Raw genomic sequence first — 91,358 nt, forward strand, 5'->3', positions numbered from 1 at the left:
ATACAACGATGGTTCTCGTGCCGCAGGTGGTTGACGCAGTCAACATTCCGGTCATCGCAGCAGGAGGAATTGCAGACGGACGCGGCATGGCAGCGGCATTTATGCTTGGCGCAAGAGGAATGCAGCTTGGAACCGGATTTGTTGTTACAAAAGAATCCCAGGTTCATGAAAATTATAAAAACAGCATTATCAAGGCAAAAGACATTGATTCCCGTGTAACCGGACGTTCCACAGGACACCCGGTACGTGTACTCAGAAACCAGATGGCAAAAGAGTACATCAAAAAAGAACAGGAAGGCGCGACATTTGAGGAACTGGAACAGATGACGCTGGGCGGCTTGAGAAGAGCAGTCGTAGACGGAGACGTCGTAACAGGAAGCGTGATGGCAGGACAGAGCGCGGCGATGTTCAAAGAAGTGCTGACCTGTAAAGAGTTTATCGAGAAGCTGGTAAGCGAGACAGATGCACTCATCAAAGGAGCGGGATTCTATGAGTAAGATAGCATTTATCTACCCTGGACAGGGAGCCCAGAAAGCAGGAATGGGCAAGGATTTTTATGAAAACAGCGAAAGCGCAAGAGCCGTATTTGACAGAGCATCCGAAATTCTGGATCTCGACATGAAGGAACTGTGCTTCGAGGAGAACGACAGACTGGATCTGACAGAGTACACGCAGGCGGCGCTTGTGACAACCTGTCTTGCCATGACAAAAGTGGTAAGCGAACACGGCATCCGGCCGGACGTCACAGCAGGATTAAGCCTTGGCGAATACTGCGCCATTGCTGTTGCGGGCGGCATGTCCGGGGAGGACGCAATCCGCACAGTGCGTAAAAGAGGAATTTTGATGCAGAATACAGTGCCGGCAGGCGAGGGAGCCATGGCGGCAGTTCTTGGAATGGAAGCATCAGCCATCGAAGAAGTGATTGAGGACATCGAAGGCGTAACGATCGCAAACTACAACTGTCCGGGACAGATTGTAATTACCGGAGTGACTGCCGGTGTGGAAGACGCATCGGAAAAGCTGAAAGCGGCAGGGGCAAAACGTGTTGTAATGCTCAATGTCAGCGGACCGTTCCACTCACCGCTTCTGAAAAGTGCAGGAGAAGAGCTGTTAAAAGAACTGGAAAACGTAGAAATCCACAAGCTGGAGATTCCGTATGTGACCAATGTGACAGCGGAATATGTACAAAACGAAGAAGAGATCAAAGGCCTTCTGGGACAGCAGGTATCCTCATCTGTAAGATGGGAGCAGAGCATCCGGAAGATGATCGAGGAAGGTGTAGACACTTTCGTGGAAATCGGACCGGGAAAAACACTGGCCGGATTTATGAGAAAGATCAGCCGTGACGTTGCCATGTACAATATCGGAACATGGGAAGACGTGGAAAAAGTAGCAGAAGCGCTGAAATAAGATCAGATCCGAAGCGGTCTGAAATTTGATATACGTAAGGAGTATAGAGTATGACAGAGCAGAAAGTAGCAGTAGTGACAGGAGCATCAAGAGGCATTGGAAAGGCGATCGCGATGGAGCTTGCAAGAAGAGGGGCACTTGTGATTGTCAACTACAACGGCTCCAGAGAAAAAGCGGAAGAGGTGAGGGCACAGATCGAGGCGGAGGGAAATAAAGCCGAGATCAGACAGTGCAACGTAGCCGATTTTAAAGCCTGCGAGGAAATGTTCCAGGAGATTATCAGCACCTACGGGCGGGTAGACATTCTGGTAAACAATGCAGGAATCACAAGAGACGGACTTCTGATGAAGATGAGCGAAGAGGATTTTGATGCTGTTGTAGACACGAACTTAAAGGGAGCGTTTAACTGTATCCGGTTTGCTTCCAGACAGATGCTCAAGCAGAGAAGCGGACGCATCATCAGCCTTTCCTCTGTCGTAGGGGTGTATGGAAATGCGGGACAGGCAAACTATGCTGCATCCAAGGCGGGAATCATCGGACTTACGAAAGCATGCGCAAAAGAGCTTGCTTCCCGCCACATCACGGTCAATGCCATCGCACCGGGATTTATTGAGACAGAAATGACGGAAGTATTGTCGGAGAAAGTGAAAGAAACAGCGAAAGCGCAGATTCCGTTCGGTACATTCGGACAGCCGGAAGACATCGCAAAGACAGCGGCGTTTCTGGCATCGGATGACGCACGGTATATCACCGGACAGGTCATCTGTGTAGACGGCGGAATGTAAAAAGCGAAGAAGGAGACGAAATATGAAGAGAAGAGTAGTTGTAACAGGACTGGGAGCGATCACTCCGATCGGAAACAGCGTACCGGAATTCTGGGAAGGAGTCAAAGCGGGAAAAGTCGGAATCGGAGAGATTACGAAGTTTGACACTTCTGATTATAAAGTGAAGATTGCGGCCGAGGTTAAGGATTTCGAGCCGAAAAACTATATGGATTTTAAAGCGGCAAAGAGAATGGAAACATTTTCGCAGTATGCGGTTGCCGCTGCGCTGGAAGCATGTAAAGATGCGGCCATCGATATGGAACAGGAAGATCCGTTCCGTGTCGGAGTCATTGTAGGGTCCGGAATCGGAAGCCTGCAGACTGTAGAAAGAGAATATACAAAGATTGTGGAAAAAGGACCAAACAGGGTACATCCGCTGATGGTGCCTCTGATGATCTCCAACATGGCGGCAGGAAATGTCTCCATTCAGCTTGGTGCAAGAGGAAAATGTACAAACGTTGTGACAGCATGTGCATCCGGAACCCATTGTATCGGAGATGCATTCCGTGCCATTCAGTACGGGGATGCGGAAGTGATGTTCGCAGGCGGTACGGAAAGTGCCATCTGTCCGACAGGTGTGGGAGGATTTACTGCTCTGACCGCACTGACCACATCCAATGATCCGATGCGGGCATCCATTCCGTTTGACAAGGACAGAAGCGGATTCGTTCTCGGTGAGGGAGCCGGTATTGTTGTTCTGGAAGAGCTGGAGCACGCAAAAGCAAGGGGGGCAAAGATTTACGCAGAAGTGGTAGGATACGGTGCGACAGGCGATGCTTACCACATCACTTCCCCGATTGAAGACGGAAGCGGTGCGGCACGTGCCATGACAGATGCCATGAAAGAGGCAGGCGTAAAACCGGAGGATATAACTTATATCAACGCACACGGAACAAGTACACACCACAACGATCTGTTTGAGACAATCGCCATCAAATCCGCGCTCGGAGATGCGGCAAAAGATGTGGTTGTCAACTCTACCAAGTCCATGATCGGACATCTGCTCGGAGCAGCAGGCGGAGTGGAGTTCGTAACGATCGTAAAATCCGTGGAAGAAGGATTTATCCACCAGACAGTGGGAACAGAAAATGTCGATGAAGAATGTGACTTAAACTATGCAGTCGGTGCGCCGGTTGAGAAGGAAATCCGCTATGCCATGAGTAATTCTCTTGGATTTGGCGGACACAATGCGACCCTTCTGATCAAAAAATACGAAGAATAGGAGAGTGTAGACATGGAGCTGGAACAGCTTTTAAAACTGATTAACACGGTTTCGGATTCAAAGCTTACAGAGTTCAAATATGAGACAGAGAGTGTCTGTATCAAAATGGGAAAAGAAAGCAGTGTCAAGGTTGTTGCGGCTGACGCGCAGACGACAGCCCCGGCTGCGGTACAGGGAGCAGTGATTACCGCACAGGAAACGGAAGCGGCGATCGAAGCTTCTGAAGAACCGGATGTGCAGAAAGGCAAGGTTGTAACATCCCCGCTTGTCGGAACTTTCTATGCGGCACCGTCCGAGGATGCAGATCCGTATGTGAAGGTGGGCGACACGGTGAAGAAAGGGCAGGTCCTTGCCATCGTGGAAGCTATGAAACTGATGAATGAAATCGAAAGTGAATATGACGGAACAGTGGAGGAAATTCTTGTGGAAAACGCACAGGGCGTAGAATATGGACAGCCTCTGTTCCGGATCAGATAATTGAGGTGAAACAGGATGAAACATCTGGGAATTAAAGAGATCGAAGCAATTCTGCCGCACCGCCACCCGTTTCTTCTGGTAGATTATATCGAAGATTACGAACCGGGCGAATTCGCGACAGGTTATAAATGTGTGACATTCCGGGAGGATTTCTTCCGGGGACATTTTCCGCAGGAACCGGTAATGCCGGGTGTTCTGACTGTAGAGGCTCTGGCGCAGGTCGGAGCGGTTGCGATCCTGAGCAAAGAAGAAAACAAAGGAAAGATCGCATACTTTGGCGGAATCAACAAATGTAAATTTAAAGGAAAAATTGTTCCGGGAGACAAAGTCAAACTGGAAACAAGGATCATCAAACAGAAAGGACCGGTTGGTGTCGGGGAAGCGATCGCAAGCGTGGACGGTAAAGTCGTTGTGAGCGCAGAACTGACCTTCATGGTCGGCTAGATGAGAAAAAGATAAAAACGAGGTCGGAGGCAGATATGATTAAGAAGGTTTTGATTGCAAACAGGGGTGAAATTGCGGTACGGATTATCCGTGCGTGCCGTGAGATGGGAATCGAAACGGTTGCGGTATATTCGGAAGCAGACAGGGAAGCACTGCACACACAGCTTGCGGACGAGGCGGTCTGCATCGGGCCGGCTCCTTCTTCGGAGAGTTATCTGAGCATGGACAAGATCTTAAGCGCGACGATGATTACCGGAGCGGACGCAATTCATCCGGGATTCGGATTTTTGTCCGAGAACAGCAGGTTTGCAGAGCTTTGTGAAAAATGCAATATTACATTTATCGGACCGAAAGCGGAAGTAATAGAGAAACTCGGAAACAAGGCCGAGGCAAGAAATACGATGATATCTGCCGGAGTTCCGGTCATTCCGGGAAGTACGGAGCCGGTCTTCGATGAAGAAAAAGGCGCCGAAGAGGCAGACCGGATCGGGTATCCGGTTATCGTGAAAGCGGCGCTTGGCGGAGGCGGAAAAGGCATGCGTGTAGCGAAGACTCCGGAGGAGTTTTCCAAGGCATTTACGACAGCCCAGAAAGAAGCAAAGGCAGCCTTCGGCGATGACATGATGTATATCGAGCATTTTGTGGAACATCCGCGTCATATTGAGTTTCAGATTCTGGCGGACCACTATGGCAATGTCATCCATCTAGGAGAGAGGGACTGCTCCATTCAGAGAAACCATCAGAAGATGATCGAAGAGTCTCCGTCTCTTGCATTGAGCGAGGAGCTTCGTCAGAAGATGGGAGAAGCAGCTGTAAAGGCGGCGAAAGCGGCCAATTATGAAAATGCCGGAACTATCGAGTTCTTGCTTGAAAAGAATGGCAGCTTCTATTTTATGGAGATGAATACAAGAATCCAGGTAGAACATCCGGTAACCGAGTGGGTAACCGGAATTGACCTGGTAAAAGAGCAGATCCGCATTGCTTCCGGGGAGCATTTAAAGATCAGCCAGGAGGACGTCAAACTGACCGGACATGCGATTGAGTGCCGTATCAATGCGGAAAACCCGGCAAAGAACTTCCGCCCGTCACCGGGAACCATCACGGATATCTACCTTCCGGGAGGAAAGGGAGTGCGGATCGATTCCGCAATCTACAGCGGCTATACAGTGCCGCCGTACTATGACTCCATGCTGGCAAAACTGATTGTCCATGCAAAGTCAAGACCGGAAGCGATCAGCAAAATGAGAAGTGCCCTCGGGGAGGTTATCATCGAAGGAATCGATACAAATATTGACTATCTGTACGAACTGATCAACCATCCGGATTATCAGAGCGGAAATATTGATATTGAGTTTATCGAGCGTTTGTAGGAGTGAAAAGACATGAAATTATCCAATATGTTTAAAAAAACAGAACGAAAAAACTACATAACGATTCATACTTCAGATAAAAAGGGAAAACCGGAGGTGCCGGAAGGTCTGCTGAAAAAGTGTAATGCGTGCAAGGCGGCGATTGTGACAGAGGATGTCAAGAACAATTATTATATCTGCCCGAAGTGCCACAATTACTTCCGGGTACATGCCAGAAGAAGAGTGGAGATGATCGCGGACGAAGGGACGTTTGAAGAGTGGGATCACGGCCTGAATGCGGGCAATCCGTTAAGCTTTCCGGGATATGAAGAGAAGGTGAAGGCTCTCCAGGAGAAGACAAATCTTGATGAGGCCGTCATGACCGGGAAAGTGCAGATCAATGGAAATGAAGTGGTACTTGGCATCTGTGACGGACGCTTCATGATGGCAAGTATGGGATGGGCAGTCGGAGAGAAGATCGCCCGTGCTGTAGAGCGGGCTACCGAAGAAAAACTTCCGGTGATCATTTTTGCCTGCTCAGGCGGAGCAAGAATGCAGGAGGGCATTGTCTCCCTGATGCAGATGGCAAAGACATCTGCGGCTCTGAAAAAGCACAGTGATGCCGGGCTTCTCTACATTTCGGTCCTGACTAATCCGACAACCGGCGGAGTAACGGCAAGTTTTGCCATGCTTGGCGATGTCATTCTGGCAGAGCCGAACGCATTGATCGGTTTTGCCGGACCGCGTGTCATTGAGCAGACGATCGGACAGAAGCTGCCGGAAGGATTCCAGAAATCGGAATTTCTGCTGGAGCACGGTTTCATCGACCGGATTGTAGAGCGGGAAGAGATGAAGGAAGTGCTTGCATCTATTCTCAGCATGCATAAAATCGAAGAGAACGGGGAAGACTGGCGGCAGGAATGCTGTCAGAACGAAGGAGAGGAACAACGTGCTCCATATAAAGGGCTGACCTCCTGGGAGCGGGTTCAGATCTCCAGAAGAAAAGACCGCCCGGTAGGAAGTGACTATATTCACACCTTGTTTACCGACTTTATTGAATTGCACGGTGACAGGTATTTCAAAGATGACAAGGCGATTATCGGAGGAATCGCAAGATTCCACGGAATGCCGGTCACAGTCATTGCGCAGGAACGGGGCACAACGACAAAAGAAAATATTCTCCGGAATTTCGGAATGCCTTCCCCGGACGGATACCGAAAGGCGCTGCGTCTGATGAAGCAGGCGGAGAAATTCCACCGCCCGGTCATCTGTTTTGTTGATACACCGGGAGCGTTCTGCGGAATTGAAGCAGAAGAAAGAGGACAGGGAGAGGCAATTGCGAGAAATATCTATGAGATGTCCGGCTTGAAAACACCGGTTGTATCCATCGTGATCGGAGAGGGAGAAAGCGGAGGAGCGCTTGCCATCGCGACCGCGGATGAAGTGTGGATGCTGGAAAATTCGATCTACTCGATCCTCTCTCCGGAAGGATTTGCATCCATTCTCTGGAAAGACAGCAAACGGGCAAAAGAGGCGGCGGGGGTCATGAAGCTGACGGCAAACCATTTAAAGAGCATGGAGATTGTCGAGCAGGTGATTCCGGAGCCGGATAATTTTACTTCCGCAAATCTGGAGGAAGTGGCAGACAGACTGGACAGAAGTCTGAAGAAATTTATTTGTGAGTACATGGAGATGGATGCAGATGCTCTGGTTGAAAAACGTTACCGGAGATTCCGTCGGATGTAGGAAAGGAACGAAAAGTGAACACAAAATGGCCGCCGATTTCGCTCGGCGATAAACAAATCAAAATTCCTCTCATTCAGGGGGGAATGGGAGTCGGTATCAGCATGGGAGGACTTGCAGGTGCTGTTGCAAAAGAGGGCGCGGCGGGGATCATTTCCAATGCGCAGATAGGATTCCGGGAAGCGGATTTTGAAAAAAATCCGTTTCAGGCCAACCTGCGGGCCATGGAAAGTGAATACCAAAAGGCCAGAAAGACCGTGCCGGACGGAGTGATCGGATTTAACATCATGGTAGCGCTGAAGCATTACGAGGAGTATGTAAGGCATGCGGCTGCCATCGGATGTGATCTGATTATTTCGGGAGCCGGGCTGCCTACAGAGCTCCCGCGCTATGTGGAGGGAACCGATACGAAGATCGCACCGATTGTTTCAACTGAAAAATCGGCGAGAGTCATTTTGAAATACTGGGACAGAAAGTACAACCGGGTGCCGGATCTGCTTGTGATTGAGGGACCGAAGGCAGGAGGACATCTTGGATTTACGAAAGAACAGCTTGAGATATTTGACGATAAGGCATACAATGAAGAAGTAAAGTCCATCTTAAAGGCCGTGCGGGAGTACGAAGAGAAGTATGAAAGAAAAATTCCGGTTGTCCTGGCCGGCGGCATTGACACAAAAGAGAAGGTGGAAGCGGCCATGGCGCTTGGCGTGGACGGTGTGCAGACGGCGAGCCTTTTTGTGACGACAGAAGAATGTGATGCGGATATCCGTTATAAGGAAGCATACATAAACGCCGGAGAAGAGGACATCTGCATTGTGACAAGTCCGGTAGGAATGCCGGGGCGTGCAATCTTAAATCCATTTATGAAAAGAGTGATGGACGGGGAGAAATTTACTCCGAAGAAATGCCTTGGATGTCTTCATAAATGCAATCCGTCCGAAATTCCGTACTGCATTACAGAACGCCTCGTGGCAGCGGCCAAAGGGGATGTGGAGGAAGCACTTCTTTTCTGCGGAAAAGAGGCGTACAGACAGCAGAAGATCACGACTGTCAGGGAAGTGATAGGTTCACTGATGGGAGAAGAATAGGGACAAGACGAAAGATAGACAGGTAAAGGAGCAAAAAAAAACGTGGACGCATACAGGGCAATCAACGAAATCCTGGTTCATTTGTTCAATGAAATCTGGGAGCTGGAAGGAAAAGCAGTGATCACAGAAGAATATAAGGACATTACGAACAACGATATGCATATTATTGAAGCGGTGGGCCTCGGAGAAGGAAACAATATGTCGGCAATCGCAAAAAAACTGAAAATCACTGTCGGATCTCTTACCACCTCCATGAACAGTCTTGTCAATAAAAAGTATGTGGTCCGGGAGAGGAGTTCCCAGGACCGAAGAGTGGTCAATATCCGCCTGACAAAAAAGGGGGAAAAGGCGTACCACCATCATGCAGATTTTCACAGGAAGATGACGGAAGCAGTCGTATCCGCCCTCTCAGAGGATGAGATTCCGGTTCTCGTCAAAACGCTGGACAGTCTGTCCGACTTTTTCAAATCCTATCGGGAACAGTATTGACATGTTTTTGTACCGGATGGTACACTGAATAAAACAGCCGCAGGGCAGCTTTTAAGAGCTGTTTTGCGGCTGCTTCCGTAACTGGAAGAAAATACGGACAGGATTTTGGAAAGGCCGGAAGGCCTGAAATCAGAAAGGGAGGGAAGAAACGGTGAAACGACGGACAGAAAACAAGATGGGAAAAAGGATTCTTGCAGGAATCTGCTGCATCGGTCTTCTGACGGCAGCAGGATGCAGTCAGAATCAGGAAGAACCGGATCCACAGGAACTTTACCAGGCTGCGGTGGAGAAAAACGGGGAACTGACAGATCTGGACATGACAATGGGAACGAAGATGACGCTGGAGCAGGCCGGAGAGACGGTGGATATCGATATGAATGTCGATATGCTGATGTCCGGATACAATACATCGGATCTACAGTATCAGATGGAGACGACGACCTCACTCCTCGGGCAGAATATCGAGATGACTGCATTTTACACAGACGGCTACTATTATATGGAGACATCAGGCCAGAAGCTCAAATATCCGTACGATCTGGAAGCGATTACGGAGCAGGTGGAAAACAGCATGGGCGGCACAGTATCCTCGGAAGCCATGACGGAGCTGACGGCAGAAAAAGAGGGGGAAAATACGAGACTTACCTTTACCGGAGATCCGGAGAAGATGACCAACTATACAAAGGAGATTCTTTCCAATATGCAGACCGGAACAGAAACGGCGGATTTTACAATCGAGAAGGCAGGAGGATCCTATCTGATCAATCCGGACGGCTATTATATCGAAAGTAATGTTGATATGGATCTTCTGATGAATATCAGCGGAAGCGAAGTCAGCGTGAATACAAAGATGACAAGTACCCTGAAAGATCCGGGTAAAAAGGTGGAAATCACACTGCCGGAAGACCTGTCCTCCTACACAGAAGTATCGCAGGATCTTCTGGAATAAAAAAAGCGAAAGAAGGGTATGGAAGACAGCCAAATTGCAAAGGAACGGGAACTTTCTGAAGAAAGCCTCCATAAACTGATGAAAGAGTAATATAAAAATCCGGAAAGTCTCATTCAAAGCGACTTCCGGATTTTTTACATTTAAGAACCGTTCAGAACATTTTATTTTCCGGATACGGCGGCAGTCTTTTTGTTCCGGTAAATCTTACCGCTGGAGAAGCCGTGTCCTTTGACTTCGTTGACACGGGAGATAATCATGAAGGCTTCCGGATCAATTTTATTGACTTCCTGATTGAGCTTTGTCAGCTCGCGGTTGGAGATGACAGTCATAATTACCGGCTGATCGGTGTGAAGATATCCGGTTTCCCCGTACAGGATAGTGGAGCCCCGGTCCAGCTTCTGGACGATCATCTGATTGATCTCTTTGTGCTTTTTACTTACGATCTTGACCTGAGTCTGAACGTGTCCGGTGAGGAGTACTTTGTCCAGGACGACGGTGTAGATCAGGACAAGGAGGATTCCGTAGATGATCTGCTCTTTGTCGGAGAAGAGCATCTGGAGAATCAGGATCGTAAAGTCAAAGAGATAGAGCATGACAGACACCGGAAACCCGAACTTTTTATTCAGGACAAGAGGTGGAATATCCATTCCTCCCGTGGAGGCTCCTGCCCGGATCACGATTCCGATGGCAAATCCGATCATCAGTCCGCCGCAGACGGTTGCGAGCATCCGGTCGCTGGTGACATTAGCAAGCTGCGGAATTCTTTCAAATACACCGAGAATGATCGGGTAAAAGAAACTGCTGATCAGTGTTGTCAGTGCAAACATTTTTCCAAGGACAACTGCTCCAAGCACGAACATAACGGCGTTGAAACAGAAGACGAACATGGAAATGGGGATATTAAAATAATGTTCAAACGCAATTCCAAGACCAGTCGTTCCCCCGGTGATCAGGTCATTTGGAAGAATAAAGACGACAACACCGAGCGCATAGATGGCGTTGCCGATTAAGATTGTAATAATATTCAATACTTTTTTGGAAATGCTCTCATTCATACCTGTCAGTCCTTTCTATTTCAGATACGAATCAGTATACAGGAAGAAAAGAAGGGGAACAAGAGATTTCCGGAAAATCAGGAAATCTTATCAGTATGATGAAACTGTGCTATACTAAAGGAAAAACGAGGAAAAGCAGAGAAAGAAACGAAAGGAGAAGAAGGACATGGAAGAGATCAGGAAATTTCAGCAGATGATAGATGAGAGCAGGAATATCGTATTCTTCGGAGGAGCAGGAGTCTCCACCGAGAGCAACATTCCGGACTTCCGCAGTGAAGACGGTTTATACAATATGAAGTATAAATATCCACCGGAGACAATCATAAGCCACACCTTTTTTCTGAGAAATCCGGAGGAATTTTACCGGTTTTATAAGGACCGGATGCTCTGTCTGGACGCGGAGCCGAATCCGGCCCACAGGAAACTGGCCGAACTGGAGCAGGCAGGAAAGCTCTCTGCCGTTGTCACTCAGAATATTGACGGACTCCACCAGAAGGCGGGAAGCCGGACGGTCTATGAACTGCATGGAAGTATTCACAGAAATTACTGCATGGAGTGCGGTAAATTTTATGATGCAGAGTATGTGAAAAACAGTGAGGGCATTCCAAGATGCAGCTGCGGCGGGATGATCAAGCCGGATGTGGTGCTCTATGAAGAAGGGCTGGATACAAAGACAATCCAGAATTCCGTGGAGGCGATCGCTCATGCGGATATGCTGATTATCGGCGGGACTTCCCTTGTCGTTTACCCGGCGGCCGGTTTTATCGACTACTTCCGCGGAAAGTATCTTGTGCTGATCAACAAGGCGGAAACAGGGCGGTCTGTCCGGGCGGATCTTGTGATCCGGGAACCGATCGGAAAAGTGATGGAACAAATCTCTTGCAATCCACAGTGAAATTCGCTAAAATAATGAAGTTAGTATATTGATATCAGGAGACATTTATATAAAGGAGAGAAAGTATGTGCGGATTTGCAGGTTATGCAGGAATGAAAGAGTACGATGCTTCCGTGATCCGGAAGATGACAGATAAGATTCGCCACAGAGGGCCGGATTCACAGGATGCCTTCGTGGAAGGCGGAGTCGGACTGGGCTTTGTCAGACTTAGTATTATCGACCTGGAAGGCGGGTCCCAGCCGATGTTCAATGAAGACAAAAATCTGGTGCTGATCTTTAACGGCGAGCTTTACAACTATCAGGGGATCAGAGAAGAGCTGATTCAGGCCGGACATGTATTTACAACACATACAGATTCCGAGATCCTTCTCCACGGATACGAAGAGTGGGGCAAGGAAGGACTGCTTAAAAAATTGAGAGGAATGTTCGCGTTTGTCATCTTTGACAGAAAGAAGAAGACACTGTTCGGCGCAAGAGACCATTTCGGGATCAAACCGTTTTATTATTACCATAAGGACGGCACGTTCCTGTTTGGATCCGAGATCAAGTCTTTCCTGGCTCACCCGGATTTCCAGAAAGAGCTGTTCGAGGAGAAGCTTCCGGACTTCATGACATTCGGATGTATTCCTGGAGAAGAGACTTTCTTCAGGAATGTATACAAACTGTTGCCAGGACATTACTTTACCTATGAAAATGACAAGGTAAACGTGAAGATGTACTGGGAGCCGACCTTTGACATCAATGAAAATCAGACGATCGAGAGTGTAGCAGATAAGCTGGACGGTGTTCTGGAAGATTCCGTGAACAAACACATCATCGCAGACGTGCCGGTATGTTCCTTCCTTTCCAGCGGCGTGGATTCCAGCTACGTGGCATATGAACTGAAGGATAAGGTGGATCTGACGACATTTACGATCGACTTTGTAGAGCAGAAATACAGCGAAGCGCCTCACGCAAAGGAGCTGGCAGACGAGCTTGGCATCCGTAATATCGGACGGAAGGTATCTGCTGAAGAATATTTCCACGATGCGGAGAAGATTCAGTATTACATGGACGAGCCGCTGGCCAACCCGAGCGCGAACCTTCTGTACTACATCTCCAACCGTTGTTCTCAGGACTTCAAGGTAGCACTTTCCGGAGAAGGTGCGGACGAGATGTTCGGCGGATACAATATCTACCATGAGAACATCTCTCTTGGCGGATATCAGAAGCTTCCGAAGTGGTTCAGAAAGGCAGTGGCAAAGGTTGTCACACCACTTCCGAAATTCAAGGGAAAAGGATTCCTGATCCGCGGAAGCAAGGATGTGGAAGAACGTTATATCGGCAACAGCAACGTCTTCAAATATGAAGAACGGGATGCGTTCCTCAAGAAAAAATACAAGAGCAGAAATCCGCTGGATATTGCTAAAGAATTTTATGACAAGGTGCCGGATCTGGACGATGTGTCCAAGATGCAGTATCTGGACTTCAATATGTGGCTGCGTCAGGAGATCCTCCTGAAAGCGGACAAGATGTCCATGGCAAACTCACTGGAGCTTCGTGTTCCGTTTATGGATATCGAAGTATTCAAGACTGCCCGGACGATTCCGGCAAAATGCAAGGTCAACGAATCCAACACGAAGCTTGCGTTCCGTGCCCTTGCGGACCGTAAATTCAGCAAGAAGAGCGCGGAGAGAAAGAAACTCATGTTCCCGAGCCCGCTTCCGAACTGGATGAGAGAAGATCAGTATTACAAAATGATCAAAAAAGAATTCAAGAGCGAGACAGCAGGAAAATTCTTTAACCGTAAGAAAATTCTGCAGCTTCTGGAAGAACATAAAGAAGGAAAGGTAACCCATTCCATTCAGATCTGGGTAGTCTATACGTTCCTGATGTGGTATAAAGCATACTTTATCAACAACGGAGATCTGGATAAGATCGAGGCAGACTGCGCACATTAAAAAACAGTAATTAAAATAGAAAAGAACCGCTTCACGGCTGCGGAGGAACTGCAGCAGGTGAGGCGGTTTTCTTTGTGATTTAACTTTTTCTTTTTCCCTGAGTTCGTATTATGGTCTTGGCACTGTCACCCCGAATCCGGCATTTGGATGCATCAGCGAGAAGACGACATCAATGACGAAGATACCAAGGAGACAGATACACAGAACCGTCCGGAATTTATCCGGAAGCTTCCGGTACTGAACGCTTAGTTTCGGCGCCGCAAAATAGAGGATCACAAGCCCTCCGGCTCCAAAGAGAAGCAGCCCTTCCAGGCAAACAAATCCTTTGAGATTGATGAGGGAATCCCGGTAATCCCACCAGCGCATCTGATAGATCTTCCACAGCACGGTTCCCGTGACGAATTCCATCGTCCCGGCTGTCAGCATGGTCATCAGAAAGACCTGAAGCGGCTTTTCGGCAAAGCGGCGGAGCAGGAGGAGAATCAAAACTCCTCCGAATCCGTAAATTGGAAGCCACGGACCATAGAGGACACCACGATTTACAACAGTATGATCGATAAATACATGCAGAAGGACTTCCCAGAGCCATCCTGCAAATGAAAAGGTAAAGAAAAACAGGATGTAGGAAGAGATGGAGTACCGATGCATACTCTGCTGAATGAGCCCCGCCTTTTCTGTTGTATAAACTTCTTTTGCCATCATATATTTCTGTAACATAACTTTTCCGCCTCTCTTTCCTTTCCTGTTTATAGTTCCATTGTAAAACATAAAACCGAAGAACAACAAAAGCCACTCTTAGGATATTCGAAAGATTTTCAGGGGAAAATTAAGAAATTATGAAGATTCGTGCGATCATTTTCACGATCTTCTATGCAGATTTTGTGAAATCCCTTTTGAGGAATCCGGAAATATGTTATATTAAGGAAAGCAAAGAAAGTAACCGGAGGATATGGGTATGAAGTTTTTGAGTATTTTTGATGTGATCGGTCCGAATATGATCGGGCCTTCCAGCTCGCATACAGCAGGGGCATGTTCCATGGCGCTTCTGGCGCGCAAAATGTGTCCGGAACCGATCAAAAAGGTCATCTTTACACTTTATGGTTCGTTTTCCAAGACGTATCATGGGCACGGGACGGACCGGGCGCTTTTAGGCGGAGTTCTTGGATTTGACACTGATGATGCCAGAATCCGCGATGCCTTTGAATGGGCCAAAAAGATGGGGGTAGAATACGAGTTTGTCATTGATGAAGAGACAAGGACAGATCATCCGAACACAGCGGATATGGATATTACCGGAGTAAACGGGCACCATCTGTTTGTCAGAGGAGAGTCCATCGGAGGCGGCAAGATTAAGATTGTCCAGATCAACGGCATTGATGTGGAATTTACAGGCGAGTACAGTACGCTGATTGTCCGACAGATTGACAAACCGGGCGTAGTGGCACATATTACCCAGTGTCTGAGCAGGCATGAAGTGAATATCGCGTTTATGAGACTGTTCCGCGAGGATAAAGGAGCGACCGCCTTTACAATCGTGGAGTCGGACGAGCAGATTCCGGAAGAGATTCTGGATGAAATTCACAAAAACGAGAACGTACAGGATCTGATGCTTGTACAGATGTAGGAGGAGCCAGGATGGATTTTATTTCAGGACAGACACTTCTTGAAGTGTGTGAAAAGGAACAGCTTCCGATCTCGGAAGTGATGAAACAAAGAGAGATTACCTGCGGTGGAATGCAGGAAGAAACGATCAGGGAAAAGCTTTATGAAGTACTCGGAATTATGAAGAATGCGGTGGAAGAGCCGATCAAAAATCCGAAAAAGTCGATAGGTGGTCTGATCGGAGGGGAGGCAAAGCTTGTGGCGGACCACGAGGGAGCCGCTTCTTCCGTGTGCGGCACGCCGATGTCAAGAGCGATTGCCTACAGTATGGCGGTACTGGAAGTCAACGCCTCCATGGGACTGATCGTGGCAGCGCCTACAGCAGGATCGGCCGGTGTTCTTCCGGGTGTTCTGCTTGCCATCCGTGATACAAAGGAGGCAGATGATGAGATGCTCTTAAAAGGACTTCTCAATGCATCGGCAGTCGGCTATATTCTGATGCGCAATGCATCCGTGTCCGGAGCAGAGGCGGGCTGTCAGGCTGAGGTCGGAGCAGCATCTGCCATGGCCGCGAGCGCAGTAGTGGAGATGATGGGAGGTACACCGCAGATGTGTCTGGATGCTGCATCCATTGCGATGGCAAATCTTCTCGGCATGGTGTGCGACCCGATTGCGGGACTTGTAGAGGCACCTTGCCAGAGCAGAAACGCCATCGGAGTGGCGAACGCGCTGACCTGCGCGGAACTTGCGCTCAGTGGAGTGAAAAGTGTGATTCCGTTTGATGAGATGGCGGAGGCCATGTATCATGTAGGAAAAAGTCTTCCATTTGAACTCAGGGAGACAGCCATGGGCGGCTGTGCGGGAACACCGACCGGATGTGCGCTTGGCTGTGAGATCTGCGGCAGATAAGGAAGAGTAGGGGGGATTTTGCAGGAGAAAAGAGCGGGGGAGCATCCTCCCCCGTTTTGATTTTGGAAAGAAGGGGTAACAATGAACAGACAAACGAAACCACTCAAACCTTACCATGGACTGATTGTCCTGATCCTGACTGCGGTCTGCATCTTTCTGATCGGTCCGGTGCTCAGTAATTATATGGGACTTTACGGGACTCTGATCAGTGAGCTTTTGATGCTTGCCGGTGCGGTAGGATGCACCTTTTTGTTCCGCGGTAATCCGAAATACGTATTCCCGATTCATAAACCGACTCCGCACGGCCTGTTTGGTACTTTTCTCTTCTGGATGGGAACAATCGGGATCGCTATGGTCTTTACCGTAGTGCTTGCATGTTTCTTCCCGGATGAAATCATGGGAACAAGTGCAGGACTTTCTTATACATTCTTAAGTGTTCCGGTGCTGGTTGCCGTACTGATCGTATCCATCACGCCGGCATTCTGCGAAGAGGCCGTGTTCCGGGGGATAGTCTTTAACAGCTTCTGGCCGATTGGAAACAAGTGGATAGTCATTGTGCTGACAGGATGCATTTTCGGAGCATTTCACGGTAGTATCTGGCGCTTCTTTCCGACAGCCATTCTGGGGATGGCAATGGCTTATCTTCTGGCGGAAACCGGAAACATGGTTTACAATATCATGTTCCATGCCATCAACAATCTGCTTCCGCTGGTCCTGATGTTCGGAATGCAGTGGCTGATGGACGGCCTTTATCAGGTGGCCGGAAGCGCGGCATATTCACAGACGGGTTCCTACAGCTTTTCCTATAACCTCGCGTCGGCAGGGATCTATGTTGCGATGACCGGGATTGCCCTTGTCCTGATTTACGCGGGCAATTTCCTGATTCACATGGGAAGAAAAGGATATGAAGGAAAGATGTTTGGCGGACACAGAAAGAAACATCTCTACATTCTGATCGGTGCAGCCGTCGGACTTTTCGTGCTCGGATGTTTCCTTGTGATTGCGTCAGCGGCGGCCGGCGCATTTGGACGTATGATTTACTACTAAAAAGAGGTGACAGCAATGGGACTGAAACAGGATTTTGTACTGAGAAGGCTGGAAGACCAGGGAAGGTTTCTGGCCAGACTGATTCTTGGAAAAGAGGAAGCGAAATATGAGCTTCCAGAATATGAAGCGATGGATAATGAGGTGGACCGCCTTTACAGAAAGATCCTTTCTCTTGCGGACGCAGGGGAGATCAATGAAGCGGAAAATCTTCTTCTGGAAGAGCTGGAGACAGGGGATCTGCAGATGTTTGAGATGGCACTTTGCTTTTATCTTCATCTGGCACATATGGACGAGGAGTTTTTGGAGGAACACCAGTATACGAGAGAAGAAATCGGAGAGGGGATGGAATCTCTGGCAGAGGACTTTGGGGTGAGCGGACTTGAAATCAGCATGGGAAAATAAATGCGGCACCATTCGCGTCATCAGCTTTACATCCGAAGGACACCGGCGAAATGACCTCCTGAGAGAAACGCTCGAGAAGGCGGGACTTTCCTGTGTAGGGTACCGGAAAGGTACAGCGCCGGGAGGCAGTATGCTCTGTGAAGTGACGTCCATGTACGACTGGGTCGGGGAAGGATGGGGGAAAGACACCTATCTCTTTATCGGAGCGGCAGGAATCGCCGTCCGGAGCATTGCCCCGCTTGTAAAGGATAAGTTCACGGACTCTCCGGTGCTTGTAATGGATGAAAAAGGCGGATATATCATTCCGCTGCTTTCAAGTCATCTGGGAGGAGCAGGGGAGACTGCCCGGATTATTTCCGCTCTTACCGGGGCGGTTCCGGTAGTTACGACAGCCACCGATCTGAACCGGAAATTCGCGGTGGATCTGTTTGCGAAGGAAAACGGAATGCAGATTTCGGACAGGGCTCTTGCAAAAGAGATTTCGGCCCGGATTCTGCAGGGAAGAGCAGTTGGTTTTTATTCGGACTTCCCGGTGAAGGGGAACGTGCCGGAGGAGCTTCTGATAAAGCAGGAGTACAGGAAGCTAAAAGAAACGCTGCCGGGCATTGCCGTGCTTGAAAAAAAGCCGGAGAAGGCGATGGAAGGCATTCTGCATCTGTACCCGAAAATACTAAGTGTCGGAATCGGATGCAGAAGAGGTGTAGAAAAAGAAAAGATAGAACAAAAGATCCGAAGCGTCTTGGGGCGTGGAGGATGGAAGACAGACCAGATCGGTGTGCTTGCAAGCATTGACCGGAAAGCAGATGAGAAGGGAATCCTTGATTTTGCGTCAGAATACGGGATTCCGTTTCGGACGTACACGGCCGGGGAGCTTAATACGGTGAAGCAGGTAACATCCTCTTCTGATTTTGTAAAGAATATAACAGGGACGGACAATGTATGCGAGAGGGCGGCGCTTCTTGCAGGACAGTCCGGAGATCTGATTTATAAAAAAGAAACATTCCGGGATCTGACACTTGCGGTGGTACGTATGCGCTGCGAAGTAATATTTGGAGAGACAAAGCAGCCGACGCCCCGGATGGCGGACCTGGAACGAAAGGGGGAAAAAACATGAAGCATATCTTAATCTTTGCTGGCACAACAGAAGGAAAAGAACTGATGGAGAAGATCAAGCACTTTCCGGTAGAAGTTTTTGTCAGTGTGGCCACGGAATACGGAAAAGAATGTCTTTTAAAGGAAACGGAAGAAGAACGGGCGCCATATGCAAAGCACGGAGAGGTACAGGCCGGAAACTTAAATATCATCGCAGGACGCATGAAAGAGGTGGAAATGAAAAACTATATCCGCAGACAGGAGATTGATCTTGTTGTGGATGCCACCCATCCGTTTGCCCGTGAAGTGACGAAAAATATCAAAGAGGCATGCCGGGAGACGGGAGTTCCTTATATCAGGCTTCTGAGAAAGCCGGTGCAGAAAGAGGAAGGCCTCATCTATGTCTCTTCGATCGAAGAAGGTGTAGAATTTCTGGAGAAGACGGAGGGGAATATCCTGATTACCACAGGAAGCAAGGAGCTTTCTGCCTATACAAGGCTTACAGACTACCGGAACCGTTGTTATGCAAGAGTACTGTCCACGCAAGAATCCGTGGAGGAAAGCGTACGTCTCGGACTGGAAGGGGATCATCTGATTGCCATGCAGGGGCCATATTCCGAGGAGATGAATATCGCAACGATTCATCATGTCAAGGCATCCTGGCTGATTACGAAAGAGTCCGGAAGCGCAGGCGGTTTTGATGATAAGGCAAGAGCTGCCGCAAAGACCGGAACGGTGCTTGTAGTGGTGGAACGGCCGAAGGAAGAAGGAAGTACATTTGAGGAAGCAGTAGAGAGGATCCGCGCATGTTCGTTGCAGTAACAGGGGGGAGCGGAAGCGGAAAGTCCGCCATGGCAGAAGACATCTCCCAGAGCCTGTGCAGCGGCCCGAAGATCTATGCGGCGACGATGATGGTGTATGATGAGGAGAGCAGAAGACGGATCGAACGACACCGGAAACAGCGGGCGGGCAGACAGTTTACTACGCTGGAATGTCCGTCCGGACTGGAAGAGATTCATTTTGAAGAGAAGGTGCCGCTCATCTTGCTGGAATGTATTTCCAATCTCGCTGCCAATGAGCTTTACAGCGGAGAAGATTTTTCCATGCAGGACCCGGAGGAGACGGCAGAGCGGATCATCCGAGGGATCGAACATTTCGCTGACAGTGCGGACCATCTTGTCGTTGTGACAAACGAAATGTTTCAAAGCGGAACGAAAGACGATGAAATGAAACAGTACCTTTTTGTGGCAGGCCGGGTAAACCGCTATCTGATGGCAAAATCCGATGTGTTTATTGAAGCGGTGTACGGCCTGCCGTATTTCTGGAAAGGAAGCGGACATCTTCATATGGAGAAAGGAACATGGATATGGGACAAAACGGATTGATTCATATATACTGCGGGGATGGAAAAGGAAAGACCAGCGCTGCCATCGGGATGATGATCCGGGCCGCCGGAAGAGGAAAAAAGATTCTCCTTGTCCGGTTTCTAAAGAATGAAGATTCCGGAGAGCTTTTCGTTCTGGATCAGATCCCGCAGATCGAGCGGATCCGGATGCCGGAAGGATACGGATTTTACTGGACTTTGACTGACGAAGAAAAAGAGCGGATGAAAGAGGAGTATGAACGGATCTGGGAAGACATCGAGTGCCGGGCCGGCAGCAGCGACATTCTTGTGATGGATGAATTTATGGCGGCATTCGGGCACGGGCTGATTCCCGGAGAACGGGCAATTTCCTTTCTTAAGGAGAAGCCGGAGCATCTGGAAGTCGTCCTGACGGGACGGAATCCGGATGCGCGGATTCTGGAAATGGCAGATTATATTTCCGAGATCCGGGCGGTGCGGCACCCGTTTGAGCGGGGCGTCCCTGCACGGGAAGGAATTGAATATTAGGAGGAAAATTATGAGATTGCTGCATATATCGGATCTGCATCTTGGAAAACGGGTCAATGAGTATTCCATGCTGGAGGATCAGGCCCACATTCTTGAGCAGATTCTGAAGATTGCCGATCAGGAGCAGGCGCAGGGAGTGCTGATTGCAGGTGATGTCTATGACAAGCCTGTTCCGCCAGCGGAAGCAGTGCGGCTTCTTGATTATCTGCTGAGCAGCTTTGCGGACCGGAAGATTCCGGTCTTTTTCATAAGTGGAAATCACGACTCCAGGGACAGGCTTTCCTTTGGAGCGGAGCTGTTTAAGAAAAGCGGCGTGTATATGGCATCAGAAGGATTTCTGGAAAAAGTGGACCGGGAGGATGAATACGGTGAACTTTCCATCTGGCTGATGCCGTTTTTAAAACCGGCACAGGTGCGGAGTGTCTATCCGGAAAAAGACATCCAGACATACACGGACGCAGTGCGCGCAGTGCTGGAAGAGGCAGATCTGGATCCTGCAAAGCGGAATATTCTGGTAGCCCATCAGTTTGTGGCGGGAGCCGTACAGTGTGAGTCGGAGGAGGTCTCCATCGGGGGCCTGGATCAGGTGGATGTGTCGGTGTTTGACGGATTTGAATATGTAGCCCTTGGTCATCTGCACAGACCCCAGTCTGTCACAAGGGAGACAGTACGCTACTGCGGAACGCCTTTGAAATATTCGTTTTCCGAGGTACATGATCAGAAATCCGTGACCATTGTGGAGTTGAAAGAAAAAGGCGAGACCGCGATCAAAACAGTTCCGCTTACCCCTCTGCGGGATATGAAGGAACTGAAAGGGACATATTTACAGCTGACGAGCCGGCCGTTTTACGAGACGCAGGAGCGGGATTCCTACTTTCACATTACACTTACCGATGAGGAAGATGTGATGGATGCGGTCGGGAAACTTCGGATGATTTATCCGAATCTGATGAAGCTTGACTATGACAATGTGCGGGTACGCACGCAGATGCAGTATGAAGAAATGGAAGCGGTAGAACAAAAGCGGCCGGATGAAGTTGTCGCGGAGTTCTATCAGGTGGTTAACGGCCGGCCGCTTTCGGATGAGCAGAGCAAACTGGTCGAAGAGATGATGGAAGAAGTATGGGAGGAAGAAAGATGAGACCGGAAAAACTGATTTTATCCGCATTCGGCCCTTATGCGTCCAGACAGGAGATTCCATTTGACAAGCTGGGAAAGCATGGACTTTATGTGATCTCCGGGGATACCGGCGCGGGGAAGACGACAATTTTTGATGCCATCACCTTTGCCCTTTACGGTGAGCCTTCCGGAAACCGAAGAAAAGCGGATATGCTGCAAAGCAAATATGCAGCAAACGGGGAGGAAACTTATGTGGAGCTGGCATTTTCGGTCGGCAGTGCAAGATATCAGATTCACCGGAATCCGGAATACCAGCGCCCGAAAAAGCGGGGCGAAGGATGGATTACCCAGAAGGCGGATGCCGTTCTGACAATGCCGGACGGAAGTGTGGTGACGGGCGCCAGAACTGTTACAGAAAAGTGCGAGGAAATTCTCGGACTGAAAAGAGAGCAGTTTACACAGATTGCCATGCTGGCTCAGGGAGAGTTCCAGAAGATGCTCTTTTCTTCCACTGAGGAAAAGAGCCGGATTTTCCGGATGCTGTTCCACACGGCGCCATATCAGGTATTTCAGGAGAAAATCAAGGAGAAAGCGGCAGGTCTGAAAAGAGCATACGAGGCGGTGGAGCAGAGTATCCGCCAGTATGCCGACGGCATCCTGATACCGGAGAAAGAGGAAGCGCTTCGGGCAAACTGGGAGGAAAGCCTGCAAAGTCCGGATAAGGAAGAATGGCTTTTGACGATTGAGAACATCCTTGAAACAATGCAGAAGGAAGAAGAACGTCTGGAAAAGGAGATCAGCCGGACGGAAGAGGAAGCACAGCAGTATGGCGAAAGGCTGAATGAGGCTGTTCAGGAGCTGAAAGCAAAGCGGGGAGAAAAACAGCAGAAAGAAGAACTGGAACAGCTGATCCGGAAAAAGGCGGTCTGCCAGGAAGCACTTCGGAAGGCGCAGGAGAATGCAAAAGATAATGAACTGGTGCAGGAGCGGATTTTGAAAGAATCCATGCAGCTGGAGACTTACCGGGAACTGGAGGAAAAGAAGAAATCCTGGGAGAAGAGACGCAAGGAGGCCAGGAATCTTTCTGACCGCCTGGCAGCTGTAATGGAAAAGCAGAGAAAGGCAAAAGAAGAAATCGAGCGGTGCCGTGCCTTGCTGTCGGAGATTCCTGATCCGGAGGAGGCATGGAAAGAACTTCTGCGGCAGAAACAGCAGACGGAAGAAAGACATCAGAATCTGAAAGAATTTCTGCTGATCTGCGGGCAGTACCAGGAGGCAAGAAAGGAGCAGGAGACTGCGCAGGAGGCCTACCTTTGCGTCCGGGAGAAGGTAGAGAAGGCACAAAAAGAGTATCAGGAGCTGGAACGGGCATTTCTGGACGGGCAGGCAGGGATCCTGGCAGCCGGATTGACAGACGGGGAACCCTGTCCGGTGTGCGGTGCCCTGCATCATCCGGATCCGGCGAAAAAGCCGGAAGAAATCCCTGATGAACAGACGTTGAAACAGAAAAAAACAGTACTTGATATGCTCATGGAAGAGGATAAGCAAAAGAGCCGGAAGGCAGGCGAGGCCAAAGGCCGCACTGAGACGGCGGCAGGCCAGCTCAGGCAGAAGGCCGCACTGCTCTGGCCGGATGAAGAACCGGCGGGTCTGAAGGAAGCGTACCAGAGAATGAAAGAGGAAGGCTGCACTTTGGAAAACCGGAGACGGGAACTGCAGCAAAAAGAAGAAAGTCTGAACAAACAGCAAAAGCAGAAGCAGGATGCGCAGAAGCGGGAAAAAGAGCTGGAACAACAGACAGAAGAACAGACAGGCATCATTCTTCATCTGGAACGGGAGACGGCCTCCATGCGGACAGAACAGGAAACAGAAGGAAAACGGATTCAGGAAATCGGGGAGAGCCTTCCGTATGATTCCTATGAAGAGGCACGCAATGTGATCCGGAAGATGGAGCTGGAAAAACAGGAAAAAGAAGAGGCTTTGGAAGCGGCAAAAGCGGCATACCAGAGCACGGAAAATGAGATCTCTGCCTGCGAAGCATCCATCCGTGTCTGGACGGAACAGCAGAAAGATCGGGAGACGCCGGAAGAGGAGAAACACCGGGAAAAAGAGGAGCTGGAACAGAAAAAACAGGAGACACTCCTGAAAAAGCAGCGTCTGCTTGCCGAAAAGGAACAGCTCCTTCCGGTGCTCAGTGCAGACAGGTCCGCCCTTGAGAAGATGAGGGCGGCCGTGAGGCAGCAGGAAGAGACAGAGAATGAATACCGGATTGCCGGCGCTCTTTCCGATACGGTCAACGGCACACTTGGAGGAAAGGAAAAAATCATGCTGGAAACCTATGTGCAGATGGCCTATTTCGACCGGATTCTTATTCGTGCAAACCGCAGGCTTCTTGTCATGACAGACGGTCAGTATGAGCTGGTCCGCAAAAAGACGGCGGACAACCGGAGAAGCCAGAGCGGCCTTGATATGGATGTGATCGATCATTACAACGGTACACAGCGCAGCATTCATACACTGTCAGGCGGGGAGTCCTTCCAGGCATCACTATCCCTGGCACTTGGGCTTTCCGATGAGATTCAGTCCATGGCCGGAGGTATCCGGATGGAAGCGATGTTTGTGGACGAGGGGTTCGGGACACTGGATGAGGAAGCGCTGGATAAGGCGGTCCGCGCCCTTGCCTCTTTAAGTGAAGGGAATAAGCTGGTGGGAATTATTTCCCATGTGGCTGAACTGAAAGACCGGATCGACAAAAAGATTCTCGTAAAGAAAGAAAAAGGCGGAGAAAGCCGGACACAGGTGGTCATCGGATAATGCCTTCCGGACTGCCGCAGGGCGGGGCTGGTTGACAGCCGTCTTGGCCAATGGTATCATAAACAGGAATCAAACAGAGAAATCATTTAAAAGTACCTTAGTTTCAGAAGGAGTAAAAGGGAATCCGGTGAGAATCCGGAACAATGCCCGTTGCTGTATGAGGGGAGCTTTCTTAAGAAAAGGCCACTGTGCGGATGCATGGGAAGGGAGAGAAAAGCGCGGATCCTTAAGTCAGAATACCTGCTTTTAGATGCTTCGGAAAGGTTACGGGATTATGACAAGTACGAGAATCAAAGAGGACGTCAAAGGGAAATAGAAACGGATATGGGAAAAGAGGCAGAGGAAAGAACTGTCTGTTTTTCCATATCCTTTTTTGGTGTCAGTCGTCGATGTCAGGCCCATATGGGAGGACAAATATGAAAAAAGCAGTTTTGACGGTGAGCTTTGGAACGAGCCACCTGGATACAATGGAAAAGACGATCGGAGCAGTAGAGAAGGCGCTTGCGGAGGCATTCCCGGACCGGACGCTGTACCGGGCGTTTACAAGCGGAATGATCTTGAAGAAACTGAAATCGGAGTTTCAGATGGAAATCTGCAACGTGGAGGAAGCCATGGAGCAGATGGCGCGGGACGGAATTGAGGATCTTCTCATCCAGCCGACCCATATCATCCACGGATTTGAATACGAAAAGATGACAGAGCAGATCGAGCCGTACCGGGAACGGTTTGAAACAATCCGCATCGGAGCACCGCTTCTTGCCACGATGGAAGATTATGAGGAGGCGGTACACCTGATTATGGAGGATGCCGGACTCAAAGAGGAAGAAACATTAGTGCTCATGGGACACGGGACGGAGCACCATACCAATGCGGCCTATCCGGCCCTCGATTATACCTTCTGGGCGAAAGGATACCGAAACGTGGTAGTCGGCACGGTAGAAGGCTTCCCGGAGATGGAGGAAGTACTGAAAAAGCTGAAAGAGCAGCAGGCCGAAAAGATTCTTCTGATGCCGTTCATGATTGTGGCGGGCGACCATGCGAAAAACGACATGGCAGGAGAGGATGCGGATTCCTGGAAATCGATTCTGACAAGAGAAGGATATGAAGTGCGCACCGTCTTAAAAGGTCTCGGAGAGATTCCGGGCATCCGGCAGATGTTTGTGCGTCACGCCAGGGAAGCAAAGGAGTGTCCGAAAGGATAAAGATGGAAAAGCAGACAGTCATCAAGGGACAAAAAGAACTGAAAAGAGGATATACGACGGGAACCTGCGCGGCGGCAGCGGCCAGGGCGGCGGCAATCATGCTGTTTTCCGGAGAGGAAATCCGGGAAGTCCGCATCACTGTCCCGGCAGGAGAGACCTTGCTTCTGGAAGTGGAGGAGATCGTGCGTCATTCCGATGTGGTGTCATGCGCGGTCCGGAAAGATGCAGGAGATGATCCGGATATTACCCACGGAATGCTCGTCTTTGCCGAAGTAAAGAAAGAGTCCGATAAACGGCAGGAACCAGATTCGGAGCCGGTGCGGATTGTGCTGGAAGGCGGGGAGGGGATCGGCCGGGTGACAAAGCCGGGGCTGGAGCAGCCGGTAGGAGCGCCTGCCATCAACAAGGTGCCAAGGAAGATGATTACGGAAGCAGTCCGGCAGGCAGCCGGGGAAGCCGGATTTTGCGGGACGCTGAAAGTGACCATTTCTGCGCCGGAGGGGGAAGCACTTGCCCAAAAGACATTCAATCCAAGACTTGGGATTCTGGGCGGTCTTTCCATCCTTGGAACAACAGGGATTGTGGAACCCATGAGTGAGCAGGCTCTGACGGAGACCATCCTTCTGGAAATGAAAGTACAAAAACAGGAAGGAATTCAGACGCTCTGTCTGGTGCCGGGAAATTACGGAAGTGATTTCCTGAAAGAAGAGCTTTCCTTTTCCCCGGACCGGGCGGTCAAATGCAGCAACTATGTGGGCGAGGCGCTGGATATGGCAGTGGTGCTTGGATTTCCGAGAGTTCTTCTTGTGGGGCACATCGGAAAGTTTGCCAAGCTTGCGGCAGGTGTCATGAATACCCACTCGAGGATAGCGGACGCGCGTGCGGAGGTGTTTCTTGCGGCGCTTTCCCATCTTGCGGCCGGGGCTTTAAAGGAAGATCCGGGGCGCATGGAAAAGCTGATCGGGCTGGTGCCTGAGATTGAGGAGAGCGTCACGACAGATGAGATGCTTGCCGTTCTGACAAGGGCCGGAATCCGGGAAGACGTGATGTCCCGGATCATGGAGTGTATCTCCTGGCATATCAATCAGAGAACGAGAGGAGAAGTCCAGGTGGAACTTCTGACTTTCTCCAAAGAATGGGGGATCCTTGGAAAGACGGAAGGCGCCATGGAGCTTCTCAGGCAGATCAAAGAGGAACGGAAAGGACAAAAAGAATGAGTGGAATCTTATATGGAACAGGAACAGGACCGGGAGAGGCAGAGCTTCTGACGCTGAAGGCGGTCCGGACAATCCGGTCCTGTGATATGATCGCAGTTCCGGTGTCTGACAGTACACTGAAGGAGCCGTGTATCTGGGAGGAAGGGATGCCGTATCTCGATCGATGTACGGCATATCAGATTGTGCTGCCGGAAGTGCCGGAGATTCGTAAAAAGCCGGTGCTCTGCCTTCCGATGCCGATGATGAAAGAAAAAGAAGAACTGAAACGCATTCACGATGCGGGAGCGAAGAAGGTGGAGGAATATCTGGACGAAGGAATGAACATTGCATTTCTGACCCTTGGAGATCCGTCCATTTATTCGACCTACCTGTATATTCATAAACGGGTGCAAAAAGACGGGTACCAGGCGGTGATCATACCGGGAATTCCGTCGTTTTGCGCGGCGGCAGCGGCCCTGAACCTGGGGCTTGCGGAAAATAAAGAGGAGATTCATATCCTGCCGGCCTCCTATGGAATTGAAGAGGGGCTGAAGCTTTCCGGAACGAAAATCCTGATGAAAACAGGGAAAAAGATGCCTTATGTTAAAGAGACGGTCAAGGCGTCAAACGACCGGTTCTGGATGGTGGAAAACTGCGGGATGGAAAATGAAAAGATTTATGAAAATCCGGACGATGTGCCGGAGAAATCCAGCTATTATTCGCTGATTGTGATAAAGGAGGGATCCTGATGGTACATTTTGTCGGAGCAGGGCCGGGAGCATGCGACCTGATTACCGTGCGTGGCGAACGGCTGCTGAAAGAGGCGGACGTGATTATCTATGCCGGATCACTGGTCAATCCGGAACTGTTACAGGTCAGAAAGGAAACTTGTGAGGTATATGACAGTGCCTATATGACATTGGAAGAGGTGCTGGAAGTGCTTGAAGCAGCAGAAAAGGACAAAAAGACGACGGTACGGCTTCACACCGGAGATCCAAGTCTCTACGGAGCCATCAAAGAGCAGATGGATGAGCTGGACAGACGGGGAATTGCCTATGAGATCTGTCCGGGAGTCAGCTCCTTTTCCGGAGCGGCGGCAGCTCTTAAACTGGAATACACCCTCCCTGAGATTTCCCAGTCCGTCATTATCACACGGATGGAAGGCCGGACCAAGGTGCCGGAAAAAGAATCGATCCGCAGCTTTGCGGCTCATCAGGCAACCATGGTGCTTTTCCTAAGCACCGGACTTCTGGAACCGCTTTCCAGAGAACTGATGGCGGGGGGCTATCCGGGAGATACACCTGCGGCCATCGTCTATAAGGCAAGCTGGCCGGAAGAAGCGGTCTACCGGTGTACTGTGGAAACGCTGGCCGAAACCGCCAAAGCGAACCATGTGACGAAGACTGCGCTGATTGTAGTGGGAGAAGTACTGGAAGGCGGAAAGAAAACCGGATATGAGCGGTCGAAGCTGTATGATCCGGAATTTACCACCATGTTCCGGGAAGGAACGAAGAAAGACGGGGAGACGGAAGAATGAAAAAGAAAGTATATGTCATAGGAATCGGGCCGGGCGCCTACGAGGAGATGACGATCCGGGCCGTGCGGGCGATGGAATCCTGTGAGGTGATCATCGGATATACCGTCTATGTGGATCTGGTAAAAGAGCAGTTTCCGGGGAAGACATTTCTGACTACGCCGATGACAAAGGAAGTGGAGCGCTGTGAGATGGCACTCCGGGAAGCCCGGGAGGGCAGGACAACGGCCATGATCTGCAGCGGGGATGCCGGAGTGTACGGCATGGCAGGTCTGATGCATGAGATCCGGAAAGAACGCGGATATTCGGAAGTGGAGATCGAGGTGGTTCCGGGAATTACCGCCGCCACTGCGGGAGCGGCCGTTCTGGGAGCTCCGCTCATCCATGATTTTGCGGTCATTTCCCTGAGCGATCTTCTGACGCCGTGGGAGAAGATTGAAGAGCGTCTGCGGTCTGCGGCAAAAGGGGATTTTGCCATCTGCCTTTACAATCCATCCAGCCGGAAACGAAAAGATTATCTCCGGAGGGCCTGCGAGATTCTTCTGGAATATCAGAGCCCGGATACGGTCTGCGGCTATGTGCGCCAGATCGCAAGAGACGGGGAGGAAAAGCATGTGACAACCCTTGGAAGACTGAAAGAAACCGGGACAGACATGTTTACCACGGTGTTCATCGGCAATTCCCAGACAAGAGTGATCGGGGAGGCGATGGTGACGCCGAGAGGATATCGATATGAAAAAGAAGATTAATCTGATTGGAATCGGAACAGACGGAAACAAAAGCCTGACACAGGAAGCCAGGGAGCAGATCCGGAAAAGCACTGTACTGATCGGTGCCGAAAGGATGCTGCAAAGCGTAGAATCAATCCGGAAGAAAGAGGCAGGATGCTATACATCTTACCGTCCGGAGGAGATCATGACGACTCTGGAGCAGGAAAAAGGAGAAGAAATCTCCGTTTTATATTCCGGCGATCCTGGATTTTACAGCGGCGCAAAACAGCTTATAAAGCGATTGGAAGGAAGTGGATGGGAGATCCGGGTGCTGCCGGGTATCTCATCAGTGATCTGCATGGCGGCACGCTGTCAGGTGCCGTGGGAGAAGGCGGCATTGGTCAGCCTTCACGGAACCGGACAGAATGCGGTTTATGAGATCTGTACCCACGAACACACCTTCCTGCTTCTTGGCGGCAAAGAGACAGCAGAGCAGTTTCTGGAAAAGATGTCCTGGTACGGGCTGGATCATCTGGAAGCCGCAGCAGGACGGGATCTTTCGTATGAGGAAGAAGTTTTCTTTCGCGGAACGATCCGGGAGCTGACGCCGGAGCTGCTTTCCGGGCTCTCCGTACTCTGGGTGCACAATCCGGACTACGACACGTTTGTGGGACGGCATCTGGAAGATGAAGAGCTGATCCGGGGAAAGGTGCCGATGACCAAGTCGGCAGTCCGGGCCATGGCGGTTGCCGCCCTGAAGCTTCAGAAAGATGCGGTTCTTTATGACATCGGGGCAGGAACCGGAAGCGTGTCGGTAGAGGCTGCGCTTCAGGACGGCTCCATCCGGGTCTATGCTGTGGAGAGAAATCCGGAAGGAATTGCTCTTATTCAGGAAAATAAGCGGAAATGGCGGACCGATCAGGTGGAGATTGTAGAGGGAAACGCACCGGAGGCGCTTTCGGATCTTCCTGCGCCGACCCATGTGTTTATCGGTGGAAGCGGAAGCAGGCTGAAAGAGATTGTGGAAACCTGTCTGTCGAAAAATTCATCTGTCAGGATTGTGCTGACTGCGGTCAGCATGGAAACGATCCGGGAGATGACGGAACTTTTGCAGGACAGCCGGTGGGAGACAGCCGAGGTGATGCAGATTCAGGCAGCAGGCAGCCGGAAGATGGGAGCCTACCATCTGATGACAGCCCAGAATCCGGTGTGGATGGCTGTGTTTCAGGGAAGAAAGGAAGCGGATCATGAATGATACAAAGAAGACAGGACGGCTTCTGATTGCCGGAACCGGAAGCGGATGCGGGAAGACGAGCATTGTCTGCGGGCTGCTGCGGGCATATCAGAAGCGGGGCCTTGCCCTGGCGGCATGTAAGTGCGGACCGGACTATATTGACCCGCTTTTCCATGAGAAGGTTCTCGGCATTCCTTCTGAAAATCTGGATCTTTTCTTCCATGAGCCCGGGATGCAAAAGCAGCTTCTGGAACGGCACAGCAGGGGTGCGGATCTGGTAGTGGCGGAAGGAGTCATGGGATATTATGACGGAATGAGTCTGGAAAGCCCGAAGGGGAGTACGAGTGAGATTGCATCTGTCCTTCAGATGCCGGTGGCTCTGGTCGTTTCCTGCCGGGGAATGGGACATTCGGTGCTGGCGCTTCTGAAAGGCTATCTGGAATATGAAACGGCGGGGCAGATCCGGGCGGTCATTTTGAACGGGATCACCGGACGTACCTATGAAAAGCTTGCGCCGGTACTGGAGCAGTGGCTGCGGGAAAACGGCCATGCGGTCAGGCTGGCAGGCTATCTCCCGAAGATGGCGGATGCAGAATTAAAAAGCAGACATCTGGGGCTGATTCTCCCGGAGGAAGTGGAGGCACTGCAGGAAAAACTGGATCTGCTTGCGGAACAGGCAGAGGAGACGCTGGATCTGGAGCTGCTGTTACAGATTGCAGAAGAAGCGCCGGATCTGGAAACGGGAGAACAAGAAGCTGGGGAAGAAGAAGGGACGGAAAAGCCGAAACTCCGGATTGCCGCGGCAAAGGATGAGGCGTTCTGCTTTTACTATAAAGATAATCTGGAACTGTTACGGGAACTGGGATGCGAGATTGTACCGTTTTCTCCGCTTCATGATGCGGTTCTGCCGGATGGCATCGATGGCCTGATTCTGGCAGGGGGATACCCGGAACTCTACGCAAAGGAGCTGTCTGAAAATGTGTCCATGCGGGAATCGGTGCTTCAGAGCCTGAAAGGAGGACTTCCATGCCATGCGGAATGTGGCGGATTTCTCTATCTGAAAGAGGAACTGGAAGGCGAAGACGGAATGATGTACCCGATGACCGGATTTTTAAAAGGCAGAGGGTACCGGACGCATACATTAGGACGATTTGGATATCTGACTCTGGAGCCAAAGGAGGAGCTTTTGTTTTTGAAACGGGGTGAGACGATCCGTGGCCATGAGTTTCATTACTGGGACTGTACCGAAAACGGAGACCGCTGTCTGGCTGTGAAGCCGGACGGGCAGCGGTCCTGGGAGTGTATGGAAGAAAAGCAGCAGGTTTTTGCGGGATTTGCGCATATCAGCTATGACTCCAATCCGGCATTTGCCAAACGCTTTGTCGGATGCTGTCTGGAAAGGAGAGAGAAAGGAAATGCCGGAGACGACATGGGAAAATGAGATCAAACAGATCAGACTGCCGGATGAGGAGGTAAGAAAAGCGTCTCTTACCCGGTGGAACCATCTTGCAAAGCCTCTTCATGGAATGGGGGCGCTGGAGACGATGCTTGCAAGGATCGCGGGAATTCAGGGGAGGCTTCATCCATCTTTACAGAAAAAGGGGATTGTGGTGCTCTGTGCGGACAATGGGATTGTAAAGGAAGGCGTCTCCCAGACCGGAGCTGAGGTGACCGCTGTGGTAGCGGGAAATTTCATGACAGGGCAGACCAGTGTCTGTAAAATGGCAAAGGTGGCAGGTGCAGACATCCTGCCTTATGATATCGGAATTTTAACGGACGTGGAGGGACTTACGAAAGCAGAATACAAGGTGTCCTGCGGGACGAAGGATTTTCTGGAAGAGCCGGCCATGACAAGGGAGGAGGTCGTCCGTGCCATCCTGACCGGAATGAAGATTGTAAAAGAGCGGAAAGCGCAGGGATATGAGATCCTTGCTACCGGGGAGATGGGAATCGGCAATACGACGACCAGCAGCGCCGTGGCCTGTGCCCTTACCGGGGAGGCTGCCGGAGTGATGACCGGACGGGGAGCCGGGCTTTCCGATGAAGGCCTGATCCGGAAAAAGGAAGTCATCACAGAAGGGCTGGCAAGGAGAAATCCGGACCCGTCGGATCCGGTGGACATTCTGGCAAAGGTCGGAGGACTGGATATTGCGGGACTGACCGGAGTTTTCTTAGGATGTGCCAGATACCAGGTTCCGGCGGTGCTGGATGGATTTATCTCCTCAGTGGCTGCCCTTGCTGCGGTGCGGATAGAACCAAAGGTGAAGGAATACCTGTTTGCTTCCCACAGGTCGAAAGAACCTGCTCATAACCGGATTCTGGAGGAGCTTGGACTGGAGGCCGTGCTGGATCTTGGCATGGCTCTTGGAGAAGGAACCGGGGCCTGTGCGCTCTTCCCGCTTCTGGATATGGCCATGATGGTCTACGAGGAGATGAGTTCCTTTGAGGATATTCAGGTAGAACAGTATAAGGAGTATACATCATGAAATGGATTCGATCCTTTATCATTGCCTTCTCCATGTATTCCAAAATCCCCATGCCCAAAGTCCAGTGGACGAAACCGTCCATGCAGTATGCCTTCTGCTTCTTCCCTCTGGTAGGAGCCGTAGCCGGAGCTTTGACGTGGGGAACCGGACTTGTGCTGTTTGGCCTTCGGGATGCGGGGAAACTTCCGGCCTTGTTTCCGGCTGTGTTTCTGACGATCCTTCCGCTTCTGGTGACGGGCGGAATTCATATGGACGGTTTTCTGGATACTTCGGATGCAAGGCATTCCTACGGAGAACGGGAGAAAAAGCTTGCGATTCTGAAAGACCCGCACACCGGCGCTTTTGCAGTGATCAGTGCGGCCATATATCTGCTCTGGAGTCTGGCCCTCTGGTCGGCGGCAGATGAGAAGGTCCTTCCGGGGATGGCCTGCGCCATGGTTCTGTCCAGAACATTGAGCGGCCTTTCCGTGACGGTCGGAAAAGGAGCAAAATCAGACGGACTTGCGGCTGCGTTCCGGGAATCCGCCAGACAAAAGGCAGTATGGATTTCCACGGGAATCTATCTTGCAGCAGGTGTGATTTTTCTGGTGGCAGTATCCGGCGTCATCCCGGCAGTGCTTCTGCTTTTTACGGCGGGAGCAGTGTTTGCCCGGTATCTCAGGATGGCAGTGCGGGAGTTCGGCGGCATTACAGGGGATCTGGCAGGCTGGTTTCTCCAGGTCTTTGAACTTACTGTACTGACGGTGCTGACAGCCTGGTCCTGGATGATCCGGTTTTGATGGAGAAAAAACGGTCTGTAAAGAGACGAAACAGAAACGGAGAAGAACGATGGAACTGACCTTGATCCGGCATTTTGCAACGGCCGGAAATCTGGAAAAACGATATATCGGAACGACAGACGAACCGATTCTTCCGGTGGCGGAAAAAAAGCAGATGCCGCGTGCGGAGATTGTCCTGACCAGTCCCATGATACGGTGTCGTCAGACGGCAGAGTTCCTTTATCCGGAGGTGGAACAGATCGTATGGGACGGATTCCGGGAATGTGATTTCGGCGCTTTTGAAGGGAAGAATTATCTGGAACTGACGGGAGATCCTTCCTATCAGGCGTGGATCGATTCCGGAGGAGAACTGCCGTTTCCGGGAGGCGAGTCGAAGGAATCCTTCTGTGAACGGACGTGGGAGACCTTTGAACGGGCCGTGGAGGATCTGATGGAACAGAAGATCGAACGGGCGGCCATCGTCGCCCACGGAGGCACGCTGATGGCAGTGCTTTCAGCATACGCGGTTCCGAAACTGGGATACTATGAGTGGAGCTGTGGAAACGGATGTGGATATCAGGTCCGTATTTTTGAGGACCGGTGGAAAACCGGGGAGAAGCAATGTAAGGTGGAAAGAAAACTATGATGATTTTGGCAGCATGTGTGGCAGGATTTATACTGGACCTGCTCTTTGGAGATCCGTCCTGGATCTATCATCCGATACGTATCATCGGACATCTGATCAGCGGACTGGAAAAGAAGCTGTATAAAGAGGGAGTTTCTCCGGAGAGTCTCAGAAGAAGGGGAACCATTCTCTGGATCGGAACAGCGGGAATTGCAACACTCGTTCCATGCTTCTTTTTGTGGGCGGCCTTTCAGATTCATCCGGTGCTTTCTTTCCTGCTTCAGAGTTTCTGGTGCTGGCAGCTGCTTGCCACAAAGTCTCTGAAGACAGAAAGCATGAAAGTAAAACAGGCATTGGATACAGGGACGATTGAGGACGGACGAAAGGCCGTGTCCATGATTGTGGGGAGAGATACGAAAAGCCTGACAGAGGAAGGCGTGGTGAAGGCTGCGGTGGAGACGGTGGCGGAGAACACGTCCGACGGAATTATTGCCCCGCTGTTTTATATGATGATCGGAGGCGCAGGGCTTGGCTTTTTTTATAAAGCGGTCAACACGATGGACTCCATGGTGGGCTACAAAAACGACCGGTATCTGGATTTTGGCCGGACGGCAGCAAAAATGGATGATCTGTTCAATCTGATTCCGGCAAGGCTTTCGGCGCTTCTGATGATCGGAGCGGCCGGAATTCTGGGACTGTTTGACAGCAGACATTACAGCATGGCAAATGCATGGAAGATCTACAGAAGAGACCGTCACAACCACAAAAGCCCGAATGCGGCTCAGACAGAATCGGTCTGTGCGGGAGCGCTTTCGGTCCGCCTGGCGGGAAATGCGTGGTATTTTGGAAAATTGTACGAGAAACCGTATATCGGGGATGACATCCGCCCGATTGAACGGGAGGATATCAGACGGGCAAACCGGCTGCTCTATGGGACGGCTGTACTGGGGCTGCTGGTTTTCGGGCTGGCAAGGCTGATTGTGATTATATAAAAGAAAAGCGAGGTGAAGAACATGCAGGAGCATGGAGGCGATATTTATACAAACGAAGGACTGGTTGATTTTTCTGCAAATATCAATCCTCTGGGACCGGGGGAGAAGGTCATGGAGGCACTGAAAAAGAGCCTGGAGAACGTGACTGCCTACCCGGATCCGAAATGCAGGGCGCTTCGGGAGGCGGCGGCCAAAAAAGAGGCGACCGTTTCGGAGCACATTATCTGCGGGAATGGGGCGGCCGATCTGATCTATACGATGGTACTTGCAGAAAAACCAAAGCGGGCCCTTTTATGTACGCCGTCCTTTTCCGAATATGAAAAGGCACTTCGCACAGTGGACTGCCGGATCCGGTTTCACGAAAGAAAAGAGGAAGAAGGATTTGCCCTGACAAGACGGTACCTGGACGAACTGACAGAGGATCTGGATATGGTATTTTTATGTTCGCCGGACAATCCGACCGGCCGGTGCGTGGAAGAATCCCTGCTTCTGGAGATTGTGGAAACGTGTGAAAAAAGGAAGATCCGGCTTGTGCTGGATGAGTGCTTTCTTGATTTTACCGAGGACGGACCGTGGATTCACCATGAGCTTTTGATCCGGGAAAACCGGATGCTGTTCCTGCTTCGGGCATTTACCAAGATGTTTTCCATACCGGGTGTACGAAGCGGATACGGAGTCTGCTCGGATACAGAACTGCTGGAACGGATGCAGAAGTCCAGACAGCCGTGGGCTGTATCTGTCCTGGCGCAGGCGGCCGGAACGGCGGCGCTTGCGGACGATCTGCTTCCGACGGTCACAAGACAGCTGATTGCAGAGGAGCGGCGCCATATCATGGGAGAATTTACCCAGATGGGAATCCGGTACTACCCGGCAAGTGCCAATTACATTTTGTTTTACAGCGAAATAGATTTTTACGAAGAGATGAAACAAGAAGGATTTCTGATCCGGGACTGCCGGAATTACCGGGGACTTGGAAAAGGTTACTACCGGATCGCAGTGAAAGGGCGGGAGGACAATGACAAGCTTCTCCGTGCTTTCGGGCGGATTATCGAACGAAGAAAGGAAGAAACATCATGGCAAAGCCAATCATGATTCAGGGAACCATGTCCAATGCCGGAAAAAGTATCCTGGCAGGAGGACTTTGCAGAGTGTTCCACCAGGACGGATACCGGACGGCGCCCTTTAAATCTCAGAATATGGCCTTGAATTCCTTTATCACGGAAGACGGCTTGGAGATGGGAAGAGCGCAGGTGATGCAGGCCGAGGCGGCGGGGATTGCTCCAAGGGTGGAGATGAATCCGGTGCTTCTGAAACCGACAAGTGATACCGGATCGCAGGTCATTGTAAATGGAAAAGTCCGGGGCGTCATGCCGGCGAAAGAATACTATGCATACAAAAAACAGCTGATCCCGGAGATTCTGCATGCCTACGAGATTCTTGCCGGTGAGCATGACATTATCGTGATCGAAGGGGCGGGAAGTCCGGCCGAGATCAACTTAAAACAGGACGATATTGTGAATATGGGACTGGCAAAGATGCTGAAGGCTCCGGTACTTCTCGTAGGAGACATCGACCGGGGCGGTGTGTTTGCCCAGCTTGCCGGGACCCTTCTTCTTCTGGAAGAGGAAGAACGGAAGATGGTAAAAGGTCTTGTGATCAATAAGTTCCGCGGGGATGTGGATATTTTAAAACCGGGGCTTCGGATGCTGGAAGAACGTACCGGGTGTCCGGTCCGGGGAGTGATCCCGTATATGTATCTGGATATCGACGATGAGGACAGCCTGAGCGAACGCCTTCAGAGCCGGATGCAGAAAGGGAAAATCGACATTGCGGCAGTCCGGTTCCCGAAGATTTCCAATTTTACGGATCTGAATGTGCTGTCGTGCTATGAGGGTGTATCGGTCCGGTATGTAGACCGGCCGGGACAGTTTAAAGATCCGGATCTGGTGATCCTTCCGGGAACCAAAAATACGATGGCGGATCTGAAATGGCTGAAGGAAAGCGGGCTTGCCGGGAAAATCCAGCAGGCAGCTTCGCGGGATGTTCCGGTCATCGGAATCTGCGGAGGCTATCAGATGCTTGGGAAAAAACTTTCAGATCCGCAGGGAATGGAAGCCGGGGACGGGGTTCCGATTTCGATGGAAGGACTGGACCTACTTCCGGTGGAAACCATCTTTACCGGACAGAAAAAAAGAACGAGAGCCGAAGGATTCGTGGCTGCTTCGGATGATTTCTGGGGCGGACTTGGCGGATGCTGGCTGGAAGGATATGAGATCCACATGGGAGAAACCATTTCTGCCGGAGGTGCTTCGTTTACCGGAATCCGCATGATGCAGGAAGAAGGTGCACGTATGGAGGGCTGTGTTCAGGGCAGCGTCTGCGGAACCTATCTGCATGGTTTTTTTGATTCGGCGGAGATTTCCGGAAAACTGGTGGAACTTCTGATGAGACGGAAGGGACTTCAGACGGAAGATTTGAAAGCGCTGGATTTCAAAGCATACAAAGAGGAACAGTACGACCAGCTTGCAAAGGTGATCCGGGAACATTTGGATATGGATGCGGTATACCGGATTCTGGAAGAAGGAGTATAAAGGATATGAAAATGGAACTGGAACAGATCCTGCCGGGAGAGATCGAGCGCAGAAGTTTTGAGATTATTACAGAAGAACTCGGTGGAAAAATCTTCCCTGAGGGGCAGGAGGATATCATCAAACGGGTGATCCACACGACAGCGGATTTTGAATACGCGGATACAATGACATTTTCGCCGGATGCGGTATCTTCTGCTCTTGGGGCATTGACAGACCGGGGGAATACGGTCATTGTGACTGACACCAATATGACCCGTTCCGGAATTCACAAAGCGTCTCTGGAGAAACTGGGAATAGAAGCCGTCTGCTATATGGCGGATCCGGACGTAGCCGAAGAAGCAAAAAGAGAAGGGACAACCAGAGCGGCTGCCAGTATGAAAAAGGCGGCAGACATGGCGCAGAAGACCGGAAAGCAGATCATCTTTTCAGTAGGAAACGCGCCGACGGCGCTGATCGCCATCGAAGAACTGATCCAGGAAGGATGTGTGCATCCGGCTCTTGTGATCGGAGTTCCGGTAGGATTTGTCAACGTGGTGCAGGCAAAAGAACGGATCATGACCGTGGACGTGCCGTATATTGTGGCAAAAGGGAGAAAAGGAGGCAGCACGGTTGCGGCGGCCATCCTCAATGCCTTATTATATAAGATTGATAAAGAGCGATAAAAGAAGGAAAAAAGCATGAGAACACACTTGAAAATAGGGAGCAGAGAGAGCGCTCTGGCGGTCAGACAGGCACAGATTGTAAAGGAAGCTCTGGAAAAGGCAAGTCCCGGGCTTACGATCGAGATTGTGACGATGAAAACGACAGGCGATAAGATCCTCCATAAAAGTCTGGAAAAGATCGGGGGGAAAGGTCTGTTTGTCAAAGAACTGGACCGGGCGCTTTTAAACGGTGACATCGATCTTTCGGTCCACAGTCTGAAGGATATGCCGATGGAGATTCCAAAAGAGCTTCCGGTCATTGCGTATACAAACAGGGAGGATCCAAGGGATGCCCTGATTTTAAAGCCGGGAATTCAGGACCTGAAAGAGGGAGGAATCATCGGTTCTTCCAGCAGAAGACGGTCTCTGCAGGCAGGGAAGCTGTATCCAAAGTGCAGCTTTAAAAATATCCGTGGGAATGTCCAGACAAGGCTGTTTAAGCTGGAGCATGAAGAATATGACGCGACGATTCTGGCTCTTGCAGGTTTGAAACGGCTGGGAATGGAAACTTGCGTTTCCCGGGTCTTTTCCGTGGATGAAATGATTCCTTCTGCGGGACAGGGCATTCTGGCGGTGCAGGGGAGAAAAGGAGAGAAGATTCCGGGAATCGAGGCGGCAGACTGTTCCGACAGCCGGTTCGCGGCAAAGGCGGAGCGCGGATTTGTCCGGTATCTGAACGGCGGATGCACGTCACCGGTGGCAGCCTACGCCGAAACTTCCGGAAATGAAATCCGGATCCGGGGGCTTTACTATCACGAAGAATCCGGGCAGTTCGAGGCGGGCATGATTTCCGGGGAAAAGCACAAAGGTGAGATACTGGCGGAGAGACTTGCCAGAAGTCTGAAAGGGAGATTTTAGAAGATGGAAGAGAAAAAAGGCGGAAAAGTCTGGATTGCCGGGGCAGGTCCCGGGGATGCGGGGCTTCTGACGGTGAAAACGGCATCTTTGATCGAGCAGGCTGATGTGGTCGTTTATGATGCCCTCATCAGTGCGGAAATCCTGAGCCTGATTCCGGAGAAGACGGAGAAAATCAATGTGGGAAAACGAGCGGACCACCATCTGGTTCCGCAAAAGGAGATCAATCAGATTCTGGTAACCCTTGCAAAAGAAGGGAAGCAGGTGCTCCGCTTAAAGGGCGGAGATCCCTTTGTGTTTGGAAGAGGCGGGGAAGAGGCGGAATTTCTGGTGCAGGAAGACATCGATTTTGAGATTGTGCCGGGCATCACCTCCAGCGTGGCGGTTCCTGCCTATGCGGGAATTCCGGTTACCCACCGGGATTATACGTCGTCTTTCCATGTGATTACCGGACACGCAAGAAAAGGCGGAGAATCCAGAATTGATTACGAGGCACTGGCGCGTCTGGATGCTACCCTTGTTTTTCTGATGGGAGTCACGGCGCTTCCGGAGATCTGTGACAGGCTTAGAATGGCGGGCATGCCGGATGATACTCCGGCGGCAGTGATCCAGGAGGGGACGCTGGCCTGCCAGAAAAAGGTCGTTTCGGATCTTCGGAATCTTCCAAAGAGAGTGTTGGAAGAGAAGATTCAGGCGCCGGCTGTGATTGTAGTAGGTAAAGTATGTGCCCTGTCAGAAAGCTTTTCGTGGGCGGAGCAAAGACCTCTTGGAGGAAGACAGATTCTTATCACACGACCAAGGAGCCAGGGGCAGACATTTGCGAGGACACTTCGCGGACTGGGAGCCCAGGTCATTGAATTTCCATCGATCCAGGTAGAGCCGCTGCAGGGAAAGAGAGAAAAGGAAAGGATCCTTTCGGCACTGAAAGAGATCCGAAACCGGAAAACAGGAACATCCTGGATCGTGTTCACCAGCGCGGCAGGAGTAAGGAGTTTTTTTAACTTCCTTGAGGAAATGAATCTGGACATCCGGACACTCTGGGGCAGCAGATTTGCCGTGATCGGAAGCGGAACCGGAAGAGAACTTGGGAAGCGGGGAATCCGACCGGACCTGATGCCTGACATTTACGAGGCGGAAAAACTTGGAGAGGCACTTGCCGGACAGACGAAGCCGGGAGACCTTGTGACTGCGTTCCGGGCAAGGGAAGCCTCAGAAGAACTGTTCCCGCCGGTGCTGAAAACCGGAGCAGAGTGTATGGATATTCCGGTCTATGAAACAGGGACCGGGGCGGACGATGCATGGACCGAAAAGATAGCGGCGCAGTTTCAGGAAGGAAAGATTGATCTGGTGACCTTTACAAGTGCTTCCACGGTCCGGGGATTTGAAAGAACGATGCAGGGAAAGGTAGATCACGGCAGAATTCTTGCTCTTTGTATCGGGAGAAAAACCGAAGAAGAGGCAAAACGCCTGGGAATGCGCACGGCTGTGGCAGAAGAGGCGACCGTGGAGAGCATGACAGAAAAGATACTGGAGATACTTTAAGGATTCCGGGAAAAGAAGAATAGATTTACAGTAAGTGAAAGAGACACTTCTGCAGAATTCGGGCTTTTTAAGCCTGGCTTCTGCGGGAGTGTCTCTTTTTTATAAGGTCTCTTTTTTTAGCTCATTACATTTGCAAAAGCTTTGGAAGGGAATAGATATCAGAGATTGCGTAAGTGCGCTCTTATTATGCCGGGCAGGAAGAAGATGCAAATGGAGACACAAAAAAGGCCTTCAAATTCGCATTTGATATAAGTAAAATTTTACTTGGTAAAGAACTATTTACTTTTACTAAGTAAAATGATATATTGAGTTTATCTGGTGAAGTGAAAAGGAGAAAAAGAAAATTGGCGAGTGTTTTGATGCTGTTTCTGACGGAAATAATACTACAAAATCAAAACCAGCTTCGGAAGCGTACCTTGTTGTAAAAGATGCAAAAGCAGGAGCAGAACCAGACAAAGCTAGAAGAATGCCCTTCACGATGCCTGGAGATGCAGCACAATCTGAGCACACGATCAGATCTGCTTCAGGCAGTAAAGGGATCATAGGAAAGACAGAAGGAGTGAAAAGTAATGAATGAGGAGTTTTTAAACAGACTTCTGAAGAGTATTTCTGTATCCGGGTATGAAGAACCGGTGCAGGAGGTGGTCAAAATGGAAATGAAGGAGTACACGGATGAAATCCGGGAGGATGAGATGCACAATCTTGTCTGTGTGATAAATCCGGAACATCCTGTACGGATCATGCTGTCCGCCCATGCGGATGAGATCGGTCTGATGATCTCCAATATCACGGAAGAGGGGACACTTCAGGTGATTGACAGAGGCGGAATCGTGACTCATACATATCCGGGACAGCAGGTGATTGTACATTCCCAAAAGGGCGATGTTTACGGTGTGGTAGAGGCGTACCGGGATCTTTTGAAAAAAAGCGATCTGAGCACAAAAGATTTTGTGATTGATATCGGCGCTAAAGACCGGGAAGATGCATTGAAGTATGTAGACCTGGGAGATCCGATCGTTCTGGATACCCATATCCGGAAACTGGCAAACGGAAGAATATCAGCAAGGGCTCTGGATGACAGAATCGGCGTCTACATTATTATGGAAGCATTGAAGCGTGCCAGGGAAAGAGGCTGCAAGGCTGGTGTTTATGCGGCTTCCACGACAGGGGAAGAGACGACAAAGACCGGAGCTTACTGGTGCAGCACAAGAATCCGTCCGACACTTGCTATTGTCGTAGATGTGACTTACACAAGCGACTGTATCGGCATGAATCCGGCTGAGATGGGAACTGTGGAACTTGGAAAGGGACCGGTTCTCTGCAACAGCCCGATTGTTGTAAAAGAATGGAACCAAAAGCTGGAAGACTGTGCCAAAGAAGCAGGAATTCCTGTTCAGAGAGAAGCGGCGAGCAGACTCAGTTATACAGATGCGGACAAGATTCATTTTTCAAATGAAGGGGTTCCGGTTGTTCTTGTATCCATTCCGCTTCGGTATATGCATATGCCGTGCGAAATGGCGGATGAGAATGATGTGGAGAACTGTATTGAGCTGATTGCCCGGTTTTTAACCGCATATCAGGCGGAATAAAAAATACAAATGCGAGAGGACATGCGAAAACACGGCGGTTGCGGCCGAAAAACAGATGTGTTAGAATAGACTAGAGTTTATACAGGGGGATTGGAGTATCATGGCTACGATCAAAGAAATTGCTGAAATTGCAGGGGTTTCAGTCACAACCGTCTCGCGTGTCCTGAATTTTGATGATACCTTGAATGTGCAGGACGAAACAAAGCGGAGAGTGTTTGAAGCAGCGGACAGGCTGGAATATCAGATCAAGGATAAAAAGAGGAAAAAGAGAAAACTGAAACTGGGGCTTCTTTGTACTTATTCACCGGAAGAAGAACTGGAGGATACCTATTATCTTTCCATACGGATCGCGGTGGAGAAGAAACTTGACAAAGAAGGATTTAAGAAAGTGACGATTACATCAGAGGATGCAGTGGAGGATGTGGCAAAATTGGACGGAATTATCTGTATTGGCACATTCAGCAAAAGCATGGTGGAGAAAATCCGGATGTTTGGCAGACCGGCTGTATTTATTGATGCGGTGGGAGATGCAGAGCTGTTTGATTCCATTGTAGTCAATCTGAAATATTCTGTCACAAAAGTCATGGACTATCTTGTGGATGCCGGACATGAGAAGATTGCGTTTATCGGCGGCAGAGATATCGATTCTGACGGAAAAGAGATTATGGATATGCGGATGCCGATCTTTGCTTCCTATTTAAAGGAGAAAAATCTGTTACGCGAAGAATATGTCAAAATCGGAGGATTTACGCCAAAACAGGGCTATCGGATGGGGAAGGAAGTATTGTCGGTAAAGGACCGTCCGACGGCGATTTTCTGTGCAAACGATTCTCTGGCGATTGGATGCTACAAAGCGGTTCAGGAAGCCGGTTTGAAAGTGCCGGATGATATCAGCGTAGTCGGATTCAACGACATTTCCATGACCAAATATCTCGTTCCGCCTCTGACCACTGTTCATGTACCGGTGGATTTCATGGCGGAAACGGCTGTAGGTCTCCTTTCCGAACGGATCAATACAAACAGAGAGATTAGCATGCATGTTTCCGTTCCTGCAAAACTGATTATCAGAGAAAGCGTAAGTAGGAGAAAGGACTAAAAACAGTATATGAAAACACATAAAGTAAGAAATTCGCTGCTGCTGCTTTTGACAGCATTTATCTGGGGGACGGCATTTGTGGCGCAGAGTGTGGGGATGGACTATGTCGGCCCGTTCACTTATACCTGTGTCCGGTCCCTGATCGCGGGGATAATGCTGATCCCTTGCATTGCGTTTTTAAATAAAGTAAATCCGAATCTGGAAGAAAAGAAGATCTGCCAGGATGAGACAAAGAAAAAGGCATATCAGAAAACACTGCTGATCGGCGGTATCTGCTGCGGAGCAGCCCTCGGGGTAGCCAGCAGCCTTCAACAGATCGGAATTTTGCATACAACAGTAGGAAAGGCAGGATTTATCACTACCTTTTACATTATCATCGTACCGATTATCGGACTCTTCTTTAAGAAACGGTGCGGACTGAATGTCTGGATCGGAGTTGTATTTGCTCTGGCAGGGCTTTATTTCCTCTGCATCACGGAAGGATTCTCCATAGGATACGGAGATACGATGGTATTTTTATGTGCGCTGGCATTTTCCATCCATATTCTTGTAATCGACCATTTTACCGGGCTGGTGGACGGCGTGAAAATGTCATGCATCCAGTTTTTTGTGGCGGCAATTGTCAGCGGAATCGGAATGGTTCTGTTTGAAAATCCGGATCTCGGCAATATTCTGGCAGCATGGCTTCCGATCCTCTACGCAGGAGCACTTTCAAGCGGAGTTGGATATACGCTCCAGATCATCGGACAGAAGGGCATGAACCCGACGATCGCGTCCCTGATCCTGAGCCTGGAATCCGTCATCTCCGTTCTGGCAGGAATGGTTGTTCTAGGAGAAAGTCTGACATCCAGAGAAATCCTCGGATGTGTTCTCATGTTTATCGCCATCATACTGGCGCAGCTGCCGGAGAAGAAAAAGGCTGTTTAACATGAATTTTACAAAGATTTAACATAAAACTCAAAAACTATTGACACTCCTGATTTCTTTCCGATACAATAAAAATCAGTGCGGCTTAACAGAACGCACAAGGAGAAAGAATATCAGGAGGAACATCACAAATGAAACCGGAATATGTGTTTATGCTGCTCGGAGGGCTTGGGCTCTTTCTGTGCGGAATGCAGATGATGAGCAGCAATCTGGAAGCAGTGGCAGGTGACCGTCTGAAAGGGATTCTGGAAAAGCTGACTTCCAACCGGATACTTGGAGTACTTGTCGGAGCTGTCATCACGGCGGTGATCCAGTCTTCATCAGCAACGACCGTCATGGTGGTCGGTTTTGTCAATTCAGGGCTGATGACTCTCAGACAGGCTGTATGGATTATCATGGGAGCCAATATCGGCACCACGATCACCGGACAGCTTGTCGCGCTGGACATCGGGACGATTGCTCCGCTGTTTGCTTTTGCCGGAATCGCAATCGGCATGTTTTCAAAGAAGAGAAACGTGCAGAATGTCGGAAGCATCATCGCGGGGCTCGGCGTACTGTTCATCGGACTTGGCATGATGAGTGATGCCATGGTTCCGATGAGAGATTCGGAAATGTTTGTCAATGCGCTGACGAGTTTTTCCAACCCGCTGATCGGAATCCTCGCGGGTGCTGTTTTCACGGCGGTGATCCAGTCCTCGTCCGCATCGGTCGGAATTCTTCAGGCACTTGCTTTAAGCGGCCTGATCGACATTCACAGTGCGGTTTTCGTTCTGTTCGGACAGAATATCGGGACCTGTATCACATCCCTTATTGCTTCGGTCGGAATGAACCGGAACGCAAAGAGGACAACCGTGATCCATTTTATGTTCAATGTCATCGGAACCATTATCTTTGTCACACTTTGTCTGGTAACACCGCTTACGGATGTAGTGGCGGGATGGACACCGGGGCATCCGGCTTCCCAGATCGCAAACATGCATACGTTGTTTAATGTCGTAACAACTATCATTCTGATGCCGTTTGGAAATGGACTTGCATCTCTGGCGGAGAAAATTCTTCCGGACCAGAAGGAAGAGGCCCGCATTCAGCCGGATGACGAGCAGTGGCTGAACGAAATCATGAGTTCCCAGCACGTACTGGGATCCTCCGCAATCGCGGTCAACAGCCTGATGGAAAATGTCGGCAGTATGTATACTCTTGCCAGAGAAAACGTGGTGAAAGGATTTGACATGATCCTTACCGGTGATGACAGCCGGTTTGCCGAGGTGGAAGAGACGGAAAACACGATCGACCTCTATAACATAAATATCTCCAGACGTCTCTCCAGAGTTCTCGCAATCGAACACAGTCCGGCGGAGACAAAGAAGCTCAACAGCATTTTCCAGATTGTCGGAAATGTAGAACGGGTGGGGGACCATGCCATGAATTTTGCAGAGCACGCTGCTTCCATCAAGAAAAAAGGGCTGAAGCTTTCAGAAGAGACGATTGGAGAATTAAAAGAAATGAGGGAGCAGTGCCGGAAAGCATTTGAACGCATGGAACTTTCCGGGCAGACCGACCCGACACAGCTTTTGGTGGATGCGGTCAGCTTCGAACGCGCGGTGGATGATATCACGGAGCGGTGCCGGAATCGGCAGGTGGAACGGATTCACAGCCATGCATGCGAGATCGAAAGCGCAGTACTGTATTCGGAGATTCTGATCGATTATGAAAGAATCGGGGATCATATGAGAAATATTGCGGAAGCATATGCCCAGCAGAATGCGTAGAAGCGGATAGAAGAAAGCAAAAGAACAGAAGAAAAGAAAGGACAGACATACTGTCCGGAACAGGGAAGCGCCTGCACGAAATTGTTTTGTGCAGGCGTTTTTCTATGATAATGCAAAAATATTGTGAAAAAAATTAATCAATTCTTCATATTGTTTTTATGGCATTTACAGTGTCAGGGCGTATAATGGAGACATGAAAAACTGACAGAATGACAAAAGATGAGACGAAAGGAAGAGACAGCATGCTAGAACGACTTGCCGGAATACTGAGAAGAAGGCGGGAGGAAGAAGAGGAATACGAACCGGAGAGACTTCCGATCCGCAGATGTATGCCGGATTATCATATGGGACTCTATGAGGAGGAGATTATCGAACGTGAGGAAGCGGGATGGACGAACGATCCGGTGGATCCGCCCTCTAAGACAACGCGGGATATTATTCATGATAATGTATTTACTTATTTCAACCTGATTTTTGCGATTCTCGGGCTGCTTCTGATTATGGTGGGAGCCTTCCGGGATCTGACATTTCTTCCGGTAATTATTTTGAATACCATGATTGGTATCATTCAGGAGATCCGGGCGAAGAATGTGCTGGATAAGATGACGATGCTTCATGCACCGAAAGCCACGGTAGTACGCAACGGGCGGAAACGGGTGATTGCGGTGGAGGATCTTGTTATTGATGATATCGTGATTTTCAAGGCGGGTAATCAGATCTGTGCGGATGCGATTGTAGAGCACGGGGAAGTGCAGGTCAATGAGTCGCTTCTGACAGGTGAGGCGGATGAGATCACGAAAAAGAAAGGCGATATTCTGATGTCGGGAAGCTTCATCGTTTCAGGAGAATGCCATGCCCGGCTTGAAAAGGTGGGGGCGGATTCCTATATTTCCAGACTGACGCTGGAAGCAAAGGCCATGAAGGACGGTGAACAGTCGGAGATGATCCGCTCTCTGGACAAACTGGTCAAGTGCGTTGGTATTGCCATCATTCCGATCGGGCTGATTCTGTTCATTCAGAGCTTCTTTTTAAATGAGGAAAGTTTCCGTTCAAGTGTCACTGCCATGGTAGCGGCTGTCATCGGAATGGTCCCGGAAGGTCTTTATCTGCTTGCAAGTGTGGCTCTTGCGGTAAGCGCAGTGCGTCTTGCCAAGCAGAAAGTACTTCTGCATGACATGAAGAGTATCGAGACTCTGGCCAGAGTCAATGTGCTCTGTGTGGACAAGACAGGTACCATTACGGAGAATACAATGAAAGTTCAGGGGCTTCGGGCCACGAGACATTATGACAAGGAGACAATGCCTCCGCTCAAAGGGATCATCGGTGATTTTGCACAGTCCATGAGCAAGGACAATATTACGATGGAAGCAGTGCAGACCTACTTTCAGAAACGTACCGGAAGACGGGCACAGAAGATCACATCCTTTTCTTCGGAATTTAAATACAGCAGTGCAACGTTTGAGGACGGATCCTATGTGTTTGGGGCTCCGGAGTTTGTCCTCCGGGAGGATTATCCGGAGTATGAGGAAGAGATCCGGGAAGAGGCCGCAAAGGGATACCGTGTGCTTGTATTCGGGAGCTGTGACGAAACTCCGGACGGCAGAGAGCTGAAGGGAAAGGTGACGCCGCTTGCCTATATCATGCTTGCGAACCCGATCCGGAAAGAGGCGCCAAAGACATTTGCCTACTTTGAAGAACAGGGAGTGGAGGTCAAGGTGATTTCAGGAGATAATCCGCTGACGGTATCCGAGGTGGCGAAAAAGGCGGGCATTACGGGAGCGGAGAACTACGTGGATGCTGCGACCCTGACTACAGAAGAGGAGATCAGGCAGGCGGTTCTGAAATATACAGTTTTCGGGCGTGTGACACCTGCTCAGAAGAGACAGTTCGTGAAGGCTCTTAAAGGAGCGGGACGTACGGTAGCGATGACCGGAGACGGTGTCAATGATGTACTGGCGCTGAAAGATGCAGACTGCAGCATTGCCATGGCATCCGGAAGCGATGCGGCGGCGCAGGCTTCCCAGCTTGTGCTTCTGGAATCGGATTTTTCCTGTATGCCAAGCGTCGTGCTGGAAGGACGGCGGGTCGTCAACAATATTCAAAGATCCGCAAGTCTTTTCCTTGTGAAGAATATTTTCTCTTTCCTGCTTTCCATCTTCTCGGCGGTTTTTATGATTACCTATCCGCTGGAGCCGTCGCAGGTATCTCTGATCAGTATGTTTACAATCGGTGTTCCGGCCTTCTTCCTGGCGCTGGAGCCGAATAAGAATATTATCAAGGGACACTTCCTGACAAACGTATTTCTGAAGGCTCTTCCGGCGGCATTGACAGATGTGCTGGCGGTCGGGGCGCTTGTAGTTTTTGGAGCTACGTTCAGTGTAAGTCCTACGGACATTTCGACGGCTGCGACGATGCTGCTTGCGATCGTTGGATTTATGATCCTTTACCGGATCAGCCAGCCGATGAACAGGATCCGTGTGGCTGTGCTGGCCGGATGTATCTGTGCCCTGCTGTTCTGCAGTACGGTGCTGAATCAGCTGTTTGCCATTACCGATATGTCAGCGGAATGTGTTATGCTTTTTGTAGTATTTTCCATTGCGACAGAACCGGTGCTGCGGTATCTGACTGTTTTTGTCGGCAGTGCAAAGTCATTTTATGATAAAGTGAAAGGGAAAATTTTTATCGGGAAAAAAGCGGGGGAAGAAGCATAGAGAAATCAAAAAGAAGCTGAGAAAGGGAGGGGATACCTGTGAGAATTCAAGGTTTACAGAAGCTGACGCTTCTTGACTATCCCGGCAGAACCGCGTGTACGATCTTTCTGGGCGGATGCAATTTCCGGTGCCCGTTCTGCCACAATGCGGCTCTCGTGACCGGAGTAGACGAGCAGGAAGATATTCCTGAGGAGACGATTTTCAGTTTCCTGAAAAAGAGAAGGGGCATTCTGGACGGAGTATGTATCAGCGGAGGAGAGCCCCTGATACAGCCGGGGCTGGATGAGTTTCTGAAAAAAGTACGGGATATGGGATATCTGATTAAGCTTGATACAAATGGAAGCTTTCCGGAACGGCTGGAACGGTTTGCGGAAGAAGGGCTGATTGACCAGGTGGCGATGGATCTGAAGAATTCCAAAGAAAAGTATGCCATGACTGTCGGAGTTCCTTCGCTGGATCTCCGCCCGATTGAAGAAAGTGTGGAGTTTCTGATGGAAGGGCACGTACCTTATGCGTTCCGGACAACGGTCGTAAGAGAGTTTCATCAGAAATCGGATTTTGAACAGATGGGGCTTTGGATCCGCGGGGCAGACAAGTACTATTTGCAGCAGTTTGAAAATTCGGGCGGACTGATTCAGGACGGACTGCACGCGTATGATCCTCCTGTGCTGGAACAGGCTCTTGAAATTATGAAAAGATATGTAAATGACGCGGAAATCCGCGGGATATAGCAAAACACATGAAGAACAACATCTAGTGTTTGTTTAGCATTAAACTACTAAAAACAACTAGATGTTGTTTCTGCATATTGACGTCAAAAAGAGAAGGGTGATATAATGAGGACATCGACACGAACAGGAAAGGAAGTATGACAGATGTATCAGGTAGTAAAGAGGGATGGACAGATTGCCGAATTTGACATCCATAAAATAGGATCCGCGATTCAGAAAGCGTTTGAAGCAGCGGGAAAGAATTTTCATCCGAGCATCATTGATATGCTTGCGTTAAAAGTGACGGCAAATTTTGAGCCTAAGATTGCGGACGGAAAGATCAAAGTGGAAGAAATTCAGGACAGCGTCGAAGAGGTGCTCAGCCAGGCCGGATATGCCGATGTGGCAAAGGGATATATTCTTTACAGAAAGCAGAGGGAGAAGATCCGCAACCTGAAATCCGCGACATTAAATTATAAAGAACTGGTGAACAATTATCTGCAGGTCAATGACTGGAGAGTCAAGGAGAATTCTACCGTGACCTATTCCGTAGGCGGACTGATCCTCAGCAATTCCGGTGCCATCACGGCAAACTACTGGCTGTCCGAGGTGTACGACCAGGAGATTGCCCAGGCACACAGAAATACGGATATCCATCTGCATGACCTTTCCATGCTGACCGGGTACTGTGCAGGATGGTCGCTGCGCCAGCTGATCCAGGAGGGACTTGGCGGAATCACCGGGAAGATCACATCCGCGCCGGCCAAACATCTGAGTGTACTGTGCAACCAGATGGTTAATTTCCTTGGCATCATGCAGAATGAATGGGCGGGGGCACAGGCTTTTTCCTCTTTTGATACGTATCTGTCACCTTTTGTACGGACAGATCATTTGACCTATACTGAAGTGAAAAAGTGCATTGAGTCCTTCGTATACGGGGTCAATACCCCGTCCCGCTGGGGTACGCAGGCGCCGTTTACGAATATTACACTGGACTGGACCGTGCCGGATGACCTGAAAGACAAGCCGGCGATTGTAGGTGGAAAAGAGATGGATTTCACCTACGGTGACTGTAAAAAAGAGATGGATATGGTAAATAAGGCATTCATTGAAGTTATGATTGAAGGAGATGCCCAGGGCAGAGGATTCCAGTATCCGATTCCGACCTATTCCATTACAAAGGATTTCGACTGGTCTGATACAGAGAACAACCGTCTGCTTTTTGAGATGACATCAAAATATGGAACACCGTACTTTTCCAATTACATTAACAGCGACATGGAGCCGAGCGATGTCCGCAGCATGTGCTGCCGGCTGAGACTGGATTTGAGAGAGCTTCGGAAGAAGGCGGGAGGATTTTTCGGAAGCGGCGAAAGTACAGGATCCATCGGCGTTGTGACGATCAATCTTCCGAGGATGGCTTATCTGTCAAAGGATGAGGATGATTTCTTCCGGAGGCTGGCCCATATGATGGATATTGCGGCAAGATCCCTTCATATTAAGAGACAGGTTATTTCCAAACTGCTGGATGAAGGACTCTATCCGTATACGAAACGGTATCTCGGAGGCTTCGGAAACCATTTTTCCACTATCGGATTGATCGGAATGAATGAGGCAGGACTGAACGCAAACTGGCTTAGAAAGGATATTACTCACAAAGAGACACAGGAGTTTGCGGTCAAGGTACTCAATTTTATGAGAAACCGTCTCTCCGATTATCAGGAAGAGTACGAGGAACTTTTCAATCTGGAGGCAACTCCGGCAGAGTCCACCACCTACCGGTTTGCAAAACATGATAAGGAGCAGTTCCCGGATATTATCACAGCAGCGGAAGGGAACGGTACTCCATACTATACGAACAGTTCCCATCTTCCGGTTGGGTTTTCCGATGATATTTTTGACGCGCTGGATATTCAGGATGAGCTTCAGACGCTCTATACATCGGGAACCGTATTTCACGCATTCCTGGGAGAGAAGCTTCCGGGCTGGAAGGAATCGGCGCTTCTTGTACGGAAGATTGCCGAGAATTATAAGCTTCCATACTATACGATTTCTCCGACCTACTCCATCTGCCAGGATCACGGCTATATTGATGGCGAACAGTATACCTGCCCGCACTGCGGAAAGAAGACGGAGGTTTACAGCCGGATCACCGGATACTACCGTCCGGTACAGAACTGGAACGATGGAAAGATTCAGGAGTTTAAAGACCGGAAAGAATATGATATCGAACATTCTGTAATGAAGAAAAAGAAGACAGAACCGATTACGAAATAAAAATCAGACAGAAAGGCTGGCATGCTTACTTACAAGGTGTGTCAGCTTTTTTCTGTGTCATTTCTTGCAAAACTGTAAGACTGGAGGGGAAAGTGTAAGATGATTCGATGGAAGGGAAGACCTGAACTTTATATAATAGAGGCAGAAGAAGGAGGAAGAACAAATGGCAGCCATGAAAAAAGGAATGGCAGCGGCACTTGTAACGGCAGAAGTACTGTTCCTTCTGCTGCTCTCTGTGCTGGCTGCCATTTTGAATCTGTTTATTTTTTTAAAGCACTGCTTTTTCCGATCAAAAAATGATCGTTTCGCAGAATCTCGTAGGCCTTTTCGTAATTGTTGGAACGCATGTAGCGGATCATCCTTTTAAGATTTTCATTTGCCTTGTTGATGTGGAGTCCGTTCCGTACGGAATAAAGGCCCATCCGGATGACTTCATTCAGATAGTTTTCATAGATCCTGTTGATCCGTTCATTTTCAAATACACTGACAATCTCCATGTGCATCTGTGTATCGGCAAGCTCCCACTGATAGATGTCGCCGGCGCAAGCGCACATACGGACAACGCGCTCTTCAATCCGGTAGGAAAACTCTTCAGCTTTACCGGACTGGAAGATTTCTTTAAACGCGGCACCTTCCAGAAGTTCCCGAAGCTGATAGATTTCCCGGATATCCCTGTCGGTAATTTCTTTTACAGTAATGGATTTATAATAGTCCCGGACAATCAGTCCCTCGGAATGCAAGGATTTGAGTGCGGTACGGATAGGGTTACGGCTCATATGAAGATCATCTGCGAGCATGGTCTCCGTAAGCTGCATGCCCGGAGGGTAGGTAAGATTCAGAATCCGCTCTTTGATCGTATGATATGCCTGATCGGCCAGAGAAATTTTGTCAGCCATGCGGACCACTCCTTTAATGTATACTAATAATATTATTGTATACAATTTATAACGAAAATTCAAGGGAAAATGATATAAAAAATAGTAGATTATTTTTCGAAGAATGATTGACAAGTACGTGGAAGAGTGATATTTTATAGATAGAAATTGTATACAACTGATTTAGATGTATACAAAACTGATTATAGCGGAAAAGGAGTGTAATACACATGAAGTTAGGATTTATCGGATGTGGAAATATGGCGGGCGCCATCATGGGAGGTATTATTAAAAAGGAAGTATTCAAACCGGAAGAGATTATCGGTTCTGACGTATTTGTACCGACCAGAGAAAAAGCAAGAGATACTTACGGGATTCAGATCACAGACAGTAATCTGGAAGTAGTTGAAAAGTCCGAAGTGATTGTTCTCGCTGTAAAACCGCAGTTCTATGAGTCTGTAATTACAGAGATCAAAGACAAAGTAACAGAAGATAAGATTATCATCACTATTGCACCGGGTAAAACTCTTGCATGGCTGGAAGAGAAATTCGGAAAGAAAGTCAAGATCGTAAGAACCATGCCTAACACACCTGCTATGGTCATGGAAGGGATGACAGCAGCATCACCGAACTCTTATCTGTCAGAAGAAGAAGTGAAGTATGCATGCCACATTCTGGAAAGTTTCGGAAAAGTAGAAGTGATTCCGGAGAGACTGATGGACGCAGTCGTAGGAGTAAGCGGCAGTTCACCGGCATATGTATTTATCCTGATCGAAGCAATGGCAGACGCAGCTGTTTCAGATGGTATGCCAAGAGCTCAGGCTTATAAATTCGCAGCACAGGCTGTTATGGGCAGCGCCAAGATGGTACTCGAAACAGGAAAACATCCGGGTGAATTAAAAGATATGGTATGTTCTCCGGCCGGTACAACGATTGAGGCTGTCAGAGTTCTGGAGGGTACAGGATTCAGAAGTTCTGTGATTGAGGCAATGAAAGCCTGCACAGATATTGCAAAGGGAATGTAAAACAGGTATACTGTAAAAGTACAGAATTGAGACAGCTCAGTTGTCAAAGTACAGCTGAGCTGTTTTTGTTCTACCGGAAAATCAGGACAACATTCCGGCAGAGGAATAGAGGTGCGTGATCCGCACAGATACAATGCAGAAGGAAGGAGCAAAACGGCAGCAATGGAAAAGAAAAAGAAGAGTGTAAAAGACAGAATTGTGTCGGCAGCCTGGGAATTGTTCTATGAGAAAGGATATGACTCGACAACAGTAGATGACATTATCAGACTGTCTGACACATCCAAGGGATCATTCTATTACTATTTTGACGGGAAAGATGCTCTCTTAAACACGTTGTCATCGGTGCTGGATGATCTGTATCTGACTTTGAAAGAAGAGATGGATCCTTATATGGACAGCTTTGAGAAACTGATGTTTTTAAATTACCGTTCTCATACGTTCATGGAAAAGACAATTAAAGTTGATCTGCTTGCGTCTTTGTATTCGACACAGTTGATTTCCAAAGGGGAGAGAAGCCTTCTGGATCAGAACAGGGAATATTATAAGCTGATTGCGTCCGTCATCGAAGAAGGACAAAAGCGGGGGGAAATCAACAGAAGAAAAAGCATTGCGGAGGTTGTGAAGTATTACTCCCTCTGTGAGCGGGCGCTTGTCACAGACTGGTGTCTGAATAAGGGAAGTTATTCTCTTGGGGAATACAGTAAGGAATATATGCCGATTATGATGGAAAGTTTCAGAGGAAAACAGTTGTCATGAATCAAATGGAGAAGAGAGAGGCGATGCGAGGCGCGTGCATTGCCGTAATCGGGGGAATTTTCTGGGGACTGGCAGGAGTTTTCGGGCAGTATCTGTTTACGTACAAGGGCCTGAATGCGCGCTGGCTGGTCAGCGTCCGGCTTGTACTGGCCGGGCTTCTTCTGCTTACGACTGTACTGGCAAAGCAGAAAAACGATATGTGGCGGATATGGAAGAAGAAACAGGATGTTTTCTGGCTTGTGCTGTTCGCGATTTTCGGAATGGCGGGATGCCAGCTGACCTACTATTCTGCTGTGGAAATGTCGAATGCCGGGACTGCGACCGTACTGCAATACACAGCTCCGGCCATTATTATGCTTTATACTGCCCTGCGGGCAAAGAAGATGCCGGGGATTCTGGAGATCGGAGCGTTGATTCTTGCGTTGTTTGGAACGTTTGTCCTGGCGACCCACGGGAATATTCATTCTCTGGCCATTTCCAGGGAGGCGCTGGTCTGGGGGCTGACTTCGGCGGTGATGATGGCGGTCTACAATCTGCTGCCGCTGAAACTGATGAAAGAGTACGGGACATTCTGTGTTATCGGCTGGGGTATGCTGCTTGGAGGAATTCTGATGTGCTTGTTTACGAGACCGTGGCATGTGATCGGGACATGGGATCTTCAGGCGGTAGGAGCCATGGCGGTTGTCGTGGTGGTAGGTACCGTGCTGTCGTTCTCGTTTTATATGGAAGGAGTCCGGATGATCGGAGCATCCAGAGCAAGTCTCTTTGCATCGGTAGAACCGGTGACAGCAACGGCAGCGACCGTACTGATGATGCACGCCACATTTACGCTTTCGGACTTTTTCGGAATTCTCTGCATTATGGTGGCAGTACTGATTCTGTCGATACGGAAATAGAACAAAACGATCCCGTGATGATCGAAGACTTTGAAGGTCTTGGTTTTCACGGGATCGTTTTATTTATGAGGTTCAGGTTTCGGTGACGGTTCCCCGGTTATATGAGGGGAAGCCGTCTGCGAAGCTGCGGCCCAAGAAGAAGAGCCAGAATGATTTTCAGAGCATCTCCCGGAAGATATGGGATGACACCGGCAAACAGCCCCTGCACAAAAGTCAGATTCATCTGTTGAGAAAGCCAGATGGTTCCGAAGAGGTAGGTGACCAGGCTTCCGAGAATCAGACCCGTAAGAGCAAAGACAATTCCGCGGCGTCCTTCTCCTTTTTGCAGAAAAACTCCGCCGATCAGGATCAGAAAGAGAAATCCGATCAGATATCCTCCGGTCGGTCCGGCAAGCTTACCGATGCCTCCGGAAAATCCGGAAAAAACCGGGAGACCGCAAAGGCCCAGCAGCATATATACGATGTAGCTTACAAACAGCTGGCGCCATGGCAGGATAAACAGACCGATATAAAGGACCAGATTGGTCAGTGTGACTGGCACCGGACTTACCGGAATGGGAATGGAAAGCGGTGCCAGAATACAGATGACAGCTGTCATCAGTGCTGTAAGTACAAGATAACGGGTTGAAACGGAAGATGTTGATGTATGATTCATGAAAGTTCTCCTTTTCTGTATGTGTAGGATTTTATATGTATAGGAGAAGTATACCGTTAGATACATCAATTGTCAACCAAAATAAAAAGAATGGGTTTACGATTGGAACGGTTCAGGAATTCCGTAACTTTATGGAATGCATCTGACATGCAAGTTTCCGGCCGAACAGGCGGGCAATAAATCCGACCAGCAGGGCGGCTATGATGGTACCTTCCCTGATTCCATCCAGTCTGTGAGCAAACAGAATGGAGAGAATGGCGGCAATTACTGCGAGTGATACATCAAAAGCCACTTTCGTAGAACCAAATTCTGTCTTCCACGTAGAAGAAACCGCACGGACAAAAGATTCCCCCGGAAGCATGGCTACATTTGCAAGTACTTCGGTGTAGACACCAAACCCCAGTATGATACATCCAATTAACAGATAGATGACAGAAGCAATATAAGTCTGAGGATGGATAAAGAAGAGCAGTTCCATGGTCAGATCGATAAAGTATCCAAACAGAATGGAAACCGGGATCTGCAGCAGATGTTCTGCCTTAAAATTCCGGCGGAGAATGGCAAGCTGAATCAGAATCAGAAGCAGACTGAAGGCGATTGTGAACTGCCCTAGTGTCAACGGAAAGTTCAGGCTGAGTACATAGGGAATCGACGAAATCGGTGATGTCCCGAGATCTGCCTTTGTAATCAGACTGACTCCCAGTGAATTAATAAAAAGTCCAATTAGAAATACAGCATATCGTTTCAATTTTTCCATGATTTGATGACCTCCTCTGAATATCAAGATACCGTATTCTCATAAATACGCTGAAAGATCCGTAAAAATTTTTCCCTGTCTTCCGATGAAATATCGCGAAATGCCTGCTCTTCCAGATCAGAAAACGCATGATCGACCTGCCGGGACAAAAGGCTGCCCTTTTCGGTCAGAAACACATACAGGCTTCTCCGGTTGCCATGCAGCATGCGGCGCTCAACGAGTCCGGCTTCTTCCATCCGGTTTAATAGTGTAGTAAGTGTGCCCGGCTCGATATGACACCCTTTGGCAATCTCTTTCTGGCTTATGCCGTTATGATCTTTCAGGTAATCAAGAATTTTCGGCTGTCCGATTGTCAGGCCGGTGTCCCTGAGTCTGGAGAGAAGTTCTTTTTGGAAGGTTGAGTGCTCGGCCATAATTAGATAATGAAATGAATAAGGCATTTGAAATAGTCTCCTTTCGTTTTTCGTATACTTACACAAAAGTTTTGAATTGAAATAGTTTGAATTCAAATAAAATATACCTATTATATAAGGAACGGGAAAGGATTGTCAAGTCCTGCATTGTAAAGCAGAAGTGGCTATGTTATAGTAAAAACGCACGAAGAAGGGAGGAGAATGTATGAAATACCGTATTCTGCTTGTGGAAGATGATGAGATGATGGTGGAAATCCTGAAGAGAAATCTGGAAAAATGGGGATATCTTGCCCGGGGGATTACTGATTTTCAAAATGTCATGGATGAATTTCAATCATTTGAACCGCAGCTTGTCCTGATGGATATCTCCCTTCCGTTTTATAACGGATATTACTGGTGCGGGGAAATCCGGAAAGTGAGTCAGGTGCCGGTGATTTTTCTGTCCTCCTCCGGCGATGATATGAATCTTGTGATGGCAATCCAACTGGGGGCGGATGATTTTGTCGCAAAACCGTTCCGGATGGATGTATTGACGGCAAAGATTCAGGCCGTGCTCAGGAGGGCATACACATTCGGGGTGTCCAGCACGGAGGTGTTGGCCCACAAAGGAGTGACCCTGAACCTGGATTCGCAGATACTTGCTTTTGGGGATCAGAAACTGGAACTCGGAAAGAATGAATTCGGGATTCTGCGGACGCTTCTGGAACATCCAGGGAAGATCATAGAGCGGACAGAACTGATCCGAAATCTCTGGGAGACAGAAAGTTATATCGATGACAATACGTTGACTGTAAATGTGACAAGACTTCGGAGAAGGCTGGAAGAGATCGGCCTGAAAGACTATATTCTCACGAAGAAAGGTGTGGGATATTATGTGGAAGAATAACTGCTTTGTCTCGTATCTGCATGCCGCGCGCAGGACAGAAGCCTTCTTTTTCGGAATTTTGATTCTGGAGTGGGCGGTCTATTCCCTCTACGGACTTCCGTGGGGACCGGCCGTCTATACGATGCTTCTTTCCACCGCATTCTTTCTTCTGGTCTGGGGAGCAGGATTTTTTGCTTACAGGAAAAAATGGAGATGGATGAAGCAGCTGGAAGAAACAATAGAGATGGAAAGCGTGGAATTCCCGCGGGCGTGGAACGGGGTGGAAGCGCAGTATCAGGAGATTATCAGGAAGCGGGAGTGGTTCTGGCGGGAACACGAAAGCAGGGAACAGGCAAAGCGGAAACAAGAGGATGCCTACTATACACGCTGGAGCCACCAGATCAAGACGCCGGTATCTGTGATGGGGCTTTTGCTGCAGGAAGAGGAGCCGGACAAGGAGGCCATGCGCCATGAGATGTTACAGATCGAGCAGTATATTGCCATGGCTCTGCACTACCAGAAACTGGAAAAGGGCGGAAACGATTTGCGGTTCAGCCATTACCGGGCCGGGGATCTGGTAAAACAGGCGGTCCGGAATACCTCGGAACTGTTTATACATAAGAAGATTTCCCTTCAGATCGGGGAAAATCTGGATTTTGATGTTCTGACGGACGAGAAGTGGTTTGTGTTTATTCTGGAGCAGATTTTGACGAATGCAGTAAAATATACGAAGCAGGGTGGCGTTTCCGTTTTTCGGGAAGGAGAAGGCACTCTGGTGGTTCGGGATACCGGAATCGGAATTCTGCCGGAGGATCTTCCGCGGGTATTCGAGTGGGGATATACCGGATATAATGGAAGACTCGATAAACGTTCCACCGGCATCGGACTGTCCCTTGTGAAATCTGCAGCCGATCTTCTCGGACATCCGGTCCGGATCACTTCCGAAGCAGGAAAAGGGACGACCGTCCGGATCGATACAAAAAGAGTTCAGCTGGATACGGTGTGACAGAAATCTTACACCGGTGTAAGAATAGAAAGAGAAAGTGTAAGCCCGATCGATGGCATCCACTTTCTTTTTTTCTTATAATAATGGCAGAAAAGAAAAAGAAGAAAGGGAGAGGATGGATATGGCATTACTGGAAGTCAGACATCTGAAAAAAACATATACAAACCGGTTCGGGACCAATCAGGTGCAGGCATTAAGAGATGTATCCTTTACGATAGAAGAAGGAGAATTCACTGCGGTGATGGGGGAATCCGGATCTGGAAAGACGACGCTGTTAAATCTGCTGGCCTCCTTTGACCGGCCGACGGGCGGGGAAATCATTTTAAACGGACTTTCCTTTCAGAATATCCGGGAAAAGGATCTGGCGTCTTACCGGAGAAAAAATCTGGGATTTGTCTTTCAGGACTTTAATCTTTTGGACACTCTTTCTGTCAAAGACAATATTTTTTTGCCGTTGGTATTGGCAGGGGTCAAGCCGGAAGAAATGAAAAAACGGGTGATGCCTCTTGCGAAAGTACTGCGGATTGACGATCTGATGGAAAAATTTCCATATGAAATTTCGGGAGGACAAAAACAGAGAACTGCAATTGCAAGGGCACTGATTACAGAACCGAGGCTCGTGCTTGCGGATGAACCGACCGGGGCACTGGATTCCCGGGCATCTAATGAACTTTTAAACATGTTCGAACAGATTAACCGGGCAGGCCAGACGATTCTCATGGTGACCCACAGTACAAAAGCGGCAAGCCACGCCGGAAGGGTACTCTTTATTAAAGACGGCGTTGTATATCATCAGATTTACAGAGGTGACAAAAGCAGGGAAGAGATGTTCAAAAGCATTTCCGAAACATTGACCGTGATGGCGTCGGGAGGGAAAACACATGCGTAATTCCTTATATTTCAAACTGGCACGATCAAACCTCAAAAAGAACCGCCAGATTTATTTTCCGTATACGCTGGCAAATATACTGATTGTCAGCATGTATTATATTTTAAAAAGCATCCGCTCCATGATGCTGAAATACGAGACGACACAAGGATCCAATTCGGATATGATTTTAAATTTCTGCACGATTGTGGCCGTGATTATGGCATGCATTATTCTGTTCTATGTGAACAGCTTTGTCATCCGGCAGAGAAAAAAGGAAATCGGGCTGTACTGCGTTTTGGGCATGGAAAAACGCCATCTGTCCACGATGATGTTCTGGGAAGTCCTGATTACAGCTCTGCGCGGACTTGTTGGCGGCATGATCGCCGGAGCATTGCTCAGCCAGTTGGTGTTCCTGATCTTTTTATCCATGCTTCGGATTCCGTCGGACCTTCGGTTTGAAATTCCCCTCGATGCAGTTGGAAACACCTGTCTGACCTTCGGGATTCTGTATCTGATTGTTTTGATTTATAATATTTTGTCTGTTGTAAGAACGAATCCGATCGAATTTCTGCAGGGGGCAAAAGAAGGGGAAAAAGAACCAAAAGTACGGAAACTGCCGGCAATCCTCGGTGTTGTCCTCCTTGCGGCAGGGTATACATTTGCTATCGGAGCACAGGGAGTCTATGAGACAATCAAAATATTTCTGCCGGCTGTCGTACTGGTGATTGCAGCTACCTACCTGCTGTTTCTTGCGGGAAGCATTGCATTCCTGAAATGGATGAAAAAACAGGAGAGACTTTATTACCGGCCGAGAAATTTTATCACGATTTCAGGAATGATTTACCGAATGAAACAAAATGCCGCAGGACTTGCAACGATCTGTATTTTATCTACAGCCGTGATTGTATCCATCTCCACAAGCTTCAGCCTGTATCTAGGCGAAGAAGACATTCTGGAAAAACGCTTTCCAAGAGATTACATGAGCAGCTGTATCCTTGACGGACAGGAAAGTAATGGTACGGTACTGCAGGAGGCTGTCCAGAAACATGCTGACAGAACCGGTGTCAAGGTAACGGAAGGATTCGGGTACAAGCAGCTGTGGATGGCAGGATTTCAGGAAGCAAACGGAACATTTACACTGTCCGACGGAGAACAGGAAGATGCCTCAAAACTTTATGTATTTGCATTCCTGACACAGGACGATTACAGCAAAAACACAGGAGAAAAACTGGACCTGGCGAAGGGAGAGGCGGCTGTTTATGAAAAAAACAAAAACCAGGTTTCAGAAACGCTGACACTGGATCAATTAAGCTGGAACGTCAGTACCACCGTTGACGATCCCGGCATCTGGAACGAGGCACTTTACCTGTCAGACGCAAACTTCATGGCTGTCATTCTGCCTGATCTGAAATCGATGGAAACAGTCCTGAACGCTTACAATGAACGCTATGCAGACACCAGGGCGGGAAGCAGAGAAATTACCTACGAATACTACTATAATATAGAAGGGACAGATGCAGAGAAAGATACCTTTTTCAAAACATTAAGAGAAAATCTCGTTGAAGACGTAGAGCGCCTGATGACAGTCGACAACATTGACCAGGCAAGGGCACACTATTACGAACAATACGGCACCTTTCTGTTCATTGGAATCTTCCTCTCCATCCTCTTCCTGATCGCAGCATCACTTATCATTTACTACAAACAGATTACAGAAGGATTCGACGACAGAGAACGATACCAGATCATGAAAAAAGTCGGCATGACCAACGACGAAATCCGCTCCACCATCCGAAGACAGATCCTGCAGGTCTTCTTCCTGCCACTTTTGATGGCAGCAATGCACACTGCAGCCGCCTTCCCGGCACTCGTCGATATCATGCGCGCACTGAACCTTATCAACCAGACCATCTTCGCACAATGCACCCTGGCAGTCACCCTCACCTTCGCGGCCATATACTTTATCATTTACACCATCACCTCACGAACGTACTACCGCATTGTACGATAAAACTTATCGGGGACATTAATTTATCGGGGACGTGTTCCGATGCATCGGAACACGTCCCCGATAATCGTTGTAATAACAACATTTTAAAATACCAAAAATCCTGGAAACCCTTGAAAATACTGGGGAAAAGTAGAAATAGAAAGGAAGGTATCAAAATTTATCAAATCGATAAGCAGAGCACGTCGTGTACCTGTGAAAAAAATCTGACAATAAGAGAAAAAAATAAAATTATCTAGTAGATGATTAGAAGTTACAAAAGTATTATATAGGGAGAATGCAATGTAAAACAGGAGGATAGCACGGGAGAACGAAATAAAATATTACAAAATAAAAAGAAATATGTGATAGAAATGAAAAGAAAACTTAAAAACAACTTTATATTTTTTCAATAGGGGACGTGTTCCGGTGTATCGGAACACGTCCCCTATCAATGTGCTGTAAAAATGGAAGAATGTGACCTGTTTTTATGGCGATATGCTCAAAAATTTGACATTAGGACATAGTTTTTGGTCATTCTTCCATTCATGAGGCCAGATGTGGATTGTATAATTACAACCGAAGAAGACAAGTAATATTAGTTTTCAGATGAACCGGTTTTAAGTTTTCGATATGCAGATGGAGAGTATCCGGTTGCATTGCGAAACATTTTTGAAAACGCTAGGGAATCTTCATATCCTACATTATGGGCAATATCTTTGATGAATATATCGGTGGAGGCGAGAAGATTTTTGGCCTGTTCAATCCGATAATTTAAGAGATATTTTTGTGGAGACATCTGTAGTTTCTTGTTAAAAATGTAGAACAGATAAGATCGTGTAATACCTATATAGTCGGCGATGTCCTGAATGTGAATATTCTTATTGTAATTAAAGTGTATGTACTGCAGGGCGTGTTCAAAATATGTCTCAGGAAGGTAGTCGTGATGCTTCTGAGGATATTGGGAATCGGCTGAGTGGGAAGAAGCAGTCAGCATGGAAAAGAGTGAAAACAACAGACTGACACGACAAAGTTCGTTGGTAATGGTCAGCTGATGGGTTTTCAGCATTTTCCGGATAACATCAGCGTATTCTTCCGGATCGCTGTTGCAGTCTCGGATATATGGGGAGGAGCCGAAGCCGGCCTGTTCCATATACTGTGCGGACTTGTTTCCGAGAAAGCTGATAAAAGCGTAGGTCCACGGTGTCTGGCTGTCGGCATAATAGCGGGCTTGAGTATTTGGAGGAATCAGAAAGATCTGTCCCTTTTTCAGATGATGGATCTGATGATCAATTTCAAAGTAGCCGCTTCCATCGAGAATAAAATGCATATGGTACTGAGGGCGGAGCTTTGGACCCCACGTATAGTTTGGAGGGCATTTCTGAATGCCGCACCTTGTCAGATACAGATCGTTGGTTTGATGTTCAATATGGTCGAGACACTGGAAGCCGACAACATCACGATATACATTTGTTTCCATATGAGTCCCTCCTTTGAAGCGAAGTTAAAATTACATGAATATAGCATAAAAGTATTTCAGAAAAAAGTCAAGGCAAGGAGAATCAAAATGAAAGTTGTAAGTAATATCAAAGCAGAATTGAACTGGACTTCCAGATCCTTACCGGATGGACGGCAGGTTTACAACATATCCCTGGATCAGATTCCGGAGGGAGCGGATCAGACGGTCATTACCTGTGAATGGAGTTTTCCGATCCGTGATATTGCCGGGAAATGGCATCCGAACTGTCGCTACGACAGGACACTGAAGGCCGATTGGGCGCATGGAGAGGTTTCCATGAGTTCTGTATCAGCCCCATTGGTAGTATTTTTCAGCGAGGATGGAAAAAACAGCGGTACATTTGCTGTTTCCGAGGCGAAAAAGATTGTCAGGATGAATCTGGGTGTTCATGAAGAAGACGGAACGATGAAATGCTGTGTGGATATTCATGTGGGGGCGGCAGATGAAGATCATTATGAAGTATCTGTTCTGATGGATTACAGAAAGATCAGGTATGAACAGGCAATCAGAGAAGTTGGAATCTGGTGGGAGAAAGAATGCGGATTTGAGCCGGCATTTGTGCCGGAAGACGCGAAAGAGCCGATGTACTCTTTCTGGTATTCTTACCATCAGGAAATCACAGATGAAGAGATCGAAAAGGAATGCCGCAATGCAAAGGAACTGGGATTTAAGACAGTAATTGTAGATGACGGCTGGCAGACTGATGACATAAATCGTGGTTATGGGTACTGCGGAGACTGGGAAGTCGCTGAAAAGAAAATCAAAAATATGCAGCAGCATGTAGATAATGTTCACAAGCTGGGGATGAAATACCTGCTGTGGTTCAGCGTTCCTTATGTTGGTATGTATTCAAAAATGTGGGAATTATTCCATGATAAGCTGATCGCGGTAGATGAAGAACAGCATACGGGAATTTTGGATATCAGATATCCAAAAGTCAGAGCATATTTAAAAAATATTTATGTGAAAGCTGTACGTGAATGGGGACTTGACGGTCTGAAACTTGATTTCATCGATGAGTTCTATGAGAGAAAAGATACACCAAAGGCGAATGCCGATATGGACTGTGTTTGCCTCCAGACAGCGCTTGACAAGCTACTTGGTGAGACGATGGAAGAACTCAAAAAGATCGATGAAAACATTCTGATTGAATTCAGACAGCGTTACATCGGACCGTTTATCAAGAAATACGGAAATATGTTGAGAGTCTGTGACTGTCCGGAATCCGGACTTGCAAACAGAGTCGGCAGCATTGACTTGAGACTGATGAACGAGCATACGGCAGTTCACTGTGATCCGATTGTCTGGAATGAAGGCGAGACACCGGAAACAGCAGCGCTGCAGATCGTAAACGCACTTTTTTCAACGCTGCAGTTTTCCGTAAAGACGGAATATCTGACAGATGCACATAAAAAAATGATCCGCAATTATATGGAGTTTATGCGGGAACATAAAGCATTACTGCAGGAGAGCGCAGTGACGGCAGAAGAACCGCAGAATTTATATCCGGAAGTCAGCGTAAGAGATGACGAGACGGAGATCGTAGCATTGTATTCAACCGGCCGGGTAGTTACTATCGGCTCACAACAGAGAGATTCCATCATTGTGAACGGAACAAGGGCAGAAGAAATTTATGTAAGAACAGAAAATGAAACAGCTGCCAGAGTCGTTCAGATTGACTGTTTCGGAACTGTTGTGAAGGAAGAAAGCAGGGTGCTGTCCTGCATTACAAGTATTCCTTGTACTACGGCGGGCCGGATTGAAATAAAAAAAGAAAAATAAAAAAACGGAGGTAACAACATGAAAAAGAGAATGAAAAGACTTGCAGCGGTTGGACTTGTAACAGTGATGACAGGTACGATGCTTCTTGGATGCGGAGGAGGAAGTGACAGCGACAGCGACACAACCAGCGACGGAAAAGTAAAGATTCGTTTCGCAACATGGGACGATGCATCTGTACTGGATGACCAGCAGGCATGTGTTGACAAATTTAATGAGAGTCAGGACAAGATCGAAGTTGTTCTGGAAGGCTGGGGATCTGACTTTGATACAAAGATGACTGCCAGCATGGGAGCAGGAGACGCGCCGGACGTAATGTATATGTGGGATTACCCGACATACTCTGAAAGTCTGGAACCACTGGATGAATATATTGATGCCGAAGGCGAAGATTACAAAAACAATTTCTTCGAGGCACTCTGGCCGTACAACTCCATCGATGATCAGATTTACGGCGTTCCGGTCAGCGTAGTTACATCCTGTCTGTACTACAACAAAGACCTGTTTGATCAGGCTGGTGTAGAATACCCGACAGATGACTGGACATGGGACGATGTAGCAGCTGCTGCAGAAGAAATCCAGTCCAAGATTGACGGTGTAAACGGATTTACACTCCCGATCGGAACACTTCCATATACACTGGAAATGTATCTGTGGAGCAATGGAACCGCGTTTGTTGACGAAAATGGAAAACTGGACGGAAATATCAACAGTGATAAAGCTGTAGAAGTATTCCAGACATTCCAGGATATGGAAAAAGACGGCGTATTATATGCATCCGAAGAAGCTGGTCAGACAGAGATGCTTGGCGGTAAGACAGCAATGTATGTAGATGGTACATGGCCGATCAAACAGTTCGGAGAAGAAGGGCTGAATTACGGTATCGCTCAGATTCCGAAGTTTGAAGGAACAGAACACTCCATCAGTGTTATCAATACATCCGGTATCGCAATCTCCAAAGACAGCAAACATAAAGAAGAAGCCTGGGAATTCCTGAAATACTGGACAGGTGAAGAAATGAACAAACATCGTATCGAGACAGAATTACCGGCATTAAAATCAGTTGTTGAATCTGAAGGCCTCAGAGAAGATCCGAACTGCGCACCGTTCTACACAGCACTTGATAACTGTGCAGGATACACGCCGGCAAGCTTTATTGCAGAAGGATGGACAGAAGTTGATTCAGATATCCAGCTTGCATTTGAAAGCATTATTAACCCAAGCAGCCTTGCAGATCCAAAAGAGGCTCTGGATGAAGTAGTTGCAGCACATGAATAAAACTGCAAGTCAGAACATCCAGTCCGTATAGGAAGGAACGGACAAAAGGAGGGGAAGCGCTCTTCCCCTCCAAAAAATAAGGAGAGAGTCACATGAAAAAATTTAAATGGAAGACAGTTACACCATATCTGTTCATTCTTCCATGGGTTATCGGCTTTTTGGTCTTTACATTAGGACCGCTGATCTTTTCTCTTTGCATCAGCTTTTTTGACTGGCCGGTTGTCGGAGAACGTACATTTGTGGGACTGGGAAATTACATAGAGATGTTCACCTCGGACAATCAGGTGCTGAAATCTCTTGGAATCAGTATTAAATATGCGGCAATCTTTGTACCACTGAACATCTGTATCGCGTTGTTCCTTGCGATGCTGATCAGTCAGCCGTTAAAAGGAATCAAGGTTTACAGAACGATTTTCTATATCCCGGCCGTTGTGTCCGGTGTTGCGACATCCGTTATCTGGAGTTGGGTTCTGAACAGTGATTATGGTGTCTTAAACTATCTGCTTTCCCTGATCGGAATTGAAGGACCGAACTGGCTGGTGGATCCGGCATGGGCGATTCTGGCAGTCGTTATTGTAAGCGCTTTTGGAGTCGGAACCATGATGCTCGTGTTCTATACGAATATCAAAGGAATTTCGGCAGAACTCTATGAAGCGGCAGCGCTCGACGGCGCAGGTCCGGTCAGACAGTTTTTCAGCATTACACTGCCGATCATCACGCCTACATTATTATTTAACCTGATTACTTCAATCATCAGTTCTTTCCAGCAGGTAACACTTGTAATGCTGCTGACCGGAGGCGGACCGATGAAATCCACATATTTCTACGGGCTGATGACATACAACAACGCGTTCAGACACCATAAGCTTGGATACGCAAGTGCCAATGCATGGGTAATGTTCATCATTATTCTCTGTCTGACCGCTCTTGTATTCAAATCATCCTCCATGTGGGTATTCTATGAGAATGAAATGAACTCCGGATCGAAAAAGAAAAAGAAGAGGAGGAAAAAGTAATGAAAATGTCTAAAAAAACAAAAGTAGTACTGTATGTGATTTTGACATTGATTGCAGTTTACTTTTTGTTCCCTTTCGTATATATGTTCTTTTCCACATTTAAATCTGAAGCGGAGGCTGTTGCCTATCCGCCAAGTTTCCTGCCGGATATCTGGAACTGGCAGAATTACGTGGATGCATGGAACGCTCAGCCGTTCGGTACATTTTTAAAGAACTCTGTAATAGTAACGGTAGGATCCGCATTAGGATCCATGGTATCCGCAGCGCTTGTTGCATATGGATTTGCAAGATTCCAGTTCAGAGGGAAAAACATCCTCTTCATGCTGTTGCTTTCCACAATGATGATTCCGTGGGACGTTACAATGATCCCGCAGTATATGGAATTTAATATGTTTGGATGGCTGAACACGCTGAAACCGTTGATCGTCCCGTCCTGGTTTGGATCTGCATATTATATCTTCCTGATGCGCCAGTTCTTAATGGGCGTACCGAAAGATTTCGAGGAGGCAGCGAGAATTGACGGAGCAAATGCTTTCCAGATTTTCTATAAAATCTATGTTCCGATTATGAGACCTTCATTAATTCTGGTAGGTGTACTGAATATGCTTGCCGCATGGAACGATTACTTAGGACCATTGATTTTCCTGCAGGAAAGATCCAAGTACACACTGGCATTAGGTCTTGCATCATTTAAGGGTGTTTACTCTCAGGAAATTGTCCCGATGCTCTGTATTACTGTGATTATGATCGTACCGCCAATTTTGATCTTTTTATTTGCACAGAAATACATCATCGAAGGAACCGGGGGAGCCATTAAGTGATTTAAGGCAGAGGGAATCTTTTCTAGTAAAAGGTTCCCTCTTTTGATAAAATAAAGAAAAATGGGAATAGGAAAAAGGAGAATGAAATGGCGATTCAATTTCACCAAACTTCAAAAGAATTTCATCTTTACAATGAACAGATCAGTTATATTATCAAAGTTCTGGAAAATGGCCAGTTAGGCCATGTATATTTCGGGAAACATCTCACAGACAGGGAAGATTTTGGCTATCTGGTGGAGTATGCAACAAGAGATATGGCTCCGTACCCGTTTGAAGGGAGAAGTAATTTTTCCCTGGAACATCTGAAACAGGAATATCCAACCTTTGGCTCCGGCGATACAAGATATCCGGCTTTTGAACTGGAAAGTGCGGATGGAAGCAGGGTCGCAGATTTTAAATATAAAACACACGAAATTTATTCCGGAAAGAAAGAAATTCAGGGACTCCCGGCTGTCTATGTGGAAGATGACAGCGAGGCTGACACTCTGGAAATTGTTCTGGAAGATACATTCTTAAAGACAGAGATCGTGCTGTCCTACACGATTTTCAATGGACGCCCGGTGATTACAAGGCATGCACGTTTTGCGTGCGGAAATGAGAATGGAATTACGCTTTTAAACTGTATGAGCGGCTGCCTTGACCTGCCGGACAAAGAATATGAAATGGTCGAACTTGCAGGGACATGGAACCGGGAGCGTCATCCGCATACGAGAAAACTGTGTTACGGTACCCAGGGAGTATACAGTATGCGTGGATGCAGCAGCCATCAGTTCAACCCGTTTTTGATGCTGAAGCGAAAAGAGGCAGATGAATTTTCCGGAGAAGTGATTGGGTTCAGTCTTGTCTACAGTGGAGATTTTCTTGCGCAGGTCGAGGTCGACAACTTCGACGTGACAAGAGTGGTAATGGGAATCCATCCAAATGAATTCCGCTGGGAACTGGAAAAGGGCGAATCCTTCCAGACTCCGGAGATGGTGATGGTATACTCTGAACACGGGATGAATGGAATGAGTCAGACCTACCATGAACTGTACCGTACCAGACTTGCAAGAGGAAAGTGGAGAGATCAGGCAAGACCGATCCTGATCAATAACTGGGAAGCAACCTATTTTGACTTTAATGAAGAAAAGATACTGAATATCGCCCGGAAGGCAAAAGAGATTGGTATAGAGCTTTTTGTTCTGGATGACGGATGGTTCGGGAAGCGGAACTGGGACAATGCGTCTCTTGGAGACTGGTATCCGAATCTGGAAAAACTGCCGGAGGGCATTACAGGACTTGCCGGAAAAATCGAAGATCTGGGCATGAAATTCGGTCTGTGGTTTGAGCCGGAGATGACAAACAAGGACAGTGACCTGTTCCGGGAGCATCCGGACTGGCTTCTGGCGGATATCCGGCGGAACTACTGCCACAGCAGAAATCAGTATGTACTGGATTTTTCCAAACCGGAAGTGGTGGATCACATCCACGGACAGATGAGAAAGATCCTGCAAGATGCGCCGGTTTCCTATGTGAAGTGGGATATGAACCGTGCATTTTCCGAGGTATTCTCCAATGGAAATTCCAAAAGTTATCAGGGAAAAGTACGGCATAAATATATTCTTGGAGTATACAGCCTGTATGAACGGCTGATTCAGGAATTTCCGGAGATCCTGTTTGAATCCTGTGCAAGCGGCGGGGCCAGATTTGATCCGGGAATGCTTTATTACGCGCCGCAGGCGTGGACGTCGGATGACACGGATGCGGTAGAACGGATCAAAATTCAGTACGGAACGTCTTATGTATACCCGATCAGCAGCATTGGAAGCCACGTATCCGCTTCTCCGAACCATCAGGTATTCCGGAATACATCTCTGGAAATGCGGGGAAATGTGGCATACTTTGGAACATTCGGCTATGAGCTGGATATCACAAAGCTTCCGGAGGAAGAGCTGGAACAGATGAAAGAACAGATTGCGTTTATGAAGAAGTACCGGGATCTGATCCAGAAGGGCGTCTTTTACCGGCTCAAGAGTCCGTTCGAGGGCAACCACTCAGCCTGGGAAGTGATTGCGGATGACAGAAGCGAAGGTCTTATGGCCTACTTCCGCGTGATGCAGCCGCCGCAGGGCAAATTTGAACGGATCTGCTTCAAAGGGCTGGATGAAACGGCAGCCTACTCTGTACAGGAATGTTTCGGTGCAAAAATGGACTGCGGTGTACATTACGGGGATGAGCTGATGTATGCAGGATTAAGTGTTTCCGACTGCTCTTCCGGCCTCGCAGGCGTAGCAAGAGAGCAGCAGGGGGACTATTTCTCCAGACTGTTCCATATCAAAAAAACAGATGTCATGTAAATGTACGAAAAAAGAAACAAGGCAAAGAAAGCAAGCCGTAAGAAACGGTTTGCTTTTTTATGTGTTAGAAATTATAATAATACAGGAACATTGGAAAAGAAAGGGGAAAGACTATGCTGAAAGGAAAGACAGTGATACTTGCCGTGACCGGAAGTATCGCGGCCTATAAAATCGCGTCCCTGGCAAGCGCACTGAAAAAGCTTCAGGCAGATGTGCATGTACTGATGACAGAAAATGCAACGAACTTTATCAATCCGATTACATTTGAGACGTTGACCGGCAATAAGTGTCTGATCGATACATTTGACCGGAATTTCCAGTACAGTGTGGAGCATGTGTCTCTGGCAAAACAGGCGGATGTGGTAATGGCGGCACCTGCCAGCGCCAATGTGATCGGAAAGATCGCAAACGGGATCGCGGACGATATGCTGACAACGACTATCATGGCATGCCGGTGCAGGAAGATCATCGTTCCGGCGATGAATACGAATATGTTCCTCAATCCGATTGTGCAGGACAACCTGGACAAGCTCCGCCGTTTCGGGTATGAAGTAGTGGACCCGGCCAGTGGCTATCTGGCGTGCGGGGATACTGGCCAGGGCAAGATGCCGGAGCCGGAGCTTCTGCTGGAATATATCCTGCGTGAGATTCAGTATGAGAAAGATCTTGCGGGGAAGAAGGTACTTATCACAGCAGGACCGACACAGGAATCCATCGATCCGGTGCGTTATATCACCAACCATTCCACCGGGAAGATGGGATATGCCCTTGCAACAGTCTGTATGCGCCGGGGCGCGGACGTCACGCTGGTGACCGGACCGACGGAGACGAAGAAGCCGGAGTTTGTGAACATCTTTACGGTAACCACGGCCCGGGAGATGTTTGAGGCGGTCACCGCTCATGCACCGGAGCAGGACATCATCATCAAGGCAGCCGCGGTGGCGGACTACCGGCCGAAGTACGTCAGCGATGAGAAGGTTAAAAAGAAAGATGGAGCACTTTCCATCGAAATGGAGCGGACCGATGATATTCTCCAGTATCTCGGAGAACATAAAAGAGAGGATCAGTACCTCTGCGGATTTTCCATGGAGACCGAACATATGCTGGAAAATTCGCGCAAGAAACTGAAAAAGAAACATCTGGATATGGTCGTGGCGAACAATCTGAAAGTAGAAGGCGCCGGATTCGGCGGCAATACGAATGTGGTGACCATGATCACAGACGATGAGGAAATCTCACTCGAAAAGATGACAAAAGAGGAGACAGCCGTGCACATCGTCGACCAGATCTTAAAAGAACAGAAAAAGAAACAAACAAAAGAATAAGGTAAACAGAAGCTATTCTGTGCCAAACGTATTGTATCTCAGAAGAGAATGATAACAAGGAGGCAATTATGAAGCAAAGAGCAGACAGCAGAAACGCAGGCACGTCCATGAGCGTGCGCAGCATGATCCAGGTGGCATTATTCGGAGCAATTATCGTGATTTTGGCATTCACCCCTTTCCTCGGATACATCCCGCTTGGATTTACGAGAGCGACCATCATCCACATCCCGGTGATTATCGGATCCATTCTGATGGGGCCGAAAAAGGGAGCGGTACTTGGATTTGTTTTCGGCGTGACCAGTTTTATCAACAACACGATGAACCCGACGGTGACATCGTTTGTATTCACACCGTTTTATAACCTCGGAGAATTCAGCGGAGGGATCGGCAGCCTGATCATCTGCTTTATCCCGAGAGTTCTGGTCGGAGTGGTTCCATATTATGTATATAAAGGAGTGAAAGCTTTGACCAGAAGTGAGAAAGTATCATCACCGGGACTGATTCTGGCAGGCATGTCCGGAGCACTGGTTAACACGCTGCTTGTGATGAATCTGATTTTTGTATTTTTCCGTGACGCCTACGCAAAGGCAAACGGCGTAGCAGAGAGCACGGTATACACATTTATTCTGTCCGTGATCGGAATCAACGGGGTGCCGGAGGCCATTGTGGCGGCGGTCTTTACCCTTGGAATCGGAAAGATTCTGATGAAGAAAAATATCAGAGACAGACTGGGAGTTTAGAGTATGATTTTAGCGATTGATATAGGAAATACAAATATCGTCATCGGATGTATGGAGGGAAACCGCTGCAGCTTTATCGAGCGGCTCTCCACCGTCCGGACGAAGACGGAACTGGAATATGCGATTGATATTAAAAATGTCCTGGACATCTACCATATCAATCCGCACGAACTGGAAGGCGGAATCATTTCATCCGTGGTTCCTCAGATTACAAAGTCCTTCCGGCTTGCGGCCGAGAAGATCCTGAAGAAGGAGATTATGATTGTGGGAGCCGGCATCAGGACCGGACTGAATATCCGGATGGACAATCCGGCGTCTCTTGGGGGCGATCTGGTTGTGGACGCGGTGGCCGGTCTTCAGGAATATAAACCTCCGATGCTGATCTTTGACATGGGGACGGCGACAACGGTCAGCGTCATCGATGAGAACCGCTGCTATCAGGGCGGCATGATTTATCCGGGCGTGGGGGTATCACTGGATTCCCTGACGGCAAGGGCGGCACAGCTGTCCGGCATCAGTCTGGAAGCGCCGGAGCATCTGATCGGGAAAAATACGATCGAATGCATGAAGAGCGGGATTATCTACAGCAGTGCAGCGGCCATCGACGGAATCATCGACCGGATGAAAGAAGAGCTTGGCTCCGATGTGACAGTCATTGCTACAGGCGGACTTGCAAAAAAGATCGTGCCCCACTGCAGAAGAGAGGTCATTCTGGATGACGATCTGCTCTTGAAGGGGCTGTCGATTCTGTATCAGAAAAACAAGAAATAAATCAGGGAAGCCGCGGTCAAAAGACCGCGGCAGTATTATGGAATGAGACATCATCAAAAAGGGGGAACGGACTTTGAAGAAAAACAAATATGAAATTGACATGTGCAATGGCTCCATTATGGACAAGCTGGTGACTTTTGCCTTTCCGCTGATGCTGACCAGCATTCTGCAGCTTATGTTTAATGCAGTAGATATCATTGTAGTGGGAAGATTCAGCGGAAGCCAGGCTCTGGCGGCAGTAGGCTCCACGTCCGCACTGATTAATATTTTCACGAACCTGTTTATTGGAATTTCGCTGGGCGCCAACGTACTGGCAGCCCGTTATTATGCGGCCGGGAAAGACCGGGAAATGTCAGAAGCAGTACACACAGCTATTACTCTGGCCCTGATCAGCGGAATCGTTATGGCATTTGTAGGAGTGGCAGCGTCCAGACTTGCGCTTTCCCTGATGGGAACGCCGGACGACGTCATTGACCAGTCGGTACTGTATATGAAGATTTACTTCATGGGCATGCCGTTTTTTATGCTTTACAACTACGGCGCCTCCATCCTCCGGGCTGTGGGAGACACAAGAAGACCGCTGTATTTTCTGATTGCGGCCGGGCTGACCAATGTGGTGCTGGATCTTCTGCTGGTTATCGTAATCCCGCTGGATGTGGCAGGCGTTGCCATCGGTACGGTGGCTTCCCAGATGATTTCCTGTATTCTGGTTATCCGGTGCCTGCATCAGTCCGACGGAAGCTACCAACTGCGGTTTTCCAGACTGACGGTGAAAAAGGAGCATCTTGTGCGGATCCTTCAGGTGGGAATTCCTGCCGGAATCCAGAGTACCGTCATCAACTTTTCCAACGCCCTGTTGCAGTCCTCGGTCAATTCATTCGGATCCACTGCCATGGCAGGGTACACGGCGGCAAACAACATCATCGGATTTTTGTATTCCGCAGTCAATGCAGTAACCCAGGCATGCATGAGCTTTACAAGCCAAAACTACAGTGTCGGTAAGCAAAAACGGATGGACAGGGTTCTTCTGGACTGCATCATTTTGACAGTCAGCGTATCCGCGCTCATGGGAATCGGGGCCTACGTTTTCGGAGGACAGCTTCTTCAGATCTATACGGCAGAGCCGGAAGTCATTCAGTGCGGCCTGGAAGTACTGTCCATCACAACGGTACCTTATTTTCTCTGCGGCATCATGGACCTGTTCCCGGGAGCCCTGCGGGGAATGGGACACTCGGCGGTGCCGATGATCTTATCCGTCATCGGAACGGTGGGAACACGAATCGTCTGGATTTACCTGTTCTTCCCGCACCACAGATCTCTGTACTTTCTGTTCATTTCCTATCCGGCATCCTGGATTCTGACTATCATCATGCAGGCAGTCTGTTTCTATTTTGTGAGGAAACAGTGTAAGCTGGAGATGCATTTAAACAGTGCGGAAGAAGTATAAAGAAATTTTTGGAGAAAAAGTGTATGAAAAAGAATATAAAAAAGTATCTGGCAATCGTTTTGGCGGTGTTATTCCTGGGAGAACAGCTTGCAGGCTGTGTCCAAAGTGAGCAGACGGAACAGGAGACAAAGCTGGAGAGCCGGACGGTTGATGAGATCGAACTGGAGCCGTATGAGGCAGAAGAACTGCCGCCTGCCGGGGAGAGAAAGACATGCAGGGCAGAACAGTATGAAATGGAGATTACACTGGATACCGTCAAGCAGCAGATTCGGGGAAACAGCACCATGACCATCACGAATCAGACAGAAGATACACTCGGACAGATCTGTGTGAGAAACTATGCGGCTTCGATCCTGAAGGAGAAAGGAACGGGAACATCCACCATTTCCAATGCAAGAATCGCAGGTACGGATCAGATGCTTGTGACGGAAACAAAAGAAGATTCCTCAGTCATTTATCTGCAGTTGGGAGAGCGGGAGCTGAAGCCAAAGGATACCATTACCATCTCTCTTGATTTTGTGACTGACATACCAGAACAGAAAGAAAAGTTCGGATACTGGGAAGAAGGAGAGAACCGGGTGTATCAGTTATCATTTTGTTTTCCGGTTACTGCCATGTACGAAAACGGAAAATGGAATGAAAATCCATATGTATTTTCCGGCGAGTCCAACTATCACAGTCCGGCTGTATTTCGCTGTACGTTCACAGCGCCTGAAGAATATACAGTGGCGGCCACCGGAGAGGAGAAGACATCCGGTAAAGTGACGGAGATTTATGCGGAAAGCATCCGGGAACTGGCGGTTGTGGCATCTGACCGTATGAAGAAGGAGTGTGTAGATGCCGAAGGTGTCGAAGTTAATCACTATTATCTGGATTATAAGGGAAACACAGAATATAATAAGTTGTCCTTAATGGCTGCAAGGGATTCAGTACTTTTATTTTCCAGGTTCATCGGTGAGTATCCGTATAAAGAGCTGGACATTGTACAGACGGCGCTTTCAAACGGGATGGAGTTTCCGGGGCTTGTGATGGCCGCAATGCCGGATGTTGAGAACATTCAGAAACTGGATCAGAGTGCCTCCTATACATCGGCCTGCAGTATGATTGCCCATGAAACGGCACATCAGTGGTTCTATGGCGGAGTGGGAAATGACCCGTATGAAGAAGCGTGGCTGGATGAAGGTTTTGCCGAGTACTGCGAGGATGTGCTGTATCAGCAGAGCAGGCTGGCGAGTGCAGTGGAAGCGGTAAAACGGGATCAAGAACGGCTTGGAAGCAGCGAAATCTGGGGAACGATGTCAGACGAGGAATTTCACCGGGATATGGAAAGTCAGATTGAGCAGATCGTGGGAGAGCGCTTTATTATCAACCGCACTTATGAACAGTACCAACAGGAAGTGGATACGTATTCCGAGTATGTCTATACTGGAGGCTCCTGCTTTTTGTATGAACTGCAGAATGCCATGGGTGATGGAAAATTTTTCTCCATGCTCCAGCAGTATTACAGAAACTGGTGTATGAAAGAAGCGAGGACAGAAGATTTTCTGCAGGCAGTCAGAGCATATGATAACTCGGAAGAGGTGAATCAGATCATAACAAAGTATATTGCATAAATACCGGATTTGCGGGAAAGATATGAGAAAAAAGAGGAAAACGGATATAACCGGTTTCCTCTTTTATTTAATGGGAAGAAGCGTATTCTTTTGTATCCTGATAGGTCCGGAAAATGTGCCGGAGCATCAGGATTGCACAGATGCAGAGAATAAATTCCGCTGTACACTGCGCGTAAGCCAGTCCGTAGAGCGGGAAAATCATATTCAGGATAAGAAGTGCCGGAATTTCCAGGATCAGCTTCCGCATGACCGCAAACAGAAGAGCATATCTTCCGAATCCCAGTGCCTGGAAGACACCCACTGCCAGGAAGTCCACGCTGATAAAGCAGATGCCAAGTCCGAATCCATGGAGGAACCGGGTTCCGTATGCGATGATCGCTTCATTGTTCATAAACAGGCTGATGAGCCGTCCGGCATTGATATAATAAAGAACCGTCACTACTGCAAGGACCGGGACGATCAGCTTCAAGGCAAAGAGAATGGTATCTTTCATCCTTCTCCGGTTGCCGGAAGCAAAGTTATAGCTTACAAGCGGCATGATTCCCTGGGAGAATCCCATTGCCACCTGCATCGGAACCATGTAGATCTTGTAGGCGATTCCCATGGCGGCCACGGCGTCCGCCCCGTAGGCGGAAGTAAAATTGTTCAGGACCGTCATCCCGGTCACGTTGAGCAGGTTCTGGATGGAAGCCGGGATGCCGACACCGCAGACCTCCCTGATGATCTGGCGCTTGATCCGGAATTTCTTTGGATTGATGCAGACAAAGGTATTTCCCCGTTTTACATAAAGAAGAACGAAAAAATACAGGCAGGCCACACAGTTGGAAATACAGGTGGCAAGTCCGGCGCCTGCCGCGCCCATGTGGAAGCCCCACGGAAGAATGAAAATCGGGTCCAGAATCATATTCAGGATACATCCGCTCATCGTCCCGATGCTGGCATGGAGGGCCGCACCTTCCGAGCGGACCAGATAGGCCATGACGACATTCAAAATGGAAGGGGCTGCTCCAAGATAAACTGTCCAGAACATATATCCCTGAGTGGCGGCACGTGTCGTCTCATCCGCCCCGATCAGGGTCAGTAAAGGTCCGTGAAACAGTCCGCACAGCAGACCGAATAGCACTCCGCAGATCAAAGAGCAGTAAAATCCAAAAGCTGAACTTTCCGATACCACCTCATAGTCCTTTCGTCCAAGCGCCCGGCTCATCATGCTGGATGTTCCAACGCCAAACAGGTTGTTGATGGCATTAAACGCAAGCAGAACCGGAGCGGCAAGGGAAACTGCGGCATTTTCCACCGGATTGTTGAGCATTCCCACGAAATAGGTGTCCGCCATGTTGTAGAGCACCATGACAAGAGAACTGAAAATCATGGGAACCGACAGCTTGGCAACCGCAGAGGGGATTGATGCCTTTTCAAACAGCACAATCTTTTCATTTTCTTCCATTTCAAAAACCTCCTCATATCTTTTGTACCTAATCGAAGTAAGGTATTTCATTCCACAAAAAAGAATCCCGTTTGAAGGATTCTCTGCGCACAGCCGCTTCCATTCCCCTGGAAAACGGGTGACATATATCCAGTATATCACACTGCGGGAAAAAGAAAAAGGATTCGGAGGTGAAAAAGCGGGAGAATTCCCTTTATAGACGTCCCCTTTCTGTGTTATGATAGTATCTGTACTATCGAACAGAAAGGGGTATTTTCATATGGAAGATACGTCTGGAAATAAAGACAAACAGATTTGTCTCGGTCTGGTCGCCCATGTGGATTCGGGAAAAACGACGCTGGCCGAGAGTATTTTATATCAGAGCGGACAAATCCGGACGCTTGGAAGAGTCGATCATAAAGATGCGTTTCTGGATACCTACGAGCTGGAAAAGGACCGCGGCATTACGATTTTTTCCAAACAGGCACAGACCGTGATCGGGGACAGGCAGGTGACGCTCCTGGATACGCCGGGCCACGCAGATTTTTCCGCGGAGATGGAACGAACCCTTCAGGTACTGGATTATGCGGTGCTGGTGATCAGCGGGGCGGACGGCGTCCAGGGACAGGTGCGCACCCTCTGGACCCTGCTGGACCGGTATGAGATTCCGGTTTTTCTTTTTGTAAACAAGATGGACCAGCCGGGGACGGACCGGACGGCCCTTCTGCAGGAACTAAAGAAAGAGCTGGACGAGCGGTGTGTGGACTTTGGCAAAGACCAGAGCCGGGAGGAACTGTTGGAAAATATCGCAGTGTGCGAAGAATCTCTTCTGGAATATTATCTGGAGACCGGAGAGATCGAGGATGAGGCGGTAAGGACTCTGATCCGGGAGAGAAAGCTGTTCCCGTGCTGCTTTGGATCTGCATTGAAGATGCAGGGAGTGGAGGAATTCCTTCAGGTATTTGACACCTTTACAACCGCACCATCCTATCCGGATGTCTTCGGGGCAAAGGTCTACAAGATTGCAAGAGATCCGTCCGGGACCCGCCTGACCTATCTGAAAATCACCGGCGGGACACTGAAAGTCAAGGACATTTTAAGGGGCAGAAAACAGCAGGACCCGGAAGAGACCTGGGAGGAAAAGGTTCATCAGATCCGGATTTACTCCGGTGCCTCCTATCAGGCGGTGGAGGAGGCTTCCGCCGGGATGGTCTGCGCCGTGGCGGGACTGGATTCCAGCTGGTCCGGGGAAGGACTTGGAATGGAGGAGGACGCCCAGGTGCCGATGCTGGAGCCGGTGCTCTCCTATCAGATCCTTTTCCCGGACGGGGAGGACGTTCACCTGATGCTTCTGAAACTCCGGCAGCTGGAGGAGGAAGTACCGGAACTGCACATCATATGGAATGAGCAGGCCGAAGAGATCCATGTCCAGGTGATGGGCGAGGTTCAGATCGAAATCCTGAAAAGCATGATTGAAGAGCGGTTCGGCGTCCGTGCCGAATTTGGCTCCGGAAGCATTGTATACAAGGAAACCATTACGAAGAAAGTAGAAGGGGTGGGCCACTTTGAGCCCCTCCGCCACTATGCGGAAGTCCATCTGATTCTGGAACCGGGTGAGCGGGGCAGCGGACTCGTTCTCGACAATCAGTGCAGCGACGATGTGCTGGATAAGAACTGGCAGCGTCTGATCCTGACCCATCTGGCAGAGCGGAAGCATCCAGGAGTTCTGACCGGATCGGAAATCACCGATCTGAAAATCACCCTGGCATCCGGAAGAGCCCACCAGAAACATACAGAAGGCGGAGACTTCCGGCAGGCGACGTACCGCGCTGTCCGGCAGGGACTGATGAAGGCGGAAAGTATCCTGCTGGAACCGGTCTACGACTTTATTCTGGAAGTCCCGCAGGAATCCATCGGGCGAGCTATGACGGACATCCAGAAGATGGGCGGCTCCTTTGCGCCTCCGGAGCAGGAGATGGACCGCGCCGTCCTGCGCGGCAGCGTTCCCGTATCGGAGCTTCAGGGATACCAGATGGAAGTCATTGCCTATACGAAAGGGCTTGGAAGGATGTCCTGCACTCTGAAAGGGTACGAGCCATGCCACAATGCGGAGGAAATCATCGAGGCGGCAGGATACCGGCCGCAGCTGGATGCGGACAACCCGGCGGGATCCGTATTCTGTGCCCATGGTGCCGGATTTTATGTGGAGTGGGATCAGGTAGAAGACTATATGCATCTGGAAAGCTGCTTGAAAGAAGAAAAGCCCCGGGAAGAAGCGGCCGCACCCCGTTCCTATACCCTGACCTCCAGTTACGGCTGGGGAGACGAAAAAGAACTGGAAGAGATCTTCAACCGTACCTACGGGTCCGGCCAGGAACGAAAATACGGATACCAGAAACAGAAAACCAAAACCCCTTCCAGGGCGCCGAAGACCGTCTACGCGAAAAAGAAGGAGGAGGAAGAATACCTCCTTGTAGACGGCTACAACATTATCTTTGCGTGGGAGGAATTAAAAGAGCTGTCCAAAATCAATATCCAGGCGGCAAGAGATAAACTGATGGATATCCTGAGCAATTATCAGGGGTTCAAAAAGCAGACTCTGATCCTTGTATTTGACGCCTACAAAGTGGAAGGACATCCGGGTGAGGTAAAGAAGTACCACAATATCTATGTCGTCTACACAAAAGAAGCTGAGACAGCGGATCAGTATATCGAAAAGACGGTACATAAAATCGGTCGTACCCACCAGGTGACTGTCGCCACATCGGACGGACTGGAGCAGATCATCATCATGGGACAGGGCGCAAGAAGGCTTTCTGCAAAAGGACTGAAGGAAGAAATCGAACAGGCCAGTATCGAGATCAGGGAAACGTATCTGGACCACCAGGACACAAAAGGGAAAACCTATCTCTTCGACCAGCTCTCCGAAGAGATGACCGATTTCATGGAGGAGATCCGGCAGGGAAGGAAAGCCGCCAGAAAAGAAACGCCATAGGTCTATTGAAAAGACGGAACAAGGGACAGCCCGTTCCGTCTTTTTCATACATGAACACGTAGAATATTTTAAAAAGTTTAGAAAGAATTCTCAGATTTTTTATGGAGTTATCCAGGTCACTGTGATAAGATAACACTATCTGAAAAGCATTCTGCTTTTCTCATTCAACGGCGTTCGCCGGATTATCCAATCAATCAAACTGAATACGGCAGAGACATCTGTCAGAAAAGAACAGACCTTTTCGGCTTTCACGGATTATGGTACACTGTAGAAAGAAGAACAGTTCCTTATCAGGCAGATGCAAAAGCCATCTCAGAAAGGAGACTGTCTATGAGAACAAATGAAACCAATCAAAAAATCACAAACGGCCAGGAAGAATTTATCATGAAACCCTATGTGGACTGGTGTTTCAAAGAGCTGATGCGCAATCCAAAGACGAGACAGGGATTTATTGCAGTGCTGCTGAAAGTCCCACCCGAAGAAATCGGCGAGACGATTCTGCTGAAAAATGAGCTTTCCCGGCGGTCCGAAGAGGAAAAACAGGGCATCCTGGATGTACACGTCCTTTTACGGAACGGAATTCAGATCGACATGGAGATGCAGGTTGCCTATGTGGATTACTGGGACGAGCGGCAGATGTTTTATCTGTGCAAGATGTTTGCCGATCAGCTGAAAAAAGGAGAAGGGTATGAGAAACTTCAGAAGTGCATCCAGGTCGGAATCCTGAATTTCACATATTTCCATGATGATGAAATCAGTTACCACGTGATCAATTTTCGGGATAACAAGACCATGAAGCTGTACAGCGATAAGATGGAGATTCAGATTCTGGAACTGCCCAAGATACCGGAAGGTTATCAGGATCCGGACGGGATTGTAGCATGGATGAAATTCTTCCGGGGGCCGGACAAAAAGGAGATGGAAGAATTGGCAAAAGAAAATCAATATTTGGAAGAGGCATACGAAGACCTGCTGGAAATGAGCCAGGATGAAGAAAAACGGCGCGAATATGAAGCGAGAGAACGGGCGATCCGCGACTATGAGCATTTCAAACATGCGGCAGAGCGTGCAGCAGAGCGCGCACTCAAGGAGGGACACGAAAAAGGAATGCGCCAGGGAATCCAGGAGGGAATTCAACAGGGAATCCAACAGGGAATTAAACAGGGAATTAAACAGACATTAATTGATTTGTATCGGAAGCAGGTGCTGACCGTGGAACAGGCGGCCGGGGAATGTGGAATGACGGTGGAGGAATTCCAAAAACTTCTTTAAAATTGGTTTGGACGGATCAGGAACAGAACGAAGAGTTTTTCATACCGGATGTGGTTTTGATGGGGAGTCCGAATACACCTTATCCGCTCTCCCGGAAAAAGCATCAGGAAGAGAACAGTTTGCATAAGGAGGACATAAATATGAAAACAATCTATTTTGCTGGAGGGTGCTTCTGGGGAATGGAAGCATTTATGAAAAAGCTGCCGGGTGTTGCAGAGACGACGGCCGGATATGCCAATGGCAGAACGGAGAATCCGACGTATCAGGAGGTCTGCAGCAATACGACAGGGCACGCGGAGACGGTGAAGGTCGTGTATGATCCGGAACAGATTTCCATGGAACTGTTATTAAAAGCCTTTTTCAAGGTTGTGGATCCGACGGAGCTCAACCGGCAGGGCGGTGACGTTGGGGAACAGTACCGGAACGGCATCTATTATGTGGAGGTAGAGGACCGGCCCGCGATTGAGGCGGCAATCGAGAAGGAGAAGCAGAAGTATGCAAATCCGGTTGTGACAGAATGCATGCCCCTTGCCTGCTTTTATGATGCAGAAGAATACCATCAGGATTACCTGGATAAGAATCCGGCCGGCTACTGCCATATCAACCTGCTGGATGCGGACGAATTCATTGCAGAAGAAATGGGAGAGGAAAGTATATGTTAATGCATCATGCGTGTATGCTCTGTAATTGAAATCAGGTGTATCGTGTGATCCGTCTGCTGGATATGGATGAACTGTCAGCCAGGCATCTGGTATCCAAAGTTATGGCGTTTCTTGCCGAGGCGGATTATTCGAAAACAAATTCGGAGATCATGGGTGAGACCTGGAAATTGATTACCAGAGAAACGGGACAGGAAGATCCTTATGCAGAGATAAAAAAGCGGTATAACCGGATGCTTCTGGATGAGGAGGAAGAACTTCGCTTGTCGGTGAAGCGCTCAGAAGACCCGCTTTGTGGTGCCCTGCGTCTGGAAGCCGCTGGAAATCAGATTGATTTTGCAGGGAGCAGAGAAGTCCGTTTTGTGATGGAAGAAGTATATCATCATATGAATGGAACGCAGGCGGTGGATGACAGCGGGCAGCTCTTTGAAGATTTGAAAGATGCAAAAAGTGTGTTGTATATAGGGGATAACTGCGGAGAAATTGTGTTGGATAAACTGTTTATAGAAGAAATCCGGAAGCAGTACCCAGATCTTTCCGTTACATATGGAGTCAGAGGGGAACCGATTGTCAATGATGTGACGATTCTGGATGCCCGCATGACAGGAATGGAAAGAGTGGCAGAGGTGATCGAGAACGGAAGCGGAGCCCTTGGTACGGTACTGTCAGATACTTCTTTGCAATTTCGGAATGTGTTTGAAAAGGCGGATGTTATTATCAGCAAAGGTCAGGGCAATTTTGAAAGTCTCAGTGAATGCACGGACAAGAACATTTACCATTTGATGATGGTAAAATGTGAGAGAATCGCCGGGATTTTGAAGGCTCCAGTTGGAGAATTGATCTGCTGTCATGGAGTCCGGTGACAAAGAGAGCTTATCAAGTCTGTTTCGGACGTCTATTAAAGAATCAGAAAAGATACCCCATACTGCAACTATAACAAAGCTGCAGCATGGGGCTGTTTTTATTTCTGAACTTCTTTCCTCAGCACTTCTTTCCTCAGCACTTCTTTTGGCGGCTCAATTTCCAGAGCGATCGTGTGCTCGGTGAGCTCGGAAAGTGCCCGGATTTTCTTATTTAGGAGCGGGCGCATGCAATTCGGTACATGTTCCTGATGAGCCCGGTGGATGGCTACACATTCCTTGCAGTTGCCATGGTAGCGGCAGGCTTTCTGGCAAGGGCAGTGATCCTTGTCCTTATATTCTTCCCGGAATGCGGAGGCAAACTCCTCCTGAAGCCGCAGTCCTTCGGCGCGGTCGCCACGGTGAAAGGCTTCCATTGCTTCTTTTTGTTTTGGATTTCCTTCGATGATCATAGGTATCCCTCCCTGAGTCCTGTTTCCCTTTGTACGGCCTTATTTTAGCACACTTTCGCTGCCTGTGGAAGTCAAAAGGAGAGGAGTAAGCGGCCGGTCTGTCAGAAGATAGAGTTCGTGGAGGGCACGGGTGATGGCCACATAGAGGAGCTTTGCGTCCTTTGGATGATCCTGATAGTGGTCTTCGTCCGGCTTCCAGAGGATGACACAGTCAAACTCCAGACCTTTGGTCAGAGAGACCGGAAGCACCATGACGCCGTTGTGGAAGCTGTTGTCGTCCTCTTCCAGAGGGATGCCAAGGCCGGATTTCAGCTCTGCGGCCTCTTCCGGCGTCCGGCAGATGACGGCGATGGTTTCAAACTTCTTTTCCCGGACGTGCCGGAGAGTCTCCTGCAGCTGGTAGAAGAGTCCGGAAGACTCTGCCTGCAGAATGGATACCGGCTGACCATGGCGGATCACCGGATCGATCTGGTAGCCGCCCTGGGAAGCCCGCTGAAGGACCTGACATGCAAAGCGGGAAATTTCTATGGTATTCCGGTAACTTTTCAGCAGAAGGTAGAAGCTGTCCTTTGGAGAATCAAACATGGCTTCTTTGAGCTGTTCCCAGTCGTTCATGCCGGTCTCGTAGCGGATGTTCTGGGAGACGTCCCCCATAATGGTAAAGTAACAGTCATGAAGCATCTGCTTGAGGACATAATAGACGGTTTCACCGAAATCCTGAGCCTCATCGATAAAGATCTGGCTGAATACATCCTGATCCTGTTTTTGGAAGATCCGGCGGTAAATGAGGCCAAAGGCGGCCGCATCGTAAACATCGGTTTTCCCTTTTGAAACACCGGCTTTTGTCGCAGAAAAATCAAGAGAGGAATCCTGTTCTTCCAATTCGGTGAGAAATGCAAGGTAAAGTCCCGGAACCGTCCATTTGCGGACGGAAGAGTCAAAATACTTCCGGAATGCCTGGCGTTTGGCTTTCTTAAAATCGGATGACCGCTCGGTGCAGAGAAATTTCAGCCGGGAGAGAATCCGTTCATTTAAGTGTTTCTCGAACTGATAGAGAGAATCTTCCGGGTGATAGCTTCTTGCCTCCAGCATGCTCTCCAGAGAGAGCACTACGCCCAGATCCGGATCCGTGATATCCGAAAGGTTCAGTGCTTCCTCGGTAAGTTCTGTCAGAAACCGGTCCAGTGCCCGGATAAAAGGCAGGTGGCTCTTGATTTCCGCCTCCGGATAATCCGGAACGATTTGATACTGCTTTTTCCAGGCTTTCTCCATCAGATACGGGAAGATTTCATCCATCCGCATTTCGTGGATATGGTGGACATCCAGCTCCGGCAGACCGCTCCGGATATAGCGCAGGAGCATGTCGCTGCTTCCGATGATGCAGAACTCGGAGGGCTTGTAGAGATCTTCGTAGTTGTACAGAAGGTACGAGATCCGGTGGAGGGCCACCGTTGTTTTTCCGCTGCCGGCCACACCCTGGACGATGATATTTTTGCTGGGCAGATCCCGGATGATGGTATTCTGCTCCTTCTGAATGGTAGCGATGATATCCCCCAGCACGGCGTCCTTATTCTGAGAAAGATATTTCACCAGCAGGTCGTCATTGGCGGCGATATCATCATCGTAGTAGCCGTGCAGCGTGCCGTCGGAAATGTCGTAGGTCCGTTTCTGGTGGAGATCGATTTCCACATCGCTGGATCCGGGAACGGCGTAATGTCCGTTTCCCAGACTGTTTTCATAGTACACATTGGCCACCGGAGCCCGCCAGTCCACGACAATCACGTCGGTCTGATTTTTCGAAATGCCGTTTTTCCCGATATAGCAGCATTCCGAGGCCTCGTAGGTCAGATCGTCGTAGACAATCCGCCCGAAATACGGCTGATCCAGCGCCGATCTGTTTTTGCGGAGGGTATTTTGCACATGCTCCAGAATATTCTGGCTTGCGACCAGCTGACCGTAGGAATCCCCCTCCCCCTTGCGGACAGCCTGAAACAACGCTGTAACCTCTTTTCGCGAGGCCTGTTCTCTGGCCTCATACAGCCGGATATTTTCCTGAATCACGGAAAGACAGCTTTCCAGATGCAGGAGTTCTTCTTGATAATCCTGATTCATCATGATCATTCCTTTCTTTTCCGGCCATCCCAAACACTGTCTTTCCATTATAGCAGGAGAACGATCGAAAGAAAATCCGAAAAAGTGGGATTTTTCCACTTTTTTTCAGGTATGATAAGTGAAAAGCTTTTCAGAAAATATGTTTCGGCGGAGGAAGACAGTGGACAACGAACGATATAACGAAATTGTGACAACATACAGCCCGATGGTGTACCGGATTGCCCTCCACGACTGCAGAAATCATGCCGATGCAGAGGACGTCATGCAGAATGTATTTCTTCGGCTGTACCGGTTCGCACCGGAATTTCAAAGTGAGGAGCACCTGCGCAGATGGCTGATTCAGGTGACCGTCCGGGAATCCAGGCGACTGTTTGCAAAGCCCTTCCGGAAACGGGAAGCACTTCTGGAAGAACTGCATCCGGGAACGGACACATTGGTATCCGAAAGTCCGGCGGATCTGACGACAGAGGAGGGAGTTCTGGCGGATGTACTTTTACTCCCAAGAAAATACAGAGTTGTCATTTATCTTTATTATTACGAAGAGTATTCCATCAGAGAGATTGCAGGAATGCTTGGGAAAAAGGAATCCACCATTCAGACTCAGCTTGCGAGGGCGAGGAAGAAGTTAAAGCAGACATGGGAAATGGCGGATGGAAAGGAGAGATTACGTTATGAATCAGACAGACGGGTTCAGAGAAATGGAAATTTATAAAATGGCATGCACCAGGCTCAGGCCGGATCAACATGCAGTGAACAAGGTGATGCAGAGGAAGCGGGCGGCCAGAAGGCCGGCCCGGAGAAAGGCAGTGGTTCTTGCGGCGGCCTGCATTGGAATGTTTGCCTGCTCGATCGTAGGCACAGCGGCGGCCAGACAGTTTCAGGTGGAATTTTTTGCAGACGGGAAAGTCCTTCAGATTGGAGCCGGACTGGAGAAAAAAGGGGATCAGTATGTGATCCATATGGAAGAAGGAACCAGGACCAGCAGAGAAATGACAGAAGCAGAGAAACTTGGCGTGTCTGTGGTACGGCATGAAGATCAGCAGACTATCGGACTGGTTCTTGGGGAAGAAGAGCGGGATATTACGGAGGAAATCCGAAGGGATGGACAGTACGAAACCATCTGGGAGAAGGATGGGAAGACGTACCGCATTCAGGTGACGGACGCAGAACCGGAGCCAAACGTTACCATTACAGAAGAATAAAGAGCCAGGATGGATACAAAAGACGCCGGGAGGCGCCCGATTCGATCCGACAGGATCGCTTTTGAAGGGCAGACTTCCGGCGTCCGGTTTCGTTATTCCACTTGGGTTAAGGCCTCCTTTGGCGTCATATGGTACTTTTTCTTAAAGACCCGATAAAAATAAGAAAGGTTGTGAAATCCACTGGAAAAGGCCGCATCAATGACAGAATACCTGCCGCTTTGCAGCAGCTGCCAGGCCCTTTCCAGGCGGAGCGCATTGATGTACTCCGTACAGGTCATTCCTACATGGGTCTTAAAAAACCGCATAAAATGCGATTCACTGAAACAGCAGATTTCGGCAAGCGTGGAAACTGTAATGGGAGATTCCAAGTGGAGATCAATGTAGTCCAGCACCAGTTTCAGCTTCTCGCTTTGCTCCCTGGAAGAAACGGAGGCCGTCTTTTGAAGGCGGAACGACCAGATCCGGTAAAATAACTCCAGAAACAAGGACTTCATCAAAAGCTCATAGCCCTCCTCCTGGGACTCATACAACTTGCTCAGACGGGACATCAGATCCCGCAGATGCGGATTCACAGAATGGCCGGAAGAAAACACATACGGAAACTGCACCTCCCGGTTTGCAAACGGACGAAGATACTTCATACTGCAGAGATCCGAACCACCCGCACCCGGAAAATTCATATGAAACACAAAGGACTCCGAAACCATCCGGCTCTCCGGGAACGAACCCGCAGAATGCAGCACACGCGGCGGCAGCAAAATCACATCCCCCTCCCCAACCGGATAATCACACAAATCAATATGATACACACACGAACCAGACCGGATCCAGGTAAACTCCGCCTCCTCATGCCAGTGCGCCGGCACCAGAGGAAACTCCTCCGACAACACCACATCATACTTCTCAAGCGGAAACAGCCGGTCCCCATGCCGCACACCCTCACGCTTCATCAAAAACGAACGATCACGAAGATCCATATCAGCACACATCCAATACACCTCCCAACCTGTTGAGCACTTATAGGTTTTTTTAGGGCTTATAGGACCTGAAAAGCAGAATCGTACAAAATAGTAAGATAATAATACAAGAAAAAAACAAAAAATGCAAGTATAATACAGTTAACCCTTTTGTTGGGGACGTGTACCGATGCAACGGAACCTGTCCCCAATGAAAAATTTCAGAATAGAGCGAGTTTTTAATATTGTATGAGAAAATGTGACAGTTCTAGGCGGCGATTTGGAGATGCCAGGGTACTGAAAAAAGTCAAAGGAGGAGTTTTGTTATGGCAAGAAAGTGGTGGCAGGATAAGGTAGTATATCAGATTTATCCAAGGAGTTTTCAGGATAGTAACGGGGATGGAATCGGTGATCTTCCGGGTATTATTTCTAGATTGGATTATCTGGCGGATCTTGGAGTGGACGCACTCTGGCTTTCGCCGGTGTGTCAGTCTCCGCAGGACGACAATGGGTACGACATTTCGGACTATCAAAATATTGATCCGATGTTTGGAACACTGGACGACATGGAGCAGTTGATTGCGGAAGCAAAAAAAAGAAATATCAAAATTATTATGGATCTGGTGCTGAACCATTCTTCCGATGAACACCGTTGGTTTCAGGAGGCGAAGAAAAGCAAGGATAATCCGTACCACGACTACTATGTCTGGCGTGATGGTGAGGAAGGAGTGCTCCCGAATGATATGAAGGCATCCTTTGGCGGTTCGGCCTGGGAATGGGTACCGGAGCTTGGTCAGTATTATTTCCATCAGTTTTCTGTAAAACAGCCTGACTTGAACTGGGAAAATCCAAAGGTCAGACGGGAGATTTACGATATGATTCTTTGGTGGATGGACAAAGGTGTTGGAGGATTCCGTCTGGATGTCATCGATCAGATTGCCAAAGAACCAGATAAGAAAATCACGACAAACGGTCCAAAACTGCATGAATTTCTGCGGGAGTTAAGTAAAGAAACATTCCAGAAGGCAGATCTGATTACGGTCGGTGAAACATGGGGCGCGGACCCGGAACGGGCAAAACGTTACAGCAATCCGGACGGCAGCGAATTTTCCATGGTATTCCAGTTTGAGCACGTGATGCTGGATCAGGAAGAAGGAAAAGAAAAATGGGACCTCAGCCCGCTTCCATTTGTGGAACTGAAGAAAAACTTTGCAAAATGGCAGAAAGAACTGCACGGAAGCGGCTGGAACAGCCTGTTTTGGAACAACCATGACCTTCCAAGAATCGTATCCAGATGGGGAAATGACAAAGAATACCGCGTAGAATCCGCCAAAATGCTTGCAACCATTCTACACGGAATGCAGGGAACTCCATATATTTATCAGGGAGAAGAACTGGGAATGACAAACGTAAGATTCCCGGATATTACCCATTACCGCGATATCGAGACACTCCATATGTACGAGGAGCGGCTGGAAGCAGGATACAAAAAAGAAGATATTATGAAATCCATTTACGCAAAAAGCCGCGATAACGCACGGACACCAATGCAGTGGAACGACAGCACAAACGCAGGATTTACCACAGGAACCCCATGGATCGAAGTCAATCCAAACTACACAGAAATCAATGCAGAAAATGAAACCAAAGATCCAGATTCTATTTACAACTACTATAAAAAGCTGATAAAATTACGGAAGGCAAACGAAATCTTCACAGAAGGAGAATTCCATCTCCTGCTTGAAGAAGACTCACAGATTTTTGCATACACACGCACAACTGAAACAGAAACAATGTGCGTCATCGCAAACTTTACAGCTACACCGGCACCATGCAGACTGATAGAAAAATGGAATAAAACAGAAAAACTGATACATAACTATAACACAGAAAACACAGACGGAATATTACGTCCGTACGAAGCAATAATCTATATTGACAGATAATTAACTAAAACTTCCCACACCAATACGGTGTGTTGAACCTTGAAAATTCAATATTTCAGCCAATAAAAAAGGCATAAACCTGTCCCGTTTGGTATAATGGAATTGACGAAAAACCATCTATACAAAGGAGATTTATGCCATGTCCAGTATACCACAAAACTATTGCGATGAGAACGAGTTAATTGATTGTGTTCAGAGATTTTTTTCCAGGCATCATGTCGGCAAGCTTCTCGCCAAATGCAATGGGATGAAAGAAAAAGGTGTTTCACCTGTTTCTCTGCTCCGCTACAAGCTCAGCAACATTTTTGTCGGAAGAAGCATGTATATGCAGCAACGAACTGGCTCTTTTAAGGAAGATTTTTCAAAGAACACTTTTTATCGGTTCCTAAATTCGGCAAAAACAAACTGGCTCCGTTTTACTTCTCTTCTGGCTGCTGATATCGTCAATAATGATCTCAAAG

Annotated in this window: 82 protein-coding genes, 1 pseudogene and 1 riboswitch (1 of these 84 only partly in view); of the genes and pseudogenes, 72 read left to right on the forward strand and 11 right to left on the reverse strand. The window is 48.7% G+C overall.

Annotated features, from left to right (window positions below):
• The 11 genes from fabK to B5E64_RS03720 all read left to right on the forward strand — a co-directional run.
• A protein-coding gene (fabK, locus tag B5E64_RS03670; protein ID WP_087167170.1) for an enoyl-[acyl-carrier-protein] reductase FabK crosses the window boundary here: on the forward strand, positions 1 to 497 show its 3' portion. It extends 442 nt beyond the left edge of the window; the window shows 497 of its 939 coding nt (coding positions 443–939); its start codon lies off the left edge, out of view; its stop codon occupies positions 495 to 497.
• On the forward strand, positions 490 to 1,410 hold the full coding sequence (fabD, locus tag B5E64_RS03675; protein WP_087167171.1) for an ACP S-malonyltransferase: 921 nt from the start codon (positions 490 to 492) through the stop codon (positions 1,408 to 1,410). Before fabK ends, fabD begins: the two co-directional genes overlap by 8 nt.
• Positions 1,411 to 1,460: 50 nt before the next feature.
• Positions 1,461 to 2,195 carry a 3-oxoacyl-[acyl-carrier-protein] reductase gene (fabG, locus tag B5E64_RS03680; RefSeq protein ID WP_087167172.1) on the forward strand — a complete coding sequence of 245 codons (735 nt, stop codon included), beginning with the start codon at positions 1,461 to 1,463 and terminating at the stop codon, positions 2,193 to 2,195.
• 22 nt (positions 2,196 to 2,217) lie between these two features.
• The gene (gene fabF / locus B5E64_RS03685) at positions 2,218 to 3,456 is read left to right on the forward strand and encodes a beta-ketoacyl-ACP synthase II (RefSeq protein ID WP_087167173.1); all 1,239 of its coding nucleotides are present in this window, start codon (positions 2,218 to 2,220) and stop codon (positions 3,454 to 3,456) included.
• A 12-nt stretch (positions 3,457 to 3,468) separates the two neighbouring features.
• Complete coding sequence (gene accB, locus B5E64_RS03690) at positions 3,469 to 3,933, forward strand: acetyl-CoA carboxylase biotin carboxyl carrier protein (RefSeq protein ID WP_087167174.1); 465 nt, start codon at positions 3,469 to 3,471, stop codon at positions 3,931 to 3,933.
• Between the two features lie 15 nt (positions 3,934 to 3,948).
• Positions 3,949 to 4,377: a 3-hydroxyacyl-ACP dehydratase FabZ gene (fabZ, locus tag B5E64_RS03695; RefSeq protein ID WP_087167175.1), complete on the forward strand. Its 429-nt coding sequence runs from the start codon at positions 3,949 to 3,951 to the stop codon at positions 4,375 to 4,377.
• A 35-nt stretch (positions 4,378 to 4,412) separates the two neighbouring features.
• On the forward strand, positions 4,413 to 5,747 hold the full coding sequence (locus B5E64_RS03700) for an acetyl-CoA carboxylase biotin carboxylase subunit (RefSeq protein ID WP_087167176.1): 1,335 nt from the start codon (positions 4,413 to 4,415) through the stop codon (positions 5,745 to 5,747).
• Positions 5,748 to 5,774: 27 nt separating this feature from the next.
• Positions 5,775 to 7,472, forward strand: coding sequence for an acetyl-CoA carboxylase carboxyltransferase subunit alpha (locus B5E64_RS03705; protein WP_343284044.1), 1,698 nt, complete (start codon positions 5,775 to 5,777; stop codon positions 7,470 to 7,472).
• 14 nt (positions 7,473 to 7,486) lie between these two features.
• A complete protein-coding gene (locus tag B5E64_RS03710) occupies positions 7,487 to 8,557 on the forward strand; it encodes a nitronate monooxygenase family protein (RefSeq protein WP_275532783.1) in 1,071 nt (356 codons plus the stop codon).
• A 42-nt stretch (positions 8,558 to 8,599) separates the two neighbouring features.
• Positions 8,600 to 9,046, forward strand: a complete 447-nt coding sequence (locus B5E64_RS03715; protein ID WP_087167178.1) for a MarR family winged helix-turn-helix transcriptional regulator — start codon at positions 8,600 to 8,602, stop codon at positions 9,044 to 9,046.
• A 151-nt stretch (positions 9,047 to 9,197) separates the two neighbouring features.
• Positions 9,198 to 9,995 (forward strand): DUF6612 family protein, encoded by a 798-nt coding sequence (locus B5E64_RS03720; protein ID WP_087167179.1) that lies wholly within the window; start codon positions 9,198 to 9,200, stop codon positions 9,993 to 9,995.
• Between the two features lie 161 nt (positions 9,996 to 10,156).
• Here B5E64_RS03720 and B5E64_RS03725 read toward each other — a convergent pair whose 3' ends face one another.
• Positions 10,157 to 11,050 (reverse strand): YitT family protein, encoded by an 894-nt coding sequence (locus tag B5E64_RS03725; protein WP_087167180.1) that lies wholly within the window; start codon positions 11,048 to 11,050, stop codon positions 10,157 to 10,159.
• A gap of 166 nt (positions 11,051 to 11,216) precedes the next feature.
• Here B5E64_RS03725 and B5E64_RS03730 point away from each other — a divergent pair, with 166 nt between their 5' ends.
• A complete protein-coding gene (locus B5E64_RS03730; protein ID WP_087167181.1) occupies positions 11,217 to 11,945 on the forward strand; it encodes an NAD-dependent protein deacylase in 729 nt (242 codons plus the stop codon).
• A gap of 65 nt (positions 11,946 to 12,010) precedes the next feature.
• Entirely contained in the window at positions 12,011 to 13,885 is a 1,875-nt protein-coding gene (gene asnB / locus B5E64_RS03735; protein ID WP_087167182.1) for an asparagine synthase (glutamine-hydrolyzing), read from the forward strand.
• Between the two features lie 108 nt (positions 13,886 to 13,993).
• On the opposite strand, the gene B5E64_RS03740 is transcribed toward asnB, so the two are convergent.
• Entirely contained in the window at positions 13,994 to 14,602 is a 609-nt protein-coding gene (locus B5E64_RS03740; protein ID WP_162610126.1) for a putative ABC transporter permease, read from the reverse strand.
• Between the two features lie 238 nt (positions 14,603 to 14,840).
• Here B5E64_RS03740 and sdaAB point away from each other — a divergent pair, with 238 nt between their 5' ends.
• The 34 genes from sdaAB (at position 14,841) to B5E64_RS03905 (ending at position 52,566) form a co-directional block, all read left to right on the forward strand.
• Positions 14,841 to 15,509, forward strand: a complete 669-nt coding sequence (gene sdaAB, locus B5E64_RS03745; RefSeq protein ID WP_087167184.1) for an L-serine ammonia-lyase, iron-sulfur-dependent subunit beta — start codon at positions 14,841 to 14,843, stop codon at positions 15,507 to 15,509.
• A gap of 11 nt (positions 15,510 to 15,520) precedes the next feature.
• Positions 15,521 to 16,396: an L-serine ammonia-lyase, iron-sulfur-dependent, subunit alpha gene (gene sdaAA / locus B5E64_RS03750; protein ID WP_087167185.1), complete on the forward strand. Its 876-nt coding sequence runs from the start codon at positions 15,521 to 15,523 to the stop codon at positions 16,394 to 16,396.
• Positions 16,397 to 16,477: 81 nt separating this feature from the next.
• The gene (locus B5E64_RS03755) at positions 16,478 to 17,443 is read left to right on the forward strand and encodes a type II CAAX endopeptidase family protein (protein ID WP_087167186.1); all 966 of its coding nucleotides are present in this window, start codon (positions 16,478 to 16,480) and stop codon (positions 17,441 to 17,443) included.
• Between the two features lie 15 nt (positions 17,444 to 17,458).
• On the forward strand, positions 17,459 to 17,845 hold the full coding sequence (locus B5E64_RS03760; RefSeq protein WP_087167187.1) for a DUF6483 family protein: 387 nt from the start codon (positions 17,459 to 17,461) through the stop codon (positions 17,843 to 17,845).
• Entirely contained in the window at positions 17,823 to 18,959 is a 1,137-nt protein-coding gene (locus tag B5E64_RS03765) for a cobalamin biosynthesis protein (RefSeq protein WP_087167188.1), read from the forward strand. The genes B5E64_RS03760 and B5E64_RS03765 overlap by 23 nt, the downstream gene beginning before the upstream one ends.
• Entirely contained in the window at positions 18,956 to 19,759 is an 804-nt protein-coding gene (cobK, locus tag B5E64_RS03770; protein WP_087167189.1) for a precorrin-6A reductase, read from the forward strand. Before B5E64_RS03765 ends, cobK begins: the two co-directional genes overlap by 4 nt.
• Positions 19,744 to 20,322 (forward strand): bifunctional adenosylcobinamide kinase/adenosylcobinamide-phosphate guanylyltransferase, encoded by a 579-nt coding sequence (locus tag B5E64_RS03775; RefSeq protein WP_087167190.1) that lies wholly within the window; start codon positions 19,744 to 19,746, stop codon positions 20,320 to 20,322. The genes cobK and B5E64_RS03775 overlap by 16 nt, the downstream gene beginning before the upstream one ends.
• Positions 20,298 to 20,828 carry a cob(I)yrinic acid a,c-diamide adenosyltransferase gene (locus B5E64_RS03780; RefSeq protein ID WP_242960075.1) on the forward strand — a complete coding sequence of 177 codons (531 nt, stop codon included), beginning with the start codon at positions 20,298 to 20,300 and terminating at the stop codon, positions 20,826 to 20,828. Before B5E64_RS03775 ends, B5E64_RS03780 begins: the two co-directional genes overlap by 25 nt.
• Positions 20,829 to 20,838: 10 nt before the next feature.
• The gene (locus B5E64_RS03785) at positions 20,839 to 21,969 is read left to right on the forward strand and encodes an exonuclease SbcCD subunit D (protein ID WP_087167191.1); all 1,131 of its coding nucleotides are present in this window, start codon (positions 20,839 to 20,841) and stop codon (positions 21,967 to 21,969) included.
• A complete protein-coding gene (locus tag B5E64_RS03790) occupies positions 21,966 to 24,761 on the forward strand; it encodes an SMC family ATPase (RefSeq protein WP_162610127.1) in 2,796 nt (931 codons plus the stop codon). Before B5E64_RS03785 ends, B5E64_RS03790 begins: the two co-directional genes overlap by 4 nt.
• A gap of 73 nt (positions 24,762 to 24,834) precedes the next feature.
• Positions 24,835 to 25,024, forward strand: a riboswitch (cobalamin riboswitch).
• Between the two features lie 153 nt (positions 25,025 to 25,177).
• Positions 25,178 to 25,963: a sirohydrochlorin cobaltochelatase gene (locus B5E64_RS03795; RefSeq protein WP_087167193.1), complete on the forward strand. Its 786-nt coding sequence runs from the start codon at positions 25,178 to 25,180 to the stop codon at positions 25,961 to 25,963.
• A gap of 2 nt (positions 25,964 to 25,965) precedes the next feature.
• Positions 25,966 to 27,180, forward strand: coding sequence for a cobalt-precorrin-5B (C(1))-methyltransferase CbiD (gene cbiD / locus B5E64_RS03800; RefSeq protein WP_087167194.1), 1,215 nt, complete (start codon positions 25,966 to 25,968; stop codon positions 27,178 to 27,180).
• Positions 27,177 to 27,908: a precorrin-2 C(20)-methyltransferase gene (gene cobI / locus B5E64_RS03805; protein WP_087167195.1), complete on the forward strand. Its 732-nt coding sequence runs from the start codon at positions 27,177 to 27,179 to the stop codon at positions 27,906 to 27,908. Before cbiD ends, cobI begins: the two co-directional genes overlap by 4 nt.
• Positions 27,908 to 28,696 carry a precorrin-4 C(11)-methyltransferase gene (cobM, locus tag B5E64_RS03810; RefSeq protein WP_087167196.1) on the forward strand — a complete coding sequence of 263 codons (789 nt, stop codon included), beginning with the start codon at positions 27,908 to 27,910 and terminating at the stop codon, positions 28,694 to 28,696. The genes cobI and cobM overlap by 1 nt, the downstream gene beginning before the upstream one ends.
• Positions 28,693 to 29,442 carry a precorrin-3B C(17)-methyltransferase gene (cobJ, locus tag B5E64_RS03815; RefSeq protein ID WP_087167197.1) on the forward strand — a complete coding sequence of 250 codons (750 nt, stop codon included), beginning with the start codon at positions 28,693 to 28,695 and terminating at the stop codon, positions 29,440 to 29,442. The genes cobM and cobJ overlap by 4 nt, the downstream gene beginning before the upstream one ends.
• On the forward strand, positions 29,426 to 30,658 hold the full coding sequence (gene cbiE / locus B5E64_RS03820) for a precorrin-6y C5,15-methyltransferase (decarboxylating) subunit CbiE (RefSeq protein ID WP_087167198.1): 1,233 nt from the start codon (positions 29,426 to 29,428) through the stop codon (positions 30,656 to 30,658). The genes cobJ and cbiE overlap by 17 nt, the downstream gene beginning before the upstream one ends.
• Positions 30,651 to 32,078 (forward strand): cobyrinate a,c-diamide synthase, encoded by a 1,428-nt coding sequence (locus tag B5E64_RS18330; RefSeq protein ID WP_242960076.1) that lies wholly within the window; start codon positions 30,651 to 30,653, stop codon positions 32,076 to 32,078. The genes cbiE and B5E64_RS18330 overlap by 8 nt, the downstream gene beginning before the upstream one ends.
• On the forward strand, positions 32,053 to 33,123 hold the full coding sequence (gene cobT / locus B5E64_RS18335; protein WP_242960077.1) for a nicotinate-nucleotide--dimethylbenzimidazole phosphoribosyltransferase: 1,071 nt from the start codon (positions 32,053 to 32,055) through the stop codon (positions 33,121 to 33,123). Before B5E64_RS18330 ends, cobT begins: the two co-directional genes overlap by 26 nt.
• On the forward strand, positions 33,120 to 33,902 hold the full coding sequence (locus B5E64_RS03830; protein ID WP_087167199.1) for an adenosylcobinamide-GDP ribazoletransferase: 783 nt from the start codon (positions 33,120 to 33,122) through the stop codon (positions 33,900 to 33,902). Before cobT ends, B5E64_RS03830 begins: the two co-directional genes overlap by 4 nt.
• A 49-nt stretch (positions 33,903 to 33,951) precedes the next feature.
• Complete coding sequence (locus tag B5E64_RS03835; protein WP_087167200.1) at positions 33,952 to 34,527, forward strand: histidine phosphatase family protein; 576 nt, start codon at positions 33,952 to 33,954, stop codon at positions 34,525 to 34,527.
• Positions 34,524 to 35,498, forward strand: a complete 975-nt coding sequence (gene cbiB, locus B5E64_RS03840) for an adenosylcobinamide-phosphate synthase CbiB (protein ID WP_087167201.1) — start codon at positions 34,524 to 34,526, stop codon at positions 35,496 to 35,498. Before B5E64_RS03835 ends, cbiB begins: the two co-directional genes overlap by 4 nt.
• Positions 35,499 to 35,519: 21 nt before the next feature.
• Positions 35,520 to 36,590, forward strand: coding sequence for a histidinol-phosphate transaminase (locus B5E64_RS03845; RefSeq protein ID WP_087167202.1), 1,071 nt, complete (start codon positions 35,520 to 35,522; stop codon positions 36,588 to 36,590).
• Positions 36,572 to 38,089: a cobyric acid synthase gene (locus B5E64_RS03850; protein WP_087167203.1), complete on the forward strand. Its 1,518-nt coding sequence runs from the start codon at positions 36,572 to 36,574 to the stop codon at positions 38,087 to 38,089. Before B5E64_RS03845 ends, B5E64_RS03850 begins: the two co-directional genes overlap by 19 nt.
• A 5-nt stretch (positions 38,090 to 38,094) precedes the next feature.
• Positions 38,095 to 38,751, forward strand: coding sequence for a precorrin-8X methylmutase (locus tag B5E64_RS03855; protein WP_087167204.1), 657 nt, complete (start codon positions 38,095 to 38,097; stop codon positions 38,749 to 38,751).
• Positions 38,752 to 38,766: 15 nt separating this feature from the next.
• Positions 38,767 to 39,648 carry a hydroxymethylbilane synthase gene (gene hemC / locus B5E64_RS03860; RefSeq protein WP_087167205.1) on the forward strand — a complete coding sequence of 294 codons (882 nt, stop codon included), beginning with the start codon at positions 38,767 to 38,769 and terminating at the stop codon, positions 39,646 to 39,648.
• Between the two features lie 3 nt (positions 39,649 to 39,651).
• Positions 39,652 to 41,187: a uroporphyrinogen-III C-methyltransferase gene (gene cobA, locus B5E64_RS03865; protein ID WP_087167206.1), complete on the forward strand. Its 1,536-nt coding sequence runs from the start codon at positions 39,652 to 39,654 to the stop codon at positions 41,185 to 41,187.
• A 569-nt stretch (positions 41,188 to 41,756) separates the two neighbouring features.
• A complete protein-coding gene (locus tag B5E64_RS03870) occupies positions 41,757 to 42,776 on the forward strand; it encodes a M20/M25/M40 family metallo-hydrolase (RefSeq protein WP_087167207.1) in 1,020 nt (339 codons plus the stop codon).
• A gap of 100 nt (positions 42,777 to 42,876) precedes the next feature.
• Positions 42,877 to 43,872 carry a LacI family DNA-binding transcriptional regulator gene (locus tag B5E64_RS03875; protein WP_087167208.1) on the forward strand — a complete coding sequence of 332 codons (996 nt, stop codon included), beginning with the start codon at positions 42,877 to 42,879 and terminating at the stop codon, positions 43,870 to 43,872.
• A 9-nt stretch (positions 43,873 to 43,881) separates the two neighbouring features.
• Positions 43,882 to 44,799, forward strand: coding sequence for a DMT family transporter (locus tag B5E64_RS03880; protein WP_087167209.1), 918 nt, complete (start codon positions 43,882 to 43,884; stop codon positions 44,797 to 44,799).
• Between the two features lie 131 nt (positions 44,800 to 44,930).
• A complete protein-coding gene (locus B5E64_RS03885; protein ID WP_087167210.1) occupies positions 44,931 to 46,568 on the forward strand; it encodes a Na/Pi cotransporter family protein in 1,638 nt (545 codons plus the stop codon).
• Positions 46,569 to 46,810: 242 nt separating this feature from the next.
• Positions 46,811 to 49,279, forward strand: coding sequence for a cation-translocating P-type ATPase (locus B5E64_RS03890; protein ID WP_087167259.1), 2,469 nt, complete (start codon positions 46,811 to 46,813; stop codon positions 49,277 to 49,279).
• A 38-nt stretch (positions 49,280 to 49,317) separates the two neighbouring features.
• On the forward strand, positions 49,318 to 50,010 hold the full coding sequence (locus B5E64_RS03895) for an anaerobic ribonucleoside-triphosphate reductase activating protein (RefSeq protein WP_087167211.1): 693 nt from the start codon (positions 49,318 to 49,320) through the stop codon (positions 50,008 to 50,010).
• A gap of 144 nt (positions 50,011 to 50,154) precedes the next feature.
• A complete protein-coding gene (locus B5E64_RS03900) occupies positions 50,155 to 52,266 on the forward strand; it encodes a ribonucleoside triphosphate reductase (RefSeq protein ID WP_242958966.1) in 2,112 nt (703 codons plus the stop codon).
• Positions 52,267 to 52,365: 99 nt separating this feature from the next.
• Positions 52,366 to 52,566: a hypothetical protein gene (locus tag B5E64_RS03905; protein ID WP_087167212.1), complete on the forward strand. Its 201-nt coding sequence runs from the start codon at positions 52,366 to 52,368 to the stop codon at positions 52,564 to 52,566.
• On the opposite strand, the gene B5E64_RS03910 is transcribed toward B5E64_RS03905, so the two are convergent.
• On the reverse strand, positions 52,527 to 53,162 hold the full coding sequence (locus B5E64_RS03910) for a GntR family transcriptional regulator (protein ID WP_087167213.1): 636 nt from the start codon (positions 53,160 to 53,162) through the stop codon (positions 52,527 to 52,529). The two genes, B5E64_RS03905 and B5E64_RS03910, sit on opposite strands and share 40 nt — an antisense overlap.
• Before the next feature lie 203 nt (positions 53,163 to 53,365).
• Between B5E64_RS03910 and proC the strand changes: the two genes are divergently transcribed.
• The 3 genes from proC to B5E64_RS03925 all read left to right on the forward strand — a co-directional run bounded on the left by proC (position 53,366) and on the right by B5E64_RS03925 (position 55,818).
• Positions 53,366 to 54,166, forward strand: a complete 801-nt coding sequence (proC, locus tag B5E64_RS03915; RefSeq protein ID WP_343215484.1) for a pyrroline-5-carboxylate reductase — start codon at positions 53,366 to 53,368, stop codon at positions 54,164 to 54,166.
• A 162-nt stretch (positions 54,167 to 54,328) separates the two neighbouring features.
• Positions 54,329 to 54,922 (forward strand): TetR/AcrR family transcriptional regulator, encoded by a 594-nt coding sequence (locus tag B5E64_RS03920; RefSeq protein WP_087167260.1) that lies wholly within the window; start codon positions 54,329 to 54,331, stop codon positions 54,920 to 54,922.
• Positions 54,919 to 55,818 carry a DMT family transporter gene (locus B5E64_RS03925; protein WP_087167215.1) on the forward strand — a complete coding sequence of 300 codons (900 nt, stop codon included), beginning with the start codon at positions 54,919 to 54,921 and terminating at the stop codon, positions 55,816 to 55,818. Before B5E64_RS03920 ends, B5E64_RS03925 begins: the two co-directional genes overlap by 4 nt.
• A gap of 97 nt (positions 55,819 to 55,915) precedes the next feature.
• On the opposite strand, the gene B5E64_RS03930 is transcribed toward B5E64_RS03925, so the two are convergent.
• The 3 genes from B5E64_RS03930 to B5E64_RS03940 form a co-directional block, all read right to left on the reverse strand.
• Complete coding sequence (locus B5E64_RS03930) at positions 55,916 to 56,473, reverse strand: biotin transporter BioY (protein WP_087167216.1); 558 nt, start codon at positions 56,471 to 56,473, stop codon at positions 55,916 to 55,918.
• Positions 56,474 to 56,585: 112 nt separating this feature from the next.
• On the reverse strand, positions 56,586 to 57,230 hold the full coding sequence (locus B5E64_RS03935) for a DUF6198 family protein (RefSeq protein ID WP_087167217.1): 645 nt from the start codon (positions 57,228 to 57,230) through the stop codon (positions 56,586 to 56,588).
• A 23-nt stretch (positions 57,231 to 57,253) separates the two neighbouring features.
• Positions 57,254 to 57,670 (reverse strand): MarR family transcriptional regulator, encoded by a 417-nt coding sequence (locus B5E64_RS03940; RefSeq protein ID WP_087167218.1) that lies wholly within the window; start codon positions 57,668 to 57,670, stop codon positions 57,254 to 57,256.
• Between the two features lie 178 nt (positions 57,671 to 57,848).
• Between B5E64_RS03940 and B5E64_RS03945 the strand changes: the two genes are divergently transcribed.
• From B5E64_RS03945 to B5E64_RS03960, 4 genes are all read left to right on the forward strand, one after another.
• Entirely contained in the window at positions 57,849 to 58,529 is a 681-nt protein-coding gene (locus B5E64_RS03945; RefSeq protein ID WP_087167219.1) for a response regulator transcription factor, read from the forward strand.
• Positions 58,516 to 59,514 (forward strand): sensor histidine kinase, encoded by a 999-nt coding sequence (locus tag B5E64_RS03950; protein WP_087167220.1) that lies wholly within the window; start codon positions 58,516 to 58,518, stop codon positions 59,512 to 59,514. The genes B5E64_RS03945 and B5E64_RS03950 overlap by 14 nt, the downstream gene beginning before the upstream one ends.
• 121 nt (positions 59,515 to 59,635) lie before the next feature.
• A complete protein-coding gene (locus B5E64_RS03955) occupies positions 59,636 to 60,403 on the forward strand; it encodes an ABC transporter ATP-binding protein (RefSeq protein ID WP_087167261.1) in 768 nt (255 codons plus the stop codon).
• The gene (locus B5E64_RS03960) at positions 60,396 to 62,396 is read left to right on the forward strand and encodes an ABC transporter permease (RefSeq protein WP_087167221.1); all 2,001 of its coding nucleotides are present in this window, start codon (positions 60,396 to 60,398) and stop codon (positions 62,394 to 62,396) included. Before B5E64_RS03955 ends, B5E64_RS03960 begins: the two co-directional genes overlap by 8 nt.
• Positions 62,397 to 62,970: 574 nt before the next feature.
• Here the strand turns inward: B5E64_RS03960 and B5E64_RS03965 are convergent.
• On the reverse strand, positions 62,971 to 63,852 hold the full coding sequence (locus B5E64_RS03965; protein ID WP_087167222.1) for an AraC family transcriptional regulator: 882 nt from the start codon (positions 63,850 to 63,852) through the stop codon (positions 62,971 to 62,973).
• Between the two features lie 87 nt (positions 63,853 to 63,939).
• On the opposite strand from B5E64_RS03965, the gene B5E64_RS03970 reads away from it, so the two are divergent.
• The 10 genes from B5E64_RS03970 to B5E64_RS04015 all read left to right on the forward strand — a co-directional run bounded on the left by B5E64_RS03970 (position 63,940) and on the right by B5E64_RS04015 (position 77,017).
• Positions 63,940 to 65,673 (forward strand): glycoside hydrolase family 36 protein, encoded by a 1,734-nt coding sequence (locus B5E64_RS03970; RefSeq protein WP_162610128.1) that lies wholly within the window; start codon positions 63,940 to 63,942, stop codon positions 65,671 to 65,673.
• Positions 65,674 to 65,691: 18 nt separating this feature from the next.
• Complete coding sequence (locus tag B5E64_RS03975; protein WP_087167224.1) at positions 65,692 to 66,948, forward strand: sugar ABC transporter substrate-binding protein; 1,257 nt, start codon at positions 65,692 to 65,694, stop codon at positions 66,946 to 66,948.
• A gap of 92 nt (positions 66,949 to 67,040) precedes the next feature.
• Complete coding sequence (locus B5E64_RS03980; protein ID WP_087167225.1) at positions 67,041 to 67,964, forward strand: sugar ABC transporter permease; 924 nt, start codon at positions 67,041 to 67,043, stop codon at positions 67,962 to 67,964.
• Positions 67,964 to 68,785, forward strand: a complete 822-nt coding sequence (locus B5E64_RS03985; protein ID WP_087167226.1) for a carbohydrate ABC transporter permease — start codon at positions 67,964 to 67,966, stop codon at positions 68,783 to 68,785. The genes B5E64_RS03980 and B5E64_RS03985 overlap by 1 nt, the downstream gene beginning before the upstream one ends.
• An 86-nt stretch (positions 68,786 to 68,871) precedes the next feature.
• Entirely contained in the window at positions 68,872 to 71,121 is a 2,250-nt protein-coding gene (locus B5E64_RS03990) for an alpha-galactosidase (RefSeq protein ID WP_087167227.1), read from the forward strand.
• Positions 71,122 to 71,234: 113 nt separating this feature from the next.
• On the forward strand, positions 71,235 to 72,446 hold the full coding sequence (coaBC, locus tag B5E64_RS03995) for a bifunctional phosphopantothenoylcysteine decarboxylase/phosphopantothenate--cysteine ligase CoaBC (protein WP_087167228.1): 1,212 nt from the start codon (positions 71,235 to 71,237) through the stop codon (positions 72,444 to 72,446).
• 68 nt (positions 72,447 to 72,514) lie between these two features.
• Complete coding sequence (locus B5E64_RS04000; RefSeq protein WP_242960078.1) at positions 72,515 to 73,186, forward strand: ECF transporter S component; 672 nt, start codon at positions 72,515 to 72,517, stop codon at positions 73,184 to 73,186.
• Between the two features lie 3 nt (positions 73,187 to 73,189).
• Positions 73,190 to 73,957, forward strand: a complete 768-nt coding sequence (locus B5E64_RS04005) for a type III pantothenate kinase (protein ID WP_087167229.1) — start codon at positions 73,190 to 73,192, stop codon at positions 73,955 to 73,957.
• Between the two features lie 73 nt (positions 73,958 to 74,030).
• Positions 74,031 to 75,404, forward strand: a complete 1,374-nt coding sequence (locus B5E64_RS04010; RefSeq protein WP_330616824.1) for an MATE family efflux transporter — start codon at positions 74,031 to 74,033, stop codon at positions 75,402 to 75,404.
• Positions 75,405 to 75,427: 23 nt separating this feature from the next.
• Positions 75,428 to 77,017, forward strand: a complete 1,590-nt coding sequence (locus B5E64_RS04015) for a M1 family metallopeptidase (RefSeq protein ID WP_087167230.1) — start codon at positions 75,428 to 75,430, stop codon at positions 77,015 to 77,017.
• Positions 77,018 to 77,084: 67 nt separating this feature from the next.
• On the opposite strand, the gene B5E64_RS04020 is transcribed toward B5E64_RS04015, so the two are convergent.
• On the reverse strand, positions 77,085 to 78,464 hold the full coding sequence (locus B5E64_RS04020) for an MATE family efflux transporter (RefSeq protein WP_087167231.1): 1,380 nt from the start codon (positions 78,462 to 78,464) through the stop codon (positions 77,085 to 77,087).
• A 259-nt stretch (positions 78,465 to 78,723) separates the two neighbouring features.
• Here B5E64_RS04020 and B5E64_RS04025 point away from each other — a divergent pair, with 259 nt between their 5' ends.
• From B5E64_RS04025 to B5E64_RS04040, 4 genes are all read left to right on the forward strand, one after another.
• Positions 78,724 to 81,438 carry a TetM/TetW/TetO/TetS family tetracycline resistance ribosomal protection protein gene (locus tag B5E64_RS04025; protein ID WP_087167232.1) on the forward strand — a complete coding sequence of 905 codons (2,715 nt, stop codon included), beginning with the start codon at positions 78,724 to 78,726 and terminating at the stop codon, positions 81,436 to 81,438.
• 330 nt (positions 81,439 to 81,768) lie between these two features.
• Complete coding sequence (locus B5E64_RS04030; protein WP_087167233.1) at positions 81,769 to 82,710, forward strand: Rpn family recombination-promoting nuclease/putative transposase; 942 nt, start codon at positions 81,769 to 81,771, stop codon at positions 82,708 to 82,710.
• Between the two features lie 140 nt (positions 82,711 to 82,850).
• Positions 82,851 to 83,372, forward strand: a complete 522-nt coding sequence (msrA, locus tag B5E64_RS04035; protein ID WP_343284042.1) for a peptide-methionine (S)-S-oxide reductase MsrA — start codon at positions 82,851 to 82,853, stop codon at positions 83,370 to 83,372.
• Positions 83,373 to 83,407: 35 nt separating this feature from the next.
• Positions 83,408 to 84,232 (forward strand): ARMT1-like domain-containing protein, encoded by an 825-nt coding sequence (locus B5E64_RS04040; RefSeq protein ID WP_140398819.1) that lies wholly within the window; start codon positions 83,408 to 83,410, stop codon positions 84,230 to 84,232.
• Between the two features lie 98 nt (positions 84,233 to 84,330).
• Here B5E64_RS04040 and B5E64_RS04045 read toward each other — a convergent pair whose 3' ends face one another.
• Positions 84,331 to 84,681: an LPS biosynthesis protein gene (locus tag B5E64_RS04045; protein WP_087167235.1), complete on the reverse strand. Its 351-nt coding sequence runs from the start codon at positions 84,679 to 84,681 to the stop codon at positions 84,331 to 84,333.
• Between the two features lie 39 nt (positions 84,682 to 84,720).
• Entirely contained in the window at positions 84,721 to 86,826 is a 2,106-nt protein-coding gene (locus B5E64_RS04050) for an ATP-binding domain-containing protein (protein ID WP_162610129.1), read from the reverse strand.
• A 127-nt stretch (positions 86,827 to 86,953) separates the two neighbouring features.
• Here B5E64_RS04050 and B5E64_RS04055 point away from each other — a divergent pair, with 127 nt between their 5' ends.
• The gene (locus tag B5E64_RS04055) at positions 86,954 to 87,505 is read left to right on the forward strand and encodes a sigma-70 family RNA polymerase sigma factor (RefSeq protein ID WP_242960079.1); all 552 of its coding nucleotides are present in this window, start codon (positions 86,954 to 86,956) and stop codon (positions 87,503 to 87,505) included.
• The gene (locus B5E64_RS04060) at positions 87,465 to 87,995 is read left to right on the forward strand and encodes a hypothetical protein (RefSeq protein WP_087167237.1); all 531 of its coding nucleotides are present in this window, start codon (positions 87,465 to 87,467) and stop codon (positions 87,993 to 87,995) included. The genes B5E64_RS04055 and B5E64_RS04060 overlap by 41 nt, the downstream gene beginning before the upstream one ends.
• Before the next feature lie 92 nt (positions 87,996 to 88,087).
• Here the strand turns inward: B5E64_RS04060 and B5E64_RS04065 are convergent, their stop codons facing one another.
• On the reverse strand, positions 88,088 to 88,984 hold the full coding sequence (locus B5E64_RS04065; RefSeq protein WP_087167238.1) for a helix-turn-helix domain-containing protein: 897 nt from the start codon (positions 88,982 to 88,984) through the stop codon (positions 88,088 to 88,090).
• A 293-nt stretch (positions 88,985 to 89,277) separates the two neighbouring features.
• Between B5E64_RS04065 and B5E64_RS04070 the strand changes: the two genes are divergently transcribed.
• Together B5E64_RS04070 and B5E64_RS18140 are read left to right on the forward strand one after the other, a co-directional pair.
• Complete coding sequence (locus B5E64_RS04070) at positions 89,278 to 90,897, forward strand: alpha-glucosidase (RefSeq protein ID WP_087167239.1); 1,620 nt, start codon at positions 89,278 to 89,280, stop codon at positions 90,895 to 90,897.
• Between the two features lie 139 nt (positions 90,898 to 91,036).
• A pseudogene (locus tag B5E64_RS18140) lies at positions 91,037 to 91,358 on the forward strand (transposase); the annotation flags it as partial.

Origin of the sequence: Drancourtella sp. An12 (assembly GCF_002160935.1) — a bacterium.
In the GTDB taxonomy this organism is placed as follows: domain Bacteria; phylum Bacillota; class Clostridia; order Lachnospirales; family Lachnospiraceae; genus Sellimonas; species Sellimonas catena.

Excerpts from the sequence above, each read along its gene's own strand:
- fabD (WP_087167171.1), top strand. The coding sequence starts at position 490 with ATGAGTAAGATAGCATTTATCTACCCTGGACAGGGAGCCCAGAAAGCA.
- fabG (WP_087167172.1), top strand. The coding sequence starts at position 1,461 with ATGACAGAGCAGAAAGTAGCAGTAGTGACAGGAGCATCAAGAGGCATT.
- fabF (WP_087167173.1), top strand. The coding sequence starts at position 2,218 with ATGAAGAGAAGAGTAGTTGTAACAGGACTGGGAGCGATCACTCCGATC.
- accB (WP_087167174.1), top strand. The coding sequence starts at position 3,469 with ATGGAGCTGGAACAGCTTTTAAAACTGATTAACACGGTTTCGGATTCA.
- fabZ (WP_087167175.1), top strand. The coding sequence starts at position 3,949 with ATGAAACATCTGGGAATTAAAGAGATCGAAGCAATTCTGCCGCACCGC.
- B5E64_RS03700 (WP_087167176.1), top strand. The coding sequence starts at position 4,413 with ATGATTAAGAAGGTTTTGATTGCAAACAGGGGTGAAATTGCGGTACGG.
- B5E64_RS03705 (WP_343284044.1), top strand. The coding sequence starts at position 5,775 with ATGTTTAAAAAAACAGAACGAAAAAACTACATAACGATTCATACTTCA.
- B5E64_RS03725 (WP_087167180.1), bottom strand. The coding sequence starts at position 11,050 with ATGAATGAGAGCATTTCCAAAAAAGTATTGAATATTATTACAATCTTA.
- B5E64_RS03730 (WP_087167181.1), top strand. The coding sequence starts at position 11,217 with ATGGAAGAGATCAGGAAATTTCAGCAGATGATAGATGAGAGCAGGAAT.
- asnB (WP_087167182.1), top strand. The coding sequence starts at position 12,011 with ATGTGCGGATTTGCAGGTTATGCAGGAATGAAAGAGTACGATGCTTCC.
- B5E64_RS03740 (WP_162610126.1), bottom strand. The coding sequence starts at position 14,602 with ATGTTACAGAAATATATGATGGCAAAAGAAGTTTATACAACAGAAAAG.
- sdaAB (WP_087167184.1), top strand. The coding sequence starts at position 14,841 with ATGAAGTTTTTGAGTATTTTTGATGTGATCGGTCCGAATATGATCGGG.
- sdaAA (WP_087167185.1), top strand. The coding sequence starts at position 15,521 with ATGGATTTTATTTCAGGACAGACACTTCTTGAAGTGTGTGAAAAGGAA.
- B5E64_RS03755 (WP_087167186.1), top strand. The coding sequence starts at position 16,478 with ATGAACAGACAAACGAAACCACTCAAACCTTACCATGGACTGATTGTC.
- B5E64_RS03760 (WP_087167187.1), top strand. The coding sequence starts at position 17,459 with ATGGGACTGAAACAGGATTTTGTACTGAGAAGGCTGGAAGACCAGGGA.
- cobK (WP_087167189.1), top strand. The coding sequence starts at position 18,956 with ATGAAGCATATCTTAATCTTTGCTGGCACAACAGAAGGAAAAGAACTG.
- B5E64_RS03775 (WP_087167190.1), top strand. The coding sequence starts at position 19,744 with ATGTTCGTTGCAGTAACAGGGGGGAGCGGAAGCGGAAAGTCCGCCATG.
- B5E64_RS03780 (WP_242960075.1), top strand. The coding sequence starts at position 20,298 with ATGGATATGGGACAAAACGGATTGATTCATATATACTGCGGGGATGGA.
- B5E64_RS03785 (WP_087167191.1), top strand. The coding sequence starts at position 20,839 with ATGAGATTGCTGCATATATCGGATCTGCATCTTGGAAAACGGGTCAAT.
- B5E64_RS03790 (WP_162610127.1), top strand. The coding sequence starts at position 21,966 with ATGAGACCGGAAAAACTGATTTTATCCGCATTCGGCCCTTATGCGTCC.
- B5E64_RS03795 (WP_087167193.1), top strand. The coding sequence starts at position 25,178 with ATGAAAAAAGCAGTTTTGACGGTGAGCTTTGGAACGAGCCACCTGGAT.
- cbiD (WP_087167194.1), top strand. The coding sequence starts at position 25,966 with ATGGAAAAGCAGACAGTCATCAAGGGACAAAAAGAACTGAAAAGAGGA.
- cobI (WP_087167195.1), top strand. The coding sequence starts at position 27,177 with ATGAGTGGAATCTTATATGGAACAGGAACAGGACCGGGAGAGGCAGAG.
- cobM (WP_087167196.1), top strand. The coding sequence starts at position 27,908 with ATGGTACATTTTGTCGGAGCAGGGCCGGGAGCATGCGACCTGATTACC.
- cobJ (WP_087167197.1), top strand. The coding sequence starts at position 28,693 with ATGAAAAAGAAAGTATATGTCATAGGAATCGGGCCGGGCGCCTACGAG.
- cbiE (WP_087167198.1), top strand. The coding sequence starts at position 29,426 with ATGAAAAAGAAGATTAATCTGATTGGAATCGGAACAGACGGAAACAAA.
- B5E64_RS18330 (WP_242960076.1), top strand. The coding sequence starts at position 30,651 with ATGAATGATACAAAGAAGACAGGACGGCTTCTGATTGCCGGAACCGGA.
- cobT (WP_242960077.1), top strand. The coding sequence starts at position 32,053 with ATGCCGGAGACGACATGGGAAAATGAGATCAAACAGATCAGACTGCCG.
- B5E64_RS03830 (WP_087167199.1), top strand. The coding sequence starts at position 33,120 with ATGAAATGGATTCGATCCTTTATCATTGCCTTCTCCATGTATTCCAAA.
- B5E64_RS03835 (WP_087167200.1), top strand. The coding sequence starts at position 33,952 with ATGGAACTGACCTTGATCCGGCATTTTGCAACGGCCGGAAATCTGGAA.
- cbiB (WP_087167201.1), top strand. The coding sequence starts at position 34,524 with ATGATGATTTTGGCAGCATGTGTGGCAGGATTTATACTGGACCTGCTC.
- B5E64_RS03845 (WP_087167202.1), top strand. The coding sequence starts at position 35,520 with ATGCAGGAGCATGGAGGCGATATTTATACAAACGAAGGACTGGTTGAT.
- B5E64_RS03850 (WP_087167203.1), top strand. The coding sequence starts at position 36,572 with ATGGCAAAGCCAATCATGATTCAGGGAACCATGTCCAATGCCGGAAAA.
- B5E64_RS03855 (WP_087167204.1), top strand. The coding sequence starts at position 38,095 with ATGAAAATGGAACTGGAACAGATCCTGCCGGGAGAGATCGAGCGCAGA.
- hemC (WP_087167205.1), top strand. The coding sequence starts at position 38,767 with ATGAGAACACACTTGAAAATAGGGAGCAGAGAGAGCGCTCTGGCGGTC.
- cobA (WP_087167206.1), top strand. The coding sequence starts at position 39,652 with ATGGAAGAGAAAAAAGGCGGAAAAGTCTGGATTGCCGGGGCAGGTCCC.
- B5E64_RS03870 (WP_087167207.1), top strand. The coding sequence starts at position 41,757 with ATGAATGAGGAGTTTTTAAACAGACTTCTGAAGAGTATTTCTGTATCC.
- B5E64_RS03875 (WP_087167208.1), top strand. The coding sequence starts at position 42,877 with ATGGCTACGATCAAAGAAATTGCTGAAATTGCAGGGGTTTCAGTCACA.
- B5E64_RS03880 (WP_087167209.1), top strand. The coding sequence starts at position 43,882 with ATGAAAACACATAAAGTAAGAAATTCGCTGCTGCTGCTTTTGACAGCA.
- B5E64_RS03885 (WP_087167210.1), top strand. The coding sequence starts at position 44,931 with ATGAAACCGGAATATGTGTTTATGCTGCTCGGAGGGCTTGGGCTCTTT.
- B5E64_RS03890 (WP_087167259.1), top strand. The coding sequence starts at position 46,811 with ATGCTAGAACGACTTGCCGGAATACTGAGAAGAAGGCGGGAGGAAGAA.
- B5E64_RS03900 (WP_242958966.1), top strand. The coding sequence starts at position 50,155 with ATGTATCAGGTAGTAAAGAGGGATGGACAGATTGCCGAATTTGACATC.
- B5E64_RS03905 (WP_087167212.1), top strand. The coding sequence starts at position 52,366 with ATGATTCGATGGAAGGGAAGACCTGAACTTTATATAATAGAGGCAGAA.
- B5E64_RS03910 (WP_087167213.1), bottom strand. The coding sequence starts at position 53,162 with ATGGCTGACAAAATTTCTCTGGCCGATCAGGCATATCATACGATCAAA.
- B5E64_RS03920 (WP_087167260.1), top strand. The coding sequence starts at position 54,329 with ATGGAAAAGAAAAAGAAGAGTGTAAAAGACAGAATTGTGTCGGCAGCC.
- B5E64_RS03925 (WP_087167215.1), top strand. The coding sequence starts at position 54,919 with ATGAATCAAATGGAGAAGAGAGAGGCGATGCGAGGCGCGTGCATTGCC.
- B5E64_RS03930 (WP_087167216.1), bottom strand. The coding sequence starts at position 56,473 with ATGAATCATACATCAACATCTTCCGTTTCAACCCGTTATCTTGTACTT.
- B5E64_RS03935 (WP_087167217.1), bottom strand. The coding sequence starts at position 57,230 with ATGGAAAAATTGAAACGATATGCTGTATTTCTAATTGGACTTTTTATT.
- B5E64_RS03940 (WP_087167218.1), bottom strand. The coding sequence starts at position 57,670 with ATGCCTTATTCATTTCATTATCTAATTATGGCCGAGCACTCAACCTTC.
- B5E64_RS03945 (WP_087167219.1), top strand. The coding sequence starts at position 57,849 with ATGAAATACCGTATTCTGCTTGTGGAAGATGATGAGATGATGGTGGAA.
- B5E64_RS03950 (WP_087167220.1), top strand. The coding sequence starts at position 58,516 with ATGTGGAAGAATAACTGCTTTGTCTCGTATCTGCATGCCGCGCGCAGG.
- B5E64_RS03955 (WP_087167261.1), top strand. The coding sequence starts at position 59,636 with ATGGCATTACTGGAAGTCAGACATCTGAAAAAAACATATACAAACCGG.
- B5E64_RS03960 (WP_087167221.1), top strand. The coding sequence starts at position 60,396 with ATGCGTAATTCCTTATATTTCAAACTGGCACGATCAAACCTCAAAAAG.
- B5E64_RS03965 (WP_087167222.1), bottom strand. The coding sequence starts at position 63,852 with ATGGAAACAAATGTATATCGTGATGTTGTCGGCTTCCAGTGTCTCGAC.
- B5E64_RS03970 (WP_162610128.1), top strand. The coding sequence starts at position 63,940 with ATGAAAGTTGTAAGTAATATCAAAGCAGAATTGAACTGGACTTCCAGA.
- B5E64_RS03975 (WP_087167224.1), top strand. The coding sequence starts at position 65,692 with ATGAAAAAGAGAATGAAAAGACTTGCAGCGGTTGGACTTGTAACAGTG.
- B5E64_RS03980 (WP_087167225.1), top strand. The coding sequence starts at position 67,041 with ATGAAAAAATTTAAATGGAAGACAGTTACACCATATCTGTTCATTCTT.
- B5E64_RS03985 (WP_087167226.1), top strand. The coding sequence starts at position 67,964 with ATGAAAATGTCTAAAAAAACAAAAGTAGTACTGTATGTGATTTTGACA.
- B5E64_RS03990 (WP_087167227.1), top strand. The coding sequence starts at position 68,872 with ATGGCGATTCAATTTCACCAAACTTCAAAAGAATTTCATCTTTACAAT.
- coaBC (WP_087167228.1), top strand. The coding sequence starts at position 71,235 with ATGCTGAAAGGAAAGACAGTGATACTTGCCGTGACCGGAAGTATCGCG.
- B5E64_RS04000 (WP_242960078.1), top strand. The coding sequence starts at position 72,515 with ATGAAGCAAAGAGCAGACAGCAGAAACGCAGGCACGTCCATGAGCGTG.
- B5E64_RS04005 (WP_087167229.1), top strand. The coding sequence starts at position 73,190 with ATGATTTTAGCGATTGATATAGGAAATACAAATATCGTCATCGGATGT.
- B5E64_RS04015 (WP_087167230.1), top strand. The coding sequence starts at position 75,428 with ATGAAAAAGAATATAAAAAAGTATCTGGCAATCGTTTTGGCGGTGTTA.
- B5E64_RS04020 (WP_087167231.1), bottom strand. The coding sequence starts at position 78,464 with ATGGAAGAAAATGAAAAGATTGTGCTGTTTGAAAAGGCATCAATCCCC.
- B5E64_RS04025 (WP_087167232.1), top strand. The coding sequence starts at position 78,724 with ATGGAAGATACGTCTGGAAATAAAGACAAACAGATTTGTCTCGGTCTG.
- B5E64_RS04030 (WP_087167233.1), top strand. The coding sequence starts at position 81,769 with ATGAGAACAAATGAAACCAATCAAAAAATCACAAACGGCCAGGAAGAA.
- msrA (WP_343284042.1), top strand. The coding sequence starts at position 82,851 with ATGAAAACAATCTATTTTGCTGGAGGGTGCTTCTGGGGAATGGAAGCA.
- B5E64_RS04045 (WP_087167235.1), bottom strand. The coding sequence starts at position 84,681 with ATGATCATCGAAGGAAATCCAAAACAAAAAGAAGCAATGGAAGCCTTT.
- B5E64_RS04060 (WP_087167237.1), top strand. The coding sequence starts at position 87,465 with ATGAATCAGACAGACGGGTTCAGAGAAATGGAAATTTATAAAATGGCA.
- B5E64_RS04065 (WP_087167238.1), bottom strand. The coding sequence starts at position 88,984 with ATGTGTGCTGATATGGATCTTCGTGATCGTTCGTTTTTGATGAAGCGT.
- B5E64_RS04070 (WP_087167239.1), top strand. The coding sequence starts at position 89,278 with ATGGCAAGAAAGTGGTGGCAGGATAAGGTAGTATATCAGATTTATCCA.